Genomic DNA, 82,656 nt, shown 5'->3' with positions numbered 1-82,656 from the left:
CTGCGCTGACCGGGCCTACGCGTAGGCCGGATAAGGCGTAGCCGCCATCCGGCAAGACAACGCGCAACAAACCTCAGGAAAACAGATAACGATAAGGAGGAAAACCAACCGTGTTGACGTTGTTACACCTGCTCTCCGCAGTCGCACTGCTGGTATGGGGCACCCATATCGTTCGTACCGGCGTAATGCGCGTGTTTGGCGCACGTTTACGTACCGTTCTCAGCGGCAGCGTTGAGAAGAAGCCGCTCGCCTTCTGCGCGGGTATTGGCGTCACGGCGCTGGTGCAAAGCAGTAATGCTACCACCATGCTCGTCACTTCGTTTGTGGCGCAGGATCTGGTCGCCCTCGCTCCGGCGCTGGTGATCGTTCTCGGCGCTGATGTGGGGACCGCGCTGATGGCGCGTATCCTGACCTTCGATCTCTCCTGGCTGTCGCCGCTGCTGATTTTTATCGGCGTCATTTTCTTCCTCAGCCGTAAGCAAAGTCGTGCCGGGCAGCTCGGACGCGTCGGCATCGGCCTCGGGCTGATCCTGCTGGCGCTGGAGCTGATTGTGCAGGCGGTTACGCCGATCACCCAGGCCAACGGCGTGCAGGTCATCTTCGCCTCGTTAACCGGCGATATTATGCTGGATGCGCTGATTGGCGCGGTGTTTGCCATCGTCAGCTACTCCAGCCTGGCAGCCGTTCTGCTGACGGCGACGCTCACCGCTGCGGGGGCCATCTCTTTCCCGGTGGCGCTGTGCCTGGTGATCGGCGCCAACCTCGGTTCTGGCCTGCTGGCGATGCTCAACAACAGCGCCGCCAATGCTGCCGCCCGCCGCGTGGCGCTGGGAAGTTTACTGTTTAAGCTGGTGGGCAGCCTGATCATTCTGCCGTTTGTGCATCCGCTGGCCAACCTGATGGATAACATCTCTCTGCCGAAAGCGGAGCTGGTGATCTACTTCCACGTCTTCTACAACCTGGTGCGCTGCCTGGCGATGGTGCCGTTTGCTGCCCCAATGGCCCGCTTCTGCGAACGTCTGATACGTGATGAACCGGAGCTGGACGCGCGCCTCAAGCCGAAGCATCTGGATACCTCGGTGCTGGACACCCCCGCGCTGGCCATCGCCAACGCCGCCCGCGAGACGCTGCGCATGGGCGACGCGATGGAAACCATGCTCGAAGGGCTGAAAAAGGTGATGCACGGCGAGCCGCGCGAGGAGAAGGAGCTGCGCAGGCTGGCGGACGATATCAACGTGCTGTACACCGCCATCAAGCTCTATCTGGCACGCATCCCCCAGGACGAGCTGGCGGAAGAGGAGTCCCGCCGCTGGGCGGAAATCATTGAGATGTCGCTTAACCTGGAGCAGGCCTCGGACATCGTCGAGCGTATGGGCAGCGAAATCGCGGACAAATCCCTGGCCGCGCGTCGGGCCTTCTCCGTGGAAGGGCTGAAGGAGCTGGAAGCGCTGCACGAAAAGCTGGTGAGCAACCTGAAGCTGGCGATGTCGGTGTTCTTCTCCAGCGACGTGCCGAGCGCGCGCCGCCTGCGCCGCAACAAGCATCGCTTCCGCATTCTCAACCGCCGCTACTCGCACGCCCACGTTGAACGTCTGCACCAGCAGAACGTTCAGAGCATCGAGACCAGCTCCCTGCACCTGGGGCTGCTGGGGGATATGAAGCGTCTTAACTCGCTGTTCTGCGCGGTGGCGTATAGCGTGATGGAACAGCCGGATGAAGACGACGAGCGGGATGAGTATTAATCTCTGAAAGCGCCTCGCAAAACCCGTTTGCGAGGCGTGACACTCTATAAAGAGCATTTTACTCTTCAGACCTTACCTTTTTAAGGGAATAGAAAATGCTCGTTTATTACACTACACTTCGCCAATTCATGCGCATTCCGATGGGGGTTCTCATGCGCACTATTTATGGCATCAAAAAATCAGTCAATGTGTCGTTAGCACCAGAAATCCTGAAAGAGGCGCGACGGCTTAAACTTAATCTCTCTGCCGTGCTCACGGCTGCACAGCAGGAGCAGTTTCGTGCGCATCAGCACGCAGAGTGGTTAACAGAAAATAAAACTTCTATTGAGGCCATTAACCAGTGGGTTGATGACAACGGCTCCTTTAGTAACTTTCAGAGGTCGTTCTGATGGATCAATAGGCACGCATATTGCCAAAAGAGTTAGGCGAACGTGTTGCCGATCTTACGCAAAACCAGGCTTCACTGCGGGATGCACTCGATTTTTTGATCAACGGCTACTAACACTTTTTTGTCAGCCGCAAGGTAAGGTATATTTCGCCCTTCACAGGAGAAACTATGCTGCCAACTCAATCAACCCGATTAAACAAATACATTAGCGAGAGCGGGATCTGCTCACGTCGCGAGGCTGACCGTTACATTGAACAGGGTAACGTGTTTCTCAACGGCAAACGCGCCACCATCGGCGATCAGGTGGTGCCTGGCGATGTGGTTAAAGTGAATGGTCAGGTCATCGAACCGCGTGATGCCGAAGACCTGGTGTTTATCGCGTTGAACAAACCGGTTGGGATTGTCAGCACCACAGAAGATGGCGAGCGGGACAACATCGTTGATTTCGTTAACCACAGCAGCCGTATCTTCCCGATTGGTCGCCTGGATAAAGACTCTCAGGGGTTGATTTTCCTTACCAACCACGGCGACCTGGTGAACAAAATTCTGCGTGCCGGTAACGACCACGAGAAAGAGTACATCGTGACGGTGAACAAGCCGGTGACGGACGAGTTCATTCGCGGGATGGGCGCAGGTGTACCGATTCTGGGCACCGTGACGAAGAAGTGCAAGGTCAAAAAAGAAGCGCCGTTTGCCTTCCGTATTACCCTGGTGCAGGGCTTAAACCGCCAGATCCGCCGCATGTGCGAGTATTTTGGTTATGAAGTGACGAAGCTGGAACGCACGCGCATCATGAACGTCAGCCTGTCCGGGATCCCGCTGGGCGAGTGGCGCGACCTGACGGACGACGAGCTGATCGAGCTGTTCAAGCTTATCGAAAACTCCTCGTCCGAAGCGAAGCCGAAAGCCAAAGCCAAACCGAAAACGCAGGCGATTAAGCGTCCGGTGGTTAAGGCACCGCAGGCGGAAGAGAAAGGGCGAGGCAAGCCGGGTAACGGAAAACGCTTTACCCAGCCGGGGCGCAAAAAGAAAGGGCGCTAAACCTCTTATTATACGCTTGGGTAGTTTATGTTACCCAGGCGTATTGATAATAAATATATTTTTGCATGCAATGTGTGGTTTCACATTTATTCACCTCATAATTAATTTATCGCGTTGTTGGTTAGTTTTAATAAAAATAATATTAAGTAAAACTAACTTTATTAATAGGTAGGAATCTTGTTAGGGTGGTTTTTAAATATAAACCTGTGGAAGTATTCACAATACGTGTTTCTTCTGGAAAGTTGGCGGTATTCTAAATTTTACTATTTCAACAGACCTTTACGGAACAGTATTATAAAGCGAGTAATGGTGCTTAAAATACTTATCTATTGCCTCAGCCCGAACCGGTATTTTATCCTTTAACTTACTGATATAACTGGCTCATGCCCTCTTTATAAGTATGTATTTACACCAGAAAAATAAGTTTCAAAAATATTGTTTGAGCTAATTATAAGCCAGATATAAGAGACAGGGCGTGCAGTCATTACTCAAAAAATTCTGATGAAGTTCCAGAACGATTCGCTCCTCCTGCTAGTTTGTTCCAGAAACCAGAAGTTATGGTTGAACGCGCCATCGCAAATTAAGTGCATGGTGAATGGAGGCCAGGCCAGACCAGACAGCTCAATCAGCAGAGACTGCATCAACAGCGTATCGCCGGTCGAAATAGAACCGGTACAGGGCGACAAAATAAGACTTGCAACAGACTTTTGAGATGGCTGTTGGCGGGATTTAGTTAACAAATTCGCATTAAGCATAAACGGACTGGCGAAAGTGCTTCAGAAGTTGCTCAACATAAGCGCTAAATATAAATGGAGAATGTGATGTTTTTTAAAAAGTTCACGCGGGACTACCGCCGAATCAATGCTCGCCATAATATCGCTTACGAAACTGATTCTGTAACAGGAGGTAGTAAAGTAAGCAGTATTGTAATCCCTACGGTTGGTGAAGATTTCGTTGACGAGGCTTTACTTAGTGCCAGGTTTGCATCAATAAATGCTACGAGCGTAGAAGAAATCGTCATCGTCTCAGACCAGTCCGTGGCTCGCTTCGGAGTTTTGCCACCCAAAGTTCGCATTGTCACTCTGGATATTCAAATTCCAAATCCAGAGCATAAATACGCGCAAATTTATAAAAGCAGGATGCTTAAGATACAAGCCCCTTTACAAGCCAACCCGAAATCAACAGGCGTTTTGATGATCGATTCGGATCTTAACTTGTTGCAGGATCCTGCATATTTGGTAAAAGGAGAGCGTCTCTACTCTTGCTTCCGAAAAGGACGCATGGGTGCGAAGTTCGAAAAACGAGGTTATAGCACCGTACCTGCATATTATGCATCGACAATTCGGCCTCTGTTGGAAGACCATGTAAACAGTGCTTTTTTAGCTGCAACTTACTTTACATGGCAGAGGCTGTGCCCTCTATGGTTGAATCTATTTAATGACACATGGGGAAATATTCCAGATGACCAGCCACCAACAGATCAGCCGCCTTTGGCTGTCGCTCTGGATTTTCTTGATTTTATCACAATAAATCTTGGAGACTGGACTAACTGGCCTGTATCAAAAAAAATAGGCGGAACCCTTTCTGCAATACCCAAAGATGTCATTGGTGCTCATGGAGGTTTTCCACTTTCTGAATGGGAGAAATATCTTAAGTCTCCGGACGCTGAGCTTCTTTTTAAGGGGCAGGATTATACCAGGAAAGTTAGGTATCTTAGTGATGAGGAAAAGAAAAGCGCCATCCCATAATGAAGAAAGCCCATCAAAGGATGGGCTTTTTTTATGTTAGTTAACTCTGCAATGCTTATTCAAACAAATTCTGATGAAGTTTCTGCACGACCTGCTCGGCCTGATCGGCAGGCACCAGGAAGCAGAGGTTATAGCTGGAGGCGCCGTAGCAAATCATGCGGATGCTGAACGGGTCGAGCACGCCGAAGACCTCTTTGCCCACGCCGCAGGCGCGCGACAGCTTGTTACCGATGATGGCAACCAGCGCCAGATCTTCTTCCACTTCCACGCGGCACAGTTCGGACAGCTCAATCAGCAGCGACTGCGTCAGCAGGGTATCGCCGGTAGAGGTGGAGCCGGTGGTGTCGAGCGTCAGCGCGATGCTCACTTCCGAGGTGGTGATCAGATCCACGGAGATATTATGGCGCGCCAGGATACCAAACACTTCTGCCAGGAAGCCGCGGGAGTGCAGCATATTATGGCTGTGCAGGGTAACCAGCGTCTGCTTGCGGCGCAGGGCCAGCGCGCGGAACAGCGGTGGGTTCTCGGTTTTCTTGCAGACCAGCGTCCCGCCCGCCTTTGGATCTTTACTGGAACCAACGAAAACCGGAATGTCGCTGCGCACGGCAGGCAGCAGCGTGGCCGGATGCAGCACTTTCGCGCCGAAGGTGGCCATTTCCGCCGCTTCTTCAAAGGCGATCACGTCAATACGTTTTGCCGCAGACACCACGCGCGGGTCGGTAGTGTAAATACCCGGCACGTCCGTCCAGATATCCACGCGGGTCGCGTGCAGGGCTTCGCCCAGCAGGGCGGCGGTGTAGTCGCTGCCGCCGCGGCCCAGCGTGGTGGTGCGTCCTTTGGCTTCGCTACCGATAAAGCCCTGGGTGATCACAATGCCTTCATCAAGGCGCGGGGCAAGCTGCTGGCTGGTCAGCTCGGCCAGCGCTTCCACGTCCGGCTCGGCGCGGCCAAAGCGGTCGCTGGTGCGCATAACTTTGCGCACGTCAAACCACTGCGCCTGAATATTGCGCTCGCGCATGATCTCAACGAACAGCAGGGTGGACATCAGCTCGCCGTGGCTGACCAGCTCGTCGGTCAGCGCGGTTGAGGTGGCCAGCGACGCGGCTTCTGCCAGGGTGGTGATATTTTCCAGCAGGCGTTCCACTTCCTCACGAATGACGTTCGGGTTTTGCAGACGCTCAAGGATGTCGAACTGAATTTTGCGTAGCGCATCCAGCTTCACGAAACGCTCGGTCGCCTCCAGTCCTTCAGACAGCGAAACCAGCAGGTTCGTCACGCCGGCTGAGGCAGACAGCACCACCAGGCGGGTATTCGGATCGGCCAGCACCACATCGGCGCTGCGGTTCATGGCAGCGTAGTCTGCCACACTGGTGCCGCCAAACTTGGCGACCACAAAACTCGTCATAACAACCTCGTGTCAGGGAATGAATAGAGCGACCTTGGCACAAGAGTGAAGCGAGGACAGGTGCAGGCGCAAAATACGGCCCTATAAATAAAATGCGGGGGAGGTCCTGTCAATGCTGGGATTATGCGGATTTTTCATGGGGGGGTACCCCTCAGAAACAGGACTTATAACAGGCCCATATTTTATGCTCCTTTTTACCCCCTTTTGACCGACATTTCGCCACGCCGGAAGGGCGCGACAGCAGCTATACTTTTCGGGTCTTTTCACCTGCGTTTGATGCAGACCAGGGCAATGGCATAAAAACCATCACAATTTTTATTTGCAGGCGCTACAATCGACCGCAGTCACAATTCTCAAATCAGAAGAGTATTGCTATGAAAAACATCAACCCAACGCAGACCGCTGCATGGCAGGCACTACAGAAACATTTTGATGAAATGAAAGACGTCACCATCGCGGATCTGTTCGCGAAAGATGCCGATCGTTTCAGCAAGTTCTCCGCCACCTTCGATGACCTGATGCTGGTGGATTTCTCCAAGAACCGTATCACCGAAGAGACGCTGGCGAAGCTGCAAGATCTGGCGAAAGAGACCGAGCTGGCTGATGCCATCAAATCCATGTTCTCTGGTGAGAAGATCAACCGCACCGAAGATCGTGCCGTACTGCACGTGGCGCTGCGTAACCGTAGCAATACTCCAATCATCGTTGACGGCAAAGATGTGATGCCGGAAGTGAACGCGGTGCTGGAAAAGATGAAAACCTTCTCTGAAGCGATCATCTCCGGCAGCTGGAAAGGCTACACCGGCAAGGCGATTACCGACGTGGTGAACATTGGTATCGGCGGCTCTGACCTCGGCCCGTTCATGGTGACCGAGGCGCTGCGCCCTTACAAAAACCACCTCAACATGCACTTCGTCTCTAACGTCGATGGGACTCACATCGCCGAAGTGCTGAAAAAAGTGAACCCGGAAACCACCCTGTTCCTGGTGGCGTCCAAAACCTTCACTACCCAGGAAACCATGACCAACGCCCACAGCGCGCGCGACTGGTTCCTGAAAACCGCTGGTGACGAAAAGCACGTCGCGAAACACTTCGCGGCGCTCTCCACCAACGGTAAAGCGGTAGGCGAGTTCGGCATTGATACGGCGAACATGTTCGAGTTCTGGGACTGGGTTGGCGGCCGCTACTCTCTGTGGTCTGCAATCGGCCTGTCCATCATTCTGTCCGTCGGCTTCGACAATTTCGTTGAGCTGCTCTCCGGTGCGCACGCGATGGACAAACACTTCTCCACCACCGCGCCTGAGAAAAACCTGCCGGTGCTGCTGGCGCTGATCGGTATCTGGTACAACAACTTCTTCGGCGCTGAAACCGAAGCGATCCTGCCGTACGACCAGTATATGCACCGCTTTGCGGCCTACTTCCAGCAGGGCAACATGGAATCCAACGGTAAGTACGTTGACCGTAACGGCAACGCGGTGGATTACCAGACTGGTCCAATCATCTGGGGCGAGCCGGGCACCAACGGCCAGCATGCGTTCTACCAGCTGATCCACCAGGGTACCAAAATGGTACCGTGCGATTTCATCGCCCCGGCGATTACGCACAACCCGCTGTCCGACCACCATCAGAAGCTGCTGTCTAACTTCTTCGCCCAGACCGAAGCGCTGGCGTTCGGCAAATCCCGCGAGGTAGTTGAGCAGGAGTACCGTGACCAGGGTAAAGATCCGGCCACGCTGGACCACGTTGTGCCGTTCAAGGTGTTCGAAGGCAACCGCCCAACCAACTCCATCCTGCTGCGCGAAATCACCCCGTTCAGCCTGGGCGCGCTGATTGCGCTGTACGAGCACAAGATCTTCACCCAGGGCGCTATCCTCAATATCTTCACCTTTGACCAGTGGGGCGTTGAGCTGGGCAAACAGCTGGCAAACCGCATTCTGCCGGAGCTGGGCGACGATAAAGCGATCGACAGCCACGACAGCTCCACCAACGGTTTGATTAACCGCTATAAAGCATGGCGTGGGTAATAAATATGTCATGAAAAATGCCGGCGATATGCCGGCATTTTTTTATCGGATAATTCCTGATGTCTGTTAGTTAACTCAAATTTCGGGTCTGAGTTTAATCCGAAAAACGCGTCCAACCCGTTAATTGCTGCGGTTTATTTTAAGAAAATACGCAGAAATACTTTAGCGTGTTTATATTATAACTAGCTGATTTATATTGGTTATATATTTTATTTGTTCTTCTTTCGTTTCATTTTTATCCATTAGTCCGAAAACCCTTTCCCTATTTCCCCGTACGGTAAACCCTCAGCTTTAGTTGTGTATACTCGAATCCGCCTGAATTTCTTTCGGGCAAATCTCCATTCATTCATTGAAGGGAAATTGTTATGAAGAAAGTACTGTATGGCATTTTTGCCATATCTGCACTTGCGGCGACGTCTGTCTATGCAGCTCCGGTCCAGGTCGGGGAAGCAGCAGGGTCGGCAGCGACGTCTGCGTCTGCGGGAAGTTCTACCGCAGCCAGCACCAGCGCCGTAAGTTCAGCCGTGGGTGTCGCGCTGGCGGCAACCGGTGGCGGTGATGGCTCCAATACCGGAACCACGACCACTACGACGACCAGCACCCAGTAATACCGGGTGTTTTAATCATAACCACACTTCGGTGTGGTTATTTCGCCCCTTCGGAGAAGAGTCGTGAAGCGACCTGCAATCATCCTGATTTGCCTGCTGTTGCAGGCGTGCTCAGCTACCACTAAAGGGCTGGGCAACTCACTGTGGGACAGCATGTTCGGCACGCCGGGCGTGCATCTGACCGATGACGAACTTCAGAACATGCCGTATGCCAGCCAGTACATGCAGCTAAACGATGGTCCGCAACTGTTTGTGGTGCTCGCTTTCGATGAAAACGGGCAGCAGAAATGGGTGACGCAGGATCAGGCCACCATCGTCACGCAGCATGCCCGAATCGTGAAAACGTTGCTCGGCGGCGACAACCTGATCGAGGTGAACAACCTGGCTGAAGATCCGCTCATTAAGCCGAATCAGATTGTCGATGGCGCAAGCTGGACGCGCACGATGGGCTGGACCGAACACAAACAGGTGCGTTATGCCACGGCCCGCTCCACTTTCCGCTGGGACGGTACGGACAGCGTAAAAGTGGGCAGCGACGAAACGCAGGTTCGCGTGCTGGATGAAGAGGTGACAACCGACCAGGCCACCTGGCATAACCGCTTCTGGGTGGACGAAGAGGGGCAAATCCGCCAGTCCTTGCAGTATCTCGGTGCCGGTTTCTTCCCGGTGAAGACCACCCTGATCAAGGCGGCGAAATCATGAAAACGCTCATCCACGTTGCGCTTCTCGCCAGCCTTGCCTCGCCGCTGGCGTGGTCTGCGGGAACGGTACAGGTCTACACCCCGGACAGCGAAAAACCCAAAACCTTAACCAATGCCGGGCATCTGCTCGATCTGGTGGGTCAGCCGAGACTGGCGAAAAGCTGGTGGACCGGGGGCGTTATCAGCGAGCGTCAGGCGACGATTGTCGCGGAACAAAGACATCAGGCGCTGCTCGCCAGATTATCCGGGCTGGCACAGCAGGAAGACGCCGACGATGCCGCGGCCATCAACAGCCTGCGCCAGCAGCTTCAGGCCCTGAAGGTGACGGGCCGGCAGAAGGTGAATCTCGACCCGGATGAGGTGCGCGTCGCGGAAAACGGCAATCCGTCGCTGGAGGGGGACTATACCCTGTGGCTTCCGGCTCAGCCTTCCACCGTCACCGTGATGGGGCTCATCAGCAGCCCTGGCAATAAGCCGTTTACGCCGGGCCGGGACGTCGCGAGCTATCTTGACGAACAAAGCCTGCTCAGCGGTGCCGATAACAGCTATGCCTGGGTGGTCTATCCGGACGGGCATACGCAGAAAGCGCCGGTGGCTTACTGGAATAAACGCCATATCGAACCCATGCCGGGCAGCATCATTTTTGTCGGTTTTGCCGACCATTTCTGGACGAAAGCGTATGACGGGCTTAATGCCGATATCCTTCGCTCCCTGATACAGCGGATACCGGAATAATGAAGAAAACCTATCTCTACAGCATGCTTGCACTGTGCGTGAGTGCCGCCTGTCATGCAGAAACGTATCCGGCACCGATTGGCCCGTCGCAGTCCGATTTTGGCGGCGTGGGCTTACTGCAAACCCCGACCGCGCGGATGGCGCGCGAGGGGGAAATCAGCCTTAACTATCGCGATAACGATCAGTACCGCTACTATTCTGCGTCCGTGCAGCTGTTCCCCTGGCTGGAGACCACGCTGCGCTACACCGACGTGCGAACGAAACAGTACAGCAGCGTCGACGCCTTCTCCGGCGATCAGACCTATAAAGACAAAGCCTTCGACGTGAAGCTGCGCCTGTGGGAAGAGAGCTACTGGATGCCGCAGGTCTCCGTGGGTGCAAAAGATATCGGCGGTACCGGCCTGTTTGATGCGGAATACATCGTTGCCAGTAAAGCCTGGGGGCCGTTTGATTTCTCACTGGGTCTCGGCTGGGGCTATCTTGGTACCAGCGGCAACGTAACCAATCCGTTCTGCTCCTACAGCGACAAATACTGCTACCGCGATAACAGCTACAAAAAAGCGGGCTCCATCAACGGCGACCAGATGTTCCACGGCCCGGCTTCTCTGTTTGGCGGCGTAGAGTATCAAACGCCCTGGCAGCCGCTGCGCCTGAAGCTGGAGTATGAAGGCAACAACTACAGCGAAGATTTTGCCGGCAAGATTGAGCAGAAGAGCAAGTTTAACGTCGGCGCCATTTACCGCGTGACCGACTGGGCCGACGTTAACCTCAGCTACGAGCGCGGCAATACCCTGATGTTTGGCTTCACGCTGCGCACCAACTTTAACGATATGCGTCCGCGCTACAATGACAACCCGCGGCCAAAATACCAGCCGGAGCCGCAGGATGCGATCATTCAGCACTCCGTGGTGGCGAATCAGCTGACGCTGCTGAAATATAACGCGGGGCTGGCGGATCCGAAGATCCAGACCAAAGGCGATACGCTGTACGTCACCGGCGAGCAGGTGAAATACCGTGATTCCCGCGAAGGGATCGAGCGTGCCAACCGGATCGTTATGAACGATCTGCCGGAGGGGATCCGCACGATCCGCGTGACGGAGAACCGTCTTAACATGCCGCAGGTCACAACCGAAACCGACGTTGCCAGCCTTAAGCGTCATCTTGAAGGCGAGCCGCTGGGACATGAAACCGAGCTGGTGCAAAAACGCGTTGAGCCGGTGGTGCCGGAGAGTACCGAGCAGGGCTGGTATATCGATAAGCCCCGCTTCGATTTCCATATCGACCCGGTGCTGAACCAGTCCGTCGGCGGGCCGGAAAACTTCTACATGTATCAGCTGGGCGCGATGGCGACGGCCGATCTGTGGGTGACCGACCACCTGTTGACCACCGGTAGCCTGTTCGGCAACCTTGCCAACAACTACGACAAATTTAACTACACCAACCCGCCGAACGATTCAAAACTGCCGCGCGTGCGTACCCGCGTGCGTGAATACGTGCAGAACGATATCTACGTGAATAACCTCCAGGCCAACTACTTCCAGTACTTCGGCAACGGTTTCTACGGCCAGGTTTACGGTGGCTATCTGGAAACCATGTTTGGCGGCGCGGGGGCGGAAGTGTTGTATCGTCCTGTCGACAGCAACTGGGCCTTCGGGATTGATGCCAACTACGTGAAACAGCGTGACTGGCGCAGCGCGCAGGACATGATGAAGTTCACCGACTACAGCGTCAAAACCGGCCACCTGACCGCCTACTGGACGCCGTCGTTCGCGCAGGACGTGCTGGTGAAAGCCAGTGTCGGGCAGTATCTGGCGGGCGATAAGGGCGGCACGCTGGATATCTCCAAACACTTCGACAGCGGCGTCGTGGTGGGCGGCTACGCCACCATCACCAACGTTTCGCCGGACGAATACGGGGAAGGGGACTTCACCAAAGGGGTGTACGTGTCGATTCCGCTGGATCTGTTCTCATCCGGTCCGACCCGCAGCCGTGCGGCAGTGGGCTGGACGCCGCTGACGCGTGACGGTGGTCAGCAGCTTGGACGTAAGTTCCAGCTGTATGACATGACCAGCGATAAGAACATTAACTTCCGCTGATGCTTGTTTGCCCGGCCTACGGTTTTTGTAGGCCCGGTAAGCGCAGCGCCACCGGGCGAATGCGCCAAACATAAACAAAAAATATAGATCCCCGTCACATTTTTGCGTTATACAGGAACCTCGCCCTGGAGAATGAGGTGCTGTATGACATCCCTGACTCGCCCGCGCGTTGAGTTCATCTCAACGATACTCCAGACCGTGCTGAACCTCGGTCTGCTGAGCCTTGGCCTGATCCTGGTCGTCTTTCTCGGCAAAGAGACGGTACATCTGGCTGATGTGCTATTTGCCCCTGAGCAAACCAGCAAATATGCGCTGGTGGAAGGGCTGGTGGTCTACTTTCTCTACTTCGAGTTTATTGCCCTGATTGTGAAGTACTTCCAGTCCGGCTTTCACTTCCCGCTGCGCTATTTCATCTACATTGGCATCACCGCCATTGTGCGGCTGATCATCGTCGATCATAAATCCCCGCTCGACGTGCTGATCTACTCGGCGGCGATCCTGCTGCTGGTGATCACCCTCTGGCTGTGCAACTCGAAGCGGCTGAAACGCGAATAAAAAAAGGGCGCTCCGAAGAGCGCCTAACAACAGTCACAAGTTGGTTCAATACAATACGTCTAAAGTTGAGGGTTGCAGTGGCATAACAGATGAAACTTAACCTTTCACACCGCCCGCCGTCAGGCCGTTGACCAGCCAGCGCTGGGCCAGCAGGAACACTACGGTAATCGGGATGGCAGAGAGTACCGCCGCCGCGGCAAAGTCGCCCCACAGGTAGTTTTGCGGGTTGAGGTATTGCTGCATGCCAACGGCCAGGGTGTAGCTGTTCACATCGCGCAGCAACAGTGAGGCGACCGGTACTTCAGTGATCGCCGCGATAAACGACAGAATAAAGACCACCGCCAGAATCGGCACCGACAGCGGCAGCAGCACCAGACGGAACGCCTGCCACGGGGTGGCGCCATCCAGCGCGGCGGCTTCTTCCAGCGAACCGTCGATGGTTTCGAAATACCCTTTAATGGTCCACACATGCAGGGCGATACCGCCAAGATAGGCGAAGATCACGCCGCCGTGGGTGTTCAGACCGATAAACGGCACATACTGACCCAGACGGTCAAACAGGGCGTACAGCGCCACCAGCGACAGCACCGCCGGGAACATCTGGAAAATCAGCATCCCTTTCAGCAGCGTCGCTTTGCCCGGGAAACGCATGCGGGCGAAGGCATAAGCACAGGTGGTGGAGAGCGTGACGATGCCGATCGCGGTGATGGTCGCCACTTTCACCGAGTTCCACAGCCACAGCAGTACCGGGAACGGCGGCGGCGTGACGCGGCCATCGGCGTGCTCAACGCTGAAGCCCAGCGCGAGCTTCCAGTGCTCCCAGGAGATTTCATCCGGGATCAGGCTCCCGGTCGCAAAGTTACCCGAGCGCAGGGAGATGGCGATAACCATCAGCAGCGGGAACATGATGGCTGCGATGAACATCAGCAGGCCTAAGTGCGTCGCGAGGAGGCGCAGCTTCTGAGATTTGGGTTGTACCATAGCCATGATCGATGCCCTCCTTAGTCAAATTTCATACGTGTGGCTTTCAGGTTCACAATCGCCAGAGCGCCAACCAGCAGGAAGATCAGGGTGGCAATGGCCGCTGCCAGACCAAAGTCCTGGCCGCCGCCGCCTTCAAAGGCGATACGGTAGGTGTAGCTCACGAGCAGGTCGGTATAGCCCGCCGGCGTGGTGGTGCCGAGACGGTCCGGGCCACCGTTGGTCAACAGCTGAATCAGCACGAAGTTGTTAAAGTTAAAGGCGAAGCTGGCAATCATCAGCGGCGTCAGCGGCTTAATGAGCAGCGGCAGCGTAATTTTAAAGAAGTTCTGGAACGGGCCCGCGCCGTCCATTGCCGAGGCTTCGTACAGGTCGTCCGGAATCGCCTTCAGCAGCCCCATGCACAGGATCATCATGTACGGATAACCCAGCCAGGTGTTGACGATGATAATCATCGAACGGGCGGTGGTCGGGTCGCTGAACCAGGCCGGTTTGATGCCGAACAGCGCGCTCAGCATCATGTTGATTTCACCGAAGCTCTGGTTAAACAGCCCTTTGAAAATCAGAATCGAGATAAACGACGGTACGGCGTACGGCAGAATCAGCAGCACGCGGTAAATCGCTTTCCCTTTCAGGGATTCCCACTGTACGAGGCAGGCCAGCACCATACCCACGGCAACGGTCAGGATAACGGTCAGGATGGAGAAGACTACCGTCCAGACGAAGATGGCGAAGAACGGCTTCTGGATGCCTTCGTCGGTAAACACGCGGGTAAAGTTATCCCAGCCGATGGTGACGGTATAGCCCGGGCTGAGCTTGTCGTCTCCCCAGTTGCCGTCGGCATTCACAGACTGATAAAAACCGATATCGTTGTTCGGACGATACTTCACGCCGCTCTGGTTGTTGGTCAGCGTGCCGTCATCCGCCAGGGTGTAAAGCGGCTGCGTACCGGAGAACTGGCGCAGCGAGCTCATGGTTACTTTGCTGTCATCGGGCAGCACGGCGGTGAGCTGGGTCAGCGCCTGGCGATTCTGGGTAATGATACGCAGGTTCGCGCGTTCGCCTTCCGGCAGGGCTTCGGCCTCTTTTAAGACCAGCTTTTGCTCGCCGCCAAATTTGAACGCGTCGGAAAGATAGTTTTTGCCGCTCTCACCGTCAGTGAGCGCTAACTTCCACTCATCTCCCTCAGGATACAGACCGAAGTTAAAGGTCTTACCGGCCTGATAAGAACGGTCCAGAAGCACCTGGGTGGCGCGCTCTTGCGCGAGCTGGTTGGTGCTGCTGTAGTTGGTAAAGGCAATGGCGATGGTGCAGATCAGCGGAAAGAGGACAAACAGCCCCATCCCGGCCACGCCAGGGTAGACATAGCGCCAGGCGTACGCTTTACGGTTGGCGAAAATATACAGGCCAACCGAGCTTAAAATCAGCGTCATGATGGCAAAAAGGTATTCCCCTTGCACGTACATTAAAACAACAAGGTAACCCACCAGCAGACACAGCAGACCTATCGCTGACCACTTCAGCGCGTCGCTTTGCCACCAGCGTTTCTTTTTAATGACATCCATGGGGTTCTTCCTCTACAACGGTGGAAACTTTTCGTCAGGTGGCGCTGCGCTTACCTGACCTACGGATCGTGCCGTAGTTGTAGGGCGGGCAGCGTACGCGCCACCCGCCGTTCTTCTGCTTACTTGGTAATACGACCCTGAGCATCTTTCAGCGCGGCATCAACAGTCTGGCGACCGCTGGCAGCATTGATGACGGCGGTACGGGTGGCGTACCAGAACGCGGCCATCTGTGGGATGTTCGGCATGATTTCGCCTTTCTGGGCGTTATCCATGGTGGCCGCAATGCGCGGATCTTTCGCTAACTGATCCTGGAATGATTTCAGCGCCACGGCGCCCAGCGGTTTGTCCTTGTTCACATCACCCAGACCTTCATCGGTCAGCAGGTAGTTTTCCAGGAACTCTTTCGCCAGCTCTTTGTTCGGGCTGGCGGCGTTGATACCCGCGCTCAGCACGCCAACGAACGGTTTAGACGGCTTGCCGTTGAAGGTTGGCAGCAGGGTCACGCCGTAGTTGATTTTGCTCTTGTCGATGTTGGTCCAGGCCCACGGACCGTTGATGGTCATCGCGGTTTCGCCTTTGTTGAACGCCGCTTCCGCGATGGAGTAGTCGGTATCCGCGTTCATGTGTTTGTTCTTGATCAGGTCAACCAGGAAGGTCAGGCCCGCTTTCGCGCCCGCGTTGTCCACGCCCACGTCCTTCACGTCATATTTGCCGTTTTCAAACTTGAACGCGTAGCCGCCGTCGGCAGCAATCAGCGGCCAGGTGAAGTACGGCTCTTGCAGGTTGAACATCAGGGCGGATTTACCTTTCGCCTTGAGCTCTTTATCCAGGGCAGGGATCTCTTCCCAGGTTTTCGGTGGGTTTGGCACCAGGTCTTTGTTGTAAATCAGTGACAGGGCTTCAACCGCGATTGGGTAAGCGATCAGCTTGCCGTTATAGCGCACGGCGTCCCAGGTGAACGGGAACAGTTTGTCCTGGAAGGCTTTATCTGGCGTGACTTCAGCCAGCAGGCCAGACTGCGCGTAGCCCCCAAAACGGTCATGCGCCCAGAAGATAATGTCCGGACCGTCGCCCGTGGCCGCAACCTGCGGGAACTTCTCTTCCAGCTTGTCCGGGTGCTCTACGGTCACTTTGATACCGGTGTCTTTCTCGAATTTTTTGCCCACTTCGGCCAGGCCGTTATAGCCCTTGTCGCCGTTAATCCAGATAACCAGCTTACCCTCTTCAATTTTGGCGAGAGCCGGTGCGGAAATCATCATTGCTGCGAGGGCGGACAATGCGAAAACGCGTGCGCCAGTCTTGATCTTCATATCTGCCATCCTTTATTGGTGATGTGCTCGTGGATACATAAGGTGGTTCAACGTGACTCAGTCTCCTTATTTGACATCCTCTTTCCATCCTCCCAGTCCCTACGCCCCACCCCCCGTTTGTGTGATCCCTGTAACATAAATTTAAGTTATGAGTGCTGGCGCACATAAAAACCCACTGAATTTTGCAGGCCGCTTCACGATTTTCGCCTCAGCCCCTCCGCTGCGGTCGCAGAGCCTGCTCTCTCATCCTCCCGCCTCCTCCCCCACAAAAAAGCCGGGGGGTGGAGGATTCACGAAAGTAATGGAACACGCATAGTGAACTTATCTTGAATGTTTCTGTCGGTGACAGGTTGTAACGAAGGGAGAAGGGCATGGCGAGCGTACAGCTGCGTAATGTAACGAAAGCCTGGGGCGACGTAGTGGTGTCAAAAGACATCAATCTGGACATCCACGAAGGTGAGTTTGTGGTGTTCGTGGGTCCATCAGGCTGTGGTAAATCGACTCTGCTGCGTATGATTGCCGGTCTTGAAACCATCACCAGTGGCGATCTGTTTATTGGTGATACCCGAATGAACGACATCCCGCCTGCCGAACGTGGCGTAGGCATGGTGTTCCAGTCTTATGCGCTTTATCCGCATCTTTCCGTTGCCGAGAACATGTCCTTTGGCCTGAAGCTGGCCGGCGCGAAAAAAGAGATTATTAACCAGCGCGTCACTCAGGTGGCGGAAGTGCTCCAGCTGGCGCACCTGCTGGAGCGTAAGCCGAAAGCGCTTTCCGGCGGTCAGCGTCAGCGCGTGGCGATTGGCCGTACGCTGGTGGCCGAGCCGCGCGTCTTCCTGCTCGATGAACCTCTCTCTAACCTGGATGCCGCCCTGCGCGTCCAGATGCGTATTGAAATCTCCCGTCTGCACAAGCGCCTTGGCCGCACGATGATTTACGTCACCCACGATCAGGTCGAAGCGATGACGCTGGCCGACAAAATCGTGGTGCTGGACGCCGGTCGCGTGGCGCAGGTGGGCAAACCGCTGGAGCTGTATCACTACCCGGCAGACCGCTTTGTAGCGGGCTTCATTGGCTCGCCAAAGATGAACTTCCTGCCCGTCAAAGTGACCGCGACGGCGATTGAACAGGTACAGGTGGAGCTGCCAAACCGTCAGCAGGTCTGGCTGCCGGTCGACAGCGCCAACGTACAGGTGGGGGCCAATATGTCCCTCGGTATCCGTCCTGAGCATCTACTGCCAAGCCACATTGCGGATGTGACGCTGGAAGGTGAAGTTCAGGTCGTCGAACAGCTTGGTCACGAAACACAGATTCATATCCAGATCCCCGCCATCCGTCAGAACCTGGTCTACCGCCAGAATGACGTGGTGTTGGTAGAAGAGGGTGCCACATTCGCTATCGGTTTGCCGCCAGAGCGTTGCCATCTGTTCCGTGAGGATGGCACAGCATGTCGTCGGCTGCACAAAGAGCCAGGCGTTTAAGCATTCCAATTACAAAGAAAAGCAATGATCTCAGGAGATAGAATAATGATTACTCTGCGCAAACTTCCTTTGGCAGTTGCCGTCGCAGCGGGCGTAATGTCTGCTCAGGCACTGGCTGTGGATTTCCATGGTTATGCTCGTTCTGGTATCGGCTGGACGGGTAGTGGCGGCGAACAACAATGTTTCCAGGCAACAGGTGCACAAAGTAAATACCGTCTTGGTAACGAATGTGAAACCTACGCCGAGCTGAAGCTGGGCCAGGAAGTGTGGAAAGAAGGCGACAAGAGCTTCTATTTCGACACCAACGTAGCGTACTCCGTGGCACAGCAGAATGACTGGGAAGGTACCGATCCGGCGTTCCGTGAAGCTAACGTGCAGGGTAAAAACCTGATTGAATGGCTGCCAGGCTCTACCATTTGGGCCGGTAAGCGCTTCTATCAGCGTCATGACGTACACATGATCGACTTCTACTACTGGGATATTTCTGGTCCCGGTGCAGGTATTGAAAACATCGATCTGGGCTTTGGTAAGCTCTCTCTGGCAGCGACACGTTCCCAGGAAGCAGGCGGTTCAACCTCTTTCAGCAGCAATCATATTTACGATCAAACCAAAGATACGGCAAACGACGTGTTTGACGTGCGTCTGGCTGGTCTAGAAACCAACCCGGACGGCGTGCTGGAACTGGGTGTTGATTATGGTCGTGCGAACACCACTGATGACTATCAGTTAGCGAACGGCGCATCTAAAGATGGCTGGATGTTCACCGCTGAGCATACCCAGAGCATGCTGAAAGGCTACAACAAGTTTGTGCTGCAATATGGCACCGATGCGATGACCACGCAGGGTAAAGGTATTCCTCAGGGCTCCTTCAACGATGCCTTCGACAGTAATATCAACAACAACGGCAGCCTGTGGCGCGTGCTGGACCACGGTGCAATCTCCCTGGCCGACAAGTGGGACCTGATGTATGTGGGTATGTACCAGAACGTCGATCTGGATAACAACCTGGGGACTGAATGGTACACCGTGGGCGTGCGCCCGATGTACAAATGGACGCCGATCATGAGCACCCTGCTGGAAGTGGGCTACGACAATGTCAAATCTCAGCAAACCGGCGATCGCAACAGCCAGTACAAAATCACCCTGGCGCAACAGTGGCAGGCTGGCGACAGCATTTGGTCTCGTCCGGCTATCCGTGTCTTCGCTACCTACGCGAAGTGGGATGAAAAATGGGGCTACGCGAAAAACGGTAACGGTGATGTCACCCGCTACGCGATTGCTGATTCCACCGGCAACGGTCAGTTCTCTAACAGCCGCGGTGATGACGACGAGTTCTCCTTCGGCGCCCAGATGGAAATCTGGTGGTAACCGCATCCTGATCTGAAAATGTAACTTGAGGGGCGAGAGCCCCTCAATTCCTGAGGTACTGCGCGCTATTGCCTGGCCACCGCAGTGCTTACGATTTCTGAGGTGATAACAATGAAAATGAAGAAAAATCTCGTCGCGCTGTGCCTTTCAGTGGGGCTGCTGGCCGCTGTGCCTGGCGTTACGCTCGCTGACGTCAATTATGTACCGCAGAATACCAGCGCTGCGCCTGCCATTCCGACCGCCGCCCTACAGCAATTAACCTGGACGCCGGTGGATCAGTCCAAAACACAGAGCACCCAACTTTCAACTGGTGGCCAACAGCTCAACGTGGCTGGTATTAGCGGTCCGGTTGCGGCCTATAGCGTACCGGCTAATATCGGTGAGATAACGCTGACCTTATCCAGCGAAGTCAATAAACAAACCAGCGTTTTTGCGCCGAACGTGTTGATCCTCGATCAGAACATGACGCCGTCTGCCTATTTTCCCAGCAGCTATTTCACCTATCAGGAGCCGGGCGTAATGAGTGCGGACCGCCTGGAAGGGGTGATTCGTCTGACACCCGCGCTCGGACAGCAAAAGCTCTATGTGCTGGTCTTCACCACCGATAAAGATTTACAGCAAACCACCACTCTGCTCGATCCGGCAAAAGCCTATGCCAAAGGGGTCGGCAACGCCATTCCCGATATTCCCGATCCGATTGCGCGCCATACTACCGATGGCTTGCTGAAGCTGAAGGTAAAAACCAACAGCAGCTCCAGCGTACTGGTAGGGCCGCTGTTTGGCTCTTCAGGTCCTGGCCCGGTCACCGTAGGTAATACCGCAGCAGCGGCAACCACCTACACCGCAGCGCCTGCCGCAGCCCCGGCTCCGACGAAAAAAGCCGAGCCGGTGCTTAACGATACTGAAACGTACTTTAACAACGCCATCAAGCAGGCGGTCAAAAACGGCGATGTCGACAAAGCGCTGAAGCTGCTTGATGAAGCCGAGCGTTTAGGTTCAACCACTGCCCGTTCCACCTTTATCAGCAGTGTAAAAGGCAAGGGGTAACCGTCTCCCCACAGTGCTGATTTTGTCAGTAGTTTAGTGCGCCTTAACGGGCGCACTTTTTTTGGCTTAGTTGCATCATTGTTGCGATAGTGATCGCTAAATTTGGTTTGCTCGTCCTCATTTCGCCAATCTGCGATACAATGCCTTTACGTTATGTATCGGAGAGTCTGGCATGTCACACCCCGCGCTAACGCAGCTGCGTGCGCTACGCTATTTCGACCAAATACCCGCGCTTGACCCGGAGCAGCTTGACTGGCTGCTGCTGGAAGATTCCATGACAAAACGTTTTGAGCAACAGGGTAAAACGGTCACGGTGACGATGATCCAGGAAGGATTTGTCTCGCCTGAGGAGATTGCCAGCGAGTTGCCGCTCCTGCCGCAAGAAGAACGCTACTGGCTGCGTGAAATTTTACTGTGTGCGGATGGCGAGCCGTGGCTTGCCGGGCGAACGGTGGTTCCCGAGTCTACACTTTCCGGGCCGGAGCTGGCACTGCAACGCCTCGGCAAAACGCCGCTTGGGCGATATCTGTTCACCTCGTCTGAACTAACCCGTGATTTTATTGAAATTGGTTGCGATGCCGATTTATGGGGGCGCCGTTCCCGCCTTCGTTTGAGTGGCAAGCCGTTAATACTGACGGAACTCTTTTTGCCTGCATCGCCGTTGTACTAAGAGGGAGAGAAAATGGAGTGGAGTCTGACGCAGAATAAGCTGCTGGCCTATCACCGCTTAATGCGTACCGATAAACCGATTGGCGCGCTGCTGCTGCTGTGGCCGACCTTATGGGCGCTGTGGGTTGCCACGCCGGGCATACCGCCGCTGTGGATCCTGGCGGTGTTTGTGGCGGGCGTCTGGCTGATGCGCGCTGCGGGCTGCGTGGTAAACGACTATGCTGACCGAAAATTTGATGGGCATGTTAAGCGCACCGCGAATCGTCCTCTGCCGAGCGGTCAGGTGACCGGGAAAGAGGCGCGCATCCTGTTTGTCGTGCTGGTGCTTCTCTCTTTCATGCTGGTGTTAACGCTTAACACCATGACTATTCTGCTGTCCGTTGCGGCTCTGGCGTTGGCCTGGGTCTACCCGTTTATGAAGCGATACACCCATCTGCCGCAGGTGGTATTGGGTGCGGCATTTGGCTGGTCGATCCCCATGGCATTTGCTGCGGTCAGCGAGTCTGTTCCGCTCAGCTGCTGGCTGATGTTCCTGGCAAATATTCTGTGGGCCGTTGCGTACGACACCCAGTACGCGATGGTCGATCGCGATGACGATCTCAAGATCGGCGTTAAATCGACGGCGATCCTGTTTGGCCGTCACGACAAACTGATCATCGGCATATTGCAGGTGGCGGTGCTGGCGCTGATGGTGGCGATTGGTCGCCTGAACGGGCTGAACTGGGAGTTTTACTGGTCCGTGCTGGTGGCGGGGCTGCTGTTTGCGTATCAGCAGAAGCTGATCGTGAAGCGCGAGCGTGAAGCCTGCTTTAAAGCGTTTCTGAATAACAACTACGTCGGGCTGGTGCTGTTTATGGGGCTGGCGATGAGTTACTGGTCATAAAAAAGCCGGGTGGCGGCTTCGCCTTACCCGGCCTACGATTTAGCAGAACATGTAGGCCGGGTAAGCGTTAGCGCCACCCGGCTTTAACATCATTCGCCCTGCGTCGAACTCTCAATCGTCAGACGCACATCCGAGGTAATCAGTTCTGCCAGCATCTGGTAAACCTTTATCGTCTCTTCCGGCTCGGCATCGCCCGTATCGCTAATATACCCTTCGTCGCGCAGCGTCAGCACCAGGGAGCTGAATACCGCTTTGTCGAAGAATTCCGGAGCGTTAATGCCGTGCAGAACGGAGAGGCGCTGAGCCAGCGTCCGGCTCTCTTTTTCCAGCGTACCGCGGTTGATTGACGGATTTGCACTTAACAACCAGAAGGTGATGGCGTAGCGCTGCAACGTCTCACGCGCGCCGGATGCCAGTAGCTGCAAGGTACGAGAACGTGACGGATTGATATGCAGTTCATCATCACTGATGGTAATCAGCCCCTGACGATGCATTGCTGCGGTCATTTTATCGAGCTCTGCCGCCAGCTCATCTTCACTCCAGCGCAGGAACAGCTCCGCTTTCAGCATCGGATAGATGGTCTGAATATGGCGCAGCAACTCCTGACGCGAAATGCGGCGGTGCTGGGTAATGATGGCGGCCATCAGCGACGGCAACATCAGCATATGCGTGATGTTGTTACGGTAGTAGGTCATCAGCACGGCCTGCTCGCGCGGCAGAATGATGATGTCACCGATGGTATCTTTCTCCACTTCGAACTTGTTCATCTGCAACGCGTGATCGATAAGCTCACTGGCGGTAGCAGACGGTACGGTCGAATCCACGGAGTACGGCACGTTACGCATGATATCGAGGTAGCAATCAATCTGCTCGGTCAGCTGCTCGCGGGTCAGTGAACGCTGGCGAGAAGCCAGAAGCGCGGTACAGCACAGGTTCATGGCATTCGCCGCACCGGCATTATTGATGCGTACCATCAGTTCGGATGCGATGCCGTTGACCGTCGGCGTCAGCCAGGCCGGACGCACCGCTTCGATAGGATCGATAGATTCGCGCCACTCCGGAACATGATGGTTCAGATACGTCATCAGCGGCAGGGGCTCGCCAAAGTTCACGTAGCCCTGACCGAGGTTGCGCAATTTGCTCAGCCCACGCAGCATCTGCGGCAGACTCTCTTTCTCTTTGGTCGCACCGCGCAGCTCTTTCGCATAGGTACCCACTTCCATCACGTGTTCATAGCCGATGTAGATAGGCACCAGCGTGATAGGACGCGTACCGCCGCGCAGCATCGCCTGAATGGTCATCGACAGCGTGCCGGTCTTCGGATCGAGCAGGCGGCCCGTACGGGAGCGCCCGCCCTCCACGAAGTACTCAACGGAATAGCCGCGGCTAAACAGTTCGCCAAGGTATTCACGGAACACGGTGGAGTAGAGCTTGTTGCCCTTGAAGGTACGACGAATGAAGAACGCCCCCAGACGGCGGAAAATCGGGCCTGCTGGCCAGAAGTTCAGGTTGATACCGGCGGCAATGTGTGGCGGCACCAGCCCCTGGTGATAGAGCACGTAAGAGAGCAGCAGGTAGTCCATGTGGCTGCGGTGGCAGGGCACGTAGACAATCTCGTGGCCGTCGTGCGCGAGCTGACGCACGCGCTCGGCGTTGTGGACGTTAATCCCCTGGTAGAGGCGGTTCCACGTGAAGCCGAGGATACGGTCTGAGAGACGAATCATCTCGTAGGAGAAGTTCGCGGCGATCTCTTCCATCAGCGCGATCGCGTTCTGCTGCGCTTTCTCGTGTGAAATTTTCTTGCTGCGCGCTTCGTCTTCTACGGCACGGGCAATCGCTTTGGAAGCGAGCAGCTTGTTGAACAGATCCTGACGCGCCGGGAGACGTGGCCCAACGGCCGCCAGACGCTGACGTGCAAAGTGCATACGCGCAACGCGCGCCAGCTTTTGCGCAATGATCTTATCGGTGCCGTGTTCATCCGCCATGCGGCGCAGTGAAACGGAAGGCGAGAAGCGGACAAAGCTGTCGCGTCCCAGCCAGGAGACGGCGAAGAACTTCTGAATGCCGTTAAGCATACGCAGCGGCGGGTTCTCTTCCCCTTTTTCGCGTCCCGGACGACGACCAAACATCACCGACACCGGCACCATCTGTACGTCCAGATCGGGGTTGCTGCGGTGCAGATCGAGGTAATCATGGAACAGCTTAATGGACTCTTCTTTCGGCGTGTAATAGGTGAACACGCGCGGCCCGCCATGGATGAACACGTAGCGCGGCAGCAGCGTACCGTCGACTTCCAGGGGTTCAAGCGGGTCAGGTAAATCGTGCGCCAGACATTGAGCGCGAAGCGTAAGCAGGTCTGCCTTAGAGTTATAAGGCAAAACGTACATAATAGGGCGTGACGTATCGAGCCCTAATTCCAGCGCGGGTTCTGCTGGGATAGACTTACTTTTTACCAGTACGCTTAATGGTAAATTAAGTAATTTGTAGTAAATTCGTGGCCAGCCGGACATAAACGATGTAAAGCCTCTGGTTAATAATGCAATTGCGGCGCAAGGATAACAGAAAGCGCGCAAAATTTCTGTTGTTACCCGTCATACTTCAGGTTGCAGCAAAACGCGCTGAAGCTTTAGTTACTGACGCTATTTCTCATAAAAGGTTCTTTAGATGGCCAATAATACCACTGGGTTAACCCGAATCATTAAAGCTGCCGGTTATTCATGGAAAGGCTTTCGCGCCGCATGGGTTAATGAAGCCGCCTTCCGCCAGGAAGCGGTTGCCGCGATCGTTGCAGTTATCATCGCCTGCTTCCTTGATGTTGATGCTATCACCCGCGTGCTTCTCATCGGTTCTGTCCTTCTGGTGATGATAGTGGAAATTCTTAATAGCGCTATTGAGGCCGTTGTTGACCGGATAGGGTCGGAATTCCATGAACTGTCTGGCCGGGCGAAAGACATGGGTTCCGCTGCCGTGCTGCTGTCGATTATCACCGCGGCGATCACCTGGGTCACGCTGCTTTGGTCACATTTCCGATGAGCCTCGAGGAATAATTAAGTCCCTGGTTTTTTGTGCAGTTTTTGGTTCCAAAATCGCCTTTGACTGTATATACTCACAGCATAACTGTATATACACCCAGGGGGCGGTATGAAAGCGTTAACGACCAGGCAGCAAGAGGTGTTTGATCTCATTCGGGATCATATCGGCCAGACGGGTATGCCACCCACGCGTGCAGAAATTGCACAGCGTCTGGGCTTCCGTTCTCCTAATGCTGCCGAAGAGCACCTTAAAGCGCTGGCGCGTAAGGGCGTGATTGAGATTGTTTCCGGTGCCTCACGCGGTATTCGTCTGTTGGTGGAAGAAGAGACCGGTATTCCGCTGGTGGGCCGCGTTGCCGCAGGTGAACCCCTGCTGGCACAGCAGCATATTGAAGGGCACTATCAGGTTGACCCAGGCATGTTCAAGCCGAGCGCCGATTTCCTGCTGCGCGTTAGCGGAATGTCCATGAAAGATATCGGCATTCTGGATGGCGATCTGCTTGCGGTACACAAAACGCAGGACGTGCGTAACGGGCAAGTCGTGGTAGCGCGCATTGATGATGAAGTGACGGTTAAGCGCCTGAAAAAACAAGGTAATACCGTTCAGCTTCTGCCAGAAAACAACGAATTCTCCCCAATTGTGGTGGACCTCCGCGAGCAGAGCTTCTCCATTGAAGGCCTGGCGGTAGGCGTTATCCGCAACGGTGAATGGCTGTAATCTCTTCCTGACAGGCTGTAGCTCCTCTACAGCCTGGCCTATTTTCTGATTCCGGTAATTTCCATGGCATTGCTAACTTCTGCCGATAAGGCGTTGTGGCGTCTTGCGCTACCGATGATTTTTTCCAATATTACCGTTCCCCTGCTGGGGCTGGTGGACACGGCGGTAATCGGGCATCTGGATTCGCCGATTTATCTGGGCGGCGTCGCGATCGGCGCAACGGCGACCAGCTTCCTCTTTATGCTGCTTCTCTTTTTACGCATGAGTACAACAGGCCTGACGGCCCAGGCGTATGGTGCAAAAGATCCCCTGCGTCTGGCGCGTGCGCTGGTTCAGCCGCTCATGCTGGCGTTCGGTGCCGGCGCGTTAATCGTCCTGTTGCGTACGCCGCTCATTGATCTGGCGCTCCATATTGTGGGCGGCAGTGATGCCGTGCTGGAGCAGGCCCGGCGCTTCCTCGAAATTCGCTGGCTCAGCGCGCCCGCTTCACTGGCAAACCTGGTCCTCCTGGGCTGGTTACTGGGCGTGCAGTACGCCCGCGCGCCGGTGATCCTGCTGGTGGTGGGCAACCTGCTTAACATTGTGCTCGATCTCTGGCTGGTAATGGGACTGCACATGAACGTTCGCGGCGCGGCGCTGGCCACGGCGATTGCTGAATACGGTACGCTGCTGATCGGTTTGTGGATGGTCTGGCGCGTGCTGACGATGCGCGGCATCACCCTCGATCTTCTGAAAACGGCCTGGCGCGGCAATATGCGTAAGCTGCTGGCGCTTAATCGCGACATCATGCTGCGCTCGCTCCTGCTGCAACTCTGCTTTGGTGCATTAACTGTTTTTGGTGCGCGGCTTGGGCCAGAAATCGTCGCGGTCAACGCAGTGCTCATGACCTTACTGACCTTTACCGCTTACGCGCTGGATGGTTTTGCTTACGCCGTGGAGGCGCATTCCGGGCAGGCATACGGCGCGCGTGAAAGCGGCCAGCTACGCGAGGTGTGGCGGGCTGCCTGCCGTCAGGCGGGTCTGGTGGCGCTGATCTTTGCCCTGGTTTACGCCTGTTTTGGTGGGCATATTGTCGCGCTACTTACCTCGCTGCCCGCGCTTCAGGCGCTTGCCGATCGCTACATCCTCTGGCAGGTGGTATTACCGGTGGTGGGCGTGTGGTGCTATCTGCTGGACGGCATGTTTATTGGTGCCACGCGAGGGGCGGAGATGCGCAACAGCATGGCCGTCGCGGCGGCGGGCTTCGGCCTTACGCTGCTGTCCGTGCCGTATCTTGGCAATCATGGCCTGTGGCTGGCGCTGGCGGTTTTTCTCTCATTGCGTGGCCTTTCGCTGGCCGTTATCTGGCATCGTCACTGGCGAAACAATACCTGGTTTCCTGCCCGACACGATATGTCGTAGCGGTTAAAGATTCCGAATATAAAAATAACTTCCGAATCCTTAACTACAATAATAATCACGTCCAGCAGAAAAGAACGAAGCGGACGATACTCATAGACGCTTAACACGAGGACACGATTATGAATAAAGACGAAATCGGCGGCAACTGGAAGCAATTCAAAGGTAAAGCGAAAGAACAGTGGGGTAAGCTGACGGATGACGATATGACCGTCATTGAAGGTAAGCGCGATCAGCTGGTAGGTAAAATCCAGGAGCGCTACGGTTACGAAAAAGATCAGGCGGAAAACGAAGTCAAAGACTGGGAAACCCGTAACGACTACCGCTGGTAACCGACACTATCCCCAAGGGCGGCCATGAGCCGCCTTTTCTTTGGCCTTAACGCGGCTTTTTCTTCACCAGAATCGAGTGATCGTGCTGACAGGCATCCTGATGGCGGCATGACTCCACCTCTACGCAGGCAGAACATAAACCGTGTGCTTCGATTACGTTATGGCGCAGGGCAAAGCCCATTCTGGCCGCCAGCGTATGCATAATATCTTCCACTCCTTCCGCACACTCCTCCTTCACCACGCCACAGCGATCGCAGATAAACATGGCAGACGTGTGGGTCGGCTGGTCAAAAAGATGGCACAACACATAGCTGTTTGTTGACTCCACCTTATGCACAAACCCTTGTTCCAGCAGAAAATCCAGCGCCCGATAGACGGTTGGCGGTTTTGCCTGCGGCTCGCTTTCACGTAACAGGTCGAGCAGATCGTAGGCGCTGATGGCACCCTGTTGCAGGCTCATCAGACGCAGGACCTCAAGGCGCTGTGGGGTCAGGCGCACATTGCGTTGCGCGCACAGCTTTTCAGCTTGCGCTAACAGCTCTTTTGTGGACTTGTCCATCGGGCACCTCGGATGTGATAAGGGTTCAAACCCTCACTTTATCATGTTCTGGTAAAAACACCGAGATCCGCCAGGCTGTGCTATACCTGACGCATCGCAAACCGGGAGATCGCGCAATGAAAAGACCTGACTGTATTCGGCACTGGCGGGACGTGGAAGGTGCCGATGACGCCACTTATCCTGACAGCAACGAACGTTTCTCAATTGGCGCGCCGCTGGCCCGCAAGCTGGGTCTCGGCCGCATTGGTATTCACCATGAACGGCTGCCGCCCGGACGCCGTACGTCTTATCCGCATGCGGAAAGTGATGAAGAAGAGTTTGTATACGTTCTGGAGGGTTATCCTGAGGCCTGGATCAATGGCTATCTGTGGAAGCTCGAACCTGGCGACAGCGTCGGGTTTCCTGCCGGCACGGGTGTGTGCCATACCTTTATCAACAATACCGAGGAAGAGGTGCGCTTACTGGTAGTGGGCGAGGCCAATAAAAAGCACAACCGCATCTACTATCCGCTTAATCCGGTTTATGCCGCAACGCGCGAAGACCGCTGGGTAGACCATCCGCCTCAGTTTTTTGGGCCGCACGATGGAAAACCTGGGCGAAAATAATTTCCTCTTCTATAAATATTGATGGTCGTCACACATTAGAACAGGCCGGGATGGAATTTAACTTAGGGAAATAGCGGGTCTTTTTGTACTTATTCACAGCAATAGTTCGTTCCTGTTTGGGTGATAACAGACAGGGTTAACTAATAACAAACTATTTACGAGCACACTGTGAAAAAACATTTTAAATTTTCGATGGTTAGCATCGCTGTCTCCTTTTTTATGGCAAATCAGGCGGGAGCAGCCAATACCTGGACGGAAGCGCGTAGCGACGCAATGGGTGGCACGGGCGTAGCGGCCGGAAGTTATGGCAGCGGCGCCTTGATCAACCCGGCGCTGCTGGCAAAGTCAAAACCTGAGGATGACGTGACGGTTATTTTGCCGTCCGTCGGCGTGCAGGTGACCGATGAGGACAATCTTCAGGACGAGATTGATACCATCAATGACAAAATCAATCGCTATCAGGACGTGGTGGATAGCCTGACGCCGATTGAAATCATCACCAACCCGTTAGGCTCAATCAACCAGTTCCAGGGCGCAGCGAAAGATCTCGCGGATGAGCTGGACTACCTGAAAGGCAAAACCGCGCACGCCACCGCAGGGGCGGGGATTGCCGTCAGCATTCCTAACGACGTGCTTTCAGTGGCCTTTATGGCGAAAGGCTATGCCCACGGGCGCGTGAGCACTTCTATCGACCAGCAGGATATTGATTATCTGCGTGGCATCCAGCGAAGCGACGCGGTGGCGGCCGGTGTGGCGCTTGACGCTGCGCTAAACGGTACCGATCAAATCACCAAAAACCTCAACTCGACGGCCTCTGGCCGGGCGGCGATTGTGTCCGACTACGGTATTGCGGTGGCCCGCCAGTTCGATCTTGGCGGCGTTCCGGTTTCCGTTGGCGTTACGCCAAAGCTGCAAAAAACCTGGCTCTATAACTACACCACCTCAATCTACGATTACGACAGTAATAAGTGGAACGACAGCCGCTACCGTACCGACGACACCGGCTTCAACGTCGATGCCGGTATTGCCGCTGATTTCGGTGAAAACTGGACGGTCGGCGTGAGCGGGCAAAACCTGATGTCCCGCGATATCGATACCAAAGATATCCGCATCCGCAACGGGCGCACGGGAGAGGTAGTGAGTTATAAAGACACCTACCAGATCCGCCCGCTGGTGACCGCCGGAGCGGCCTGGCATAACGATATGGTGACCCTGACCGCAGACGGCGACCTGACCGAGACCAAAGGCTTCAAAAGCGAAGATACATCCCAGTACGCTGGCATTGGTGCAGAAGTCACACCGCTGAGCTGGCTGGCGGTGCGCGCCGGTTATCGTGCGGACATGAAAGGTAACGACAGCAACGTCTTTACCGGCGGCCTCGGTTTTGCGCCGTTCAGCTCCGTTCATGTTGACCTGATGGGGCTTTATGGCGAAGACGAGACCTGGGGCGCAGGGGCGCAGTTGAGTATGACGTTCTAAAGTACACCGGAGGCGCTGCGCCTCCGGCTTTTCTTTGTGCTATAGTAGCGCCCCTTTTCCACCAGATGCTTAAAAGTTCGCCATGTCGTCAGAATTCCAGACCGCTTTCCCTGCACACCGTTTCTCCATCGCGCCGATGCTCGACTGGACGGACAGACACTGCCGCTATTTCCTGCGTCAGCTCTCCCGCCATACGCTGCTCTACACCGAAATGGTCACTACCGGCGCAATTATTCACGGCAAGGGAGACTATCTGGCGTACAGCGAAGAAGAGCATCCGGTTGCGCTGCAACTCGGTGGCAGCGATCCGGCTGCGCTGGCGCAGTGTGCGAAGCTGGCTGAAGCGCGCGGCTATGACGAGATTAACCTCAACGTCGGCTGCCCGTCCGACCGTGTGCAAAACGGTATGTTCGGCGCGTGCCTGATGGGTAATGCAAATCTGGTGGCGGACTGCATCAAAGCGATGCGCGACGTCGTCTCTATTCCGGTCACGGTAAAAACCCGTATTGGCATCGACGACCAGGACAGCTACGAATTTCTGTGTGATTTCATCAACACGGTGTCAGGGAAGGGCGAGTGCGAGATGTTTATCATCCACGCCCGTAAAGCCTGGCTCTCTGGCCTTAGCCCGAAAGAGAACCGCGAGATCCCGCCGCTGGACTACCCGCGCGTGTATCAGCTGAAGCGCGACTTCCCGCACCTGACTATGTCGATCAACGGCGGTATTACCTCGCTGGACGAGGCTAAAGCGCATCTCGAACATATGGATGGCGTGATGGTCGGACGCGAGGCGTATCAGAATCCGGGCATTCTGGCGACGGTCGACCGGGAAATTTTCGGCATTGAAGGTGCTGATACCGATCCGGTGGCTGTGGTGCGCGCTATGTATCCGTATATTGAGCGCGAACTGAGTAAGGGTACGTACCTGGGCCATATTACCCGCCATATGCTTGGCCTGTTCCAGGGCATTCCTGGCGCGCGCCAGTGGCGTCGTTACCTCAGCGAGAACGCGCATAAAGCCGGTGCGGACGTTGAGGTTCTGGAACACGCGCTGCGTCTGGTTGCGGATAAACGTTAAATTTCGCTAAAAGATGGTCAATTACACCACACCCTGCAAGAGATTGCGGGGCGTTTCGCTTTCAGAACAACGACTTACTTTTGGCACGTTTCTTGTAATGATCGCAGCATCATTCGGGAACTCGTGGGAGAGCACCATGCTGGAACTACTTTTTGTGATTGGCTTTTTTATCATGCTGATGGTCACGGGCGTGTCGCTGCTCGGTATTCTGGCTGCGCTCGTGGTGGCCACGGTGGTGATGTTTGTCGGCGGCTTATTTGCCCTGACAATTAAGCTCCTGCCGTGGTTACTTCTGGCGATTGCGGTGGTATGGGCGATACGGGCGATTAAATCACCAAAACTGCCCACTTATCAGCGTAATAACCGCTTCCGTTACTAAGGTATTGAGGGGTTCGTCACATACCTGCAACTTTTCCGGCAGCAATCCTTAGAACAGAATAGGATTTACTTATCGAATCTGTCACTATGGCTGCCGCTAAAGAATTCATCGAGCTGTACCCTACATACAGCCGAACTAAAAAAAGAAAGGGCTTCCCACGGGAAGCCCAATTTCTTTTTATGGCTCAGGGAATTAACAGGCTTGATCCCTGCGTTGCCCGGCTCTCCAGCACTTCATGCGCGCGTTGTGCATCGGTTAGCGCGAATTTCTGCGCATCCGCCACGTCTACTTTGATGACGCCGCTGGCAATCAGCGAGAACAGCTCATTGCTGGCTTCCTCAAGTTCTTCCCGGTTGGTGATGTAACCTTGCAGGGAAGGGCGTGTGACGTACAGCGACCCTTTCTGATTCAGAATGCCGAGATTGACGCCGGTGACAGCGCCAGAGGCGTTACCGAAGCTCACCATCAGCCCGCGACGTTGCAGGCAGTCCAGCGAAGACTCCCACGTGTCTTTCCCCACCGAGTCATACACGACGCGCACCTTTTTGCCGCCGGTGATCTCTTTGAGCCGCTCAACGATGCTCTCTTCCCGGTAGTTGATTACCTGCCAGGCGCCCGCGTCCAGCGCACGCTGTGCTTTTTGGGCGCTGCCCACGGTGCCGATCAGCTTCGCGCCCAGGGCCTTCGCCCACTGGCAGGCAATCAACCCCACGCCACCAGCAGCAGCATGGAACAGAAACTGCTCATCGGGCTTAATTTCATAGGTTTTGCGCAGCAGATAATAGACCGTCAGCCCTTTGAGGAATGAGGCGGCGGCCTGCTCGAAGCCAATCGCATTCGGCAGAAGCGCCGCTTTCTCGGCCGGAACATTGTGGACGGAGCTGTAAGCGCCCAGCGCAGACTGCGCGTACACCACGCGATCGCCTTCTTTGATGTGCTTGACCCCGCTACCCACTTTGCTGACGATACCGGCCGCCTCGGTGCCCAGCCCGCTCGGCATCGACGGAGGCGGATAGAGGCCGCCGCGAATATAGGTATCGATGTAGTTAATGCCAATCGCTTTGTTTTCAACCTGGATTTCATTTTCACCAGGCGCGGCGGGGGTGAACTCCACCGCGTTGAGTACGTCAGGGCCACCATGCTTGTGAAATTCAATACGTGTTGCCATGCTTCCTCCAGAATGTGGTAATCTTTCGACCCACTCTTTATCTCGGTAACTCCATTCACTATGGCAGGAAACAAACCCTTCAACAAACAGACTGAACCCCGTGAACGTGATTATCAGGTCGCCGGGTTAAAAGTCCCGCCGCACTCGATTGAAGCGGAACAGTCGGTGTTGGGCGGTTTAATGCTGGATAACGAACGCTGGGACGATGTTGCCGAGCGCGTCGTTGCAGAAGATTTCTATACCCGTCCGCACCGTCATATCTTCACGGAAATGGCGCGTTTGCAGGAGTCGGGCAGCCCGATTGACCTGATTACGCTCGCAGAATCGCTGGAGCGCCTGGGGCAGTTGGACAGCGTCGGCGGATTTGCCTATCTGGCAGAACTGTCAAAAAACACGCCAAGCGCCGCGAACATTAGCGCTTATGCTGACATCGTCCGCGAACGCGCCGTTGTCCGCGAGATGATTTCGGTGGCGAACGAGATCGCCGAGGCCGGTTTCGACCCGCAGGGCCGCACCAGCGAAGACCTGCTCGACCTGGCGGAATCCCGCGTCTTTAAAATCGCCGAAAGCCGAGCCAACAAAGACGAAGGCCCGAAAAATATCGCCGACGTGCTCGACGCCACCGTTGCGCGTATAGAGCAGCTTTTCCAGCAGCCGCACGATGGCGTGACGGGGGTGAACACCGGCTATGACGATCTCAACAAAAAAACGGCGGGTCTTCAGCCATCGGATTTGATTATCGTCGCGGCGCGTCCGTCGATGGGTAAAACGACATTTGCGATGAACCTCGTCGAAAACGCGGCGATGTTGCAGGATAAGCCGGTGCTTATCTTTAGTCTTGAGATGCCCTCAGAACAGATTATGATGCGTTCTCTGGCATCCCTGTCGCGCGTGGATCAGACCCGCATCCGTACCGGCCAGCTGGACGACGAGGACTGGGCGCGTATCTCCGGCACCATGGGCATTTTGCTGGAAAAACGGAACATCTACATCGATGACTCCTCCGGCCTGACGCCGACGGAAGTGCGCTCCCGCGCGCGCCGCATCGCCCGTGAACACGGCGGCATCGGCCTTATCATGATCGACTACCTTCAGCTGATGCGCGTCCCGTCGCTCTCCGACAACCGTACGCTGGAGATCGCCGAGATTTCCCGCTCGCTCAAGGCGTTAGCTAAAGAGCTGCACGTTCCGGTGGTGGCGCTGTCGCAGCTTAACCGCTCCCTGGAACAGCGTGCAGACAAACGCCCGGTCAACTCCGACCTGCGTGAATCCGGCTCCATTGAGCAGGATGCTGACTTAATCATGTTCATCTACCGTGATGAGGTCTATCACGAGAACAGCGACCTGAAAGGGATCGCCGAAATTATTATTGGTAAGCAACGTAACGGCCCCATCGGTACGGTGCGTCTCACCTTTAACGGCCAGTGGTCGCGTTTCGACAACTATGCCGGTCCTCAATATGATGATGAGTAATTTCTAAGGAATTCAAATGCAAGCGGCAACTGTTGTGATTAACCGCCGCGCTCTGCGACACAACCTGCAACGTCTGCGAGAACTGGCGCCCGCCAGCAAGCTCGTTGCAGTCGTGAAAGCGAACGCTTACGGACACGGTCTTCTTGAGACCGCGCGAACGCTCCCCGATGCCGACGCCTTTGGTGTCGCCCGTCTCGAAGAAGCCCTTCGCCTGCGCGAAGGCGGCATTACGCAACCGATTCTGCTTCTTGAAGGCTTTTTTGAAGCCTCGGATCTGCCGACCCTTGCAGACCAGCAGCTGCACACGGCGGTCCATAACGAAGAACAGCTGGCCGCGCTGGAAACGACTGAACTGAGCGAGCCGGTCACCGTCTGGATGAAGCTCGATACGGGCATGCACCGTCTGGGCGTGCGCCCGGAAAACGCCGAGGCGTTTTATCAGCGTTTGTGCCAGTGCAAAAATGTGCGCCAGCCGGTGAACATCGTCAGCCATTTTGCCCGTGCTGACGAGCCCGAGTGCGGGGCAACCGAACAGCAGCTCGATATCTTCAACACCTTCTGCGAAGGCAAGCCGGGAATGCGCTCCATTGCCGCGTCCGGCGGCATTCTGCTGTGGCCGCAGTCCCACTTCGACTGGGCGCGTCCGGGCATTATCCTGTATGGCGTTTCCCCGCTTGAGAACAAACCCTGGGGACCGGACCTCGGCTTTAAGCCGGTGATGTCGCTGGTTTCAAAGCTGATTGCCGTGCGTGAGCACAAAGCAGGCGAGCCGGTAGGTTACGGCGGCACCTGGACCAGCGAGCGCGACACGCGTCTTGGCGTGGTGGCGATGGGCTACGGCGACGGCTATCCCCGCGCCGCACCAACGGGCACACCGGTGCTGGTTAATGGCCGCGAAGTGAAGATTGTCGGTCGCGTGGCGATGGACATGATTTGTGTCGATCTGGGACCCGATGCGCAGGATAAAGCGGGCGACGATGCGGTGATGTGGGGTGAAGGGCTGCCCGTCGAGCGCATTGCTGAGATTACAAAAGTGAGTGCTTACGAACTTATTACGCGTCTGACGTCGCGGGTGGCGATGAAATACATCGATTAAGCTTTAACGGGATGCGATGCATCCCGCTTCTGTTAACATCCTCTCGATCTTCTCCTGCTTCCGGTTTATTGTTGAAAACCCTGCCTCATAATAATCCGGAGAACATCGCGTGTTTCAGAAAGTAGACGCCTACGCCGGCGACCCTATTCTCTCCTTGATGGAGCGTTTCAAAGAAGATCCTCGCAGCGATAAAGTGAACCTCAGCATTGGTCTTTATTACAACGAGGACGGCATCATTCCTCAACTGAAAGCCGTTGCCGAAGCCGAAGCGCGTCTTAACGCAACCCCGCACGGGGCTTCGCTTTATCTGCCGATGGAAGGGTTAAATACCTACCGTAATACCATTGCGCCGCTGCTGTTCGGTGCGGACCACGCGGTGCTCGCGCAAAAGCGCGTGGCGACTATCCAGACGCTGGGTGGCTCGGGTGCGCTGAAGGTAGGCGCAGATTTCCTGAAAAAGTATTTCCCGGATTCAGGCGTGTGGGTCAGCGACCCGACGTGGGAAAACCACGTGGCCATCTTTGAAGGCGCGGGCTTTAAGGTTGCGACCTATCCGTGGTTTGACAGCGAGACTAACGGCGTGCGCGTTGACGCGCTGCTGGAAAAACTGAACACCCTGCCGGCGCGCAGCATCGTGCTGCTGCACCCGTGCTGCCATAACCCGACCGGAGCCGATCTCACCAATCCACAGTGGGATGCCGTAATTGAGGTACTGAAGTCGCGTGACCTGATCCCGTTCCTCGACATCGCCTATCAGGGCTTTGGCGCGGGTATGGAGGAAGACGCCTACGCCATTCGCGCGATTGCCAGCGCGGGTCTGCCGGCGCTGGTCAGCAACTCTTTCTCAAAAATCTTCTCCCTTTACGGCGAGCGCGTCGGCGGTCTTTCCGTAGTGTGTGAAACCGCCGAAGCCGCAGGGCGCGTACTCGGCCAGCTGAAAGCGACGGTCCGCCGCATCTACTCCAGCCCGCCGAACTTTGGTGCGCAGGTGGTGGCGACCGTTCTGGGCGACGAACAGCTGAAAGCCACCTGGCTTGCGGAAGTGGAAGCGATGCGCAAGCGCATTCTGTCGATGCGTCAGGAGCTGGTTAACGTGCTGAAAGAGGCGGTGCCGGGGCAGAACTTCGACTATCTACTTAAGCAGCGCGGGATGTTTAGCTACACCGGACTGAGCGCTGCACAGGTCGATCGCCTGCGTGACGAGTTCGGCGTCTACCTGATCGCCAGCGGACGTATGTGCGTGGCGGGGCTAAATGCTGGCAACGTCCAGCGCGTGGCGCAGGCCTTTGCATCCGTAATGTAAGTATTCACTTACTTGCATGCATATGTAGGCCGGGTAAGGCGCAGCCGCCACCCGGCTTTTTTGTTCGCGCCGGTGCCAGTCATGTCCCGTCCACGCTTTGTGATCGTCTTCTTTTTATTCAGCTTCATAACTAAAAACTCCTTTCCTTCCCCTCCCGCTGGGGTTATGGTCGGATAGTTTTTTGACCATCCGCTCAAAATAAAACGATAACAAACTGAATATTCAGGGGAAAATATGCGCAAGATCACACTGGCGCTCAGCGCCGCCTGCTTATTGTTCTCGCTTAATAGTACCGTTGTTGCGCGGGCTTCTGCCCCGACGCCGCTTTACACCGGAACCACCGCCGCCATTCTTGCCGAACAGGCGCCCATTCACTGGGTTTCCGTGGCACAAATCGAAAACAGCCTGACGGGCCGCCCGCCCATGGCCGTGGGCTTCGACATTGACGATACCGTGCTCTTCTCCAGCCCCGGTTTCTGGCGCGGCAAAAAAACCTACTCACCGGACAGCGAAGCCTATCTGATAAAACCGGAATTCTGGGAAAAGATGAACAACGGCTGGGATGAGTTCAGTATCCCGAAAGAAGTTGCCCGCGCGCTGATCGCCATGCACGTTAAGCGCGGCGACAGCATTTACTTCGTGACCGGACGTAGCCAGACCAAAACGGAAACCGTCTCGAAAACGCTCCAGGATGATTTCCTGATCCCGGCCTCCAGCATGAACCCGGTCATTTTTGCCGGCGATCGTGAAGGGCAAAACACCAAAACCCAGTGGCTGGAAAAGAAAAACATCAAAGTGTTCTACGGGGATTCCGATAATGACATCACGGCGGCGCACGACGTGGGGGCCAGAGGCATCAGGGTGTTACGCGCCTCGAATTCCACCTACCGACCGCTGCCGATGGCCGGAAAATTTGGTGAAGAGGTGATCGTTAACTCCGAATACTGATGCGTTAACGGCGGGATGGGTGCTTTTTTAAGCAAATCTCGCCGCGCGGGTTTTACCTTTCGCTTTCTTGCTGCACACTTAGAAAGATTCACCTTTCATAATGGAGCAGCACATGTGGTATCAACAGACCCTGACCTTAAGCGCAAAATCACGCGGTTTTCACCTGGTGACGGACGAAGTCATTGGGCAAATCCGCGGCCTGTCGCGCGTCAAAACGGGTTTGCTGCATTTGCTGCTCCAGCACACGTCTGCTTCTCTCACGCTCAATGAAAATTGCGATCCCACCGTCCGGTCTGACATGGAGCGGCATTTTCTAAAAGCCGTCCCGGATAACGCCCCGTATGAACATGATTACGAAGGCGCAGATGATATGCCTTCGCATATCAAATCCTCTTTGCTGGGCGTCTCGCTGACGCTGCCGGTTCACAACGGACGGTTACTGCTGGGCACGTGGCAAGGGATCTGGCTGGGAGAACATCGCATTCACGGTGGTTCGCGTAAAATTATCGCAACGCTACAAGGGGAATAAAGATGACAATTTCGGAGATACTTCAGTACTGCATGAGCAAGCCGGGCGCGGAACAAAGCGTTCACAGCGACTGGAAAGCCACGCAGATCAAAGTGGGTGATGTTCTGTTTGCAATGGTGAAAGAGGTAGAGGAGCGGCCTGCGGCATCACTGAAAACCAGTCCGGAACTGGCCGATTTACTGCGCCAGCAGCACGATGATGTCAGGCCAAGTAAGCATCTTAACAAAGCGCACTGGAGTACGGTGTTTCTCGACGGCTCGCTGCCAGATTCGCAAATTTACTACCTGGTGGATGCGTCGTATCAACAGGCGGTGGAACTGCTGCCGGAAACGATCCGACAGCAGCTCTCCGTGTGACGATTACAGCAACGGTTTAAGGAAGCGCGCGGTGTGCGAGGCTTCGCACTCTGCAACGGTCTCTGGCGTACCGGAGACGAGAATTTCACCGCCGCCGCTGCCGCCTTCCGGGCCGAGATCGACAATCCAGTCCGCGGTTTTAATCACGTCCAGATTGTGCTCAATCACCACGATGGTGTTGCCCTGATCCCGCAGCTGGTGCAGCACGTCCAGCAGCTGCTGGATATCCGCAAAGTGCAGGCCGGTGGTCGGTTCATCCAGAATGTACAGCGTCTGGCCGGTGCCGCGTTTGGACAGCTCACGCGCCAGCTTCACGCGTTGCGCCTCACCGCCGGACAGGGTTGTTGCTGACTGCCCCAGGCGAATGTAGGTCAGGCCCACGTCCATCAGGGTTTGCAGCTTACGCGCCAGCGCAGGGACGGCGTCAAAGAACTCGCGCGCCTCTTCGATGGTCATATCCAGCACTTCGTGGATGGTCTTGCCTTTGTACTTAATTTCCAGCGTTTCGCGGTTATAGCGCTTGCCTTTGCACTGGTCGCACGGCACGTAGATATCCGGCAGGAAGTGCATCTCAACCTTGATCACGCCGTCGCCCTGGCACGCTTCACAGCGGCCGCCGCGCACGTTAAAGCTGAAGCGTCCTGGGGTATACCCGCGCGAACGCGCTTCCGGTACGCCGGCGAAGAGTTCACGTACGGGCGTGAAGACGCCGGTATAGGTCGCCGGGTTGGAACGCGGCGTACGGCCAATCGGGCTCTGGTCAATGTCGATAACCTTGTCGAAATGCTCGAGCCCCTGAATGTCGCGGTACGGTGCAGGCTCGGCCAGCGTCGCGCCGTTCAGCGCCGTCTGCGCAATCGGGAACAGCGTGTCGTTAATCAGCGTCGATTTACCGGAACCGGACACGCCGGTAATGCAGGTAAACAGCCCGACAGGCAGCGTCAGGGTGACGTCCTTCAGGTTGTTGCCGCGCGCCCCGGTCAGCTTCAGCACTTTTTCCGGGTTCGCCGCGACGCGCTGTTTTGGCACTTCAATCTTGCGCTTGCCGCTCATGTACTGGCCGGTCAGCGACTCGGGCACCGCCATAATGTCCTTCAGCGTCCCTTCCGCGACCACCTGACCGCCGTGCACGCCCGCGCCCGGGCCGATGTCGATCACGTGATCTGCGGCGCGAATGGCGTCTTCGTCGTGCTCCACCACGATCACCGTGTTGCCGAGGTTGCGCAGGTGAACCAGCGTGCCGAGCAGACGCTCGTTGTCGCGCTGGTGCAGGCCGATGGAGGGCTCATCGAGCACGTACATCACGCCGACTAAGCCCGCGCCAATCTGGCTCGCCAGACGGATACGCTGGGCTTCACCGCCGGAGAGCGTTTCCGCCGAGCGGGAAAGCGTCAGGTAGTTCAGGCCGACGTTCACGAGGAACTTGAGGCGGTCGCCGATCTCTTTCAGCACTTTTTCGGCAATTTTCGCGCGCTGGCCGGAAAGCTTCAGGTTGTTGAAGAAGTCCATCGCGTGGCCGATGCTCATGTCTGAGATGGTCGGCAGCGCCGTATTTTCAACAAACACGTGGCGCGCTTCGCGACGCAGACGCGTGCCCTCGCAGGTGGCGCAGGAGCGGTTGCTGATGAACTTCGCCAGCTCCTCGCGCACCGCGCTGGATTCGGTCTCTTTGTAGCGGCGCTCCATATTGTGCAGCACCCCTTCGAACGGGTGGCGACGCACGGAGGTATCGCCGCGATCGTTCATGTATTTGAACTCAATGTTCTCTTTACCGGAACCGAACAGGATCACTTTGTGCACGTTCGCGCTCAGGCTGGCCCACGGGGCTTCAACGTCGAACTTATAGTGCTCTGCCAGCGATTTCAGCATCTGGAAGTAGTAAAAATTACGCTTATCCCAGCCGCGAATGGCGCCGCCCGCCAGCGACAGCTCCGGATTCTGGATCACGCGGTCCGGATCGAAATACTGCTGAACGCCCAGGCCGTCACAGGTCGGACACGCGCCTGCCGGGTTGTTGAATGAGAACAGGCGCGGTTCCAGCTCGCGCATGCTGTAGCCGCAAATCGGGCAGGCAAAGTTGGCGGAGAAGAGCAGCTCTTCCGCTTTGGCGTCGTCCATATCGGAGACCACCGCCGTGCCGCCGGAGAGCTCCAGCGCCGTTTCAAAGGATTCCGCCAGACGCGTCGCCAGATCTTCACGCACCTTAAAGCGGTCAATCACCACTTCAATGGTGTGCTTCTTTTGCAGCTCCAGCTTTGGTGGATCCGACAGGTCACACACTTCACCGTCGATACGGGCGCGGATATAGCCCTGGCTTGCCAGGTTTTCCAGCGTTTTGGTGTGCTCACCCTTACGCTCTTTAATGATTGGCGCCAGCAGCATCAGGCGTTTGCCTTCCGGCTGCGACAGCACGTTATCCACCATCTGGCTGACGGTCTGGGCCGCCAGCGGGACGTCGTGGTCCGGGCAGCGCGGCTCGCCTACGCGCGCATACAGCAGGCGCAGGTAGTCGTGGATTTCGGTAATGGTACCGACCGTGGAGCGCGGGTTATGCGACGTGGATTTCTGCTCAATGGAGATAGCAGGGGATAACCCTTCAATGTGGTCGACATCCGGTTTTTCCATCAGCGACAGGAACTGACGCGCGTACGCCGAGAGCGATTCAACGTAACGACGCTGTCCTTCGGCATACAAGGTGTCGAAAGCCAGTGAGGATTTGCCAGACCCCGAAAGCCCGGTCACGACGATAAGTTTGTCGCGAGGGATTATGAGGTTGATATTCTTGAGATTGTGGGTGCGGGCGCCCCGAACTTCGATCTTATCCATTCACCTTTCCCGGTTGGAACACGGATTGCCTGATTTGTTTGAAGGACAAACGGCTGTCAGAAACGGCTAATTATGACACAAAATGACCTGTTTGAATATACAGTATTGGAATGCATTTTCTGATTCACTGTGTAACAATGTCGAGTCCGCGAGAGAACTCTGGAACATGCTACGCAACTATCAAAGTGTCGCATGGAAATGGTACACTCGCGCGTTTACACTATTAAGAAACGTAATCAGGAGACACGAACATGGCCAGCAGAGGCGTAAACAAGGTGATTCTCGTCGGTAATCTGGGCCAGGACCCGGAAGTACGCTACATGCCGAGTGGTGGCGCAGTTGCCAACATTACGCTGGCTACTTCCGAATCCTGGCGTGATAAAGCGACCGGTGAAATGAAAGAGCAGACCGAATGGCACCGCGTTGTGCTGTTTGGCAAACTGGCCGAAGTGGCCGGTGAGTATCTGCGTAAAGGCTCTCAGGTTTACATTGAAGGCCAGCTGCGTACCCGCAAATGGACTGACCAATCCGGTCAGGAAAAATACACCACAGAAGTGGTGGTGAACGTGGGCGGCACCATGCAGATGCTGGGTGGCCGTCAGGGCGGTGGCGCACCGGCAGGTGGCGGTCAGAACCAGCAGCAGGGCGGTTGGGGCCAGCCTCAGCAGCCTCAGGGCGGCAACCAGTTCAGCGGCGGCGCGCAGTCTCGTCCGCAGCAGCAGTCTGCTCCGGCACCGTCTAACGAACCGCCAATGGATTTCGACGACGACATCCCGTTCTGATATCCAGACGCGTAAAGCACAAAAAAAACCCAGACACCAGTCTGGGTTTTTTATTAACAGGCTATCAGGTAATCACCATCGGCCAGTCTGGTGGGGTATGGCTCATGGCTTCAACCATCACTACTTTGATGTTTTCCCAGACGGCGGCCATATCCACCAGCGTAATGCCGAGCAGACCTGTCGCGAACCAGCATGCGGCGCCCAATCCCAACAGGGTGCTAATTACAGCAAGACCTGCATAGTCGGACTTTCGGAACTGAATGTTTAACGTGCTGGCCAGGAACATCAAAACCGCGCTCAACAACGGCCAGCGCAGGAGCACCATGCTGGTGGTAATGGTTGCCATATAACCCATCCTCGACAAAACAGACGAACTGAAATGAAACAATGTTTCTCGTTACATAAGATATGTGAACTATATCACATTTGCTGTTTTATTCGCCAGTGTCTGCATGGAGTAAAAGTGGTTTTATAACTCAGGAAAATATATCGTCGATGCTCACGTCAGCGTCTGCGGTGAATTTTTATATTTAATTCATTCAGATAGCAAAACCTCTGCAAAACGCGATCGGCAGTTTAGCGTTTACAGCAGTCAGTCTGTCGATTAATGACCTGTGAAAGATAAAGGCGCGAGATGACTAACGACAGCATGCTGGCCGTGGTGAAGCTGACGTCGCAACGCAACGTGCCCTGGGGCAAGCCCCTCCTGAGTCAGCGTTGAGTCCGCTGACGAGCCGCGCATGGCTGAAGTGTGTCAGGGGCAACGGGATACTTCAGCCATACTGATGCGTGCCGATAAACCATTATATGACGCCAGACGTACGGGAAGAGGAAAATCGATTCTGGCATCTGATTATTTATAAATCAGCAGAAGAAAAAATAGCAGGCTATTTCAGTTAGGGAACTTTAACGCCCATCGCGAAGAATTATTCTTCTTATCGAAAACGAAACCAATACTTTTAGTTTGGCTTACGGGAGAATATTATCGGCATCACGAATTTTAGGATTTTTAATAGCAAAAGTCAGTTGCTAACTTCCTGTGATTCATGCAACGTAATCGCCTGTTTATCAAAGCAGCCGGCCTTCATTGCTACAGGCGTACATCATGCAGGGATACAGAGCGGGAAATGAATCGTAGCGCGCAGCGCAAGATGCTCAAAGTGGCAGGGATTATCATGGTAGTTATGCTGCCGGTGATGCTTGCGCTATGGTTTGCCCAGCTAAGAGCCGAGTCGGAAATCAGCTCCCAGCTGCGCACGTTCGCTGAACTGGCTTTAAACAAAACTGAACGGGTTATTCAACAGGTTGATCTGGCCCGGGAAGACGCGGAAAAATATCAGGGCAAAGTTTGTACGCCAGCGCATCGTCAATATATGTTGAACGTTTCCCGCGGTCGTCTTTTTGTTGCTGATTTAATATATGCTGAAGGTCAGAATTTTCTCTGTTCAACCATTTATACACCGGACCATCCTTACACCATCCCCGCGGCCAATTACACACGGAAACCTGACGTTTCCATCTATTATTTTCGCGATACGCCATTTTTTAATGGCTATAAAATGATATATGTGCAGCGCGGAAATTATGTCGTCGTGGTTAACCCGCTATCGTACAGTGAGGTGATGTCAGACGATCGTTCCCTGTCGTGGGGAGTATATGACACCGTCAGCAATGCATTCTTTTCCGTTAGCCAGAAAGCCAATATCCCTTTATTGCATTCGATGATTCGGCATGAGGAAACGACTTTTCAGCAGGATGACCGTTTTTATACGATCGTGAAATCCGGGCAGCGGCCCATTGCGGCCATCGTTTCAACGTCCAGTGCCCGTTTTTATGAAACGTTTTATCACCAGGCTACCCTGACGCTACCGTTGGGGATGATTTGCAGCATAATTATTCTGCTGGTGTGGTCGCGTACACACCGCGAATTCAATTCGCCTGGCCGTCTTCTGCGCCGGGCGCTGAATAATCGCCAGCTGTGCGTACATTATCAGCCCATTATTGATATTAAAAATAATCAGTGCGTGGGGGCGGAGGCGCTATTGCGCTGGCCTGGATTTAACGGGCAGGTCATGAGCCCGGCCGAATTTATTCCGCTGGCAGAAAAAGAGGGCATGATCGCGCGCATCACCGATTACGTCGTGGAGGAGGTGTTCAGCGATCTTGGGTATTTTCTTGCCGCTCATCCCGAGCTGTATGTCTCGATTAACCTGTCGGCTTCGGATTTCCACTCTTCGCGTCTTATCGCCCTGATCTCAGATAAAGCCCGCTTTTACTCGGTTCGCGCGCAGCAGATCAAAATAGAGGTGACGGAGCGGGGGTTTATCGACGTGCCAAAAACCACGCCGGTTATCCAGGCGTTTCGCCAGGCGGGCTATGAGGTGGCAATCGATGACTTCGGAACCGGCTACTCAAACCTGCATAATCTCTATTCCCTGAACGTCGATATTCTGAAAATCGATAAATCTTTTATCGATACCTTAGCCACTAACAGCACCAGTCACCTTATTGCTGAGCACATCATTGAGATGGCGCAAAGCCTGCGGTTGAAAACCATTGCGGAAGGGGTGGAGACCGCCGAGCAGGTCAGCTGGCTGTTGAAGCGAGGCGTGCAGTATTGTCAGGGATGGCACTTCGCGAAAGCGATGCCGCCCCAGGCATTTATGGCCTGGCAGCAGCAATCCTCGCGTTAACGCGCATTAATTAAGCTGGTGGCGGTAGTCGCTCGGCGTCCGGTCAAACTCGCGGCGGAAGACGCGGGAAAAGGTCTGCTGCGACACATAGCCCAGATCCATTGCGATATCAAAAATGGGCCGCTGCGTTGAGCGTAACGCCTGCGCCGCCAGCAGTAGCCTGCGCTGGCGAATGTAGTCACCCAGCGTTTGATGCATCACGGTGCGGAACATTCTCTGTAAATACCATTTCGAATAGCCCGACTTCTTCGCGACCACATCAATGTTCAACGGCTGGTCGATATGTTCATCAATCCATTCAATAAGCGTCTGAATAATTTGCTGATGCGACATAAGGTTGCCCCTCTGTAGATACAACTTTCTCGGTTGATTCGTCGTTTTCTCTGCGGGGGAGTATAATTCCTCAAGTTAACTTGAGGTAAAGAGGTTTTATGGAAAAGAGATTACCGCGCATCAAAGCGCTGTTAACCCCCGGTGAAGTAGCGAAGCGAAGCGGCGTGGCGGTGTCGGCGCTCCACTTCTATGAAAGCAAAGGGTTAATAAAAAGTATCCGTAACGCCGGAAACCAGCGGCGCTACACCCGCGACGTGCTCCGCTACGTGGCGATTATCAAAATTGCGCAACGTATCGGTATCCCCCTGGCCACCATCGGCGACGCGTTCGGCGTATTGCCGGAAGGGCACTCGCTGAGCGCGAAAGAGTGGAAGCAGCTATCGTCCCAGTGGCGTGAAGAGCTTGATCGTCGTATTCACACGCTGGTGGCCCTGCGCGATGAACTGGACGGCTGCATTGGCTGTGGGTGTTTATCACGTAGCGACTGTCCGCTGCGTAACCCGGGCGACAGGCTGGGCGAGCAGGGAACGGGGGCGCGTCTGTTGGAGGAGGATTGAGATTCTGCGGCCCCTTCGCGGGGTGGCGCTTTGCTTACCCGGCCTACAAGTCCGGGAATGTAGGCCGGGTAAGCGCAGCGCCACCCGGCAACAAGCATAAAGAACTAAAGCGCCACTAAGGGCGCTTTAGTTTTTTCCGGTCTTTGTCTTTCTCTCTATCCCGCTGGTTCACGGGAGGGTTTCCCCCGACATCAGTACCCCTCGTGTCGAGCTTGTGGAGGAGGTTCCGGTTTGTACTGACACTTTAATTTTATGTCTGGCCGCCGTTTTTGCCACCGCAGACGATCGGATTTTAGCCGAATTTTTTTCGTGAAGTTGTTCAGTTTTCTATAGTTAAAAAGTAGCAATCACCGGAGAACATCATGCTAACGGTCCACCACCTTAACCAGTCTCGTTCCCATCGCGTCCTCTGGGCGCTGGAGGAGCTGGGTCTGACGTACGACATCGTGCGCTACCAGCGCGAAAAAACCATGCTCGCGCCAGACTCGCTCAAAAAAGTGCATCCGCTGGGAAAATCCCCGGTACTCGAAGATAACGGACTGGTTCTGGCCGAATCAGGGGCGATTCTGGAATATCTTCAGGAAACGTACGATCCGGAATCACGATTCAAACCGTTAGATCCCGCCAGCAAGGTGCAGTACCGTTTCTGGCTGCATTACGCCGAAGGATCACTGATGCCGCTGCTGTTAATGAAGCTGGTGTTTAACAGCCTCGGCAAGCCTCCGGTACCGTTTGGCCTGCGCACGCTGGGCAAAGCGCTGGGGCAGGGAGTGCAGAAAGCATATCTCAACCGCCAGCTGGAAACGCACGCGCGCTTTATTGACGCGCATCTTGCCGAAAACCCTTGGTTTGCCGGCGACGCGCTGTCCATGGCGGATATCCAGATGAGTTTTCCGATCTTCGCCCTGCTGGCGCGGGGCGGCATCGACAATCTCAGCCACATAGCGGCATGGAAACAGAACGTGGAGGCGCGTCCGGGCTGGCAGACCACGCTGGAGAAAGGCGGCCCGCTGACCATTCCCGGCGAGGCGTGAAATGTAACGAAATTGCGCATGGACGATAACGTTTGCGCATCCTCTGCTTAATTCTTCATCGCCATGAGGTCATTTTAGCGAAAAACGAGAAAGTTCAGTTGAAAAGGGCGGGTATTAGGCTAGATAATCGTTTGCCTACATTTGACCACCCGTTTTGTAAGCGCGGAGCTAAACGTTTGCTTTTTTTGTGGCGCCCCTTTCGTCGCAAACGCAGCACAAGGATTTGATGTTTCGCTGGCAGTGGAGTCTCCACCACGCTTACGGACTTTCTATAAAATTTTCAGGGGATGTTTTCTATGTCTACGCCATCTGCGCGTACCGGCGGTTCACTTGACGCCATGTTTAAAATTTCTGCTCGCGGCAGCACCGTGCGCCAGGAAGTTGTTGCCGGTCTGACCACGTTTCTGGCGATGGTGTACTCCGTCATTGTGGTGCCGGGCATGCTCGGTAAAGCCGGCTTCCCGCCCGCGGCGGTCTTCGTTGCCACCTGTCTGGTCGCGGGCGTTGGCTCCATCGTGATGGGGCTGTGGGCGAACCTGCCACTGGCGATCGGCTGCGCCATCTCCCTGACCGCGTTTACCGCTTTCAGCCTGGTGCTGGGCCAGCAGATCAGCGTCCCCGTAGCGCTCGGCGCGGTGTTCCTGATGGGCGTGCTGTTCACCGTGATTTCTGCCACCGGCATCCGCAGCTGGATTTTGCGCAACCTGCCGCAGGGCGTGGCGCATGGCACCGGTATCGGTATTGGCCTGTTCCTGCTGCTGATTGCCGCCAACGGCGTGGGTCTGGTCATCAAGAATCCGCTGGACGGTCTGCCGGTTGCGCTGGGTAACTTTGCGAGCTTCCCGGTGATCATGTCGCTGGTGGGGCTGGCGGTGATTATCGGCCTGGAAAAACTGAAGGTGCCGGGCGGCATTCTGCTGACCATTATCTGCGTGTCCATCGTCGGGCTGATCTTCGACCCGACCGTTCACTTCTCCGGTATTTTCGCCATGCCGTCGCTGAGCGACGGCAACGGCAACTCCCTGATCGGCAGCCTGGATATCGTGGGCGCGCTGAACCCGGTGATTCTGCCAAGCGTGCTGGCGCTGGTGATGACGGCGGTGTTTGACGCCACCGGGACCATCCGCGCGGTGGCGGGGCAGGCTAACCTGCTGGATAAAGACGGCCAGATTATTGACGGTGGCAAAGCGCTGACCACCGACTCCCTGAGCAGCGTCTTCTCTGGTCTGGTGGGCGCGGCGCCTGCGGCGGTGTACATCGAATCCGCAGCGGGTACGGCAGCAGGCGGCAAAACCGGCCTGACGGCCATCACCGTTGGCGTGCTGTTCCTGCTGATCCTGTTCCTCTCTCCGCTCTCCTACCTGGTGCCTGCGTATGCGACCGCGCCAGCGCTGATGTACGTCGGCCTGCTGATGCTGAGCAACGTGGCGAAAATCGACTTCGCGGATTTTGTCGACGCCATGTCCGGCCTGATCACCGCAGTATTCATCGTGCTGACCTGTAACATCGTGACCGGCATCATGATCGGCTTCGCCTCGCTGGTAATTGGCCGCCTGGTCTCCGGTGAGTGGCGCAAGCTGAACATCGGCACCGTGGTGATCGCCGTTGCGCTGGTCGCGTTCTACGCGGGCGGCTGGGCAATCTAAATTATCCATTGATGCGAAAACGGGTGGCTCAGGCCGCCCGTTTTTATTTTCAGGACTCATCCCGTTGCCTTTTGCGTTACTCTGGAGAGGATAGAATAAGAGGCACGACGCCTCAGGTTTGGCTTAAAAAGAAACACAGCAAACAGGGAACGCATGGAAATTTTCTTCACAATACTCATCATGACCCTTGTGGTCTCATTATCCGGGGTGGTTACACGCGTACTGCCCTTCCAGGTCCCCCTGCCTTTAATGCAAATAGCCATCGGCGCGCTGCTGGCGTGGCCGACGTTCGGCCTGCACGTGGAGTTCGATCCGGAACTGTTCCTCGTGCTGTTTATCCCGCCGCTGCTGTTTGCCGATGGGTGGAAAACGCCGACGCGCGAATTTCTTGAGCACGGGCGAGAGATCTTCGGTCTGGCGCTGGCGCTGGTGGTCGTTACCGTGGTCGGGATAGGTTTCCTGATCTACTGGGCCGTACCGGGTATCCCGTTAATTCCCGCCTTTGCGCTGGCCGCCGTGCTGTCGCCGACCGACGCCGTGGCGCTGTCTGGCATCGTAGGCGAAGGGCGCATTCCAAAGAAAATCATGGGCATTTTGCAGGGTGAAGCGTTGATGAACGACGCTTCCGGCCTGGTGGCCCTGAAGTTTGCCGTGGCGGTAGCCATGGGCACCATGGTCTTTACCATTGGTGGCGCGACCCTGGAATTCTTCAAGGTGGCGATTGGCGGGATCCTCGCAGGCTTTGTGGTGAGCTGGCTGTACGGTCGTTCGCTGCGCTTCCTCAGCCGCTGGGGCGGCGATGAACCGGCGACGCAAATCGTTCTGCTGTTCCTGCTGCCGTTTGCCTCTTATCTGATTGCCGAACATATCGGCGTGTCGGGCATTCTGGCAGCGGTAGCCGCGGGGATGACCATCACCCGCTCTGGCGTGATGCGCCGCGCGCCGCTGGCGATGCGCCTGCGTGCAAACAGTACCTGGGCGATGCTGGAATTCGTGTTCAACGGCATGGTCTTCCTGCTGTTGGGTCTACAGTTGCCGGGCATTATGGAATCTTCGCTGATCGCGGCAGAAGCCGATCCGAACGTTGAAGTCTGGATGCTGTTTACCGATATCGTGCTCATCTACCTTGCGCTGATGCTGGTGCGTTTCGGCTGGCTGTGGACGATGAAAAAGTTCAGCGTCCGCTTCCTGACGAAGAAGCCGATGGAGTTCGGCTCCTGGACCACGCGCGAGCTGCTGATTGCCTCTTTCGCCGGCGTGCGCGGGGCGATCACTCTTGCCGGTGTGCTCTCCATTCCGCTGCTCCTGCCGACGGGCGACGTCTTCCCGGCGCGCTACGAGCTGGTGTTCCTGGCGGCGGGCGTGATCCTCTTCTCGCTGTTTGTCGGCGTGATTATGCTGCCGATTCTGCTGCAACACATTGATGCGGGTGACTCTTCGCAGCAGCATAAAGAAGAGCGGATTGCCCGCGCGGCGACGGCGGAAGTCGCGATTGTCGCCATTGAGAAGATGGAGGAGCGTCTGGCAGCCGATGCCGAAGAGAACATTGATAACCAGCTGCTGAAGGAAGTCAGTTCACGCGTGATTGGTAATTTGCGCCGTCGTGCTGACGGTCGTAACGACGTGGAAAGTTCATTGCAGGAAGAGAACCTCGAGCGCCGTTTCCGCCTGGCGGCGCTGCGCTCCGAGCGTGCCGAGCTGTATCACCTGCGCGCGACGCGTCAGATCAGCAACGAGACGCTGCAAAAGCTGCTGCACGATCTGGATCTGCTGGAAGCGCTGTTGATAGAGAATCAGTAGCGCGTTGTTGCCCGGTGGCGCTGCGCTTACCGGGCCTACATTTGAACCGTAGGCCGGGTAAGGCGAAGCCGCCACCCGGCACTATTCAGACCGCACCCAAAACCCCTCACAACATTGCAGCCACGCCTGTGCGCTGTGCGACAGATACACCCCTTCACGCCAGATCATCCCCAACTGCCAGTGCAGGTCGCTCTCCAGCGGGATCCAGCGCAGCGTGTTTTTATCCAGCCGTTCGCAAATCGGCTGCGGCAGAATGGCAATCCCCACGCCCGCCTGGACCATTGCCGCGAGGAAATCCCACTGGCCGCTGCGCACCGCAATGCGGGGCTTCACGTTATGGTGATTAAACAGCGCCATCAGCTGGCGGCTTAAGGCGAAATCTTCGTTGTAAATCAGCAGCGGGTGCTCGCCGAGCCGCTCGGGGTTCACCGACTCAACTTTCAGCCAGTCGCCGGAGCGGGGCACCAGCACGCACAGCGGATGGCTGAACAGCGGCAGCGTTGCCAGCCCGCTCTCTTCCTCCACGGGAAGGGCCGTCATGGCCACGTCCAGCTCGCCGTTCATCACCGCCTGCTGCACGGTCAGGCCGCCAAACTCAGAAATTTTAAGCTCAACGCCGGGGTAGCGCTGGCGGAAGAGGCTTATCGGCCCGGCCATCATCATGCCGACCATCGGCGGAATGCCGAGCCGCAGCAGCCCTTTTGTCAGGTGATTAATGTCGCCAAGCTCGGCCTCCAGCTGGCGGAACTCTGCCAGGATCGCCAGCCCGCGCTCGAACACCACGCGGCCGGTATCGGTCAGCAGCAGCTTGCGTCCGTCACGAATAAGCAGGGTACAGTTCAGCTCGTCTTCGAGGTTTTTCAGCATCTTGCTTATGGTCGGCTGGGTAACGAACAACTTCTCCGCTGCGCGGGTAAAACTTTGCTGGCGAACCACCTCGACAAAATAGCGCAGCGTTCTTATGTCCATGATTATTCCTCGAAACTATACCTTCGATGATTTTAATTCATTTCAGTCGATGACGTACGCTCACTATACTGGCGCCTCGTCTCAATTCTGAGGAAAAAACCCATGGCCGTGGCGTTAAGCCGTGTTACGCCTGCCGTTGTGCAACGACTCCAGGTCCCGGTTCAGGTACTGCTTTACGCGGGACTGTTTGTTTTTGCGGAATATCTTGTCGACTGGCTGCACCTGCCTTTACCCGCCAACCTGGTGGGGATGGTGCTGATGCTGGCGCTAATCCTCTGCCGCGCGTTGCCCCTCAGCTGGGTGCGCGCCGGCGCGCGCTGGCTGCTGGCGGAGATGCTGCTGTTTTTCGTTCCGGCCGTGGTGGCGGTGGTGAACTATGCGCAGCTGCTGATGGTCGACGGCTGGCGCATCCTCGCGGTTATTGCCCTGAGCACGCTGATGGTGCTGGGGGCCACCGCCTGGGTGGTGGATAAGGTGTACCGGTTCGAAATCAGCAGGCAAAAGCATGACTAACTTTCAGATAAGCGTACTGTGCCTGATCGTGACGGTCGCCATCTACTTTGCCAACAAGCGCCTGTATCGCCGCTTTCGCACGCTGCCGCTGATGCCGCTGGTCTTCACACCCATCCTGCTGGTGCTGATGCTGGTCTTCGGCCATATCTCCTGGCAGAACTACATTGGTGAATCCCACTGGCTGCTGTGGCTGCTCGGCCCGGCGACTATCGCCTTTGCGGTGCCGGTGTATGACAACCTGGCGATTATCAAACGCCACTGGATGTCGCTCAGCGCGGGGGTCGTCACCGCGACGGTAGTGGCGGTCTGTAGCTCCGTCTGGCTGGCGCGGCTGTTTACCCTCTCTGATGAAATTCAGCGCAGCCTGGCCGTGCGCTCGGTGACCACGCCGTTTGCGCTGGCGGCCGCCAAACCGCTCGGCGGACAGCCGGACCTGGTGGCGCTGTTTGTGGTCGTCACCGGCGTATTCGGCATGGCGGTGGGCGATATGCTGTTTCTGCGGCTGTCCATTCGGGAAGGGATGGCGAAAGGGGCGGGCTTTGGCGCGGCGTCGCACGGTGCGGGAACGGCGCGTTCGTATGAACTCGGTCAGCAGGAGGGCGTGGTGGCAAGCCTGGTGATGATGCTGTCGGGCGTGACGATGGTGTTAATCGCGCCGCTGGTGGCGTGGGTGATGTTTTAAGCTCCCCGGCCAGCATGACCGGGGAGAAAGGCTTAGTGCGCGCGGCCCTGCTCAACGCCCAGGCCGGTCTGCGAGCGGATAAACTGGGCGCGGAATTTCTCACGCTCCAGGTTACCCTCCGGCGAGTTGTCGGTGGCCGAAAAGAACCAGATCCCGATAAACGCCACGGCAATGGAGAACAGCGCCGGGTATTCATACGGGAAGATAGCGCTTTCGTGACCGAGGATCTGCACCCAAATCGTCGGGCCGAGGATCATCAGAACCACTGCCGTCAGCAGCCCCAGCCAGCCGCCAATCATCGCTCCACGGGTGGTCAGTTTTGACCAGTACATGGAGAGCAGAATGATCGGGAAGTTACAGCTCGCCGCAATCGAGAAGGCCAGCCCTACCATGAAGGCGATGTTCTGCTTCTCGAAGAGAATGCCCAGCAGAATGGCGACCACGCCCAGCACCAGCACGGTGATTTTGGAAACCTTCAGCTCGTCGCGCTCGCTCGCGCCTTTACGGAAGACGTTGGCGTAGAGGTCGTGCGATACCGCAGACGCGCCCGCCAGCGTCAGCCCGGCGACCACCGCAAGGATGGTGGCGAAGGCCACGGCGGAGATAAAGCCGAGGAACAGGTTACCGCCTACCGCGTCGGCCAGGTGCACCGCCGCCATGTTGTTACCGCCAATCAGCGCGCCCGCCGCGTCTTTAAACGCCGGGTTCGCCCCCACCAGCATGATCGCGCCAAAGCCGATAATGAAGGTCAGAATATAGAAGTAGCCCATGAAACCGGTGGCGTAGAACACGCTCTTGCGCGCTTCACGCGCGTCTGACACGGTGAAGAAACGCATCAGAATGTGCGGCAGCCCCGCAGTACCAAACATCAGGCCGAGACCGAGCGAGAGCGCGGATATCGGATCTTTCACCAGCCCGCCCGGGCTCATGATCGCTTCTCCTTTCGGGTGTACCGACATCGCTTCGGTAAACAGGTTATTGAAGCTGAAGCCGACGTGTTTCATCACCATGAAGGCCATAAAGCTGGCGCCGAACAGCAGCAGCACGGCTTTAATGATCTGCACCCAGGTGGTGGCCAGCATGCCGCCGAACAGAACGTACATCACCATCAGCACGCCCACCAGCACCACCGCGACGTGGTAGTTCAGGCCGAACAGCAGCTCGATCAGCTTGCCTGCGCCCACCATCTGGGCAATCAGGTACAGCGCCACGACCACCAGCGAACCGCAGGCGGACAGCATGCGGATAGGGCCTTGCTTCAGACGGTAGGAGGCCACGTCGGCAAAGGTGTAGCGACCAAGGTTACGCAGGCGCTCGGCAATCAGGAACAGAATGATCGGCCAGCCGACGAGGAAGCCGAGGGAGTAGATCAGGCCGTCGTAGCCGGAGGTGTAAACCAGCGCGGAGATCCCGAGGAACGAGGCGGCAGACATAAAGTCACCCGCAATCGCCAGCCCGTTCTGGAAGCCGGTTATGTTGCCGCCCGCGGTGTAGTAATCGTTACGGGAGCGCACGCGTTTCGATGCCCAGTACGTAATGTACAGCGTCAGCACCACGAAAATCAGGAACATGACGATAGCCTGCCAGTTGGTGGGCTGGCGCTGAACCTCGCCGGTAAGGGCATCCGCCGCCTGGGCAGCAAAGGGAAGTGTGGCGGCAAGCGCCGTCAGGACTCGCTTCATGATGCTTTTACCTCTTGCAGTACTGCTTTATTAAGACGATCGAATTCACCGTTCGCACGCCAGACGTACACACCCGTCAGCACAAACGAAATAACGATAACGCCAATGCCAATCGGGATACCGCGCGTAACGCTGGTTCCGGCGTGCAGCGGCGTCCCAAGCCACTGCGGCGCAAAGGCGATCAGCAGAATAAAGCCGACGTAGATAATCAGCATGATGATGGAAAGGATGAAGGCAAACCGTTGCCGTTTTTCGACGAGCTCCCTGTAGTGCGCACTATTCTCTATCTGCTGACAAATATCATGATTCATCACAGAAATCTCCAGAGGTAAGGTTGGTTTGTTTTATCCCCTCTCCCCTATGGGGAGAGGGTTAGGGTGAGGGGAGAGGGAGAAAAGATTATGATGGCATCGCGATGGCCTGCTTCTCTTCGAGCAGTTTGTCCACCACGCCAGGATCGGCAAGCGTTGAGGTATCGCCGAGGTTGCTGGTATCGCCTGCCGCGATTTTGCGCAGGATACGGCGCATAATCTTGCCGGAACGGGTTTTCGGCAGCGAGTCGGTCCAGTGCAGTACGTCCGGCGTGGCAAGCGGGCCAATCTCTTTACGTACCCAGTTGCGCACCTCGGTATACAGCTCCGGCGACGGTTCTTCACCGTGGTTCAGCGTGACGTAGGCGTAAATCGCCTGGCCCTTGATGTTGTGCGGAATGCCGACTACCGCCGCTTCGGCAATCTTCGGATGCGACACCAGCGCGGACTCAATCTCTGCCGTACCCAGACGGTGGCCGGAAACGTTCAGCACGTCGTCCACGCGTCCGGTGATCCAGTAATAACCGTCTTCATCCCGGCGCGCACCGTCGCCGCTGAAGTACATGTTTTTGAAGGTCGAGAAGTAGGTCTGCTCGAAGCGCTCATGGTCGCCGAACAGGGTGCGTGCCTGGCCTGGCCAGGAATCGACGATCACCAGGTTGCCTTCGGTGGCGCCTTCCTGCGGATTGCCTTCGTTGTCCACCAGCGCAGGCTGCACGCCGAAGAATGGGCGGGTGGCCGAACCGGCTTTCAGCTGCGTGGCGCCCGGCATTGGCGTGATCATGAAGCCGCCGGTTTCGGTCTGCCACCAGGTGTCCATCACCGGGCACTTCTCATTGCCGATTTTCTTCCAGTACCACTCCCAAGCTTCCGGGTTGATCGGCTCGCCTACGGAGCCGAGGATGCGCAGGGAAGAGCGGTCAGTTCCCTCGATGGCTTTATCCCCTTCCGCCATCAGCGCACGGATTGCCGTTGGCGCGGTGTAGAGAATGTTAACCTGATGCTTATCAACCACCTGGCACATGCGCGCCGAGGTCGGCCAGTTCGGTACGCCTTCAAACATCAGCGTCGTTGCGCCGCAGGCCAGCGGGCCGTACAGCAGGTAGCTGTGACCGGTGACCCAGCCCACGTCAGCGGTGCACCAGTAGATGTCGCCCGGATGGTAGTCGAAAACGTATTTAAAGGTCGTCGCGGCGTACACCAGATAGCCGCCGGTGGTGTGCAGTACGCCCTTCGGCTTACCGGTGGATCCGGAGGTATAAAGGATAAACAGCGGATCTTCCGCGTTCATCTCTTCCGGCTGATGCTGGTCACTCGCGTTTTCAATCAGATCGCTCCACCACAGGTCGCGCCCCTCGTGCCAGTCGATGTTGCCGCCCGTACGTTTGAAGACAATGACGTTATTGATGGACTTCACGTTCGGGTTTTTCAGCGCTTCATCGACGTTTTTCTTCAGCGGAATACCGCGACCGGCGCGCACGCCCTCGTCAGCGGTGATCACCAGCTTCGAATTAGAGTCAACGATGCGTCCGGCAACCGCTTCCGGCGAGAAGCCGCCGAAGATCACGGAGTGGATCGCACCGATGCGCGCGCAGGCCAGCATAGCCACCGCGGCTTCCGGCACCATGGGCATATAGATAGCCACCACGTCGCCTTTTTTAATGCCCTGAGCCAGCAGCACGTTGGCGAAGCGGCAGACGTCGCGGTGCAATTCTTTATAGGAGATGTGTTTGCTCTGAGAGGCGTCGTCGCCTTCCCAGATAATGGCCGTTTCGTTGCCGCGTTCGGCAAGATGGCGGTCCAGGCAGTTCGCCGCCAGGTTCAGCGTGCCGTCTTCATACCATTTAATGGAGACGTTACCCGGCGCGAAAGAGGTATTCTTTACCTTCTGATAAGGTTTGATCCAGTCGAGGATGTGGCCCTGCTCGCCCCAGAACGCGTCAGGGCTGGAAATAGACTGCTGATATTTCTCCTGGTACTGCTCCGGGCTTATCAGGCAACGGTCCGCAATGTTTGCGGGAATGTCGTGTTTGTGTATTTGGCTCATGGCTTTTTTTCTCCTTGTAAGATGTTAATAATATGTCGCAAAAACGTTAATAGTAGGGGCTTTACAAGCTTTGTTTAGTATTTGGGCGACAGATCACGCATTGTCTGAAGCGTATGAAAATTGAGCGAATGAAACTTTGAAGGGAAATAATTCATCTGAAGAATTATTCACTTTTTTGCAGTGAAAATATTTTGTATAACAAACGGTTATTTATGCGAATTGCTATAAATTACCGCCAGTGACCCTTTTTGCAGTGAAATGCCTTGTTCTTTAAGGCTTGCGCAGCATGCCGTGCAAATGATACTCATACGGCGCGTTAAAAAATCCCATAAACCAACGCAACACAATTCATACCCTTTCAGTATGTCTCCATATTCATGCAGTTTTGCTGGTGCGGAGATTTCATTGAGGAAGTCAGTTTCTATGAAAAATTTGAAAGTCAGCCTGGCCTGGCAGATCCTGCTGGCCCTTGTGCTGGGCATCTTGCTGGGCAGTTACCTCCATTATCATAGCGACAGCCGCGAGTGGCTGATTGCGAACCTTCTCTCCCCTGCGGGCGATATCTTTATTCATCTGATCAAGATGATTGTGGTGCCCATTGTGATCTCGACGCTGGTGGTCGGTATTGCCGGGGTAGGTGATGCGAAGCAGTTAGGCCGCATCGGTGCAAAAACCATTATCTATTTCGAAGTGATCACCACGGTTGCCATCATTCTTGGCATCACCCTGGCGAACGTATTCCAGCCAGGCTCCGGGATTGATATGTCGCAGCTGGCGACGGTGGATATTTCGAAATATCAAAGCACGACCGCTGACGTGCAGAGCCACGCTCACGGCCTGATGGGCACGATCCTGTCGCTGGTGCCGACCAACATTATCGCGTCGATGGCGAAAGGCGAGATGCTGCCAATCATCTTCTTCTCGGTCCTCTTTGGTCTGGGGCTCTCCTCCCTGCCGGCAACGCACCGTGAGCCGCTGGTGACCGTGTTCCGCTCTATCTCCGAAACCATGTTCAAAGTCACCCACATGGTCATGCGCTATGCGCCGGTTGGGGTCTTTGCGCTGATCGCCGTGACCGTGGCGAACTTCGGTTTTGCCTCCCTGTGGCCGCTGGCGAAGCTGGTGCTCCTGGTGCACTTCGCCATTCTGTTCTTCGCGCTGGTGGTGCTGGGGATTGTGGCGCGCCTGTGCGGGCTGAGTATCTGGATCCTGATCCGCATCCTGAAGGATGAGCTGATTCTGGCGTACTCCACCGCAAGCTCCGAGAGCGTGCTGCCGCGCATTATCGAGAAGATGGAGGCGTACGGTGCGCCAGCGTCGATAACGAGCTTCGTGGTGCCGACCGGCTACTCCTTTAACCTGGATGGCTCGACGCTGTACCAGAGTATTGCGGCGATCTTTATCGCGCAGCTGTACGGTATTGACCTGTCGCTGTGGCAGGAGATCGTACTGGTTCTGACGCTGATGGTGACCTCAAAGGGCATCGCAGGCGTGCCGGGCGTCTCCTTCGTGGTGCTGCTGGCGACGCTGGGCAGCGTGGGTATTCCGCTGGAAGGCCTGGCGTTCATCGCCGGTGTGGACCGTATCCTCGACATGGCGCGTACCGCGCTGAACGTGGTAGGTAACGCGCTGGCGGTGCTGGTTATCTCCAAGTGGGAACACAAATTCGACCGTAAAAAAGCGCTGGCGTATGAACGCGAGGTGCTGGGTCGTTTTGATAAGACGGCTGACCAGTAACATCCTAAGCCCGGTGGCGCTGCGCTTACCGGGCCTACGGGTTTTGTAGGCCGGGTAAGGCGAAGCCGCCACCCGGCACATTATTCTCCGCTCAACGCATCAAACTCCTCACACCCCGTATCAAACCCTTCGGTACAGCTCAGGTTTAGCCAGTAGAGCGCTTTCTGCTTATTCGGCGTGATAAACCCTTTCTCCCCCTGCTGGAACAGCATTCCTGCCCAGTACTCCGCATAACCGGTACGTGACAGTGACGAGCTGCGTTTAAACCACGACGCGGCCTGCGCGTCATCCTGAGGGACGTCAACACCGTTGGCATAAATCAGCCCCAGCAGCAGCTGCGCGTCCACCGCCGCGTCGCTATCGATATCTTCGGTCGCTGATTGCAGGAGCTTGATGGCCTGGGGATAGTCGGTTTTACCCGCCTGCGTGTTCACCAGAATGCGCGCCAGCATAATTGTGCCGCGCTTGCTGCCTGCGATGGTGGCCTGCTGCGCCAGCGTTTTGGACTGAGCATAATCCCCCTGCGTAAAGAGGATCTGCGAGAGTAACCCCATGGCGTCGACATCACCGCCTTTCGCGGCTTTCTCGGCCCACAGTGCTGCCTGCATTTTGTCACCGGAGCTGAAGTACGTATCGGCGAGATAATACTGCGCGCGCGCATTGCCCGCTTCAGCCTGCTTTTTATACTGGCCGCCAATCTCATCGGCATGGGCAAATGCGGTTAAAAAGAACAACATCAGAAAAAGGGTTTTCATGGATTCTTATCATCTGGGTACACGCCGCGCAGTATAATCGCGGCGACAGAAGAAAAAAACGGGTGCGTTAAGACCTCAGCATCCCACAAGCCGGGCGGAACACGCGTTCCGCCCGAAGAGGTTAGCCCGCGGTGCAGGCTAATTTTGCCGCCACCTCCTGATGTTCACTCTTTATTGAAAACTCACATAACTTATCGCGAGTAATAAAGGTAAAGATCACTATCGTCAGGCAAATAATAAAGACGATGCCTAACGCAGTTTTTAATGGCGTCATGCCTTTTACTCCTTGCTTACAAAAGAATAAGAGGCTACTCTCAACCTGTTGGTAGTTGAGGGGTAGCCTCGGGTAAATGCAAATTTCCCGGGGCTTTCCACTTTCTGTCCCTCAACAATGCTCAAGACAGAAAGTCTTAAGCACCCGCCGCATATCTTATCCCTCTGAATTAAAATGCAAAGATGTAATTTATTTCCGCGCAAATTACATTTTTCTGCGAGACGCCTTCAGAAATATATATAGATGTAATTAATATTAATGCCAGAAATAATAATGGGGTGAATATCTCACCCCATTTAGTCAGCGATTATTTAACAGCATTAACCCATTGCGCTTTCACGCAGTCGGGCCTTCAGCTTGTTATATTCGTCGATCACATACTGTTCCGCCGCGTGCTGATCCGCAATCGGCTCCACGTTGACGGCGCAGTATTTATACTCCGGCGTTTTGGTTATCGGACTGAGGTTCTCCGTCACCAGTTCGTTACAGGCGCCAATCCACCACTGGTAGGTCATGTAGACCGCTCCTTTGTTCGGACGGTCGCTGACCTGCGCGCGGGTAATGACGCGGCCTTTGCGCGAATTCACCCACACCAGCGCTTCATCTTCAATACCGAGCCGTTCGGCGTCGGCGGTGTTGATCTGCGCGTATCCCGGCTCGTCCGCCAGCGCCGCCAGCGCGGCACAGTTGCCGGTCATTGAACGGCAGGAGTAGTGGCCCACTTCGCGCACGGTGGAGAGCACCATCGGAAACTCGTCAGTGAGTTTATCGATCGGCGCGACCCAGTCGCAGGTGAAGAACTGCGCCAGCCCGTTCGGGGTATCGAATTTCTCCTTAAAGAGATAAGACGTCCCCTGGTCGGCCTCCGACTCGTCCCGGCACGGCCACTGGATATACCCCAGCTCGCCCATTTTTTCATAGGTGGCCCCGTAAAAATCCGGGCAGAGATGGCGCAGCTCGTCCCAAATCTCCTGGGTGTTGTTGTAGTGCATCGGGTAGCCCATGCGAGTGGCGATTTCGCTGATGATCTGCCAGTCGGTTTTCAGATCCCACTTCGGCTCAACGGCCTTAAAGAAGCGCTGGAAACCGCGGTCTGCCGCCGTGTAGACGCCTTCATGCTCGCCCCAGGAGGTCGACGGGAGAATCACATCCGCTGCCGCCGCGGTTTTGGTCATAAAGATATCCTGGACAATCACCAGATCCAGATCCTCAAAGCCTTTGCGCACCGCTGACAGCTCGGCGTCGGTCTGGAGCGGATCTTCACCCATGATGTAGGCCGCCCGCACTTCGCCGTGCGCCGCGCGGTGCGGCAGCTCGCTGATGCGGTATCCGGTGTGTTCCGGCAGGCTCTCCACGCCCCAGGCCTTCGCAAACTTCTCGCGGTTTTCCGGGTACTTCACGTACTGATAGCCTGGATACGTGTCCGGCAGCGCGCCCATGTCGCACGCACCCTGCACGTTATTCTGACCGCGCACCGGGTTCACGCCGACATGCGCTTTACCCAGATTTCCGGTCAGCATCGCGAGGCTGGTCAGGGAACGCACGGTTTCCACGCCCTGATAGAACTGGGTGACGCCCATGCCCCACAGAATGGCGGCGGTTTTGGCCCCGGCGTACATGCGTGCGGCCTGGCGGATCGCCTGCGCGCTCACGCCGGTTATCGACTCTACCGACTCCGGCGTGTAGCCTTCGACAATTTTCCGGTACTCTTCAAACCCTTCCGTACGCGTGGCGACAAACGCCTGGTCGTACAGATTTTCCTCAATAATAACGTGCCCCATCGCGTTCAAGAGCGCGATGTTCGAGCCGTTTTTCAGTGCGATGTGCATATCGGCAATACGCGCGGTTTCGATTTTGCGCGGATCGCAGACGATGATTTTCGCCCCGTTCTGTTTGGCGCGAATCACGTGGTTCGCGACGATAGGGTGAGAATCCGCCGGGTTATAACCGAAGATAAACACCAGATCGGTGTTATCTATCTCATTGATGGCATTGCTCATTGCGCCATTACCGACCGACTGGTGCAGACCTGCAACCGATGGGCCGTGTCAGACGCGAGCGCAGCAGTCGACGTTATTGGTACCAATAACGGCGCGCGCGAATTTTTGCATCACATAGTTGGTTTCATTCCCCGTCCCGCGTGAGGAGCCGGTGGTCTGAATCGCATCCGGACCATACTTGGCCTTGATGGCGCTGAGGCGCGTGGCGACATAATCCAGCGCTTCATTCCAGGAGACGGCTTCCAGCTTACCACCGCGCTCGCGGCGGATCATGGGGGTTTTCAGGCGCGGCGTGAGGATTTGGGTATCGTTAATAAAATCCCAGCCGTAATACCCTTTCAGGCACAGCGTGCCCTGATTGGTTTTACCCTGCGCCGCTTCCGCCCGGACGATTTTGCCGTTATCGACCACCAGGTGGATCTTGCAACCTGAGGCACAATAAGGGCAAACCGTGACGACCTTTTTCATCACTTTGCTCCCGTTAAACAGTTCTTACCTGCCCTTTATGCAGCATCTATGCCATGTTTTTAATAGGGGTATTTCCTGACGTTATGACCGTTTGCGGAGCAAAACCCTGACGAAAAACAGCCAATCGTCAAAATTGACGTGTCGAAAGGGCAGGGATGTGACGTGGATTGAATTTCCGTCACGTCAAAAAGATGTCGGCAAGCCTGAGCGGCGCGGCGCAGGTGAGGGCAATTTGAGATTCCTCCGCTACTCCCGCCAATAGTCAGTCATTACCTTAAGGCCAGTTCACCTGCGAGTCTGGCCTTATGAAACGTTACTCTACCGCCCTGTTATTTGGCTTGCTGACTTTAACCAGCCAGCTGGCGCACGCCGATGTGATTGATGATGCCATTGGCAATATTCAGCAGGCGATCAACGACGCCTATAACCCCGGCAGCAGCCGTAATGACGATGACGACGATCGTTACGATCGCAGCCGTCAAACCGACAGCCGGCAGTACGACGATCGTCGCCGGCAGTTAGAGGATCGACGCCAGCGTTTAGACGAGCGTCAGCGCCAGCTGGATGACGACAGGCGTCGGTTAGAAGAAGATGAGCGTCGGTTAGAGGATGATTACGATCGAGGCTAAAGCCTGGTGGCGCTTCGCTTACGCAGGCCTACAAAACCTGGAGCGTAGGCCGGATAAGGCGCAGCCGCCACCCGGCAGAATTCAGTCGAGAACCAAAACCATCCCGTCATATCCCGCTTCAATGCCGTCCGGCAGCGGGTTATCCATCATCCACGCGTCAAACTGATGGCTGATATGCGTCAGGATCACCTGCGGACAGCCAATTACCTCGTTCAGGGCCGTCACCGTATTTAAATCACAGTGGTTACGCGGCGTCTCCGGACGCGGTTCATGGCTACAGTCGATGATTATCGCCTGCGGCTGGTTGTTAAGCAGAAACGTCACCGTTTTATCCGGCAGTCCAGCGGTATCAGACAGCCACACCACGCGGCTGTGGGCGGACTCCAGCAGATAGCCAAACGTGAGTTTAGAATGGTTGAGCGGCAGCGGCGTCACCCGCAGGCCCTGTAGCTCAAACATCACGAACGGCTCGACCGTGTGGCTGAAATCCAGGATGCCCGGATGTTTAAACAGATCGTCACAGCCTGCCTCGTCTGGCGGACCGTAGACGGGAATGGTGGCGCCTACACCCCAGCGCAGGGGGAAGAGCCCCTGGACGTGATCCATATGATAATGGGTAAGCAAAAACTGCTGGAAGCTGCCCGCAGGCCAGTCGTCCATCAGGTGCGGAATACCCGCGTCCAGCAAGGTGACCGCATCGTTGAATTTGACCGCCGCGCTACAGGGGCGACGGCGATAATTTTCCTGCAAGCGCGCCCTTCGGCACGCGGCACAGTCGCAGCCAAACACCGGCACCAGCTGCGCGCTTCCGGTTCCCGTTAACGTGATGGTCAGACTCATAACGCACCTCTACAGCGGTTTGGTGAAGCGGAAATGGCTTTGCGTATACCCTTCACGAACATAAAAACGGTGCGCATCCGTGCGCTTCACGCTGGTGGAAAGCTCAGTCAGCTCGGCACCTGCCTGCCTCGCGATGTCCTCTGCCCAGGCCAGCAGCTGGCTGCCCACTTTCAGTCCGCGCGCCTGCGGCATCACCACCAGCTCCTGGATCTCGCCGATCCAGCGGGCATGGTGCAGGTGAAACTGCATGTGCAGGCCGATCATGCCGATGACCTGCCCGTCCAGCTCGGCAAGCTGGTAGCGCATATTGTGATCCTGAAGGTTGGCCAGAAATCCGGCGTGAAACGCCTGGTGATCGAACTCTGCCTGCTTCAGTTCACAGATCAGGGCGTAAACAATTTGTGCATCGTCGGCGGTGGCGGGGCGAAGCTGGCAGTCAGGCATGCTGTCTCTCCTTCTGGCGAATAAGCGATAAAAAGGTCTCGACTGACTGTAGCAAACTTCCGTCGTTATTGAGGACGTGACAGCCCGATGGGGTGTAGCGCGCCGCACGTTCCAGCCGCTGGTCGATCTCACGCGCATTTTCGCGCCCCCGGCTTTGCAGGCGGCTGCGCAGAATATCCGGAGAAACCTGCAAACAGACCGGCAGCAGCGCCGCTTCGTACCGGGCTATGGCCTGCGGCAGATGCGCGCGTGAACCGTTGACCAGCACGTCGAAGCCCGCGTGCAGCCAGAGGTCGATCTCGATGCCGACGCCGTAATAAAAGCCGTTCGCGTGCCAGCTCAGCGCCAGCAGGTTTTGCCCGGCGCGGGTAAAAAACTCCTGCTCGCTCAGGGCGATATGGTTTTCACTCCCGGCGTTCGCCGCGCGGGTAATGTAGCGGTGCGCCACCAGCAGCTGTGAATGTTCCCGCTGCCGTAACGCCGACAGCAGGCTGTCCTTCCCGGAGCCGGACGGGCCCATTAACCAGATGAGTCTTCCCATCAGAACACCCTTTTTCCCTGACGCCAGACGTGGTCGATATGAATGTGCTCGCCCTTACGGTGCGCCAGCACCAGATCCGCCCGTTTGCCTTCGGCAATCTCACCGCGATCGTGAAGGTTGAGCGCGCTGGCTGGGTTTTTCGTCACCAGACGGATCGCCTGCGGCAGCGTAAAGCGGTTATCTTCGTCGTCCGCGACGCGGAAGGCCGCGTCCAGCAGGCTGGCGGGGTAATAGTCAGACGAGAGGATATCCAGCAGGCCAAGTGAAGCGAGTTTGCTTGCCGCCACGTTGCCGGAGTGCGAGCCGCCGCGCACGATGTTCGGCGCACCCATCAGCACGTTCATACCGTGCTTGCGGGAGGCTTCAGCCGCCTCGAACGTGGTGGGAAATTCGGCGATCACGCTGCCAAGCTGGTGGGATTCCCGTACGTGATCGTGCGTGGCGTCGTCATGGCTGGCCAGCGCGATGTTGCGGTCGCGGCACATCGCGGCAATGGAGAGGCGGTTCGGCTGCGACCACCGGGCTGCCAGCGCCAGCTGCTCTTCTTCATAGCGCGCCATCTCCGCATCGCTGAGAGAATACTTGCCCTGATAGTATTCGCGATATTTTTCAATGTTGGCGAACTGGCGCTGCCCCGGGGAGTGATCCATCAGCGAAACCAGCGACACCGGCTCGCGCCCGACCAGCTTTTCAAACAGCGGTAGCGTGGTGTGGTGCGGTAGCTCGCAGCGCAGGTGCAGGCGGTGCTCGGCGCGGTTGAGGCCGCGCTTTTGCGTCTCTTCCACGGCGTTGATCATCTTTTCCAGATTCTCCAGACGATCGCCGCCGTCGCGCACGTCGCCGATCGCCACCGCGTCCAGCACCGTGGTGATACCGCTGGCGACCATCAGCGCGTCGTGGCTGCTCATCGCCGAATGGGCGGGCCAGTCCACCTTCGGGCGGGGAGTGAAGAATTTATCGAGATTATCGGTGTGCAGCTCAATCAGCCCCGGCAGCAGCCAGCCGCCTTCACCGTCCATCGCCTCCGGGGAGCGGCTCTGGGTTTCGGCAAACGCGCGGATGACGCCGTCCCGGACTTCAACCGAGCCGTTCACGACCTCATTTTCCAGCACCAGCCTGACGTTATTGATAATCATACGTTTGTCCCCATTGGATGCAGCCTGTCCGCCACGCGATTGCGGACGACGTCGTCGTGGAAGATCCCGACGATCGCCGCGCCGCGCGCTTTGGCCTGTTCGATCAGATCCATCACCGCTGCGCTGTTTTTAGCGTCGAGCGAGGCGGTGGGTTCATCGAGGAGTAAAATCGGGTAATCGACGATAAAGCCGCGCGCGATGTTCACGCGCTGCTGTTCGCCACCGGAAAAGGTCGACGGGGCGAGGTGCCACAAACGCTCCGGCACGTTGAGGCGCGTCAGCAGGCTGGCGGCTTTAGCGGCGCAGGTTTCGCGCGGGACGCCAAGATCCAGCAGGGGCTGCATCACCACGTCCAGGGCGGTGATCCGCGGGATCACCCGCAGGAACTGGCTGACCCAGCCGATCGTTGTACGGCGCACTTCCAGTACTTTGCGCGCAGGGGCCTGGACCAGATCGATCCATTCATTGTTATGGCGAATATGGATATGGCCTTCGTCCGGTAAATAGTTAGCGTACAGGGAACGCAGCAGAGTGGATTTCCCGCTGCCGGAATGGCCATGCAGCACCACGCATTCGCCGCCGCTGACCTCTAACGAGGCATTTTGCAGTACCGGCAGGCGGACGCCGTTTTGCTGGTGGAGCACAAAGGTCTTACTGACATTTTCAACGTGGATCATTTTGGCCTCGCGATTCGTTTTGCCGGGTGGCGGCTTCGCCTTACCCGGCCTACAGGTGTGCTGTTCGTAGGCCGGGTAAGCGCAGCGCCACCCGGCAACAGCACCCTCAGTTCTGCAACACCGACGACACCAGCAGCTGGGTGTACGGATGATGTGGATCGTCGAGCACGCGGTCGGTCAGCCCACTTTCCACCACCTGGCCCTGCTTCATCACCAGCAGACGGTCCGCCAGCAGGCGCGCAACGCCCAGATCGTGGGTGACAATCACCACCGCCAGGTTCAGCTCCACCACCAGGCCGCGCAGCAGGTCGAGCAGGCGCGCCTGCACGGAGACGTCCAGCCCGCCGGTCGGTTCATCCATAAACACCAGCTTCGGATGGGTGACCAGATTGCGGGCAATCTGCAAGCGCTGCTGCATGCCGCCGGAGAAGGTCGTTGGCAGGTCGTCGATGCGCGAGGCGGGGATTTCCACCTCCTCCAGCCAGCGCTGCGCGGTGGCGCGGATGTTGCCGTAGTGCCGCGCGCCGGTGGCCATCAGGCGTTCGCCGATATTGCCTCCCGCCGACACCTGACGGCGCAGGCCGTCCATCGGATGCTGATGCACCACGCCCCACTCGGTGCGCAGCAGGCGGCGGCGCTCGGCCTCGCTCATGGCGTACAGGGATTTGCCTTCATACAGAATGTCGCCGTTCTGCGGCGTCAGGCGCGCGGAGATAGACTTCAGCAGGGTGGTTTTACCGGAGCCGGACTCGCCGACAATGCCCAGCACTTCGCCCGGCCACAGCTCAAACGACACGTCGCTGAAGCCTTTGCCCGGCGCATAAAGGTGAGTCAGGTTATTAACCGAAAGCAGCGGTTTCATTGGCCGTTCGCCTCGCTCTGTTGGCGGCAGTAATCGGTGTCGGAGCAGACAAACATTCGTTTGCCCGTGTCGTCCAGTACCACTTCATCGAGATAGCTGTGTTTGGAACCGCAGATGGCGCACGGCTCGTCCCACTCCTGCACCGTAAACGGGTGATCGTCGAAATCCAGGCTTTCGACACGCGTATACGGCGGTACGGCGTAAATGCGTTTTTCACGTCCGGCACCAAAGAGTTGCAGGGCAGGCATCATGTCCATCTTCGGGTTATCGAATTTCGGGATCGGCGACGGGTCCATCACGTAGCGGCCGTTCACCTTCACCGGGTAGGCGTAGGTGGTGGCGATATGGCCGAAGCGGGCGATGTCTTCATACAGTTTGACCTGCATGATCCCGTACTCTTCAAGGGCATGCATGGTGCGGGTTTCGGTTTCCCGCGGCTCGATAAAGCGCAGCGGCTCCGGGATCGGCACCTGGAAAATCAAAATCTGATCTTCGGTCAGCGGGGTTTCCGGGATGCGGTGACGGGTCTGGATCAGCGTCGCATCCTCGGTTTTCTCTGTGGTGTTGACGCCCGTTACGCGCTTAAAGAAGTGGCGGATCGACACGGCGTTGGTGGTGTCGTCTGCCCCCTGATCGATGACCTTCAGCACGTCCGCTTCACCGATCACGCTGGCGGTGATCTGAATGCCGCCCGTGCCCCAGCCGTACGGCATCGGCATTTCACGACCGCCGAACGGCACCTGATAGCCGGGGATCGCCACTGCCTTAAGGATGGCACGGCGGATCATGCGTTTCGTTTGCTCATCCAGATAGGCAAAGTTGTAGCCGCTTAAGTTAGCCATTGGCGCGCTCCCGTTGCAGGCGTTTCAGCAGTTCCAGTTCGGCCTGGAAATCGACGTAGTGCGGCAGCTTGAGGTGCGAGACAAAGCCTGCGGCCTCAACGTTATCCGCGTGGGCCAGCACGAACTCTTCGTCCTGTGCCGGGCCGGAGACTGGCTCGCCGTAGTCCGGCGCCTGGAGCGCACGGTCAACCAGCGCCATCGCCATCGCCTTACGCTCGCTCAGGCCGTACACCAGCCCATAGCCGCGGGTAAAGTGCGGATCTTCATTGTCTGGCGCGACAAAACCGTTGACCATTTCACATTCGGTCATCAGCAGTTCGCCGATGTTCACCGCAAAACCCAGCTCTTCGGGCACAATGTCGATGTCGAGATAGCCGCTGCGGATCTCTGCCGCGAACGGGTGGTTGCGCCCGTAGCCGCGCTGTGTGGAGTAGGCCAGCGCCAGCAGATACCCTTCGTCGCCGCGCATCAGCTGTTGCAGGCGGGACGAGCGTGAGCACGGGTAAACCGGCGGCGTGCGGGTGATATCATCCGGTGTGCTGCCGGTGTCCTCCTCCGCCTTCGCCAGCCCCTGGTTTGCCAGCAGGCTAAAAACGTGCGGAGAGGCGTCTTGTTCAGCGTCAGAAGTACTGAGCTGAGGGGCTTCACCGTTCGCCAGCAGCGTGAAGTCCAGCAGACGATGGGTGTAGTCGTAGGTCGGGCCAAGGAGCTGGCCGCCGGGAATGTCTTTGTACACCGCTGAAATGCGGCGCTCTAAACGCATTTCCGCCGTGTTCACCGGCTCGCTCACTGCCAGCTTCGCCAGCGTAGTGCGGTAGGCGCGCAGCAGAAAGATGGCTTCCACGTTATCGCCGCTGGCCTGTTTCAGCGCCAGCGCCGCCAGCTCGCGGTCCGCGATACCGCCTTCGGTCATTACGCGGTCGACGGCCAAATTTAACTGCTGTTCAATCTGGGCGACGCTGAGCTCGGGAAGTGCGTCATCCCCCCGGCGTCTGTGCTCCTGTAAGGCATGGGCGGCGGCGATCGCCTTTTCCCCCCCTTTGACGGCAACGTACATCAGCACACCTCCACGTGAGTGGTCCGCGGGATCGCCAGCAGGCGTTCGCCGCAGGTCAGGATCAGGTCAATGCCGAGCGGGAACGGGTGCGGACGCTCGGTCAGCTCATGGATGATGCACTCCGGCAGCTGGGGCGCGACCATCCGCTCGTCGGCGATGCCTGCGCCCGTCAGGCGAAGCATGCGGCCACCGCTCAGGCTGGAGACCTGCAAAATCAGCGTGGCGCTGGTTTCCGGTGCGACGGCGCTGCCTTCGCTCAGAGCGTTAAGCTGTTCATGGCTGATCTGTTCGTCGGCCACGGCAAAGACCGCCTGCTGGGGCTGCTCGACCAGCGGCGCGCTGGTGTGAAAGCGCAGGTTCTGGCTGGCGATATCGTTCAGCAATGCGCCTGACAGCCATACCGGGGTGTCGTTGTCCGCCAGCGTCAGCAGCACGCTGGTAGAGGCGAGGTTCAGCGGCAGCCATCCCTGCGAAAGCTGGTGCAGCGAGACGATCACGCCCGGCTCGCTCATGGCCTTCAGCAGGCGACGGAAACTTTGTTGGGCATCCTGGACGGCCAGGGTAAAGGCAGGTTGAAGCGTCATGCGTTGTCTCCGCGAACGAGCGTAAAGAAGTCGACCCGGCTGGTGTTCACTTCGGCCTGACGCGCGGCAAGGCGTGCGGCGCGGTCAGCTTCCAGCGGGGCAATAAGGGTTTCCATTAACGTCTGGAAATGCGGGTGTTCCTGTAAAAGCGCGTCGATCACCGCGCAGCGCTCGGCGTGCGTTTTGTCGCGCCCAAGTACGTAGCTGTAACCCAGCGTGCCGCTGTTAAGGCGGATCACCGCGCGGGTGAGAGTGGCATCGCCAGCGAAGAAGCGCTCGCCGGTGCCGCCCATGCGTGCCTGGATCTGCACCAGGCCGATCTCCGGCGCGCGGATCGTGTCGTAGTCCGGCGTCAGGCCGAGAGCGTTCATGCGGGCGGCCAGCGCAGCAGGCTGGCTGTGGGCCAGCACGCGCATCCAGCGCTGACGAGTGGAGGTGTCGAAGTGCATTCAGTGCTCCATGGTGAATTCAATCATGTCGGCGCGGGTCAGGCTGACGGAGTATTCCGTTGCGTTGACCTCGCCGTCACGGTGGTTGAGGGTGCGCACGCAGAGCAGCGGGGCCATATTGGGAATTTCGAGCACCTTGCTCTCTTTCGCCTGCGCGCGACGGGCGCTGATGCGCGTCTGGGTGCGTTTGAGCGCGATACCCGTCGCGTCCTGAAGAAAATCATGCAGGGAACCGCTGGCAAAGTTTTGCAGCACGGGCCAGAGGGTGAGGTCCGCGAAGTAATGGTCAATCTGGCAGACCGCCACGCCGTTGACCCGGCGCAACGTGCGCAGGTGTACGACGTTGTCACCTTCCTGAATCCCGAGCGCGTCCGCCACGTGGCGGGAGGCCGGGCGCAGGACCGAAAGCAGTTTTTCGCTGGTAGGATGGCTGCCCTGATCGAGCAGGTTCTGGCTAAAGCGCGCCTGGGCGTTGAGCGGGTAGTCAAACGGGCGCATCAGCACCAGCACGCCGACGCCCTGACGGCGCTGGACCCAGCCGCGCTCGACCAGCTGGTCAATGGCGCGGCGCAGGGTGTGGCGGTTCACTTCGTAGCGGTCGGCAAGCTGCTGCTCGGCGGGCAGGTAGTCACCGCAGCGGTAATGCGTGCGCAGCTCCACTTCGAGCCTGGCCGCAATCTCTTGCCAGCGGGTGGGGTAACTGGTCGGATGTCTGGATAAGTGCATACCAATCAAAGCCTCGCTTATCAGATGAAGTGCTTACGCAAGCGTTGAGAGAGGAAATCCAGCAGGCTGACGGTGACGATGATAAGTACCATCAGGGCGCAGGTTTGCTGGAACTGGAAACCGCGAATCGCTTCCCACAGCGTGACGCCAATCCCGCCTGCGCCCACCATGCCGACCACGGTGGCGGAGCGAACGTTGGACTCGAAGCGGTACAGCGAGTAGGAGATGAGCAGCGGCATCACCTGCGGCAGGACGCCGTAGAGGATCTCTTCGATTTTGTTGGCGCCGGTTGCGCGAATGCCTTCCACCGGGCCGGGCTCGATGGCTTCAACCGCTTCCGAGAGCAGCTTGGAGAGCACGCCGGTGGTGTGGATGAACAGCGCCATCACGCCCGCGAACGGCCCCAGACCGACGGCCACCACGAACAGCATCGCAAAGACCATTTCGTTGATGGCGCGACAGGCGTCCATCAGGCGGCGCATCGGCTGGTATACCCACCACGGCACGATGTTCTCGGCGCTCATCAGGCCGAAGGGAATGGAGAGAATGACGGCGAGGGCGGTGCCCCAGACGGCGATTTGCAGGGTGATTGCCATTTCACCGAGGTAGTCCTGCCACTGGCTGAAGTCCGGCGGGAAGAAGTCGGCGGCGAAGGTCGCCATATTGCCGGAATCTTTGAAGAGCAGCAGCGGATCCATCTCTGCGCCTTTCCAGGAGATAACCAGCACCGCCAGCAGAAGGGCCCAGCTTATAAGCGAGAACCAGCTGCGCTTCGGCGGCGGGAGGGTGATGGTTTGCATGTTTGACTCCGTGGGTCTTTGTGTGCCGGATGGCGCGACGCTTATCCGGCCTACGATCCAAAATGTAGGCCCGGTAAGCGCAGCGCCACCGGGCGAAAAGCGTTACTGCACCGCTTTATTCACGCTGGTCATTGCGCCGAGCGCGGCGGTCAGGCGGTCGAGATCGTCCAGCTGCGCCTGAAGCTCAGAGACCTTGCTGGTTTTCTCTTCTTCCTTGAGCCCTTTGTTGTCCTTCACGCCCTGCATCTGTTTGAACAGCGCCAGCTGGCGAATCGGCACCAGCTGCAAATCGCTGGACGCGCGGAACGGTGCCCAGCCCAGGCGCGCCAGCACTGCTTTCTCTTCCGGCGTTTTGCCGTAGTTCATAAAGAAGTCGTAGACCTTGTCCTTGGTGCTTTCGGAGAGGTTTTTACGCCACACGATCGGGTCGCCCGGGATCAGCGGTGATTTCCAGATCACCTTCAGCGCTTTCAGCTTGTCCGGCGCGGAGGTCTTCAGCTTGTCGAGGTTTTCGGTATTGTTGGTGGCAACGTCTACCTGCTTGTTCGCTACGGCCAGGGCGTTGGTTTCGTGGCCGGCGTTCACCGTGCGCTTGAAGTCGCTGGCGGAGATGTTGTTTTTCGCGAAGACGTAGTAGCCCGGCACAAGGAAGCCAGACGTGGAATTCGGATCGCCGTTACCAAAGGTCAGCTCTTTGCGTTTGGCGATCATGTCGTTGAGGGTGTTGATCGGGCTGTCTTTGTTCACGATCAGCACGCTCCAGTAGCCCGGGGAGCCATCTGCCGCAACGGTCTGGGCAAAGACCTGGCCGTTGGCGCGGTCCACCGCTTCCATGGCAGAGAGGTTGCCGTACCACGCGATGTCCACTTTGTTGAAGCGCATTCCCTGAATGATGCCCGCGTAGTCCGGGGCGAAGAAGGCGTTCACTTTGATCCCCAGTTTGGTTTCCATATCTTTCAGGAACGGTTCCCACTGCGGCTTCAGGTTTTGCTGTGATTCCGTTGAAATGATGCCAAAGTTCAACGCTTTTTCCTGCTCTTCGGCGTAGGCCGGGCTTAACAGGGTGCTGATGCTGAACATGCTGGTGAAGGCCAGCGCGGCAACGGCTTTGTAGTTCATTTCCATTCCTCGTTATCGGGGCGTTAAGCAGCCTGCGCGCGTTCTTCGACGCGGTTTACGCTGCGGTAGAGATGATCAAAACGTTCGTTATCAAACTGGTGGCTGGCGCCATCGAAGAACACGTGGCCCTGACGCAGGGCGACGATGCGCTCGCAGTAGCGCAGGGCGTAATCCACCTGATGCAGCGTCACCACCACGGTGATGCCGTCGTTCTGGTTGATGTCGCGCAGGGTTTCCATCACGATGCGGGCCGACTCCGGATCCAGCGAGGCGATGGGCTCATCGGCCAGAATGATTTTGGCTTTCTGCATCAGGGCGCGGGCGATGGCGACGCGCTGCTGCTGCCCGCCGGACAGCGTGGACACGCGCTGGTGGGCGAAATGCGCCATGCCGACGCGAGTCAGCGCCTGTAAGGCTTCTTGTTTCTGGGAAGGGGAGAACCAGCGCAGGCAGGTACGCCAGAACGGGGTGCTGCCGAGCGCGCCAATTAGCACGTTCTCGAGCACCGTCAGGCGGTTCACCAGGTTGAACTGCTGAAAGATGTAGCCCGTCTGGGCGCGGCTTTTGCGAATATCGCTCGCCAGACGGCCCGCATGCTGCACGGTGTTACCCAGCAGCTCGACGCGGCTTTCCGGCGTTTTGTCACAGGTAATAAGGCCGCTTAAGTGACGCAGAAGGGTAGATTTTCCTGAACCGGACGGCCCCAGCAGCGCTACCATTTCGCCCTGCTGGACGGTCAGATCAACGGCATGCAGCGCCTTGTTGTGATTGAAGGTTTTGCTCAGTTTCTCGACGCGGATGACAGTGTGCATGTGCTGGGCCTCACGATAAATGTGGCCTCATGCTGGCGCATCAATATGACATTTGGGTTAAGTCTCGGTTGCGGAAAGTTGAAGAGTTGAGGGGGATTTGATGACAATCACCGTAGACCCGGTCAGCGCAGCGCCACCGGGCGCTGTTGCCGGATGCGCTGCGCTTATCCGGCCTACGATTTAACGACGTTAATCATCCACGGCACGCCGTATTTATCGGTCACAGTACCGAAACCGTGCGCCCAGAAGGTTTCCTGCCAGGCCATTTCGATATTCCCGCCATCGGCAAGGTTGTCGAACCAGCGCTTGCCTTCCGACACATCCTGGGTGTCGAGCACCAGCGTGAAACCCGCGTATTGCGCGCTGCTGCCAGGCGGTATTCCGTCGCTCATCATAATATCGCTGCCCGCGATGCGGACGTTAGAGTGGGCGATGGCGGAATCCGGGAACTGCATACCTGACGGACAGCCTTCTTCGCTGTTTTCGTCTTTAGGCATTTCGCCGAAGGTGATTTTGTAGAGGAGTTCTGCGCCGACGGCCTGCTGATAGAAGGCGGTGGCCTCCGCACAGTTGCCGGCGAAAGAGATGTAGGGACTTAACGGCATAATCTTTACCTCACGTAGGAAAAGCCCGTTAAGTGTAGTTCCCGAACGCCCGGTAAGCGAAGCGTCACCGGGCGGGTAAATCAGTTCTTTTTCACGAACTCAGATTTCAGTTTCATCGGACCGAAGCCGTCAATTTTGCAGTCGATATTATGATCGCCTTCAACCAGACGGATATTTTTGACTTTAGTGCCGATCTTCAGCATGGAGGAGCTGCCTTTTACCTTCAGATCTTTCACAACGGTAACGCTGTCGCCGTCCGCCAGCAGGTTGCCGTTCGCGTCTTTTACGATCGGCGTATCGCTGTCCTGCTCTGGCTCCGCATCGTTCCATTCATGAGCGCATTCCGGGCAAACGAACATGCCGTTGTCTTCATAGGTATATTCAGAATTGCATTTCGGGCAGTGGGGAAGTTGCATGTTGGTATCCTCAAAAGTGTTAACACGCTGGAAAATGCCAGCTAAATGACGGCAGTATGCCGAAAAAGGCAGCGAGTATAACGCAAATCCCCACTTTTGTCGGTGATATTGTTTAAGGAAAATAGTGCGCCAGCGCGCCAGAGATGACGCGAACCGTCAGTGAATAAAAAGAAGCGTATGCCCTGAACGGAAGAGAGCGAAGGGATGTTAAATATATCGAATATTTTATTACAGCAAATTGCTACGCTGGGCCATTTCGGATAAGGTGAAGGAACAAGCCGTTATTTATCTCCCTCTCTGAGGCCATACATCTTTTGGCGTCAGGGAATACCTCTCTTTTTTGGTGGGTAAATAACGATGATATATCCTGATGTTTCCTGAAAATGCGTTTTGTCTATTCACTTTTGGCTTTCTGGCCAGAGGGACGTTTTACACGTATTACAAGTCGGGATTTAAATTCTCATTACCTTCAGTTAGTTGTATTAAATGAACATGTTTTCCATACGTGATCATATAAGCCTGAAAAGTATAATTAAAACAATGTGGCTTAATAAAAGTAATAAATTTGCGTTAAGGAAAGGCTTTTATCATGCACACACAGACCATATTTGAATTAAGCCAGGAAGCTGAACGTTTGTTACAGCTCGCGCTGAACAATCTTGATTCATTAAAATCAATGCCGATTGCAAAGCTGGATAGCACAGCCGCTGCCATGAGCGGCGCTAATAACAACGTTTTGCCATTACATTTTAGCGCCCGGGGCGTCGACGCGCAGCAGGCGATGCTGAATAACGAATTACGCAAAATAACCCGCCTCGAAATGGTGCTGGCGATTGTGGGTACCATGAAGGCGGGGAAATCGACCACCATTAATGCGATTGTGGGCACTGAAGTACTGCCGAACCGCAATCGTCCGATGACGGCACTTCCCACGCTGATCCGCCACACGCCGGGCCAGAAGGAGCCGGTGCTGCATTTTTTGCACGTTTCGCCTATTGATACCCTGATCTCCCAGCTACAGAAGAAGTTGTGCGATAACGATCGCGGCAAGCTGGCGCGGCGGCTGGAGATCGACAAGGACATGAATACGCTGCTGGAGCGCATCGAAAAAGGGGAGGCGTTTGAAAAACACCACCTCGGCGCGGAGCCCATCTTTCATTGTCTGAAAAGCCTGAACGATCTGGTGCGGCTTTCCCAGGCGCTGGGCGTGGAGTTTCCTTTTTCTGAGTATGCCGCGATTGAACATATACCGGTGATTGAGGTGGAGTTTATGCACCTCGCCGGTCTGGATGCGCACCTGGGGCAACTGACGCTGCTCGACACGCCGGGGCCGAACGAGGCCGGTCAGCCGCACCTGCAAAAAATGCTCAGCGAACAGCTGGCGCGCGCCTCCGCCGTGCTGGCGGTGATGGACTATACCCAGCTTAAATCCATTTCTGATGCAGAGGTTCGTCAGGCAATTTCGGCGGCGGGGAAATCCGTGCCGCTTTATGCCCTGGTCAATAAATTCGACCAGAAAGATCGTAACAGCGACGATGAAGAGCAGGTGCGGGCGATGATTTCCGGCACGTTGATGAAAGGAAATATCTCTCCAGGGAAAATTTATCCGGTCTCGTCCATGTGGGCCTATCTGGCGAACCGTGCCCGCTATGAGATGACCATCCACGGGCGGCTACCCGATCATCAGGATCAGCCCTGGGTGCAGGATTTTGCCGAGGCTGCGCTGGGTCGCCGCTGGCGAACGGCCGATCTGGACGATATTGACCATATTCGCCACGCGGCGGATCTGCTGTGGGAGGATTCGCTGTTCGAACAACCGATCCGTAAATTGATTTACGCGGCTTACGCCAACGCCTCGCTGTTCGCGCTGCGGTCGGCCTCGCATAAGCTGCTCAATTATGCGCAAAACGCCAGAGAATACCTGGATTTTCGCCATCAGGGACTGACGGTCGCCTTTGATGAGCTGGAGCGGAATATTACACGCCTGGAAGAGGATATGGCGATTCTGCATCAGCGGCAGAGCGTGGTGGGCGATGAAGTCCAGCATGAAGTAGAAGAGGCGCTCAACGCAGCGGATGCATTCCTGCTTCGTCAGAAAGGTGAGCTACACCAGGCGCTGGCCGACATCTTTAGCCGCCCGTCTGTTCTTGATTTAGCGGGAGGCGACCCAGCCCGTTTGCGTGCAGACGACGCGGATGCGATCCAACAGCTGGTGCTTGACGATGAAGGGCAGGCGCAGATTGTGCTGAGTAAGATCCGATCGTCATGCGAGCGGATTATGCTGGATGCGCAGAGCAAAATTGGCCGGGAGCTGGCGTTACGCTTCGATCAGCTGGAATCCACGCTGGCCCGATCGCTGAATGAGGCGATGCGCCCCATCGAGACGCGAATTAAAGAACAACTCAGTCATGCCGGCTTTCGGGCGCGGATTAGCTTTCCGGCGTTTCAGGCAAACCAGCTTAATTTCAATACGCGCGGCCTGTTTAATGATGCCATTGTGCAGGATATCCCTCCCGCCACTCCGCCAACAGGGGCGGGCAGCGTGCGCGATACCGTCGCGCGCTGGCTCAATCATCCCGGCTGGGGCTGGGAAGAGTACGTGGTGACGCGCACCCGATATGTTATCGACATCGCTCAGCTTCGTGGCAAATTTACGCAGCACACCGATCAGTTTTGCGATCAAATCCGTAAAGCTTTGGCCGCGCAGGTCGATGTCTCTGTTACGGCGGGTATGGCAACGTTCTTTGCGGAGTTTTCGTTATGCCTGACCGGGTTACAGGAAAGCTTGCGTGATAGCCTTGCCGTGCGGCAGCAGAATGAGCACTCAACCCGAGCGCTTAGCCAGTTGTTGAAGCAAAGTATGACCACTGCGGCGTGGATTCAGGAAGATACCCGACTGTTACGCGATGATATTCAAACCCTTTTCGCGGCAGAGCAACCATGACAACACGGCTACTGGACGGTCCCGGGCGGACGCTGGAGTGTATTCATCCAAAATTTATGGTCGATTTGGTCCAGGGGGCGGATGCTGCACGTCACTCTCTTCTGGGGCCACAGCAGCTGCAATTTCGTGAGCGTTTGACGCAGGAGATTGTTACGCAGACCCGGCTGCGGCCGTGGGCAATGGCGGGAATGCTCAACGAAAATGCAGCACTGCGGCTGGGGCTGGCGGAGAAACTGGTCGGTATGCTCGACCCCGGACACCTTGCGCTGACCCGTATGGCAGACAGGCTGGTAGCCCTGCGCCAGCAGGTTAATCCACGCATCTCTCAGTCTCCCGGATTGTTGCAACAGTACGAAGCGCTCTCCGCCCATTTCAACCAGCGTGCCGTCTATAAAGAGAAAGCGCTCGCGCAGCGCGGCCTCATAGTTCAGGCGGGTGAGCACAGCGAACAAATTTTTACCCGCTGGCGAGCCGGGCAGTATGACGGCTGGTCGCTGGCTGGCCGCTGCTTTATCGCGCTGGAAGAGTTGCGCTGGGGCGCTTTTGGCGATGCCTGTCGTCTGGCGAATGGCGATGTGGCGGCCATGCTAAAAGATAACCTGCGCAGCATGGCCGCAAACTATCTGGCACAGGGGATTGATGCCTCTCCCACGACCCGGCATTTTTACCATCAGTGGCTGTCCACGCCCGCCTCTCCTGGCCTGCTGGATTATAAAGGTATGCTGGGCTGGCTGGGGGACTGGTGTCAGGCGGATAAACATCCGGTGAGCTGGTCAGTGACGCAGAGCTGGCAAACGGTCGCGCTGGGCATGCCGAGACTCTGTTCGGCAAAACGGCTGGTGGATGGCATGGTGGAAGAGATGTTTGGTGCGTGATTGCCCCCTCTTTTAAGGAGGGGGCGAACGGCTTAGTGGTGCATTTCTACCGCTTTAGGTTCTGCCTGGGTCTCAGGCACATGGCCAAAGCGTCTGGCGTACAGCGCCGTGATGATCGGGACCAGAATCGCCGTCACAATCACGCTGGCGGCAACCAGGGCCGTGGCGGACGCGGCAACCGGTTCAAAGGCCGGGTTAATCTGGGCGATAATCACCGGGTTGGCTACCGCAGCGCCTGCGGCTGAAGAAGCGGCCACGCCCGCGGTTCCGTTGCCGCCCCCGATGACGCGGTCTGCGATAATCAGCGGAATACCCGTGATGATGATGACGGCAACACCCAGCACAATCCCCAGCAGTCCGGTTTCCAGGATTACGTTCAGGTTGATGGTATTGCCCAACGCGAAGCCGAAGAACGGGATCAGTACCGGGGTGGCTTTGCTAAAGAAATCGCGCAGATCGTGATCGAGGTTGCCCAGCGCAAAGCCAATCAGGAACGGCAGGATCGCCCCAACAAAGTGGTGTGGTTCAAAAGAGGCAAGGCCGGCAGAACCCAGAATCAACATGGTCATCAGTGGACCCGATTCCAGGGACATCAGCACGAACGCACCCGATTCTTCTTTGGTACCATATTGATTCATCAGGCTGGCATAAAGACCGCCGTTGGTCATATCCATTGCGGAGACAATGGCCAGAACGGATAATCCGGCGAAGAAGCCGGTCTGAATGCCATTCTCCGGAATGAACATCGCACAGATCATGGCAACGACCCAGGCGACCGCAATTTTGGTAATGACCAGCGTCCCTGATTTACGTAATACCGTACCTGTTGCACGCAAGTTAATAGACGCGCCGATACAAAAGAACCAGACTGCCAGAATCGGAACCGTTCCGGTAATCATACCTTTTGTAAAACCACCAAAATAAGCACCGGTGTTCGGGGCCAGCGTATTTAATATCGCACCAAGTACCAGCGGGACCAGCATCATCCCACCCGGGATGCGTTCTATTGTTGCTTTAATCTTCATCATTAACCCTCACATCTCGCCCGCGTGGCTGGCGGAAATCTCAAAAAATAGATCAACAAATTCAATAAATTGCCCTTTGCGGGGAACAATCCATACGTGACTTATGCTGTAAAGCGACATTAAGGCTTTCTGTGTTCCTTCATGTGAAAGCCGTTGAGATAACGTGTTCGGATTTATCATGCGATCTTTGGAATTGTGATTCAATGAAAATAAAACACTGTTTTAGTTATCTTCGTCACATATTGAAAGTAAACAGGAATCCACGCTGTTAATAATTAAATTTTGTGTAAATTCGGTGTGAAGAAATGTGATTGTTTTTCGTTTTAAGAGGAATAATAACGGGCGTTAAGATGTGTTTGATAAGGGGGATGAGAATGACCTTATTTATAGTGAATTGACAAAACCTGAAGCCAACTTACGCGCAGGAAAAATATATGTGAAGTTGATCACATATATAAACGCTGGTAGGGTAAAAAGGTCTTTAACTGCCCTGACAGGCGTCAACAGGTTCGGTTGTATCGACATAAAACGTCAATGTAAGTAAACCTGCTACGCTTGAATAAGGAGATTCGCATGGAGCGGATCTCGCGTTCACAGCCTGAAATGCGCTGTGAATTGGACGGGGCTGAGTCTACGAGGAAAGCTATGCTTAGAAGGAAAAAAGTAAAACCCATCACGCTGCGCGATGTCACCATTATTGATGACGCAAAACTGCGCAAAGCGATTACAGCGGCCTCGCTCGGTAATGCGATGGAGTGGTTCGATTTTGGTGTCTACGGCTTCGTTGCCTACGCGCTTGGTAAAGTGTTCTTCCCCGGTGCCGATCCCAGCTTGCAGATGATTGCCGCGCTGGGTACGTTCTCTGTTCCCTTCCTTATTCGTCCTCTCGGTGGCCTGTTCTTCGGCATGCTGGGTGATAAATATGGTCGTCAGAAGATCCTGGCTATTACCATTGTCATCATGTCGATAAGTACATTCTGTATCGGCCTTATTCCGTCCTATGCGACCATTGGTATATGGGCGCCGATCCTGCTGCTGATCTGTAAGATGGCGCAGGGCTTCTCGGTTGGCGGCGAATATACCGGCGCATCGATTTTTGTCGCCGAGTATTCCCCGGACCGTAAACGCGGCTTTATGGGCAGCTGGCTCGACTTTGGCTCGATTGCCGGGTTCGTCATGGGCGCAGGGGTTGTGGTTCTGATCTCGACCGTCGTCGGTGAACAGAACTTCCTCGACTGGGGCTGGCGTATTCCGTTCTTCCTGGCGCTGCCGCTGGGCATCATCGGTCTTTACCTGCGTCACGCTCTGGAAGAGACGCCTGCGTTCCAGCAGCACGTTGAAAAGCTGGAGCAGGGCGACCGCGAAGGGTTGCAGGACGGTCCGAAAGTGTCGTTCAAGGAGATTGCGACCAAACACTGGCGCAGCCTGCTGACCTGTATCGGTCTGGTGATTTCCACCAACGTGACCTACTACATGCTGCTGACCTACATGCCGAGCTACCTGTCGCATAACCTGCACTACTCGGAAGATCACGGCGTGCTGATTATTATCGCCATCATGGTGGGTATGCTGTTCGTGCAGCCGATTATGGGCCTGCTGAGTGACCGCTTTGGCCGTAAGCCATTCATCATTCTCGGTAGCGTCGCGCTGTTCGCGCTGGCTATTCCGGCCTTTATCCTGATTAACAGCAACGTGCTGGGGCTGATTTTCGCCGGCCTGCTGATGTTGGCGGTGATCCTCAACTGCTTCATCGGGGTAATGGCTTCTACGCTGCCGGCAATGTTCCCGACGCATATTCGCTACAGCGCGCTGGCGGCGGCCTTTAATATCTCCGTTCTGATTGCCGGCCTGACGCCGACGCTTGCCGCTTCACTGGTGGAGAGCACGCAGAACCTGATGATGCCTGCTTACTATCTGATGGTCATCGCGGTGATCGGCCTGATTACCGGTATTACCATGAAGGAGACGGCGAACCGTCCGCTGAAAGGGGCAACGCCTGCGGCGTCTGATATTCAGGAAGCGAAGGAGATCCTCCGCGAGCACTACGATAACGTAGAGCAGAAGATTGAAGATATAGACGCAGAGATTGAAGAGCTTCAGAAAAAACGTTCTCGCCTGGTTGACCAGCATCCGAGAATTAACGAGTAATAAAAAAACCCGCCGCTGGCGGGTTTTCTTTTATTAGCATCCTGCGGCGATGTAATCCCCGTTGGCGCTAATGGGGATCACCGTCAGGAACAGGACAGTCGCGAACAGGATCAGCACAATCCCTCCAGCAATTTTGACCATCGGCACCATCCAGTTCAGCGAAGAGCCGCCGCCAAACCAGGCGACTGTTCGTTCACGCGCGTAACGTACCGCCAGCGATAGCCCCATAATCGACAGTGCCGTGCCCAGCGACATTGTCATCACAGCGGCAATCCCCCAGCTAACAATGCCGAGCGCATTCGAGAACATCAGGATCATAATTGCCCCGCTGCACGGGCGTGCGCCAATGGCCAGCACCACGCCCAGACGGGTTTTCCAGTCGCTTTTTGCCAGATCCACCCCTACGCCGTGATGGCCGCAGCCACAGCGTTCATCATGCTGGTGAAGCGGCTTGATGGCGTTAATCGCCATTTTGCGCGGACGCAGGCTGCTTAGCGCCTGATAGATGATAAACGCACCGAAGGCGGCAATCAGTACGGCGCTGATTTTCTCGACATACCAACGGCTGGTGCTGATATCCCCTGACGCGAGGTTCAATCCAACCGCCAGGATAAAGACAAAGAGGATCGCGCTGACGCCCTGCATCAGGCTACCGATAAACGGTACGACGCGCGCCGCGAGCTGGCTCTCTTTATTAGTAGTGAGATACGTGGCGACGATAAATTTGCCGTGCCCCGGTCCAACAGCATGGAGTACGCCATAAAGAAATGCACCGGTTAACAACCACAGCCCACCGCTGTACTGATGGTTATTAAGTTGCAGCAGATACATCACCAGATAACGGTGCAGGGCGATCTGGGTGGCGAGGCACCACTGTATAAAAGCATTCCAGTGAGTATGAAGAACAAAACCTGCCGTAAGCAACACCAGCACGGTGAGCCCGGCGGTTGGGATACGCCAGTCTCGATGAAGTCGCTGTGTCGTCATGATGTTGACCCGTGAGAGAAATATTTGCCGCTAGTATAGTGTTCAATTGACGGGATCACACAAGGATCGTCAATGAATTGTGGATAACTCTGTGCGTAAAAGGGTATAAGGCGGGGTTTTGCTGGGGAATACAGCAGTCAGTCATTTTTTTGCAACTTTTCTGTTGCGGTCGCTCGGGAACTCCCTATAATGCGCCTCCATCGACACGGCGGATGTGAATCACTTCACA

General features: G+C 56.3%; 77 protein-coding genes. 42 read left to right on the top strand and 35 right to left on the bottom strand.

The window, feature by feature from the left end; genetic code table 11:
• Window positions 1–110 precede the first annotated feature (110 nt).
• The 4 genes from E0L16_RS19725 to E0L16_RS19705 all read left to right on the top strand — a co-directional run bounded on the left by E0L16_RS19725 (window position 111) and on the right by E0L16_RS19705 (window position 4,919).
• Window positions 111–1,742, top strand: a complete 1,632-nt coding sequence (locus E0L16_RS19725; protein ID WP_102751035.1) for a Na/Pi cotransporter family protein — start codon at window positions 111–113, stop codon at window positions 1,740–1,742.
• A 95-nt stretch (window positions 1,743–1,837) separates the two neighbouring features.
• On the top strand, window positions 1,838–2,131 hold the full coding sequence (locus E0L16_RS19720) for a type II toxin-antitoxin system CcdA family antitoxin (RefSeq protein WP_063449881.1): 294 nt from the start codon (window positions 1,838–1,840) through the stop codon (window positions 2,129–2,131).
• A gap of 167 nt (window positions 2,132–2,298) precedes the next feature.
• Window positions 2,299–3,171 (top strand): 23S rRNA pseudouridine(2604) synthase RluF, encoded by an 873-nt coding sequence (gene rluF, locus E0L16_RS19710; protein ID WP_022646725.1) that lies wholly within the window; start codon window positions 2,299–2,301, stop codon window positions 3,169–3,171.
• Window positions 3,172–3,992: 821 nt separating this feature from the next.
• Window positions 3,993–4,919 (top strand): hypothetical protein, encoded by a 927-nt coding sequence (locus tag E0L16_RS19705; protein ID WP_131637958.1) that lies wholly within the window; start codon window positions 3,993–3,995, stop codon window positions 4,917–4,919.
• A gap of 55 nt (window positions 4,920–4,974) precedes the next feature.
• Here the strand turns inward: E0L16_RS19705 and lysC are convergent, their stop codons facing one another.
• Entirely contained in the window at window positions 4,975–6,324 is a 1,350-nt protein-coding gene (gene lysC / locus E0L16_RS19700; protein ID WP_063449878.1) for a lysine-sensitive aspartokinase 3, read from the bottom strand.
• Window positions 6,325–6,698: 374 nt separating this feature from the next.
• On the opposite strand from lysC, the gene pgi reads away from it, so the two are divergent.
• The 6 genes from pgi (at window position 6,699) to psiE (ending at window position 13,043) form a co-directional block, all read left to right on the top strand.
• Window positions 6,699–8,348 carry a glucose-6-phosphate isomerase gene (gene pgi, locus E0L16_RS19695; protein ID WP_063449877.1) on the top strand — a complete coding sequence of 550 codons (1,650 nt, stop codon included), beginning with the start codon at window positions 6,699–6,701 and terminating at the stop codon, window positions 8,346–8,348.
• A 365-nt stretch (window positions 8,349–8,713) separates the two neighbouring features.
• Window positions 8,714–8,956 carry an exopolysaccharide production protein YjbE gene (gene yjbE / locus E0L16_RS19690; RefSeq protein WP_003860341.1) on the top strand — a complete coding sequence of 81 codons (243 nt, stop codon included), beginning with the start codon at window positions 8,714–8,716 and terminating at the stop codon, window positions 8,954–8,956.
• A gap of 63 nt (window positions 8,957–9,019) precedes the next feature.
• The gene (locus tag E0L16_RS19685; RefSeq protein ID WP_063449876.1) at window positions 9,020–9,658 is read left to right on the top strand and encodes a YjbF family lipoprotein; all 639 of its coding nucleotides are present in this window, start codon (window positions 9,020–9,022) and stop codon (window positions 9,656–9,658) included.
• Window positions 9,655–10,392, top strand: coding sequence for a capsule biosynthesis GfcC family protein (locus E0L16_RS19680; RefSeq protein ID WP_063865512.1), 738 nt, complete (start codon window positions 9,655–9,657; stop codon window positions 10,390–10,392). Before E0L16_RS19685 ends, E0L16_RS19680 begins: the two co-directional genes overlap by 4 nt.
• A complete protein-coding gene (locus tag E0L16_RS19675) occupies window positions 10,392–12,488 on the top strand; it encodes a YjbH domain-containing protein (protein ID WP_063449874.1) in 2,097 nt (698 codons plus the stop codon). Before E0L16_RS19680 ends, E0L16_RS19675 begins: the two co-directional genes overlap by 1 nt.
• 144 nt (window positions 12,489–12,632) lie before the next feature.
• Window positions 12,633–13,043, top strand: a complete 411-nt coding sequence (gene psiE, locus E0L16_RS19670) for a phosphate-starvation-inducible protein PsiE (RefSeq protein WP_063449873.1) — start codon at window positions 12,633–12,635, stop codon at window positions 13,041–13,043.
• A 96-nt stretch (window positions 13,044–13,139) separates the two neighbouring features.
• Here the strand turns inward: psiE and malG are convergent, their stop codons facing one another.
• The 3 genes from malG to malE all read right to left on the bottom strand — a co-directional run bounded on the left by malG (window position 13,140) and on the right by malE (window position 16,899).
• Window positions 13,140–14,030, bottom strand: coding sequence for a maltose ABC transporter permease MalG (malG, locus tag E0L16_RS19665; RefSeq protein ID WP_063865511.1), 891 nt, complete (start codon window positions 14,028–14,030; stop codon window positions 13,140–13,142).
• Between the two features lie 14 nt (window positions 14,031–14,044).
• Window positions 14,045–15,589: a maltose ABC transporter permease MalF gene (gene malF, locus E0L16_RS19660; RefSeq protein ID WP_131637956.1), complete on the bottom strand. Its 1,545-nt coding sequence runs from the start codon at window positions 15,587–15,589 to the stop codon at window positions 14,045–14,047.
• 119 nt (window positions 15,590–15,708) lie between these two features.
• On the bottom strand, window positions 15,709–16,899 hold the full coding sequence (gene malE / locus E0L16_RS19655) for a maltose/maltodextrin ABC transporter substrate-binding protein MalE (RefSeq protein WP_063865508.1): 1,191 nt from the start codon (window positions 16,897–16,899) through the stop codon (window positions 15,709–15,711).
• A gap of 371 nt (window positions 16,900–17,270) precedes the next feature.
• Between malE and malK the strand changes: the two genes are divergently transcribed.
• The 5 genes from malK (at window position 17,271) to ubiA (ending at window position 22,347) form a co-directional block, all read left to right on the top strand.
• Window positions 17,271–18,380: a maltose/maltodextrin ABC transporter ATP-binding protein MalK gene (gene malK, locus E0L16_RS19650; RefSeq protein WP_063449869.1), complete on the top strand. Its 1,110-nt coding sequence runs from the start codon at window positions 17,271–17,273 to the stop codon at window positions 18,378–18,380.
• A 42-nt stretch (window positions 18,381–18,422) separates the two neighbouring features.
• The gene (locus E0L16_RS19645) at window positions 18,423–19,748 is read left to right on the top strand and encodes a maltoporin (protein WP_131637962.1); all 1,326 of its coding nucleotides are present in this window, start codon (window positions 18,423–18,425) and stop codon (window positions 19,746–19,748) included.
• Window positions 19,749–19,859: 111 nt separating this feature from the next.
• Window positions 19,860–20,795 (top strand): maltose operon protein MalM, encoded by a 936-nt coding sequence (gene malM, locus E0L16_RS19640; protein WP_131637954.1) that lies wholly within the window; start codon window positions 19,860–19,862, stop codon window positions 20,793–20,795.
• Between the two features lie 172 nt (window positions 20,796–20,967).
• Window positions 20,968–21,465 carry a chorismate lyase gene (gene ubiC, locus E0L16_RS19635; RefSeq protein ID WP_063449867.1) on the top strand — a complete coding sequence of 166 codons (498 nt, stop codon included), beginning with the start codon at window positions 20,968–20,970 and terminating at the stop codon, window positions 21,463–21,465.
• Between the two features lie 12 nt (window positions 21,466–21,477).
• Window positions 21,478–22,347, top strand: coding sequence for a 4-hydroxybenzoate octaprenyltransferase (gene ubiA, locus E0L16_RS19630; RefSeq protein ID WP_064910185.1), 870 nt, complete (start codon window positions 21,478–21,480; stop codon window positions 22,345–22,347).
• An 89-nt stretch (window positions 22,348–22,436) separates the two neighbouring features.
• Here the strand turns inward: ubiA and plsB are convergent, their stop codons facing one another.
• Window positions 22,437–24,857 (bottom strand): glycerol-3-phosphate 1-O-acyltransferase PlsB, encoded by a 2,421-nt coding sequence (plsB, locus tag E0L16_RS19625; RefSeq protein WP_131637952.1) that lies wholly within the window; start codon window positions 24,855–24,857, stop codon window positions 22,437–22,439.
• A 154-nt stretch (window positions 24,858–25,011) separates the two neighbouring features.
• Between plsB and E0L16_RS19620 the strand changes: the two genes are divergently transcribed.
• From E0L16_RS19620 to E0L16_RS19605, 4 genes are all read left to right on the top strand, one after another.
• The gene (locus E0L16_RS19620; RefSeq protein ID WP_063449864.1) at window positions 25,012–25,380 is read left to right on the top strand and encodes a diacylglycerol kinase; all 369 of its coding nucleotides are present in this window, start codon (window positions 25,012–25,014) and stop codon (window positions 25,378–25,380) included.
• A gap of 108 nt (window positions 25,381–25,488) precedes the next feature.
• Window positions 25,489–26,097, top strand: a complete 609-nt coding sequence (gene lexA, locus E0L16_RS19615; RefSeq protein ID WP_006810486.1) for a transcriptional repressor LexA — start codon at window positions 25,489–25,491, stop codon at window positions 26,095–26,097.
• Between the two features lie 63 nt (window positions 26,098–26,160).
• Window positions 26,161–27,498, top strand: a complete 1,338-nt coding sequence (dinF, locus tag E0L16_RS19610; protein WP_131637950.1) for an MATE family efflux transporter DinF — start codon at window positions 26,161–26,163, stop codon at window positions 27,496–27,498.
• Between the two features lie 119 nt (window positions 27,499–27,617).
• Window positions 27,618–27,827 (top strand): CsbD family protein, encoded by a 210-nt coding sequence (locus E0L16_RS19605; RefSeq protein ID WP_003860314.1) that lies wholly within the window; start codon window positions 27,618–27,620, stop codon window positions 27,825–27,827.
• 46 nt (window positions 27,828–27,873) lie between these two features.
• Here the strand turns inward: E0L16_RS19605 and zur are convergent, their stop codons facing one another.
• Window positions 27,874–28,386 carry a zinc uptake transcriptional repressor Zur gene (gene zur, locus E0L16_RS19600; protein ID WP_006810484.1) on the bottom strand — a complete coding sequence of 171 codons (513 nt, stop codon included), beginning with the start codon at window positions 28,384–28,386 and terminating at the stop codon, window positions 27,874–27,876.
• 116 nt (window positions 28,387–28,502) lie between these two features.
• Here zur and E0L16_RS19595 point away from each other — a divergent pair, with 116 nt between their 5' ends.
• The 4 genes from E0L16_RS19595 to pspG all read left to right on the top strand — a co-directional run bounded on the left by E0L16_RS19595 (window position 28,503) and on the right by pspG (window position 31,927).
• Window positions 28,503–28,991 carry a cupin domain-containing protein gene (locus tag E0L16_RS19595; RefSeq protein WP_063449861.1) on the top strand — a complete coding sequence of 163 codons (489 nt, stop codon included), beginning with the start codon at window positions 28,503–28,505 and terminating at the stop codon, window positions 28,989–28,991.
• A 192-nt stretch (window positions 28,992–29,183) separates the two neighbouring features.
• On the top strand, window positions 29,184–30,470 hold the full coding sequence (locus E0L16_RS19590; protein WP_427854549.1) for a conjugal transfer protein TraF: 1,287 nt from the start codon (window positions 29,184–29,186) through the stop codon (window positions 30,468–30,470).
• Window positions 30,471–30,552: 82 nt separating this feature from the next.
• Window positions 30,553–31,548, top strand: coding sequence for a tRNA dihydrouridine(20/20a) synthase DusA (gene dusA, locus E0L16_RS19585; protein ID WP_064910177.1), 996 nt, complete (start codon window positions 30,553–30,555; stop codon window positions 31,546–31,548).
• A gap of 136 nt (window positions 31,549–31,684) precedes the next feature.
• Complete coding sequence (gene pspG / locus E0L16_RS19580) at window positions 31,685–31,927, top strand: envelope stress response protein PspG (RefSeq protein ID WP_017382623.1); 243 nt, start codon at window positions 31,685–31,687, stop codon at window positions 31,925–31,927.
• A gap of 184 nt (window positions 31,928–32,111) precedes the next feature.
• On the opposite strand, the gene E0L16_RS19575 is transcribed toward pspG, so the two are convergent.
• Entirely contained in the window at window positions 32,112–33,095 is a 984-nt protein-coding gene (locus tag E0L16_RS19575) for a quinone oxidoreductase (RefSeq protein ID WP_063865502.1), read from the bottom strand.
• Window positions 33,096–33,155: 60 nt separating this feature from the next.
• Between E0L16_RS19575 and dnaB the strand changes: the two genes are divergently transcribed.
• The 6 genes from dnaB to E0L16_RS19545 all read left to right on the top strand — a co-directional run bounded on the left by dnaB (window position 33,156) and on the right by E0L16_RS19545 (window position 38,800).
• Complete coding sequence (dnaB, locus tag E0L16_RS19570) at window positions 33,156–34,568, top strand: replicative DNA helicase (protein ID WP_003860298.1); 1,413 nt, start codon at window positions 33,156–33,158, stop codon at window positions 34,566–34,568.
• A gap of 16 nt (window positions 34,569–34,584) precedes the next feature.
• Window positions 34,585–35,664 carry an alanine racemase gene (gene alr / locus E0L16_RS19565; protein ID WP_131637946.1) on the top strand — a complete coding sequence of 360 codons (1,080 nt, stop codon included), beginning with the start codon at window positions 34,585–34,587 and terminating at the stop codon, window positions 35,662–35,664.
• Between the two features lie 109 nt (window positions 35,665–35,773).
• Entirely contained in the window at window positions 35,774–36,967 is a 1,194-nt protein-coding gene (gene tyrB, locus E0L16_RS19560; RefSeq protein ID WP_131637944.1) for an aromatic amino acid transaminase, read from the top strand.
• A 234-nt stretch (window positions 36,968–37,201) separates the two neighbouring features.
• Window positions 37,202–37,915: an acid phosphatase AphA gene (aphA, locus tag E0L16_RS19555; protein WP_131637941.1), complete on the top strand. Its 714-nt coding sequence runs from the start codon at window positions 37,202–37,204 to the stop codon at window positions 37,913–37,915.
• Window positions 37,916–38,027: 112 nt separating this feature from the next.
• Window positions 38,028–38,444, top strand: coding sequence for a secondary thiamine-phosphate synthase enzyme YjbQ (locus tag E0L16_RS19550; protein ID WP_131637939.1), 417 nt, complete (start codon window positions 38,028–38,030; stop codon window positions 38,442–38,444).
• A gap of 2 nt (window positions 38,445–38,446) precedes the next feature.
• Complete coding sequence (locus tag E0L16_RS19545) at window positions 38,447–38,800, top strand: MmcQ/YjbR family DNA-binding protein (RefSeq protein WP_131637937.1); 354 nt, start codon at window positions 38,447–38,449, stop codon at window positions 38,798–38,800.
• A gap of 3 nt (window positions 38,801–38,803) precedes the next feature.
• Here the strand turns inward: E0L16_RS19545 and uvrA are convergent, their stop codons facing one another.
• Window positions 38,804–41,626 (bottom strand): excinuclease ABC subunit UvrA, encoded by a 2,823-nt coding sequence (gene uvrA / locus E0L16_RS19540; protein ID WP_003860287.1) that lies wholly within the window; start codon window positions 41,624–41,626, stop codon window positions 38,804–38,806.
• A gap of 251 nt (window positions 41,627–41,877) precedes the next feature.
• Here uvrA and ssb1 point away from each other — a divergent pair, with 251 nt between their 5' ends.
• Window positions 41,878–42,408 carry a single-stranded DNA-binding protein SSB1 gene (gene ssb1 / locus E0L16_RS19530; protein WP_006810470.1) on the top strand — a complete coding sequence of 177 codons (531 nt, stop codon included), beginning with the start codon at window positions 41,878–41,880 and terminating at the stop codon, window positions 42,406–42,408.
• A 64-nt stretch (window positions 42,409–42,472) separates the two neighbouring features.
• Here ssb1 and E0L16_RS19525 read toward each other — a convergent pair whose 3' ends face one another.
• On the bottom strand, window positions 42,473–42,754 hold the full coding sequence (locus E0L16_RS19525; protein WP_022646751.1) for a YjcB family protein: 282 nt from the start codon (window positions 42,752–42,754) through the stop codon (window positions 42,473–42,475).
• Between the two features lie 781 nt (window positions 42,755–43,535).
• On the opposite strand from E0L16_RS19525, the gene E0L16_RS19520 reads away from it, so the two are divergent.
• Window positions 43,536–45,101: an EAL domain-containing protein gene (locus tag E0L16_RS19520; RefSeq protein ID WP_131637935.1), complete on the top strand. Its 1,566-nt coding sequence runs from the start codon at window positions 43,536–43,538 to the stop codon at window positions 45,099–45,101.
• Window positions 45,102–45,107: 6 nt separating this feature from the next.
• Here E0L16_RS19520 and soxS read toward each other — a convergent pair whose 3' ends face one another.
• Window positions 45,108–45,434, bottom strand: coding sequence for a superoxide response transcriptional regulator SoxS (soxS, locus tag E0L16_RS19515; RefSeq protein WP_003860277.1), 327 nt, complete (start codon window positions 45,432–45,434; stop codon window positions 45,108–45,110).
• A gap of 98 nt (window positions 45,435–45,532) precedes the next feature.
• Here soxS and soxR point away from each other — a divergent pair, with 98 nt between their 5' ends.
• From soxR to E0L16_RS19495, 4 genes are all read left to right on the top strand, one after another.
• Window positions 45,533–45,991, top strand: coding sequence for a redox-sensitive transcriptional activator SoxR (soxR, locus tag E0L16_RS19510; protein ID WP_003860275.1), 459 nt, complete (start codon window positions 45,533–45,535; stop codon window positions 45,989–45,991).
• Between the two features lie 362 nt (window positions 45,992–46,353).
• Complete coding sequence (locus tag E0L16_RS19505) at window positions 46,354–47,025, top strand: glutathione S-transferase family protein (protein ID WP_063449849.1); 672 nt, start codon at window positions 46,354–46,356, stop codon at window positions 47,023–47,025.
• Between the two features lie 296 nt (window positions 47,026–47,321).
• Window positions 47,322–48,671 carry a guanine/hypoxanthine transporter GhxP gene (gene ghxP, locus E0L16_RS19500; protein ID WP_131637933.1) on the top strand — a complete coding sequence of 450 codons (1,350 nt, stop codon included), beginning with the start codon at window positions 47,322–47,324 and terminating at the stop codon, window positions 48,669–48,671.
• Between the two features lie 153 nt (window positions 48,672–48,824).
• Window positions 48,825–50,471, top strand: coding sequence for a Na+/H+ antiporter (locus tag E0L16_RS19495; RefSeq protein WP_063449847.1), 1,647 nt, complete (start codon window positions 48,825–48,827; stop codon window positions 50,469–50,471).
• Between the two features lie 81 nt (window positions 50,472–50,552).
• Here the strand turns inward: E0L16_RS19495 and E0L16_RS19490 are convergent, their stop codons facing one another.
• Window positions 50,553–51,440 (bottom strand): LysR family transcriptional regulator, encoded by an 888-nt coding sequence (locus tag E0L16_RS19490; protein WP_131637931.1) that lies wholly within the window; start codon window positions 51,438–51,440, stop codon window positions 50,553–50,555.
• A gap of 102 nt (window positions 51,441–51,542) precedes the next feature.
• On the opposite strand from E0L16_RS19490, the gene E0L16_RS19485 reads away from it, so the two are divergent.
• Window positions 51,543–51,953 (top strand): CidA/LrgA family protein, encoded by a 411-nt coding sequence (locus E0L16_RS19485; protein WP_131637929.1) that lies wholly within the window; start codon window positions 51,543–51,545, stop codon window positions 51,951–51,953.
• Window positions 51,946–52,635, top strand: coding sequence for an LrgB family protein (locus E0L16_RS19480; RefSeq protein WP_102751355.1), 690 nt, complete (start codon window positions 51,946–51,948; stop codon window positions 52,633–52,635). Before E0L16_RS19485 ends, E0L16_RS19480 begins: the two co-directional genes overlap by 8 nt.
• A 32-nt stretch (window positions 52,636–52,667) precedes the next feature.
• Here the strand turns inward: E0L16_RS19480 and actP are convergent, their stop codons facing one another.
• The 3 genes from actP to acs all read right to left on the bottom strand — a co-directional run bounded on the left by actP (window position 52,668) and on the right by acs (window position 56,675).
• Complete coding sequence (actP, locus tag E0L16_RS19475; protein ID WP_107534475.1) at window positions 52,668–54,317, bottom strand: cation/acetate symporter ActP; 1,650 nt, start codon at window positions 54,315–54,317, stop codon at window positions 52,668–52,670.
• Window positions 54,314–54,628 (bottom strand): DUF485 domain-containing protein, encoded by a 315-nt coding sequence (locus E0L16_RS19470; RefSeq protein WP_131637960.1) that lies wholly within the window; start codon window positions 54,626–54,628, stop codon window positions 54,314–54,316. The genes actP and E0L16_RS19470 overlap by 4 nt, the downstream gene beginning before the upstream one ends.
• 88 nt (window positions 54,629–54,716) lie before the next feature.
• On the bottom strand, window positions 54,717–56,675 hold the full coding sequence (acs, locus tag E0L16_RS19465; protein ID WP_131637927.1) for an acetate--CoA ligase: 1,959 nt from the start codon (window positions 56,673–56,675) through the stop codon (window positions 54,717–54,719).
• A 423-nt stretch (window positions 56,676–57,098) separates the two neighbouring features.
• Between acs and gltP the strand changes: the two genes are divergently transcribed.
• Complete coding sequence (gltP, locus tag E0L16_RS19460) at window positions 57,099–58,412, top strand: glutamate/aspartate:proton symporter GltP (RefSeq protein ID WP_102751353.1); 1,314 nt, start codon at window positions 57,099–57,101, stop codon at window positions 58,410–58,412.
• An 80-nt stretch (window positions 58,413–58,492) separates the two neighbouring features.
• Here the strand turns inward: gltP and E0L16_RS19455 are convergent, their stop codons facing one another.
• From E0L16_RS19455 to fdhF, 3 genes are all read right to left on the bottom strand, one after another.
• Window positions 58,493–59,167 carry a tetratricopeptide repeat protein gene (locus E0L16_RS19455; RefSeq protein ID WP_131637925.1) on the bottom strand — a complete coding sequence of 225 codons (675 nt, stop codon included), beginning with the start codon at window positions 59,165–59,167 and terminating at the stop codon, window positions 58,493–58,495.
• A gap of 121 nt (window positions 59,168–59,288) precedes the next feature.
• Complete coding sequence (locus tag E0L16_RS19450; RefSeq protein ID WP_063865490.1) at window positions 59,289–59,441, bottom strand: Hok/Gef family protein; 153 nt, start codon at window positions 59,439–59,441, stop codon at window positions 59,289–59,291.
• A 320-nt stretch (window positions 59,442–59,761) separates the two neighbouring features.
• Window positions 59,762–61,909 carry a formate dehydrogenase subunit alpha gene (fdhF, locus tag E0L16_RS19445; protein ID WP_131637923.1) on the bottom strand — a complete coding sequence of 716 codons (2,148 nt, stop codon included), beginning with the start codon at window positions 61,907–61,909 and terminating at the stop codon, window positions 59,762–59,764.
• Window positions 61,910–62,214: 305 nt separating this feature from the next.
• Between fdhF and yjdP the strand changes: the two genes are divergently transcribed.
• On the top strand, window positions 62,215–62,538 hold the full coding sequence (yjdP, locus tag E0L16_RS19440) for a DDRRRQL repeat protein YjdP (protein WP_058652447.1): 324 nt from the start codon (window positions 62,215–62,217) through the stop codon (window positions 62,536–62,538).
• 81 nt (window positions 62,539–62,619) lie between these two features.
• On the opposite strand, the gene phnP is transcribed toward yjdP, so the two are convergent.
• From phnP to E0L16_RS19360, 16 genes are all read right to left on the bottom strand, one after another.
• Window positions 62,620–63,378: a phosphonate metabolism protein PhnP gene (gene phnP / locus E0L16_RS19435; RefSeq protein WP_131637921.1), complete on the bottom strand. Its 759-nt coding sequence runs from the start codon at window positions 63,376–63,378 to the stop codon at window positions 62,620–62,622.
• Window positions 63,379–63,387: 9 nt separating this feature from the next.
• The gene (gene phnO / locus E0L16_RS19430) at window positions 63,388–63,822 is read right to left on the bottom strand and encodes an aminoalkylphosphonate N-acetyltransferase (RefSeq protein WP_131637920.1); all 435 of its coding nucleotides are present in this window, start codon (window positions 63,820–63,822) and stop codon (window positions 63,388–63,390) included.
• Window positions 63,815–64,366: a ribose 1,5-bisphosphokinase gene (gene phnN / locus E0L16_RS19425; protein ID WP_107534481.1), complete on the bottom strand. Its 552-nt coding sequence runs from the start codon at window positions 64,364–64,366 to the stop codon at window positions 63,815–63,817. Before phnN ends, phnO begins: the two co-directional genes overlap by 8 nt.
• Window positions 64,363–65,499 carry an alpha-D-ribose 1-methylphosphonate 5-triphosphate diphosphatase gene (gene phnM / locus E0L16_RS19420; RefSeq protein WP_131637918.1) on the bottom strand — a complete coding sequence of 379 codons (1,137 nt, stop codon included), beginning with the start codon at window positions 65,497–65,499 and terminating at the stop codon, window positions 64,363–64,365. Before phnM ends, phnN begins: the two co-directional genes overlap by 4 nt.
• Window positions 65,496–66,176, bottom strand: coding sequence for a phosphonate C-P lyase system protein PhnL (gene phnL / locus E0L16_RS19415; RefSeq protein ID WP_131637916.1), 681 nt, complete (start codon window positions 66,174–66,176; stop codon window positions 65,496–65,498). Before phnL ends, phnM begins: the two co-directional genes overlap by 4 nt.
• Window positions 66,177–66,282: 106 nt before the next feature.
• Entirely contained in the window at window positions 66,283–67,038 is a 756-nt protein-coding gene (gene phnK / locus E0L16_RS19410; RefSeq protein WP_063449830.1) for a phosphonate C-P lyase system protein PhnK, read from the bottom strand.
• The gene (gene phnJ / locus E0L16_RS19405; RefSeq protein WP_063449829.1) at window positions 67,035–67,880 is read right to left on the bottom strand and encodes an alpha-D-ribose 1-methylphosphonate 5-phosphate C-P-lyase PhnJ; all 846 of its coding nucleotides are present in this window, start codon (window positions 67,878–67,880) and stop codon (window positions 67,035–67,037) included. The genes phnK and phnJ overlap by 4 nt, the downstream gene beginning before the upstream one ends.
• The gene (locus E0L16_RS19400; protein ID WP_131637914.1) at window positions 67,873–68,937 is read right to left on the bottom strand and encodes a carbon-phosphorus lyase complex subunit; all 1,065 of its coding nucleotides are present in this window, start codon (window positions 68,935–68,937) and stop codon (window positions 67,873–67,875) included. The genes phnJ and E0L16_RS19400 overlap by 8 nt, the downstream gene beginning before the upstream one ends.
• Window positions 68,937–69,521, bottom strand: coding sequence for a phosphonate C-P lyase system protein PhnH (gene phnH / locus E0L16_RS19395; protein ID WP_028015210.1), 585 nt, complete (start codon window positions 69,519–69,521; stop codon window positions 68,937–68,939). The genes E0L16_RS19400 and phnH overlap by 1 nt, the downstream gene beginning before the upstream one ends.
• Window positions 69,518–69,970 carry a phosphonate C-P lyase system protein PhnG gene (gene phnG, locus E0L16_RS19390; RefSeq protein ID WP_063865482.1) on the bottom strand — a complete coding sequence of 151 codons (453 nt, stop codon included), beginning with the start codon at window positions 69,968–69,970 and terminating at the stop codon, window positions 69,518–69,520. Before phnG ends, phnH begins: the two co-directional genes overlap by 4 nt.
• A complete protein-coding gene (gene phnF / locus E0L16_RS19385) occupies window positions 69,971–70,696 on the bottom strand; it encodes a phosphonate metabolism transcriptional regulator PhnF (RefSeq protein ID WP_059355023.1) in 726 nt (241 codons plus the stop codon).
• A 20-nt stretch (window positions 70,697–70,716) separates the two neighbouring features.
• Complete coding sequence (phnE, locus tag E0L16_RS19380; RefSeq protein ID WP_131637912.1) at window positions 70,717–71,496, bottom strand: phosphonate ABC transporter, permease protein PhnE; 780 nt, start codon at window positions 71,494–71,496, stop codon at window positions 70,717–70,719.
• Between the two features lie 102 nt (window positions 71,497–71,598).
• A complete protein-coding gene (gene phnD, locus E0L16_RS19375) occupies window positions 71,599–72,615 on the bottom strand; it encodes a phosphonate ABC transporter substrate-binding protein (RefSeq protein ID WP_063865480.1) in 1,017 nt (338 codons plus the stop codon).
• Between the two features lie 23 nt (window positions 72,616–72,638).
• Window positions 72,639–73,427: a phosphonate ABC transporter ATP-binding protein gene (gene phnC / locus E0L16_RS19370; protein WP_063865479.1), complete on the bottom strand. Its 789-nt coding sequence runs from the start codon at window positions 73,425–73,427 to the stop codon at window positions 72,639–72,641.
• A 173-nt stretch (window positions 73,428–73,600) separates the two neighbouring features.
• A complete protein-coding gene (yjdN, locus tag E0L16_RS19365; RefSeq protein ID WP_131637909.1) occupies window positions 73,601–74,032 on the bottom strand; it encodes a VOC family metalloprotein YjdN in 432 nt (143 codons plus the stop codon).
• An 80-nt stretch (window positions 74,033–74,112) separates the two neighbouring features.
• Window positions 74,113–74,448, bottom strand: a complete 336-nt coding sequence (locus E0L16_RS19360) for a zinc ribbon domain-containing protein YjdM (RefSeq protein ID WP_063449823.1) — start codon at window positions 74,446–74,448, stop codon at window positions 74,113–74,115.
• Between the two features lie 589 nt (window positions 74,449–75,037).
• Here E0L16_RS19360 and crfC point away from each other — a divergent pair.
• Together crfC and E0L16_RS19350 are read left to right on the top strand one after the other, a co-directional pair.
• Window positions 75,038–77,392: a clamp-binding protein CrfC gene (crfC, locus tag E0L16_RS19355; RefSeq protein ID WP_131637907.1), complete on the top strand. Its 2,355-nt coding sequence runs from the start codon at window positions 75,038–75,040 to the stop codon at window positions 77,390–77,392.
• Window positions 77,389–78,267, top strand: a complete 879-nt coding sequence (locus tag E0L16_RS19350; RefSeq protein WP_131637905.1) for a diguanylate cyclase regulator RdcB family protein — start codon at window positions 77,389–77,391, stop codon at window positions 78,265–78,267. Before crfC ends, E0L16_RS19350 begins: the two co-directional genes overlap by 4 nt.
• 32 nt (window positions 78,268–78,299) lie before the next feature.
• Here the strand turns inward: E0L16_RS19350 and kdgT are convergent, their stop codons facing one another.
• Window positions 78,300–79,292: a 2-keto-3-deoxygluconate transporter gene (kdgT, locus tag E0L16_RS19345; RefSeq protein ID WP_063865474.1), complete on the bottom strand. Its 993-nt coding sequence runs from the start codon at window positions 79,290–79,292 to the stop codon at window positions 78,300–78,302.
• A gap of 645 nt (window positions 79,293–79,937) precedes the next feature.
• Between kdgT and proP the strand changes: the two genes are divergently transcribed.
• On the top strand, window positions 79,938–81,440 hold the full coding sequence (gene proP / locus E0L16_RS19340; protein WP_063449819.1) for a glycine betaine/L-proline transporter ProP: 1,503 nt from the start codon (window positions 79,938–79,940) through the stop codon (window positions 81,438–81,440).
• Between the two features lie 33 nt (window positions 81,441–81,473).
• On the opposite strand, the gene E0L16_RS19335 is transcribed toward proP, so the two are convergent.
• Complete coding sequence (locus E0L16_RS19335) at window positions 81,474–82,427, bottom strand: nickel/cobalt transporter (protein WP_063865473.1); 954 nt, start codon at window positions 82,425–82,427, stop codon at window positions 81,474–81,476.
• Between the last annotated feature and the right edge of the window lie 229 nt (window positions 82,428–82,656).

The sequence above is a fragment of the Enterobacter quasihormaechei genome, assembly GCF_004331385.1.
In the GTDB taxonomy this organism is placed as follows: domain Bacteria; phylum Pseudomonadota; class Gammaproteobacteria; order Enterobacterales; family Enterobacteriaceae; genus Enterobacter; species Enterobacter quasihormaechei.
This window is presented reverse-complemented; position numbering and strand designations above follow the sequence as displayed.

Bases quoted from the DNA above. Each gene is read 5' to 3' on its own strand.
- E0L16_RS19720 (WP_063449881.1), top strand. From the start codon at position 1,838: ATGCTCGTTTATTACACTACACTTCGCCAATTCATGCGCATTCCGATG.
- rluF (WP_022646725.1), top strand. From the start codon at position 2,299: ATGCTGCCAACTCAATCAACCCGATTAAACAAATACATTAGCGAGAGC.
- E0L16_RS19705 (WP_131637958.1), top strand. From the start codon at position 3,993: ATGTTTTTTAAAAAGTTCACGCGGGACTACCGCCGAATCAATGCTCGC.
- lysC (WP_063449878.1), bottom strand. From the start codon at position 6,324: ATGACGAGTTTTGTGGTCGCCAAGTTTGGCGGCACCAGTGTGGCAGAC.
- pgi (WP_063449877.1), top strand. From the start codon at position 6,699: ATGAAAAACATCAACCCAACGCAGACCGCTGCATGGCAGGCACTACAG.
- yjbE (WP_003860341.1), top strand. From the start codon at position 8,714: ATGAAGAAAGTACTGTATGGCATTTTTGCCATATCTGCACTTGCGGCG.
- E0L16_RS19680 (WP_063865512.1), top strand. From the start codon at position 9,655: ATGAAAACGCTCATCCACGTTGCGCTTCTCGCCAGCCTTGCCTCGCCG.
- E0L16_RS19675 (WP_063449874.1), top strand. From the start codon at position 10,392: ATGAAGAAAACCTATCTCTACAGCATGCTTGCACTGTGCGTGAGTGCC.
- psiE (WP_063449873.1), top strand. From the start codon at position 12,633: ATGACATCCCTGACTCGCCCGCGCGTTGAGTTCATCTCAACGATACTC.
- malG (WP_063865511.1), bottom strand. From the start codon at position 14,030: ATGGCTATGGTACAACCCAAATCTCAGAAGCTGCGCCTCCTCGCGACG.
- malF (WP_131637956.1), bottom strand. From the start codon at position 15,589: ATGGATGTCATTAAAAAGAAACGCTGGTGGCAAAGCGACGCGCTGAAG.
- malE (WP_063865508.1), bottom strand. From the start codon at position 16,899: ATGAAGATCAAGACTGGCGCACGCGTTTTCGCATTGTCCGCCCTCGCA.
- malK (WP_063449869.1), top strand. From the start codon at position 17,271: ATGGCGAGCGTACAGCTGCGTAATGTAACGAAAGCCTGGGGCGACGTA.
- malM (WP_131637954.1), top strand. From the start codon at position 19,860: ATGAAAATGAAGAAAAATCTCGTCGCGCTGTGCCTTTCAGTGGGGCTG.
- ubiC (WP_063449867.1), top strand. From the start codon at position 20,968: ATGTCACACCCCGCGCTAACGCAGCTGCGTGCGCTACGCTATTTCGAC.
- ubiA (WP_064910185.1), top strand. From the start codon at position 21,478: ATGGAGTGGAGTCTGACGCAGAATAAGCTGCTGGCCTATCACCGCTTA.
- plsB (WP_131637952.1), bottom strand. From the start codon at position 24,857: ATGTCCGGCTGGCCACGAATTTACTACAAATTACTTAATTTACCATTA.
- E0L16_RS19620 (WP_063449864.1), top strand. From the start codon at position 25,012: ATGGCCAATAATACCACTGGGTTAACCCGAATCATTAAAGCTGCCGGT.
- lexA (WP_006810486.1), top strand. From the start codon at position 25,489: ATGAAAGCGTTAACGACCAGGCAGCAAGAGGTGTTTGATCTCATTCGG.
- dinF (WP_131637950.1), top strand. From the start codon at position 26,161: ATGGCATTGCTAACTTCTGCCGATAAGGCGTTGTGGCGTCTTGCGCTA.
- E0L16_RS19605 (WP_003860314.1), top strand. From the start codon at position 27,618: ATGAATAAAGACGAAATCGGCGGCAACTGGAAGCAATTCAAAGGTAAA.
- zur (WP_006810484.1), bottom strand. From the start codon at position 28,386: ATGGACAAGTCCACAAAAGAGCTGTTAGCGCAAGCTGAAAAGCTGTGC.
- E0L16_RS19595 (WP_063449861.1), top strand. From the start codon at position 28,503: ATGAAAAGACCTGACTGTATTCGGCACTGGCGGGACGTGGAAGGTGCC.
- E0L16_RS19590 (WP_427854549.1), top strand. From the start codon at position 29,184: ATGGTTAGCATCGCTGTCTCCTTTTTTATGGCAAATCAGGCGGGAGCA.
- dusA (WP_064910177.1), top strand. From the start codon at position 30,553: ATGTCGTCAGAATTCCAGACCGCTTTCCCTGCACACCGTTTCTCCATC.
- pspG (WP_017382623.1), top strand. From the start codon at position 31,685: ATGCTGGAACTACTTTTTGTGATTGGCTTTTTTATCATGCTGATGGTC.
- E0L16_RS19575 (WP_063865502.1), bottom strand. From the start codon at position 33,095: ATGGCAACACGTATTGAATTTCACAAGCATGGTGGCCCTGACGTACTC.
- dnaB (WP_003860298.1), top strand. From the start codon at position 33,156: ATGGCAGGAAACAAACCCTTCAACAAACAGACTGAACCCCGTGAACGT.
- alr (WP_131637946.1), top strand. From the start codon at position 34,585: ATGCAAGCGGCAACTGTTGTGATTAACCGCCGCGCTCTGCGACACAAC.
- aphA (WP_131637941.1), top strand. From the start codon at position 37,202: ATGCGCAAGATCACACTGGCGCTCAGCGCCGCCTGCTTATTGTTCTCG.
- E0L16_RS19550 (WP_131637939.1), top strand. From the start codon at position 38,028: ATGTGGTATCAACAGACCCTGACCTTAAGCGCAAAATCACGCGGTTTT.
- E0L16_RS19545 (WP_131637937.1), top strand. From the start codon at position 38,447: ATGACAATTTCGGAGATACTTCAGTACTGCATGAGCAAGCCGGGCGCG.
- uvrA (WP_003860287.1), bottom strand. From the start codon at position 41,626: ATGGATAAGATCGAAGTTCGGGGCGCCCGCACCCACAATCTCAAGAAT.
- ssb1 (WP_006810470.1), top strand. From the start codon at position 41,878: ATGGCCAGCAGAGGCGTAAACAAGGTGATTCTCGTCGGTAATCTGGGC.
- E0L16_RS19525 (WP_022646751.1), bottom strand. From the start codon at position 42,754: ATGGCAACCATTACCACCAGCATGGTGCTCCTGCGCTGGCCGTTGTTG.
- E0L16_RS19520 (WP_131637935.1), top strand. From the start codon at position 43,536: ATGAATCGTAGCGCGCAGCGCAAGATGCTCAAAGTGGCAGGGATTATC.
- soxS (WP_003860277.1), bottom strand. From the start codon at position 45,434: ATGTCGCATCAGCAAATTATTCAGACGCTTATTGAATGGATTGATGAA.
- soxR (WP_003860275.1), top strand. From the start codon at position 45,533: ATGGAAAAGAGATTACCGCGCATCAAAGCGCTGTTAACCCCCGGTGAA.
- E0L16_RS19505 (WP_063449849.1), top strand. From the start codon at position 46,354: ATGCTAACGGTCCACCACCTTAACCAGTCTCGTTCCCATCGCGTCCTC.
- ghxP (WP_131637933.1), top strand. From the start codon at position 47,322: ATGTCTACGCCATCTGCGCGTACCGGCGGTTCACTTGACGCCATGTTT.
- E0L16_RS19495 (WP_063449847.1), top strand. From the start codon at position 48,825: ATGGAAATTTTCTTCACAATACTCATCATGACCCTTGTGGTCTCATTA.
- E0L16_RS19490 (WP_131637931.1), bottom strand. From the start codon at position 51,440: ATGGACATAAGAACGCTGCGCTATTTTGTCGAGGTGGTTCGCCAGCAA.
- E0L16_RS19485 (WP_131637929.1), top strand. From the start codon at position 51,543: ATGGCCGTGGCGTTAAGCCGTGTTACGCCTGCCGTTGTGCAACGACTC.
- E0L16_RS19480 (WP_102751355.1), top strand. From the start codon at position 51,946: ATGACTAACTTTCAGATAAGCGTACTGTGCCTGATCGTGACGGTCGCC.
- actP (WP_107534475.1), bottom strand. From the start codon at position 54,317: ATGAAGCGAGTCCTGACGGCGCTTGCCGCCACACTTCCCTTTGCTGCC.
- E0L16_RS19470 (WP_131637960.1), bottom strand. From the start codon at position 54,628: ATGAATCATGATATTTGTCAGCAGATAGAGAATAGTGCGCACTACAGG.
- acs (WP_131637927.1), bottom strand. From the start codon at position 56,675: ATGAGCCAAATACACAAACACGACATTCCCGCAAACATTGCGGACCGT.
- gltP (WP_102751353.1), top strand. From the start codon at position 57,099: ATGAAAAATTTGAAAGTCAGCCTGGCCTGGCAGATCCTGCTGGCCCTT.
- E0L16_RS19455 (WP_131637925.1), bottom strand. From the start codon at position 59,167: ATGAAAACCCTTTTTCTGATGTTGTTCTTTTTAACCGCATTTGCCCAT.
- E0L16_RS19450 (WP_063865490.1), bottom strand. From the start codon at position 59,441: ATGACGCCATTAAAAACTGCGTTAGGCATCGTCTTTATTATTTGCCTG.
- yjdP (WP_058652447.1), top strand. From the start codon at position 62,215: ATGAAACGTTACTCTACCGCCCTGTTATTTGGCTTGCTGACTTTAACC.
- phnP (WP_131637921.1), bottom strand. From the start codon at position 63,378: ATGAGTCTGACCATCACGTTAACGGGAACCGGAAGCGCGCAGCTGGTG.
- phnO (WP_131637920.1), bottom strand. From the start codon at position 63,822: ATGCCTGACTGCCAGCTTCGCCCCGCCACCGCCGACGATGCACAAATT.
- phnM (WP_131637918.1), bottom strand. From the start codon at position 65,499: ATGATTATCAATAACGTCAGGCTGGTGCTGGAAAATGAGGTCGTGAAC.
- phnL (WP_131637916.1), bottom strand. From the start codon at position 66,176: ATGATCCACGTTGAAAATGTCAGTAAGACCTTTGTGCTCCACCAGCAA.
- phnK (WP_063449830.1), bottom strand. From the start codon at position 67,038: ATGAAACCGCTGCTTTCGGTTAATAACCTGACTCACCTTTATGCGCCG.
- phnJ (WP_063449829.1), bottom strand. From the start codon at position 67,880: ATGGCTAACTTAAGCGGCTACAACTTTGCCTATCTGGATGAGCAAACG.
- E0L16_RS19400 (WP_131637914.1), bottom strand. From the start codon at position 68,937: ATGTACGTTGCCGTCAAAGGGGGGGAAAAGGCGATCGCCGCCGCCCAT.
- phnH (WP_028015210.1), bottom strand. From the start codon at position 69,521: ATGACGCTTCAACCTGCCTTTACCCTGGCCGTCCAGGATGCCCAACAA.
- phnG (WP_063865482.1), bottom strand. From the start codon at position 69,970: ATGCACTTCGACACCTCCACTCGTCAGCGCTGGATGCGCGTGCTGGCC.
- phnF (WP_059355023.1), bottom strand. From the start codon at position 70,696: ATGCACTTATCCAGACATCCGACCAGTTACCCCACCCGCTGGCAAGAG.
- phnE (WP_131637912.1), bottom strand. From the start codon at position 71,496: ATGCAAACCATCACCCTCCCGCCGCCGAAGCGCAGCTGGTTCTCGCTT.
- phnD (WP_063865480.1), bottom strand. From the start codon at position 72,615: ATGAACTACAAAGCCGTTGCCGCGCTGGCCTTCACCAGCATGTTCAGC.
- phnC (WP_063865479.1), bottom strand. From the start codon at position 73,427: ATGCACACTGTCATCCGCGTCGAGAAACTGAGCAAAACCTTCAATCAC.
- yjdN (WP_131637909.1), bottom strand. From the start codon at position 74,032: ATGCCGTTAAGTCCCTACATCTCTTTCGCCGGCAACTGTGCGGAGGCC.
- E0L16_RS19360 (WP_063449823.1), bottom strand. From the start codon at position 74,448: ATGCAACTTCCCCACTGCCCGAAATGCAATTCTGAATATACCTATGAA.
- crfC (WP_131637907.1), top strand. From the start codon at position 75,038: ATGCACACACAGACCATATTTGAATTAAGCCAGGAAGCTGAACGTTTG.
- E0L16_RS19350 (WP_131637905.1), top strand. From the start codon at position 77,389: ATGACAACACGGCTACTGGACGGTCCCGGGCGGACGCTGGAGTGTATT.
- kdgT (WP_063865474.1), bottom strand. From the start codon at position 79,292: ATGAAGATTAAAGCAACAATAGAACGCATCCCGGGTGGGATGATGCTG.
- proP (WP_063449819.1), top strand. From the start codon at position 79,938: ATGCTTAGAAGGAAAAAAGTAAAACCCATCACGCTGCGCGATGTCACC.
- E0L16_RS19335 (WP_063865473.1), bottom strand. From the start codon at position 82,427: ATGACGACACAGCGACTTCATCGAGACTGGCGTATCCCAACCGCCGGG.